The following is a 115,343-nucleotide window of genomic DNA, read 5'->3' as shown; positions in this document are numbered from 1 at the left end:
CCGGATACAGGCCGCCACGCGAGCCCAGGGTTGGCGACGGACGACCGTCGACCACACGTACCGACACCGGCTGGCCATGACCTACCGCAGCCAATGGCGCGGTGACTTTAGGTTGCGGGCTGAGTTGTTGCGGGCTGTTGGCGCAGCCAACCAGGGTCAAACTGGTCACAGTGATCAAACCGAACAACAGGCGTTGCAACATACTCATTTCTCCAGGACTAGGTGCAGACAGGTCGCCAGTATAACGGTGCACGCACGCCACTCACCAGCAATCCTGAACAGTGGCTGAAGCCACGGGCAAATTACAAATTCGCATAAATTGGTCACCGCAGTGTCATGCCACACTGGCAATCTTCAAGCATGTAACACACCAGGTACACAGCCATGCGCCTTCTCAAGACACTGTTCATGTCACACGCCCGTCACCGCCACTTCGCCCTGCTCGACGCCCAGGGCCATTGCCAGGCATTCAAGCAATGCAGCCTGCCGCCCGTTGGTGAAGGTTGGGTAGAAGTGACCGAGACTCATCTGGGCTGGATGCACCGCCCTCTGCCGGCCAGCGCCCGGGTCAAGCCGCAGGTTTTTCGCGCACAACACCGGCAAGCGTTGGCCTCCTGACCGGGACCCGAATAAAAGTCATAAAACACGCCCATTTCCCTGGCGTTCTTCGCTACAATCTCCCCCCGATTATAAGGACGTCTCCTGATCGGGCCCCGCAGCATCGTTAATGCCCAGGCATTAGCCCCAAAATCGCCCACAGAGAGCCGCCCACACAGATCAAGTGAAGCTGGCGTGCTTGCTGTTTCCTTTGCAAACCACCCCGCCTTTATCGGATCTGCCAGAGCTGCCATTGCGCTCGGCCACTTGTGTTGTTTGCCCGTTTTGCCGCATGTCGGCAGAGGTTTACGGGCCAGGTGCCAGGCTGGGGCAGCCCTTTTTTGAGGTTCACGTCTTCAAAAGAGCGTGAAAAAACGGGTTTTCACAACTTCACAAGAGTGTGGCGAGCAAATGAATAGTTTGGCGTTTGTACAAGCACCATCAGCGTCTGGGGCAGCCCAATTACACAGGATCGAGCCTTCCTCAAAAACCGGAGCTTGAGCCTGTCCGCTACGGATTGGTTGCACGAATCGCACGCTTTGACCATAAGTCGAATTGCCACAGGCGCCTATGAATGCGTTCATAGGCAGATTAGCCCGGCAGGAAGCGTGTGCTGAAGTTGCAAAGAATTGCGAAACGGACATGGCGATCCTGGCCATGGGTAACCTGGGGCAACACGTGAACCGCCCCGTCACTCCTGGCAGCCATGCCGTCAATTTGGTGCTGCAGATTTTGGAGACGCGTTAAATGGCGCATAACGAAGCAGTCGACGTAGTTCTGGTAGGGGCCGGCATCATGAGTGCCACCCTGGCCGTACTGCTCAAAGAGCTCGACCCCGGCCTCAAGCTGGAAGTCGTTGAGCTGATGGATTCGGGTGCCGCGGAGAGTTCCAACCCGTGGAACAACGCCGGTACCGGCCACGCCGGGCTGTGTGAGCTGAACTACACGCCACAGGCCGCCGATGGCTCCATCGACATCAAGAAAGCCGTGCACATCAACACCCAGTTCGAGGTGTCGAAACAGTTCTGGGCGTACCTGACCAAGAAGGGCACCTTCGGCTCGTCCAAGTCGTTCATCAGCCCGGTCCCGCACCTGAGCTTCGTGCAGGGCGACAAAGGCGTTTCCTTCCTCAAGAAGCGTTTTGAGACCCTCAGCCAGCATCACGCGTTTTCGGACATGCACTACACCGAAGACCGCAGCGAAATGGCCGAGTGGATGCCGCTGATGATGCCGGGCCGCCCGCTTGACGAAAAAATCGCCGCGACCCGCGTGATGAACGGCACCGACGTCAACTTCGGCGCCCTGACCAATCAGTTGCTCAGCCACCTGACCAGTTCGCCGGATGCCCAGGTCAAATACTGCAAGCGCGTCACCGGCCTCAAGCGTAACGGCGCCGGCTGGACCGTGAGCATCAAGGACGTCAACAGCGGCAACAGCCGCGAAGTGGACGCCAAGTTCGTGTTCCTCGGCGCCGGTGGTGCGGCCCTGCCGCTGCTGCAAGCCTCGGGCATCGAAGAAAGCAAAGGCTTCGGCGGTTTCCCGGTCAGTGGCCAGTGGCTGCGTTGCGACAACCCGGAAGTGGTCAAACAGCACCAGGCCAAGGTCTACAGCCAGGCTGCCGTGGGTTCGCCGCCCATGTCCGTGCCGCACCTGGACACCCGCGTGGTGGATGGCAAGAAGTCGCTGCTGTTCGGGCCATACGCAGGCTTTACCACCAAGTTCCTCAAGCACGGCTCGTTCCTTGACCTGCCGATGTCGATTCGCGCTGGCAATATTGGCCCGATGCTGGCCGTGGCCCGCGACAACATGGATCTGACCAAGTACCTGGTCAGCGAAGTGCGCCAATCCATGGAGCAGCGCCTGGAATCCCTGCGTCGCTTCTACCCCGAGGCAAAAGCCGAAGACTGGCGCCTGGAAGTGGCCGGCCAGCGGGTGCAGATCATCAAGAAAGACCCGAAGAAAGGCGGCGTGCTGCAATTCGGCACCGAGCTGGTGGCGGCCAAGGACGGTTCGCTCGCGGCGCTGCTGGGCGCATCTCCGGGTGCCTCGGTGACCGTATCGATCATGCTGGAGCTGATTGAACGCTGCTTCCCGCAGAAGGCTGCCGGTGAATGGGCGAGCAAGCTGCACGAGATCTTCCCGGCGCGGGAAAAGGTCCTGGAGACGGATGCCGAGCTGTATCGCAAGATCAACACGCAGAACAACATCAGCCTTGAGCTGGTGGAGCAAAGCAACGAAGCCCAAAGCTACGCTTAAGGTTTGAATGCAAAAAAAACGCCCCTCGGGGCGTTTTTTTGTGGCTCGGATAATCAGCCGCGGGCCTTGTCGATCAGCTCGATGTACTCGGCGGCGTTGCGCTGGTCCTTGATCAGATCAACGAAGGTCTGGCCATGCTCGTCCTTGCCATCCAGGTCCAGGCCTGCTTCTTGGAAAAAGCCCAGGAAACGCTCGAAGTCGTCGATACGCAGGCCGCGATAGGCCTTGATCAGTTTGTGCAGGGACGGCGAAGTCGCATCAACCGGCTCGAAGTCCAGGAACAACTTGATTTGGTCGTCACCGATCTCGTCGCCAATCACCTGTTTCTTATCTTTACGCATTACCGACTCCAGCCTGCAGACATTTACACGGGGTTTGAAGTCTACCTGCGCGACGCAGGATGTGGGAGGGGCTCAATCGAACTGGGCAAGCATCCAGCGTTGGTAGTCAGCCACACCGGCATCACCTTCTCGCGGCGCCCAATCAGCCAGCTCCCCCTCACCCACCGGTCGATAAGGCCCGGCCTTGCATTCGAACATCACAGTGTCAGGCTCCAGCACCACCAGGCCATGGAATACGCCCGGCGGCAAGTCGACACCGGCGCACTTACCACCCGCCTGCATCACGCGCTTGGCAATCACTTCACCCGTTTCGGTGAATATCAGTAGACCCAGGGCCCCCTGAAGCACCAGCAAGGTCTCCGCCTTGTCGGCACTCAGGTGACGATGGGGCGGTACATATGTGCTCGGTTGCAGGGCCACAGCCAAGCGATGGCAAGGTTCTTCCATCTGATGGAAATTATGGTGATACCGGCCACGAGGGCTGGCGGCCGCTTTCTCGGCCAATTCGGCAAACAGGGTCTGATCAAGAAAGCGGGCCATCGATTACATTCCTTTAACGGCAAAGATGCCATTGGCGTTACGCCAGTAGCCTTTGTAGTCCATGCCATACCCGAAGATATAGCGGTCGACGCAAGGCAGCCCAACAAAATCGGCTTTCAATTCAGGGCGGGCCTTGCGGTCGTGGTCTTTATCGATCAACACAGCGGTATGCACTTTGCGCGCGCCGGCATGTTTGCAGAAATCGATGATCGCGCCCAGGGTATGACCTTCATCGAGGATGTCATCAATGATCAGCACATCGCGGTCAATGAACGAAACTTCCGGCTTGGCCTTCCAGAACAGATCGCCGCCGCTGGTTTCGTTGCGATAACGGGTGGCGTGCAGGTAAGAGGCTTCCAGTGGGAATTGCAGGTGGGTGAGCAATTTACCGGCGAAGATCAGGCCACCGTTCATCACACAAAAGACCACCGGGTTGGTGTCGGCCATTTCGCGGGTGATGTGCTCGCCGACCTTGGCGATTGCTGCTTCGACCTGCGCTTCGGTGTACAGGCAGTCAGCCTCGTGCATGATTTGACGGATATGCTCGAGATCAGCAGACATGGCGCTCTCCAAGGGGGTGCTGTGGCAAGAAAAGCGGGCGAAGGTACGCTTCTCGTGCGCTCCAATCAAGCCTTTATGGACTAACGTACTTGATGTCTATAGGACAACACTCTCGGATAGATTAATCTAGGCCGGTTTTTTTGCCCGCCGCCGGAGCCTTTCCCATGCCCACTCGCGAGATCCGCCATCCGCTGATCCGACACAAACTCGGCCTTATGCGCCGTGCCGACATTAGCACGAAGAATTTCCGTGAGCTTGCTCAGGAAGTCGGAGCGCTGCTGACTTACGAAGCCACCAAGGATTTACCCCTGGAAACCTACGAGATCCCCGGTTGGGCCGGTCCCGTACAAGTGGAAAAAATCGCCGGTAAGAAAATTACCGTCGTCCCTATCCTGCGCGCCGGTATCGGCATGCTCGAAGGTGTACTCAGCCTGATCCCGGGCGCCAAGGTCAGCGCCGTGGGCGTTGCCCGCAATGAAGAAACACTGCAGGCCCACACCTACCTGGAGAAGCTCGTTCCGGAAATCAACGAGCGCCTGGCCATGATCATCGACCCGATGCTCGCCACCGGTAGCTCCATGGTCGCGACCATCGACCTGCTGAAAAAAGCCGGCTGCCGGGACATCCGTGCCATGGTGCTGGTGGCCGCGCCCGAAGGCATCGCCGCCGTCGAGAAAGCCCATCCGGATGTGCAGATCTACACCGCATCCATTGATGAGCGCCTGAATGAACACGGCTACATCATCCCAGGCCTTGGCGATGCCGGTGACAAGATCTTCGGCACCAAGCAGAAGGACGCGTGAACATGCAGGATGAATTCAACGACCCGCTTTGGCGCCAGATCCTGTCTGGCGCACAGATGCTCTTCGTAGCATTTGGCGCGCTGGTGTTGATGCCGCTGATCACAGGTCTTGATCCAAACGTCGCACTGTTCACCGCCGGCCTGGGCACATTGCTGTTCCAGGTGGTGACAGGGCGGCAGGTGCCGGTATTTTTGGCATCGAGCTTCGCGTTTATCACCCCGATCATCCTCGCCAAAGGCCAATTCGGCCTGGCGGCGACCATGGGCGGGGTGATGGCGGCCGGTTTCGTCTATACGTTCCTGGGCCTGGCCGTGAAGGTCAAGGGCACCGGCTTTATCGATCGGCTGCTGCCACCGGTGGTCATCGGCCCGGTGATCATCTCGATCGGCCTGGCCATGGCGCCGATTGCCGCCAATATGGCCATGGGCAAGTCCGGCGACGGAGCCGAGTTGATCCATTACCAGACGGCGATGCTGATCTCGATGCCCGCACTGCTGACCACCTTGATCGTGGCCGTGTTCGGCAAAGGTATTTTCCGCCTGGTGCCGATCATCTCCGGCGTGCTGGTGGGCTTTGCCATGTCGTTCTATTTTGGCGTGGTCGACACCGCAAAGATCGCGGCTGCGCCGTGGTTCGCCCTGCCCCACTTTACCGCGCCGGAGTTCAACTGGCAGGCGATCCTGTTTATCGTCCCGGTGGCCCTGGCCCCGGCGATCGAACATATCGGCGGTGTGATTGCGGTGGGCAGCGTGACCGGTCGCGACTACCTGAAAAAGCCCGGCCTGCACCGCACCTTGCTGGGTGACGGTATCGCCACTACGGCTGCCGGCATGTTTGGCGGCCCGCCGAACACCACCTACGCCGAGGTGACCGGCGCAGTGATGCTGACCAAGAACTACAACCCGAAAATCATGACCTGGGCGGCAGTGTTTGCCATCAGCCTGGCGTTTATCGGCAAGTTCGGCGCACTGCTGCAGAGCATCCCCGTGCCAGTGATGGGCGGGATTCTGTGCCTGCTGTTCGGCTCGATTGCCGCGGTGGGGATGAACACGCTGATTCGCCACAGGATCGACCTGGGTGAAGCACGCAACCTGGTGATCGTGTCGGTAACCCTGGTATTCGGGATTGGCGGTGTGCTGGTCGGCACCGGCACCGGCCCGGACGATTTCGGCCTCAAGGGCATTGCCCTGTGTGCGGTGGTGGCGATTGACTTGAACCTGCTGCTGCCGGGCAATGATGGCTGGAAGAACAAGAAGCCGGATGAGCCGCTTCTTTAACTAACGCCGCAAAATAGAATGTGGGAGGGGGCTTGCCCCCGATGACGGAGTGCCAGTCGACATCTAATCGACTGATCCACCGCTATCGGGAGCAAGCCCCCTCCCACATTTTTTTGATTTTCAGTGTGGCTTAGAGCTCGCCCAGGCCATCAACCAGCGCCTGGTTCTGCTCAGGCGTACCGATACTGATCCGCAGGAACTGGGCAATCCGCTCCTGCTTGAAGTGCCGCACGATAACCCCCTGCTCACGCAACTTGGCTGCCAATCCAGCAGCGTCATGCCGTGGGTGGCGCGCAAAGATGAAGTTCGCCGCCGAGGGCAACACTTCAAACCCTTTGCCTTCCAGTTGCGCGACCACCTTGTTGCGGCTGTCGATCACCATCTGGCAGGTCTGCTCGAAGTATTCACGGTCTTCGAACGCCGCCGCCGCGCCAACAATCGCCAATCTGTCCAGCGGGTAGGAGTTGAAGCTGTTCTTGACCCGCTCCAGCGCCTCGATCAGGTCCGGATGACCCACGGCCAGGCCCACACGCAAACCGGCCAGTGAGCGCGATTTGGACAGGGTCTGGGTCACCAGCAGGTTCGGGTAACGGTCCACCAGGCTGATGGCGGTTTCGCCACCGAAGTCGATGTAGGCTTCGTCGACCACCACCACCGAATCCGGGCTGGCCTTGAGGATCTGCTCCACCGCATCCAGCGCCAGTACGCAGCCGGTGGGTGCGTTCGGGTTGGGGAAGATGATCCCGCCGTTGGGCCTGGCATAGTCAGATGCGCGAATCTGGAACTGCTCGTCCAACGCCAGCGCGTCGTACTTGATGCCGTAGAGGCCGCAATAGACAGGGTAAAAGCTGTAGCTGATATCCGGGAACAGCAGTGGCAGATCGTGCTGGAACAGGCCATGAAAGATGTGCGCCAGGACTTCATCGGAACCGTTGCCCAGGAATACCTTCCCGGCGTCGATTCCGTAATACCTGGCCACTGCCTGTTTAAGCAGGTCGCTGTTGGGGTCCGGGTACAGGCGCAAGTTGTCGTTCAACTCGGCCTGCATCGCTGCCAATGCCTTGGGCGATGGGCCGTATGGGTTTTCGTTGGTGTTGAGCTTGACCAGCTTGGTCAGCTTCGGTTGCTCACCGGGTACGTAAGGCACAAGGTCCTTGACGAAAGGGCTCCAGAATTTGCTCATGCCTTACTCTCCCTTGACGATGCGGTATTCAGCGCTGCGTGCGTGAGCGCTGAGGGATTCACCACGGGCCAGCACCGAGGCAGTCTTGCCCAGCTCGGAAGCACCTTGTGGCGAGCAGAAGATAATCGACGAACGCTTCTGGAAGTCATACACCCCCAGCGGCGATGAAAAACGCGCAGTGCCGGAGGTCGGCAACACGTGGTTAGGCCCGGCGCAGTAGTCGCCCAGGGCTTCGCTGGTGTGACGCCCCATGAAGATCGCACCGGCGTGACGAATCGACGGCAACCAGGCCTGTGGATCCGCTACGGACAGCTCCAGGTGTTCCGGCGCGATGCGGTTGGCCACTTCGATGGCTTGCTCCATATCACGCACCAGAATCAGGGCGCCGCGGCCATTGATCGACTTCTCGATGATTTCGGCACGCTCCATGGTCGGCAGCAGCTTATTGATGCTGGCGGCGACCTTGTCGAGGAACTCGGCATCGGGGCTGACCAGGATCGCCTGGGCATCTTCGTCGTGCTCAGCCTGGGAGAACAGGTCCATGGCGATCCAGTCCGGATCGGTCTGGCCGTCACACACCACCAGAATTTCCGAAGGGCCGGCGATCATGTCGATGCCGACCTGGCCGAACACATGGCGCTTGGCGGTGGCGACGTAGATGTTGCCTGGGCCAACAACCTTGTCGACCTTCGGCACGCTTTCGGTGCCATAGGCCAAAGCCGCGACGGCCTGGGCGCCACCGATGGTGAACACTCGGTCGACACCCGCGATGCAGGCGGCAGCCAGTACCAGTTCGTTGATTTCACCACGAGGGGTCGGCACCACCATGACCACTTCAGTGACGCCCGCCACTTTGGCCGGAATCGCGTTCATTAACACGGACGACGGATAAGAGGCTTTACCGCCCGGCACGTAAAGGCCGGCACGGTCCAACGGCGTGACCTTCTGGCCTAGTACGGTGCCATCGGCTTCGGTGTAGCTCCAGGAGTCCTGCTTCTGCTTTTCGTGGTAGCTGCGTACCCGCGCCGCTGCGACTTCCAGGGCTTCGCGCTGGGGCGCGGTGATACGCGTCAGGGCCAGCTCAAGGCGCTCGCGGGGCAGGATCAGGTCCGCCATCGACTTGACGTCCAGGCCGTCGAACTGACGGGTGAAGTCCACCAGCGCCGCATCACCGCGCTCGCGCACGGCCTTGATAATGTCGAGCACCCGCTGGTTGACCGAATCGTCGGACACGCTTTCCCAGCTCAGCAGATGATCCAGATGATGGGCGAAATCCGGGTCGGCAGCGTTGAGTCGGGCAATTGCAGTGGACGTGGTCATAGCGAGGGCCTCAATAGAATTGGCAAAAACTCAGGCGCCCTAAACTAGCAGTCGTTTCCGCTTGGGCACCTGAGAATTCTGGCTATGAGGCGGATAGACGGGCGCAGCCTTTGGGCTACGCGGGTGAGTCAACCGCGGTGTCGAGACTCCACTGCCTTGCGCAGGGTGTCGATCAACGCCTGGATACGGGCGTGTTGCATCTTCATAGAAGCTTTGTTGACGATCAGGCGAGAGCTGATGTCGGCGATGAAATCCTGTGGCTCCAAACCGTTGGCGCGCAGGGTGTTGCCGGTGTCGACCACGTCGATGATTTTGTCGGCCAGGCCGATCAGCGGTGCCAGCTCCATCGAGCCGTAGAGCTTGATGATATCGACCTGGCGGCCCTGTTCGGCGTAGTAGCGCTTGGCGACGTTGACGAACTTGGTCGCCACCCGCAGGCGGCCCTTGGGCTCGACATCACCGACACGGCCAGCGGTCATCAACTTGCACAGGGCGATACGCAGGTCCAGTGGCTCATACAAGCCCTGGCCACCGTATTCCATCAGCACATCCTTACCCGCGACACCGAGGTCGGCGGCACCATGTTCAACGTAGGTCGGCACGTCGGTAGCCCGCACGATCAGCAGGCGAACGTCGTCCTGGGTCGTGGGGATGATCAGCTTGCGGCTCTTGTCCGGATTCTCGGTCGGCACGATGCCCGCTTCAGCCAGAAGCGGCAACGTGTCGTCAAGGATGCGGCCCTTGGACAGTGCGATGGTCAACATGGGAACGTCAGTCCTTCATCAGGCTATTGCTGTCCGGTCACAAACAGTGCCAGACACAGATCGAGGCCATGACAGCCTCGATTTGAAACAAACCAGTGTGTAGGAGCGAGCTTGCTCACCCCTACAGGGCAGTGGGGGTTAGCCCGGTACGCGGCGGATTTTAGCGCCGAGCATCTGCAGTTTTTCTTCGATGCACTCGTAGCCACGGTCTATGTGGTAGATGCGGTCGATCAGGGTGTCGCCTTCGGCGCACAGTGCCGAGATTACCAGGCTGGCGGAAGCACGCAGGTCGGTAGCCATTACTGGCGCGCCCTTGAGCTTGTCGATGCCGGTGACGATGGCCGTGTTGCCTTCCACCTGGATCTTGGCGCCCATGCGGTGCAGTTCGTACACGTGCATGAAGCGGTTTTCGAAGATGGTCTCGATCACGGCACCGGTGCCTTCGGCAATGGCGTTCAGGGAGATGAACTGCGCTTGCATGTCGGTCGGGAACGCCGGATACGGAGCAGTACGCACATTGACGGCTTTTGGCCGCTTGCCGTGCATGTTCAGCTCGATCCAGTCTTCGCCGGTGGTGATCTCTGCGCCGGCTTCCTTGAGTTTTTCCAGGACGGCTTCAAGGATGGTCGGATCGGTGTCCTTGACCTTCACGCGGCCACCGGTCACAGCAGCGGCAACCAGGTAGGTACCGGTCTCGATGCGGTCAGGCATGACTTTGTAGGTGGCGGTGTGCAGACGCTTTACACCATCAATAGTGATGGTGTCAGTGCCAGCACCGGAAACCTTCGCGCCCATGGCGTTCAGGAAATTGGCCAGGTCGACCACTTCCGGCTCACGCGCAGCGTTTTGCAGCACGCTGCGGCCGTTGGCCAAGGCAGCGGCCATCATGATGTTTTCGGTACCGGTCACACTGACGGTATCAAAGAAGAAGTTCGCGCCACGCAGGCCGCCTTCCGGCGCCTTGGCCTTGATGTAGCCGCCTTCGACGTCGATGACTGCGCCCATGGCCTCAAGGCCACGGATGTGCAGGTCGACCGGACGCGAACCAATGGCGCAACCGCCAGGCAAGGCCACTTCGGCTTCGCCGAAACGAGCAACCATCGGGCCCAGCACCAGGATCGACGCACGCATGGTTTTCACCAGTTCGTACGGGGCGATCAGGGTCTTGATGGTGCGCGGGTCGATTTCGACGGCCAGCTTCTCGTCGATCACCGGCTCAATGCCCATGCGGCCGAACAGCTCGATCATGGTGGTAATGTCGTGCAGGTGCGGCAGGTTGGCTACAGTCACCGGGCCATCGCACAGCAGGGTCGCTGCCAGGATCGGCAAGGCGGAGTTTTTCGCACCGGAAATGCGGATCTCGCCATCGAGGCGGGCACCGCCGGTAATAATCAATTTATCCATAAGAATCTCGACGCCTTGGGGGCTCAGGTGCGCTCGGCCCAGGCCGCGCGGCTGAAAAATTTCATAGTGACCGCATGGATGCTGCCATCGGTGATCCATGGGTTCAAATGGGCATAGATCTGCTGCTGACGCTTGACCGGGCTCAATGCCGCCAGTTCATCGCTAATCACGTTCAGCTGGAAATTGCAGCCTTCGCCTTCAACTTCAACAGTCGTTTCCGGCAGCTTTCCTTCAAGGAAGCTCTTAACTTCTAGGGCCTGCATGCTCAACCTCTATCGGCGCCCAGTGCGCACGGGTCGCACATCATACAAAAAAGCCCCGCGCCTGCGAACCCCGCATAGCAGGACTCTGACGGGGGGCTTTTCTGATAAATGTGTATTAAGGGTGTGCCAACAGCTCGGTCAGGCCGGAAACCTCGGCAATCTCGCGCATGTCCTCAGGCAAGGCACGGATACTGAGCGGCTTTTTTGCTGCTTCGGCATCGCGCATGAAGCACAGCAGCAACGATAGACCGACGCTGCTGGACTTGGTCACCGCCGAACAGTCAACCACCAGCGCAGGCGCATTGCTGGCCTTGATCAGTGCCTGGCCCTGCTTGCGCAGGTCAGGCCCGGTACGGTAATCGAGCACGCCGCTGAGCAACAGCTCGCCGGCGTCGCCGATACGAACAGCCGCCTCGGTCATTGCGCAGGCTTCCCGGCAGCTTTGTCGGTTTCTTCCTTGGCCTTGGCCACTTCACCGGCCCAACCATTGATGGTCTTGTCCAGGTTATTGCCATTGCGCTGCATCGCATCGGCGAACTGGTCACGGAACAGCTTGCCGATGTTGATGCCGTTGATGACCACGTTGCGCAGCTTCCATTCACCGTTGATTTTCGTCAGGGTGTAGGACACCGGATAGATCGCGCCATTGCTGCCCGAGACTTTCATCCCGACCTCGGCACGGTCGCCCGACTCCTCCCTGGCAGGGTCAACGACGATGCCCTGGTTGTTGTATTCCAGCAGCGCGTTGCCGTAAAACTGGAACAGACCACGCTTGAAGTTTTCCTGGAACGTCTGCATCTGCGCCGGGGTTGCCTTGCGCGAATACTTAACCGTCATGATGCTTTTGGAAATGCCTTCGGCATCGACCACCGGGCCAACAATCGTGTTGAGTGCTTCGTAGAACCTGGAAGGGTCTTGCTTGTACTGCTCTTTGTTGGCCTTCAGGTCGGCCAGCATCCTGCTGGTCGTGTCCTGCACCAAATCGTGCGCAGAACCTGCCGCATTGGCCATCAGCGGCAACGCTGCAAGCAGTACCAGCAGGCCACGTCGCAAGGTAGAGATCATGAACAGATTCCTCATTTAGCGTCTTTATTGACCGTATTGAGCAGGAATTTACCGATCAGGTCTTCAAGTACCAACGACGACTGTGTGTCGTGGATTGTAGAGCCATCCTTGAGCAAGGCTGTTTCCCCGCCCACGCTGACACCGATGTATTTCTCGCCCAGTAGCCCCGCAGTGAGGATAGATGCCGTGGAGTCGGTCGGCAGGTTATCTACCTTCTTGTCCACCTGCATGGTCACTCGCCCGGTGAAGCTGTCGCGGTCCAGATCGATTGCCGTGACCTTGCCGATGGTAACGCCGGCCATGGTCACTTTGGCTCTGACCGTCAAACCGGCGATATTGTCGAAATACGCGTAAAGTTTATAGGTATCGGCGGTGGGGCTGGCCGACAAGCCGCTGACTCGCAGGGCCAACAACAGTAAAGCCAGGATGCCAGCCAGCAAGAAAAGGCCGACACCGATTTCCACAGTGCGGTTTTGCATCAGAAATCTCCAAACATCAAGGCGGTCAAAATGAAGTCAAGGCCCAGTACCGCCAGCGAGGCGTACACAACGGTCTTGGTAGTGGCACGACTGATCCCTTCTGAGGTGGGCTCGCAGTCATAGCCTTGGAATACGGCAATCCACGTCACTACAAAGGCAAAGACAATGCTCTTTATGATGCCGTTGAGCACGTCACCGGTGAAGGTCACGCTGTTTTGCATGTTGGCCCAGTAGGAACCGTCATAGACGCCCAACCAGTCAACCGCCACCCACGAACCGCCCCAGATACCCACCACGCTGAAAATCATCGCCAGCAATGGCAGGGAAATGAAGCCGGCCCACAGGCGCGGGGCAACAATGTACTTGAGCGGGTCCACACCGATCATTTCCAGGCTGGACAGTTGCTCGGTGGACTTCATGTTGCCGATTTCGGCGGTCAGCGCCGAACCTGCACGCCCCGCGAACAGCAAGGCAGTGACCACCGGGCCGAGCTCACGAAGCAGGGTCAAGGCCACCATCTGGCCTACCGCCTGCTCCGAGCCGTAGCTGGACAGGATGTTGAAGCCCTGCAGCGCCAGCACCATGCCGATGAACACCCCGGAGACCACAATGATCACCAGGGACATCACACCCACTGCGTGCAGCTGCTTGAGCAGCAGGCCGAAGCCCCCGCCGATGCCACCGCGGCCCAGCAAGGCGTGGAACAGGAAAATGGTCGAACGCCCCAGGACTTCGATGATGTCGATGCCCGAGCGACCGAAAAGGCGAACCTTTTCGATAAGAGATGTCTTGCGCATCAGCGCTTCCCCAGAAGATCTGAGCGGTAGTCCGCTGCCGGAAAGTGAAAAGGCACCGGGCCATCGGGATCGCCGGTCATGAATTGGCGGATACGCGGGTTATCGGCGTTCATCAGCTCTTCAGGCGTACCCTGCCCCAGCACCTGGCCATCACCCACTACATACAGGTAGTCGGCGATGCTCGCGGTTTCGGCCAGATCGTGGGAGACCACAATGCTGGTGATACCCAATGCATCATTGAGCAGGCGGATCAGACGCACCAGCACACCCATGGCGATCGGGTCCTGCCCCACGAATGGCTCGTCGTACATAAGGATCTGCGGGTCGAGGGCAATGGCCCGCGCCAGGGCGACACGGCGCTTCATACCGCCGGACAATTCGTCCGGCATCAGGTCGATGGCACCGCGAAGGCCAACGGCCTGCAGCTTCAGCAACACAATGTCACGAATCATTTCATCGGACAGCTGGGTATGCACCCGCAGCGGGAACGCTACGTTTTCGAAAACATCGAGGTCGGTAAACAGCGCGCCGCTCTGGAACAGCACGCCCATATGCTTGCGCGCATCGAACAGATCGCTGCGCGACAGCGTCGGCAGGTTCTGGCCGTTGACCCACACTTCGCCGGCACTGGGGCGCAATTGCATGCCCATCAGGCGCAACAGGGTGGTCTTGCCGCAACCGGAAGGCCCCATGATGCCCGTGACCTTGCCGCGAGGAATGCGAATATCGACGTTATTGAAGATGCTGCGCGAACCGCGCTTGAAGGTAAGGCCCTTCAGCTCGACCGCGTAGGCGTTATCGGCACTCATCTAATCTCCTTGGGATGCAGCCTTTCACTCAGACACCATGTGTGCGACTTTGGTTTGCAACGGATGCGCAATAATTAGGTACATGGGTTGGGCGGACCGAACTGGCGGCGAACTATATCACCGCTGGTGCGGCGCCCCCAAGGCCGGAACAGCGCTCGTTCAGATTTAGGACAGGGAATAACCGTTACCGAAGGTGATTGGCTGGAACTTCGCGCACAAAGCCTGACGAACTTACGTGAGGGAATTGATCATTACCGCTATAATCGCCGCCTTTTCGTCAGGCTATACGATTTCAGACATGAGCCAATCCAGCGAACTTGTTCAATCCGCACAACGCACCATCCGCCTAGAGCTTGAAGCCGTAGAAGGCTTGCTGGCCCATATCAACGCGGATTTCGTGCGCGCCTGCGAGATGATCCTGGCCAGCAAGGGCCGCGTTGTCGTGGTCGGCATGGGTAAATCCGGACACATCGGCAACAAGATCGCCGCCACCCTGGCAAGCACCGGGACCACCGCTTTTTTCGTGCATCCGGCCGAAGCCAGCCACGGCGACATGGGCATGATCACCAAGGATGACGTGATTCTGGCGCTGTCCAATTCCGGCACTACCAACGAAATCGTGACCCTGTTGCCGTTGATCAAGCGCCTGGGTATCCAGATGATCAGCCTCACGGGCAACCCGGAATCGACCCTGGCCAAGGCCGCCGACGTCAACCTCAACGTGCACGTGGCCCATGAGGCCTGCCCGTTGAACCTGGCACCGACTTCCTCCACCACCGCCGCACTGGTCATGGGCGATGCCCTGGCGGTGGCGCTGCTGGAGGCCCGCGGGTTTACCGCAGAAGACTTCGCATTTTCCCATCCAGGCGGTGCCCTAGGGCGTCGCTTGCTGCTGAAAGTGGAAAATGTCATGCATTCGGGCGCCGAACTGCCAAGCGTTCCACGCGGTACCCTGCTCAGGGATGCGCTGATGGAAATGACCCGCAAGGGCCTCGGCATGACGGCAATCCTGGAGACCGACGGACGCTTGGCCGGGATATTCACCGACGGTGATCTGCGCCGCACCCTGGACCGCACCATTGATATTCACACCGCCACCATCGACGCGGTGATGACACCCCACGGCAAGACCGCCCGCGCTGAAATGCTCGCGGCTGAAGCGCTGAAAATCATGGAAGACCACCGGATCGGCGCGCTGATCGTCGTCGATAACGATGATCGACCGATCGGGGCCCTTAACCTTGGCGACTTGCTGCGCGCAGGAGTGATGTAAATGACCAGCGATCTGTTGCAACGCGGTAAAAACATCAAGCTGGCGATTTTCGACGTTGACGGCGTGCTGACCGACGGCCGCCTGTACTTTCTCGAAGACGGCAGCGAATTCAAGACATTCAATACGCTCGATGGCCAGGGCATCAAGATGCTGATGGCGGCGGGCGTACAAACGGCGATTATCAGTGGTCGAAAGACGCCGGTTGTGGAACGCCGCGCACAAAACCTCGGAATTGCTCACCTGTATCAGGGCCGCGAGGATAAACTGGTGGTGCTGGACGAGCTTCTTGGCCAACTCAACCTAAGCTATGAACAAGTCGCCTATCTGGGTGACGACCTGCCCGACCTGCCGGTGATTCGCCGGGTGGGCCTGGGCATGGCGGTCGCGAATGCCGCGGCGTTTGTGCGCGAACACGCCCATGGCATCACCACCGCCCGTGGCGGCGAAGGTGCTGCCCGCGAGTTCTGCGAGTTGATCCTGCGTGCCCAGGGCAGCCTTGAAGCGGCCCACGCCGCCTACCTATAGAGCGTTATATGCTGAGCAAAAAGATTCGCAACTTCCTGCTATTCGGGGTCATTGCCGCGCTGTTCCTGGCGGTGGGCTACTGGAATATCAGCCCGGAGCGCTTTCTCGACAAGCCTGTTGCGCAGGTTGACGAAGGTGTTATCGACTATTACGCCACCAACGCCTACAGCATTCAGTTCCTGCCAGACGGCAAGGTGCAGTATGAAATGACGTCGGACAAGGTCGAGCACTTGAAGGTAGCCGATGTCAGCCTGCTGACCAACCCGGACCTGAATCTGTATCGCGGTACCGAATTTCCCTGGCACGTGACCAGCAAGCGTGGCGAGGTGAACTCGGATGGCACCGAAGTTGAACTGATCGACTCGGTACGCGTCGCACGTACAGACGCGCAGAACCGCGACACCATCATTACCAGCAGTCGCATGACGGTATTCCCACAGAAGCAATATGCGCAGACCGAGCAAGACGTTAGAATCGACGGCGCTGGCGGTGTATCGACTGGCAAGGGAATGAAAGCGTATTTGAAAGAAAGCAGGATACACCTGCTATCGAACGTAAGAGGACAGTATGAGGCTCGTTAAAACCCTCCCTATTTTGCTCGGTCTGGGCGCAGCACTGGGAAGCGTGAGCGCCTGGGCTCTGCCGAACGATAGCCAGCAACCGATCCACATCTCGGCTGACGATGCGCAGCTCGATGACAAGCAAGGTGTTGCCACCTACACCGGCGGCGTCATCATCACCCAGGGTTCGATGAAGATCACCGGTAATACGGTGACCTTGACGCGTACCCAGGCCGGCGATATCGATGTCGTGACCTCAGTGGGCAACTTGGCTTACTTCGAACAGAAGCAAAAGGCAGAGGATCCAGGCCCGATGAAGGGCTATGGCAAGACCATTCAGTATCATGCCCAGCAGAATCGCATCGTCCTGATCGACCAGGCCAAAGTGCTTAGCGCCGACGGCAACTCGACTGAAGGCGAAAAAATCGTCTACAACACCAAGACCCAGGTCGCTCAGGCCGGTCGCGCCAATGGCAACAAGGTCACCGCACCTCGTCCACGTATCGACATGGTTATCCAGCCGAAGAAGAAGGCCGAGTAATGGCAACCCTGAAAGCCCAGCATCTGGCCAAGGCCTATAAAAGCCGCCAGGTGGTACGTGATGTCAGCCTGTCGATCGACAGCGGCCAGATCGTCGGCTTGCTCGGCCCCAACGGTGCCGGCAAGACCACCTGCTTCTATATGATCGTCGGGCTGGTCCAGGCGGATCAGGGTCGCGTATTGATCGACGACCTGGACGTCAGCCACCAGCCCATGCACGGTCGTGCACGCGCCGGTATCGGTTATCTGCCCCAGGAAGCGTCGATCTTCCGCAAACTGTCGGTAGCCGACAACATCATGGCGATCCTCGAGACCCGCAAGGAACTCGACCGCGACGGCCGCCGCAAAGAGCTGGAAAGCCTGTTGCAGGAGTTCCACATCAACCATATTCGCGACAACCTCGGCATGAGCCTGTCCGGTGGTGAGCGCCGCCGCGTGGAAATCGCCCGCGCCCTGGCCACCGCACCGAAGTTCATCCTGCTGGATGAACCGTTTGCCGGCGTTGACCCGATTTCGGTCGGCGATATCAAGCAGATCATTCACCACCTCAAGGCCAAGGGTATTGGCGTGCTGATCACCGACCACAACGTCCGTGAGACGCTGGATATCTGTGAAACCGCCTATATCGTCAACGATGGTCAGTTGATTGCTGAAGGCGACGCCGAGACCATCCTGGCCAATGAACTGGTCAAGGAAGTTTATCTGGGTCACGAGTTCCGCCTGTAGACGGAGTGGTATCGCGCCTTTCGCCGGAGCGCGCAGGAGTCAATAGAAACCTTGGTTTTTTTATTGTTACCGCGCTCTAGGCAAAGGCCCTGATATCAGGCATATAATTTGCTTATGTTGGCGCTCACGCGCCCTGTCGTGGATGGCGCATTGCGCCGGCGAATAAGGTGTTAAGCCCCTGCCATGAAACCATCGCTAGTCCTGAGAATGGGCCAGCAGCTGACGATGACACCGCAGCTGCAACAGGCCATCCGCCTGCTCCAATTGTCGACCCTGGACCTGCAGCAGGAAATCCAGGAGGCCCTGGAGTCCAATCCGATGCTCGAACGCCAGGAAGAAGGCGACGACTTCGACAATGCCGACCCACTGGCCGACAACATCGAGCAAAAACCCAATCCCGACGTGCAGGAACCCTCCTACCAGGAAACCGCCCCTACGGTGGACAACCTGGAAGAAGGGGAATGGAACGAACGCATTCCCAACGAGCTTCCCGTGGATACCGCATGGGAAGACGTTTACCAGACCAGCGCCAGCAGCCTGCCGAGCAATGATGATGACGAGTGGGACTTCACCACCCGCACCTCGGCCGGCGAGAGCCTGCAGAGCCACTTGCTGTGGCAACTCAACCTGGCGCCGATGTCGGACACTGATCGCCTGATCGCAGTTACGCTCATCGATTGCATCAATAACCAGGGTTACCTGGACGAAACCCTCGACGAGATCCTCGAAGCCTTCGACCCGGAACTGGACATCGAGCTGGACGAAATCGAAGCCGTCCTGCACCGCATCCAGCAATTCGAGCCCGCCGGCATCGGCGCCCGCACGCTCAGCGAGTGCCTGTTGCTGCAACTGCGCCAGTTGCCTGCCAAGACGCCATGGCTCGCCGAGGCCCAGCGCCTGGTCAGCGACTACATCGATCTGCTGGGTAGCCGCGACTATAGCCAGTTGATGCGCCGCATGAAGCTCAAGGAAGACGACTTGCGCCAGGTCATCGAGTTGGTGCAAAGCCTCAACCCGCGCCCCGGTTCGCAGATTGAATCCAGCGAAGCCGAATACGTGGTTCCCGACGTGATCGTGCGCAAGGACAACGAGCGCTGGCTGGTGGAGTTGAACCAGGAATCGGTGCCACGGCTGCGGGTCAACCCGCAATACGCAGGTTTTGTGCGCCGCGCCGATACCAGCGCCGACAATACCTTCATGCGCAACCAGTTGCAGGAAGCGCGATGGTTCATCAAGAGCCTGCAAAGCCGCAACGAAACCCTGATGAAAGTCGCCACCCAGATCGTCGAGCACCAGCGCGGGTTCCTGGAATACGGGGACGAAGCCATGAAGCCTCTGGTGCTGCACGATATCGCCGAAGCGGTAGGCATGCATGAATCGACAATTTCCCGGGTAACCACGCAAAAATTCATGCATACCCCGCGCGGTATTTATGAGCTGAAATACTTTTTCTCCAGCCACGTCAGCACCTCCGAAGGCGGCGAATGCTCGTCCACGGCGATCCGCGCGATCATCAAAAAACTGGTTGCCGCGGAAAATCAGAAAAAGCCGTTGAGTGACAGCAAGATCGCTGGTTTACTGGAGGCACAAGGTATTCAGGTCGCCCGTCGAACCGTCGCCAAGTACCGTGAGTCCCTTGGGATCGCGCCTTCCAGCGAGCGTAAGCGGTTGATGTGACGGGCGGGCCACAGCGTTCCAGTGGTGGGTATTCCTGCCCACCGCTTTATGCACTGGCAACGAAGGAGAAGCTGTATGCAAGTCAACATCAGTGGACACCAACTAGAAGTCACCAAGCCCCTGCGTGAATACACCGAGAGCAAGCTGAACAAGCTTGCGGGGCATTTTGACAAGATCACCAACGTGCAGGTCATCATGGAGGTCGATAAGCTCAAGCAGAAAATCGAGGCCACCCTGCACGTACCGAATGCCAAGCTCGTCGCCAATGCGGAACACGAAGACATGTACGCGGCGATTGACTCGCTCTACGACAAGCTCGACCGCCAACTCATAAAGCATAAGGAAAAGAATCTGCACCTGATGCAAGGTACAGGTCGTTAACCCTCCCCCATGATCCAACTTCAAACCATCCTGACCCCCGGCCGCTCCCTTGTGAACGTGCCGGGCGGCAGTAAAAAGCGCGCCCTGGAACAAATTGCCAACCTGATCAGCAGCCAAGTGCCTGAGCTGGAGATGCAAGATGTTTTCGAGGCTCTGATTGCCCGTGAAAAACTCGGCTCCACCGGTTTTGGCAACGGCATCGCTATTCCTCACTGCCGTCTCGAAGGCTGCCAGACCCCGGTCAGCGCCTTGCTGCACCTGGAAAAACCCATCGACTTCGACGCCATCGACGGTGCTCCGGTTGACCTGCTGTTCGTGCTGCTGGTCCCGCAAGCCGCCACCGATGCGCACCTGGAACTGCTCCGGCAGATAGCCAGTATGCTCGACCGTAAGGAAGTACGTGACAAGTTGCGCAGTGCCAGCAGCAACGAGGCGCTGTATCAGGTCGTCCTGGATGAACAAAACGGGCAGTAATCATGCGTTTGATCATCGTCAGCGGCCGCTCCGGCTCAGGTAAAAGCACCGCCCTCAATGTGCTTGAGGACAACGGCTTCTATTGCATCGACAACCTGCCGGCCGGCCTGCTGCCGGAGTTGGCGGAGCGCGCCCTTATCCACACCGAGCTGGCGCAGCCGCTGGTCGCTGTGTCGATCGACGCCCGCAACCTGCCCAGCCACCTCTCGCGGTTCCCGGAACTGCTCGAAGAAGTGCGCGCCAAGCACATTCATTGCGATGTGCTGTACCTGGATGCCGATGAAGAAACCCTGCTCAAGCGTTTCTCCGAAACCCGTCGACGCCACCCGCTCAGCAGCGCCAACCGCTCCCTGGCCGAAGCCATTGAAGACGAGACCAAACTGCTGGGGCCGATCATTGATCTGGCCGACCTGAAGATCAACACCACCAGCCTGAACCTGTACCAGTTGCGTGACGCGATCAAGTTGCGCCTGCTGAATCAGCCCGAGCCGGGCACAGCGTTCCTGGTCGAGTCGTTTGGCTTCAAGCGTGGCATGCCGGTCGATGCCGACCTGGTGTTCGATGTGCGCTGCCTGCCCAACCCTTACTGGAAGCCGGAATTGCGCGATCAGTCGGGGCTGGATCAGCCCGTCGCCGACTACCTCGCCGCGCAGCCGGATGTGGAAGAGATGTTCCAGGACATCTCCAGCTACCTGCTTAAATGGTTGCCGCGTTTTGCCGCTAGCAATCGGGCGTATGTCACCATTGCCATTGGCTGCACGGGTGGCCATCACCGCTCGGTTTACCTGACTGAGCGGCTGGGCCAGGTGCTGCAACAAACCCTCAAGAATGTCCAGGTTCGCCACCGCGACCTAAGCTGAAAGGAACACCTGCGCGATGCCCGCTCTGGAAATTGAAATCATCAACAAGCTGGGCCTGCACGCCCGGGCGTCGGCAAAGTTCGTCGGCGTGGCCGGAAAGTTTCCCTGCCAGATCCGCGCCGGGCGCACACCGGAGTCCATGGTCGATGGCAAGAGCATCATGGCGATGATGATGCTGGCAGCCGGCAAGGGCACCACGATTCATCTGCACACTGCAGGCGAGCAAGAGCAGGAAGCGATGGCGGCGTTGGTTGAGCTGATCAACAACAAATTCGATGAAGGCGAATAACCGCCGATACGAGAGCTGGCTTCAGCCCAACGCCGTATCCATCACCATCATCAGGCAAAACCCGATACACAACCCCAGGCTGGCGAGCTTTTCGTGACCGTTGCGACGCGATTCGGGGATGACTTCATGGGTCACTACCAACAACATCGCACCGGCGGCCAGCGCCAGCCCCAACGGCAGCAACACCTCAGCCAGGCTCACCAGCCAGGCGCAGAGCACCGCAAATACCGGTTCAACCAATCCTGATGCGGCGCCGATCAGGAACGCCTTGATCCGCGACATCCCCGCCCCAGCCAATACCAGCGCGATCACCAAGCCCTCGGGTACATCCTGCAAGGCAATGCCCATGGCGAGACTGTCAGCATCCGCCATCCCTCCTCCCGCGGAGACGCCCACTGCCATGCCTTCGGGAATGTTGTGCGCAATGATGGCGAATACAAACAGCCAGATGCGCGGCGGGATCACCGGCTTATCCGGCGTCCCCACCAGCATCTCCGGGCTGGCGCCGGAGACCTTGCGATCCACCAGATACAACCCGAATGCGCCCAGCATGATGCCGAAGCTGATCAGCCCACCCGCACCCCACGGCGAAAGGCCCAGGCCTTCAGCCGCGGCGATACCCGGCACGACCAGGGAAAAAGCGGTCGCTGCGAGCATCACACCTGCACCGAAGCCCAGCAAGGTGTCGCTCAACGCTACCGGCATCCGCCGTATCACCAGGACCGGCACCGCGCCCAGCGCCGTGCCGAGCGCGCAAATCGCGCCGCCCTGCAACGCGCGCAGGATACGCGGCTCAAGGTCCAACCAGGCCAGCCCATGGGCAACCAGCAATGCAGTCCCTGCCAATAACAGCAGTGAACCGAACGCATAACGGAACATTCGCACGCTACTGATCGCCAGTGTTTCAGTGCCCATAGTCGCCCTTAGATCTTGTTTTAGAGTGAATGTCAGGCCAAGGCGGCCTGGTAGCGGGCAGCAACTTCCGGCCAGTTAATTACGCTGTAGAACGCATTGATGTATTCAGGGCGACGGTTCTGGTAACGCAAATAGTAGGCATGTTCCCAGACGTCCAGACCGAGGATTGGCGTGTTGCCGCTCATCAGCGGGCTGTCCTGGTTGCCGCTGCTTTCCACGACCAGCGTGTTTTGCGGGGTGACGCTCAACCAGGCCCAGCCACTGCCGAAGCGGGTCAGCGCAGCCTTGGTGAATGCCTCCTTGAAACTGTCAAAACCGCCCAATTGCTCATCGATAGCCTTGCCCAGCGTGCCTTCAGGTTTACCGCCCCCTGTAGGTGACATGACCGCCCAGAACAACGAATGGTTTGCATGGCCGCCTCCTTGATTGACCACGGCAACGCGTAATTTCTCCGGTAATTTCTGCACGCTGGACACCAGCTTCTCCACCGGCCAACCGGCGAATTCCGTGCCCTCCACGGCAGCATTCAGATTATTGATGTAAGTCTGGTGATGCTTGGTGTAGTGAATCTCCATGGTTTGCGCGTCGATATGCGGCTCAAGGGCGTCATAGGCGTAAGGCAGGGCCGGCAGGGTGTAAGTCATATCAATGTGCTCCATAGTGAGACGAGGTCGACTGCGGCGCAGCATCGCCCAGCAACCGGTGGGTGCGGGGGTACTCGCCGTGATCGCTGATGAAATTCAACAGCTCGACGTAGGTCTTGCTGCTCTGACGCAACGCCGCCTCGCGCAACTGCGGGTTAAGGCGCGGGTCCTGCATGGTCTGCAACAATCGCTGGTGAATGGCGCAGAGGTATTCCGCGCTTTCCTCAGGTTGATTCAGGCGCAAGTGCAGGTCCGCCAGGTTGTGATGAGAAATGACGCAGGCCGCCACTGCTTCGTCGGCATCCGCCCAGCGTTCGAACAACACTTGGGCCAGGGCCAGGGCTTGCAGATAGGCCTCGCGGGCATCCACCAGCTCGCCCGCCATAAAGCAGCGATTGGCCCGTTCGATCGTACGTTTCCAGTGCTCCATGGTGCGCCTCCAAAGCAGGGTGGTTAATTACACGCCGCCAGCCGTGAGCTTTTCCGGGTCCAGCAGGACTTCCAGTTGGCTGCGCGGCAGGTCGGTGTGCTCAAGGGCGACATCGATGACCGGGCGGCCTTGCTGGTAAGCCTTCTTGGCAATTTCAGCGGCCTTTTGATAACCAATGATTGGGTTTAGGGCGGTGACCAGAATCGGGTTGCGCGACAGTGCTTCTTTGAGCTTGGCTTCGTTGACCTTGAAGCTGGCAATGGCCTTGTCCGCCAGCAAACGACTGGAGTTGGCCAGCAACCCAAGGCTGCTGAGCAGGTTTTGGGCGACGATCGGCAACATCACGTTCAGCTCGAAGTTGCCCGATTGACCCGCAACTGTGATGACGGTGTCATTGCCGATGACCTGCGCGGCGACCATCGCCGTGGCTTCCGGGATCACAGGGTTGACTTTGCCGGGCATGATCGACGAGCCCGGCTGCAAGCCCTCCAGCTCGATTTCACCGAGGCCGGCCAAGGGGCCGGAGTTCATCCAGCGCAGGTCGTTGGCAATCTTCATCAGCGATACAGCCGTGGCCTTCAACTGGCCGGAAACTGCGACGGAAGTGTCCTGGGAGCCAATCAATGCAAAAAGGTCCTTGCCGGGCGTGAACTTCACCCCGGTCAAATGGCTCAGTTGCTGACTGAAACGCCCGGCAAATTCAGGATGCGCGTTGATCCCGGTGCCCACCGCTGTGCCGCCCTGGGCCAGTGCTTGCAAGGCCGGAAGCAGGTCCTGCAAGTGCCCGATATTGGCCTTGAGCTGCTGCGCCCAGCCATGGAGCACCTGGCTCATGCGCACCGGCATGGCGTCCATCAAGTGGGTACGGCCGGTCTTGATGAACGGATGCACCTCTTCAGCCTTCTGCTCGATCACCTGCACCAGGTGCAGCAGGGCTGGCAGCGTTTGCTCATGCAGTACCAAGGCGGCGCTGACGTGAATGGTGGTGGGGATAATGTCGTTGCTGCTTTGGCCGCAGTTGACGTGATCGTTAGGGTTGACCACCTCGCCAAGCAAACGACTGGCAAGGGTCGCAATCACTTCATTGGCGTTCATGTTGGAGCTGGTGCCGGAACCGGTCTGGAAGATATCCACCGGGAAGTGCTGCATGTAGTCACCTTCGAGCAAGCCTTGGGCGGCATCGACAATGGCCTTGCCCTGCCCTTCGCTGATCTGCTTGAGGTCGACGTTGACCTTGGCCGCGGCTGTCTTGGCCAGGATCAGGGCGCGGATGAATTGCGCCGGCATACGCTGATGGCTGATCGGGAAGTTGTTCATCGCTCGCTGGGTTTGCGCGCCATACAACGCGTCTTGCGGCACATGCAGTTCGCCCATGCTGTCGCGTTCGATACGGGTATTACTCATCATTAGATCCTTGCACCAAGTCAGAAACGGAAATCGAAGGCAGTAATTCACAGGTCGCCAACTGCCAGGCAAAGGTCTGCCAGCGCTTGAGGCGGCAGGCACACTGGGAGAGTTTTTCCAGGTCGCGCAGCGGGCGCCACGCTTGGTCCAGGCACATCGAACGCCAATGCCAGGGCAGCGCGATATCGCTGGCGGTGTCGATCAGCAGGCGGAATGAAGTTTCGGCGATCGTCCACGGATGGGTCGCGGTGCAACAGGCCAGGTATCGACCTTCATTGAGGTAATGTTCGATCAGGCGAGGTTCATTGGGATCGAGGCCACAGCGAATCTGGCGGCTCATCCAGCGCCAGCTTTCCAGATACGGATCCTCATGCAGGACAGAACTCATGATCCACACTCATTCGGTAATGATATTTATTATTAAATGATATTGAGAATCAAAACAAGAGTACCCGATTAATACCTCTGTGACATGGGCAATAAAAAAGGCGCGCCATCCTTGGGATGGCGCGCCTTTCCTTGAGTACCGGAGAGGTTAGCTACCGGCGACCGTCATCCGCTCGATCAGCACAGACCCCGTGCGGATATTGCTGCGCAACTCCAGATCATTACCCACAGCGACAATTTGCTTGAACATATCGCGCATGTTGCCGGCGATCGTCACTTCCTGGACGGCGAATTGAATTTCGCCATTTTCCACCCAGAAACCTGCCGCGCCCCGGGAGTAATCACCGGTGACCATATTCAGGCCCTGGCCCATCAACTCAGTCACCAGCAAGCCACGCCCCATGCGTCGCAGCAATGCAGCCTGGTCTTCGTCACCATGGGTCACGAACAGGTTATGCACGCCACCGGAGTTGGCGGTACTCGGCAGGCCAAGCTTGCGACCGGCATAGGTACCCAACACATACGAGACCAGCTCACCATTTTCGACAAACGGCTTGGCATAGGTCGCCAGGCCATCACCGTCGAACGACGAACTGCCCATCGCACGCATCAAATGCGGGCGCTCATCGATGGTCAACCACTCAGGAAACAGCTTTTGGCCGATTGCGCCTTCAAGGAATGACGATTTTCGATAGAGGTTGCCACCGGAAATCGCCCCCAGGAAGCTACCGAACAAACCACCGGCCAGTTCCGCAGAAAACAGCACCGGCACTTCGCACGTCGGCACCGGGCGCGCGCCCAGGCGACTGGCGGCACGCTGTGCAGCCCGTTGGCCAATGCTGACGGGGTCTGCCAGCAAATCACCCTGGCGGTTCACGTCGTACCAATAGTCACACTGCATCTGGCCGTTGGCTTCGGCGATCATCACGCAACTGAGGCTGTGACGCGTGGACGCATAACCGCCGATAAAACCATGGCTGTTGCCGTACACACGGCAGCCCTGGTGAGTGCTCAGCGTGGTGCCATCAGCATTCTTGATCCGAGGGTCGGTATCGAAAGCCGCCGCTTCGCAGATCAGCGCTTGTTCAATGGCTTGCTCCGGGGTGATGTCCCAGGCGTGGAACAGGTCGAAATCCTGCACGTCCCTGGCCATCAGCGCCTTGTCGGCCAGCCCCGAGCTTTCATCCTCGGAGGTGTGCTTGGCAATCGCCAACGCAGCGGCAACGGTCTCGCGAATCGCTTCAGGGCCGCTGGCCGAGGTGCTGGCCGAGCCTTTGCGCTGGCCTGCGTACAAGGTGATGCCGAACCCCTGGTCGCGGTTGAACTCGACCGTTTCCACTTCCCGCTGGCGCACCGAAGTCCTCAGCCCCTGCTCCAGCGACACCGCCACTTCACAGGCGCTGGCCCCCTGGCGCTTGGCCTCGGCGAGGATCTGCTCGACTTGTTCCTGCAGTGCCGGTAACGCTTGCGGACCGACGCTTTGGGCTGCACTCATGGTTTTCTCCACTCAAATTCTGCTTTCGGTTAAGGCCATCGAGCGACCGGGCCGGACAAGCGGCCCCCGACTGGTTATCATGGCGGCGTTTCTTTGCGGACTGCCACCATGGTTGATTCTTACGACGACTCCCTCGATGGGGAGAAAAGCAAAACCCAGGTCAAACGCGAGCTGCATGCTCTGGTTGACCTCGGCGAGCGCCTTACAACGCTCAAAAAAGATTTGATTGCCAAACTGCCATTGACCGACGAAATGCGCCGGGCCCTGGCTGATGCGCCCAAGCACACCGCGAATATCGCGCGCAAACGGCACATCTCGTTTATCGGCAAACTGATGCGCGATCAGGACATTGACGCCATTCTGACCTTGCTTGATCAAACCGATGCCTCCACTCGCCAGTACAACGAACGCTTCCATAACCTGGAACGTTGGCGTGACCGCCTGATCGCGGGCGATGACGCCGTGCTGGAGAAATTCGTGATGGACTACCCGGATGCGGACCGCCAGCAATTGCGCTCCCTGATCCGTCAGGCCCAGCACGAGCAGGCGCACAACAAAGCGCCGGCCACCAGCCGTAAAATCTTCAAGTACATCCGTGAGCTGGACGAGACTCAACGCGGCCTGCGCTGATCCTCTTCCACGGGTGGCGATCTTCGCCACCCGAAGCTCCGTCCTTACGACCCCGTGCCACCCACGGTGATCGCATCAATTTTCAGGGTTGGCTGCCCCACGCCTACCGGCACTGACTGCCCATCCTTCCCGCATGTGCCCACGCCGCTGTCCAGCGACAGGTCGTTACCGACCATCGACACCTTGCTCATGGCCTCCGGCCCGTTACCAATCAAGGTCGCCCCTTTGACCGGCGCGGTAATCTTGCCGTCTTCGATCAGGTACGCCTCGCTGGTGGAGAACACGAACTTGCCACTGGTGATGTCGACCTGGCCACCGCCCAGATTGGCGCAATAGATGCCGCGTTTCACCGAGGCGATGATTTCCGCCGGATCGCTTTCGCCACCGAGCATGTAGGTATTGGTCATGCGTGGCATCGGCAAATGCGCGTAGGACTCACGACGGCCGTTACCGGTGCGCGCCACGCCCATCAGGCGAGCGTTGAGCTTGTCTTGCATATAGCCCTTGAGCACGCCGTTTTCGATCAGGGTGGTGCATTCGGTCGGTGTGCCTTCGTCATCGACGCTCAGCGAACCACGGCGCCCGGCCAGCGTGCCGTCGTCCACGATGGTGCAGAGCTTGGACGTAACCATCTCACCCATTCGCCCGCTGTAGGCCGAACTGCCCTTGCGGTTGAAGTCCCCTTCCAGGCCATGACCGACCGCTTCGTGCAACAGCACGCCGGACCAACCCGAGCCCAGCACCACCGGCAAGGTACCCGCCGGTGCAGGGATGGCTTCGAGGTTGACCAGCGCCTGGCGCAGCGCTTCACGGGCATAACCCATGGCACGGTCATCGGTGAGGAAATAGCGGTAGTCGGTACGCCCGCCGCCGCCATGGCCACCGCGTTCGCGGCGACCGTTCTGTTCAACGATCACACTCACATTGAAACGCACCAGCGGCCGCACATCCGCCGCCAGGCCGCCATCGGCGGACGCCACGAGGATGCGCTCCCACACACCGGCCATGCTTACGGTAACCTGCTGGATACGGGGATCCAAGGCACGAGTAGCGGCGTCGATACGTTTCAGCAGCTCGACTTTTTCCGCACGGCTGATCACTTCCAGGGGGTTATCCGGCGCATACAACTGAGCCACATCCTGGGTGCTGAACGCCTGCACCGTACCATTTTGTCCAGCGCGGGAGATCGAGCGCGCAGCACGTGCTGCCAGGCCCAGCGCCTCCAGGGTGATCGCATTGCTGTAGGCAAAACCCGTTTTTTCACCAGACTGGGCACGCACGCCCACTCCCTGGTCGAGGTTGAAACTGCCTTCCTTGACGATGCCGTCTTCCAGGGCCCAGGACTCGGAAATCTGCCCCTGGAAATACAGGTCAGCCGCGTCAATGCCTGGCCCGGCGAGATCGCCCAGCACGGTTTGCAAACTTTCGATGGTCACGCCACCGGGTGCCAGGAGGTGTTCACTGACTGAGGACAACAACTCGCTCATAGGTTTGGCCTTAAATTCATCGTTCTGAAGCAGGCCGCTGCGCGCCCTGCGAGAAAAAGCGCCGGTGGTTCGCCACCGGCATGCGCGTCCGTATCAACGCTTGTTCACCGCTATCGCGTTCGGCCAGTAGCACCGCTTCGCCTTGATCCTGTTGCGCCAGCACCCGCCCCCAAGGGTCGATGATTGCCGCGTGGCCAAAGGTTTCCCGTGGGCCTGGGTGCACACCGCCTTGAGCCGCTGCCAGCAGGTAGCACTGGGTTTCAATGGCCCGCGCCCGAATCAGCACATCCCAATGGGCGGCCCCAGTCACCGCCGTAAAGGCCGAGGGCGCGGTAATCAATTCAGCCCCCGCAGCGCGTAATTCGCTGTACAGCTCGGGAAAGCGCAAGTCATAGCACACCGTCAGCCCCACGCGGCCCACTGGCGTATCCGCCACCACTACATTGCTTCCAAAAGCATAGTCGTCGGATTCGCGATAGCGACCGCGAGCATCCGCTACGTCCACATCAAACAAGTGGAGCTTGTCATAGCGAGCGACGATTTCACCCTGATCATTGATCAGCAGCGAGCAAGCGTTGGCCTTGGCGTGGGGATGGTCCCTGGGCGGCAGCGGCAACGTGCCGGCCACTATCCATAAGGTGAGGTCGCGGGCAGCCTGTTTCAACCATGGCAGGATCGGGCCTTCACCGAATGCTTCGGCGCGGCCAATGTCGGCCACGTCACGGCGTCCCATGGCGGCGAAGTTCTCCGGCAAAACCGCGAGTTTCGCGCCGTTTGCCGCCGCCTGCTCCAGCAGGCGGCGTGCCTGGGCGAGGTTGGCCAGCACGTCGCTCTGGCTGACCATTTGGATTACTGCAAAGGACATGGGCCGACACTCCAGACAGGGCATGGGGCCATGCTACTCCACAGGCTCTCAGTTTGGCTTTTCAAATGGCTTGTCGAAGGTGATTTTCGGATCCTTCCAAGGGCCTTGCACCTTGTACTGCACACTGGCAAAGCGCGAAACCCGATCACCGATCAGCTTGTCGATCAGGAACAACGCACCACCAATGGCAGGCGCACCGACAATCAGCGCCGCGATGGGCAGGTTGTTGGTCACCGGCAACGTGACCAGCAGCTTGGCGTCGACGCGATCGGCGACCAGATCCAGGGTGCCGTTAAGCTCAAGATTGGTCGAGGGCCCGGTCATGGTGATGGGCTCACGGGTCACGAACACACCATTACTGGCAGCCAGCAAGCCCTTGACTCGGTCATAGCTCAAGCCTTTGCCAAACAGGTCGGAAAAGTCCAAACGCAAACGCCGGCCAATGGAGTTGAAGTTAAGCAGGCCAAACACCCGCAATGCCTGGGCGCCCCCTTCCACTTCAACGAACTGACCTTTACGGAATGCCGCATCCAGGCTGCCGGAAAAGCGCTTGGGCCCAACCCAGGCCGGCGAGCCCGGCCAACGGCCATCCACGTCCAGATGGAAATCCTCACTGGTCACCGTAGGCGCAAAACCCCAGCCCTTGAGCACATCGGCGATATTTCTGCCATCGAGGCGGCCCTTGTACCAACTGCTGCTGGCGCCCGGCGCGCCTTCCCAGCCACCGGCGCCCTTGAGCAGCATCCCCTTGAGGCCCAGGTCCAGGTTATTGAAGGCCAGGCCCTTGGCGGTCGGACGAATCCGCAGCGACCATGCCCCTATCAGATCGGGGCCCTGGAACAGCTGGTCAATGGCGATGTCCAGTGCCGGGATGCTTTTGGGGTCGATATCGGCCAGCGGGTCCGGTGCGTTTTCGTCGGCCTGGGCTGTCGGGTCCACTGCGGGCAATTTGACGTACTTGAGGTTGATCGCAATCGGCGCGCCCTTGGCATCGGGCAGGTTCACCGTGCCCTTGGCTTGCTGGCTGTCGAGCTGCAGGCCCCAGGCAGCCGGCTTGCGATCAAGCTGCAACTTGACCTGGTCAAACTGGGTACCAAATCCGGTCAGCTTGCCTACCCTGAAGTCGGCGCCACTGAGCAGTTGCTTGGCATTGCCACCTGGGTCGTTACCCGCGTAGCGGTCCACGAGCTTTTTCCAGGGATCGATATCCAGTTCCGACAGCACGCCACGAATGCGCAAGCCCTTGGCCCCGGGCAACAGCGCGTCACCGTCACCCAGGAACAATTCGCCACGGCCGTTATTGAAGTTGTCCGGCGGCGCCGCAAAGGTGAAATTCGCCAGCTCGCCGTAATCAAACCAGTAACGTCGCTCAGCGCGCTGCAACGTCATGCGAAAGGTGCTGTCACGTCCCTGGCTGGCCGGCATGCCGAACGGCGCCGGTAGATCCACCGCAACACCCTTGAGGTTGGAGTTGACCATCAACTGACTGTCCGCACCGTCCAGAATAACCTGCAACTGGTAAGGAATATCGCCGGATACCGGCAACGGCTGACTGACGTTCAGCCAATCCGTAAGACGTTTGACCGCCACCTGCCCCTTGGCAGTCACGCGAGTGCTGATATTGCCCGGCTTGCCCTCGGCGAAGATCTGCGCAGTGATAGGTTGCTCGAATGCCTGGGCCGAGATGTTCTGACCGCTCAGGCCCTTGGCGCTATCGAAGCGAAAATCACCCTTGAGCTGGGTGAGGTCCAAGGGCGGCTCAGCCAATTGCAGGAGTGCCTTGTCGGTCTTGAAGTCCACCACGATCTTGGGCTCGGTGCCCTTGGCCAGGGGAACGTCGAGGTCCAGGCTACCTTGCAGGTCACCCTCGCCTTTCCAGCCGGCGAACGTGGACGCGGTACCGATGGGCGCTTCCTGAAGAATTTTCAGGCCATCACCCAAGCCACCGGAAAACCCGCCGGTGAGCAGCAGATGACTGTCCTTGCCGGCCGGTGCGTGGGGAATATTGACGTACACATCCTTGACCCGGGTGTCGAGCAACTGTCCCTTGCTTGCCAGGATGCGCACGCCGCTTTCCTCGACGAACACTTCACCATTGACCTTGTTCACATGGGGCCAACCCGGCTGGAAGGCCAGTTCGGCATCATGCACCTTGAAGAACAGGCTGATATTGCGCGACGCCGGCAGGGCGTTGTGGCTCAGCGAACCCTGGTACTGGAAGAAGCCCTCATCCACTGCACCTTTGAGAATCGCGGTACGCAGCCACTCATCCAGCGCCGGGCTCAACACGGCCGGCAAGTATTTGGGGGTAAAACGGCCATCGCCATCGACCATGCCGACCCGCAGGTCCATGTAGTCTTCCTGGCTATGATCGAAATGCAGGCGAATCAGGAAGTCCGCCGCGACCTTGCCCTCTTCGCCCAGCACCTTGATATACGGGGCGATCAGAGTGAAACCCTGTTTGTCGAGCTTCCAGGTCAGGCGTGCATTGGCCTGGATGTACTGCCAGGGCTTGGCGAAGATGGGAAACAGATGCAGGGAAAAATCCTTGCTGTCCATGCGCAGTTCACCATGGCCCAGGTCGCCACTGATGCTGCCGGACACATTACGCGCGGCCGGCGCACCGAAATACGCGTCGAAACCGACACGCTCAAGGTTCGCGGCAAAGCTGACTTTCTGGTCGGTGGCGTCCTGAGGGCGGAAATCCACCAGCACATTACGCAACAGGCCAGTGGCCTTGAGATGCTCGACGGTCTTGGCGAAACCTTCGGGCAACGGCGCCAAGGCATTGAGCAGCGGCGTGATCGGCGTCAGGTCAAGACGATCGGCCTGCAACTTCCACACTTCCTGTTCTTTATCGGTCGCCAGGTTTTGCTGCAATTGAATGCGCGACTCCCAGCGGGTGTCGCCAATGTTCATTGCCAGCGAATCGAACAGCACTTCAAGGCCACTATCACTGCGTTGCAGGTAGGCCGTCAGCGCCAGATTCTCCAGATGCACGGGCTTGCGGTCGGCGTAGCTGCCCTTCACTTGCGGCGAGTTGAGGCGAACAGCAGCGCTTTGCACGGTGCCTTTGGCCCAACTGAGCCAAAACTCACCGCCGGCTTTGAACCGCGTGAGTTTCCATTGCTGGGTTAGCCGGGCGGGAATCCATTTGGCCCAGTCGCTTTGCGGCAGGCTCAGGTAGGCGTCGATCTCTGCGTCCTTCCACTGGCTGGCGCGAATACGGCTACGCAGGCTGACAGCAAGCGGCTGGCCATCAGGCAAGGTCAGCCGTGCATCCAGACGCTGATGGCTCATGCCGGTATGCAGGCTCAGGCCTACATAGGTCACGGTCACCGGCGCCTGATCGAAGGGCTGCAAGGTAACCTGACTGTCCAGCACCGACACGCGCTTGACCATTTGCATGCGCGTCAGCAACTGTTGCGGGTCCAGCCGCTGGTCGTCCTGAACCGGCAAGCCTTGCAGCGTCCAGCGGCCGTCCTTGTCTTCCTTGACGCTCAATTGCAGGCCGCTGACTTGAAGGTGGGCGATGCGCACTTCACGGGCCAACAGGCTGGCCCACATATCCGGTACCACTTCCACCTGGTCCAGGCGCAAGGCACTGCTGCCCTCGCCGACCATCACATCGTGAGCCAGCAATACCGGAGCAAACCCGCTCCAGCGGCCTTCAAGGCTGCCGATATGCAGCGGTGTATCCACTGCAGCCTGGGCCTTGGCTTCGATTTCGGCGCGATATTCGGCGACCAATGGGGTCAATTCACGCCCCAGGCTTACGTACACCGCCGCCAATACCAGCAGCAACGCACACAGGCCCAAGCCCCAGCGGGTCAAAGCGGCAAAAAAGCGTATCAGACGCTCCATGTCAGGCGACCCTCAAAAAACAGTTGGCGGACGGCAGATCAAGGTCCGCCGGTCTCGAATAAGGCAAGCAATTGGGGATCAGAGCAGCACCACGTCGTATTGTTCCTGGGAATACATGGTTTCGACCTGGAAGCGAATCGTGCGACCGATAAAGCTCTCCAGCTCCGCGACGTTCCCCGACTCTTCGTCCAGCAGGCGATCGACCACTTTCTGGTTGGCAAGCACTCTATAACCCTCGGCCTGATAGGCACGTGCCTCACGCAGGATTTCGCGGAAAATTTCGTAGCAAACGGTTTCCGGGGTTTTCAATTTACCCCGCCCCTGGCAACTGCTGCACGGCTCGCACAGCACCTGCTCCAGGCTTTCGCGGGTGCGCTTGCGAGTCATCTGCACCAGGCCCAGCTCGGTGATGCCGATGATGTTGGTCTTGGCGTGATCGCGCTCCAGCTGCTTTTCGAGGGTGCGCAATACCTGGCGCTGGTGCTCCTCATCTTCCATGTCGATGAAGTCGATGATGATGATGCCACCGAGGTTGCGCAGGCGCAGTTGGCGAGCGATCGCCGTGGCGGCTTCCAGGTTGGTCTTGAAAATGGTCTCTTCGAGGTTGCGATGGCCCACAAATGCGCCAGTGTTGACGTCAATGGTGGTCATGGCTTCGGCCGGGTCCACCACCAGGTAGCCGCCGGACTTGAGCGGCACCTTGCGCTCCAGGGCTTTCTGGATTTCGTCTTCAACGCCATACAGGTCGAAGATCGGCCGCTCGCCGGGGTAGTGCTCCAGGCGGTCGGCAATTTCCGGCATGAGCTCGGCAACAAATTGCGTGGTGCGCTGGAAGGTTTCCCGCGAGTCGATACGGATTTTCTCAATTTTCGGGCTGACCAGGTCACGCAGTGTACGCAGCGCCAGGCCCAGGTCTTCATAGATGACGCTGGGCGCGCCAATGGTCTTGATCTGTGCGTCGATCTGGTCCCACAGGCGCCGCAGGTAGCGGATATCCATAAGGATCTCATCGGCGCCTGCGCCTTCGGCGGCGGTACGCAGGATAAACCCGCCCGCTTCCTTGATGCCCTCGGCAGCCACGCAGTCGCTGACCACCTTTTTCAGGCGGTCACGCTCGGCTTCGTCTTCGATCTTCAGGGAAATGCCGACATGGGCAGTGCGCGGCATGTACACCAGGTAGCGCGAGGGAATCGACAACTGGGTGGTCAAGCGTGCGCCCTTGGAGCCGATAGGGTCCTTGGTGACTTGCACCACCAGACTCTGCCCTTCGTGCACCAGGGCGCTGATGCTTTCCACCGCAGGGCCTTCGCGCAGGGAAATTTCCGAAGCGTGGATAAACGCAGCACGGTCCAGGCCGATATCGACAAATGCTGCCTGCATACCTGGCAGCACGCGCACCACCTTGCCTTTGTAGATATTGCCGACGATCCCACGCTTCTGGGTGCGCTCGACATGCACTTCTTGCAGAACACCGTTCTCTACCACCGCCACGCGCGATTCCATCGGCGTGATATTGATCAGAATCTCTTCACTCATGGCTGGGTCTCGTTCAGGCGTTTTCACAATAGTGACCGATCGCTCAAGGCTTGGCGCTGGAATACGGCGTTCAGCGCACGGTAATGTTTTGCCAACAGGGTATGCCGAATTGGACGAGCAGTTGCGCGGTTTCGCACACGGGCAGGCCAACCACCGCAGAATAACTGCCATTGAGGCCGGCAACGAACACCGAACCCAGGCCTTGGATAGCATAGCCGCCGGCCTTGTCCTGGGGTTCGCCACTGTGCCAGTAGGTTGTAGCCTCTTCGACAGAAAGCTGGCGAAAACGTACAAGACTGCTTACATATCGAGTTTCGCAGCGCTGGCCGTCGGTGAGGGCAATCGCGGTGAGAACTTCATGCTCGCGGCCCGAAAGGGCCATCAGCATTGCCAGCGCGTCGGCCTGGTCCACGGGTTTGCCCAGGATCTGGCCATCAATAATCACCGCCGTATCGGCGCCCAATACGCAGGCGCCCGAGGTTTGGCCAAGCGCAACAAAACCCGCCGTTGCCTTGCCGCGTGCAAGACGCTCGACATAGGCAACGGCAGGTTCGTGGGTAAGCGGTGTTTCATCAATCGCGGCGCTGACTACGGTGAAAGGCACACCGATCTGGGTCAGCAGCTCACGTCGCCGCGGGGAGCCCGAGGCCAGATAAAGCGAAATCATTGCAGCCTCTCCCTGTTGGGTTCGATAACCAGGCAGAGCCTCGCAACCATTCAATTGATTTTATAGCGGCGACGCAGCCCACGCAGGCCAAAACTGATCCAGGGCCACAGCAGTGCACTGACCAGGGCCGGCAAGACCAGCGCCAGGGTGGGCTGACGGTTGCCGGTCAATGCGCTCAGCCACAATTGCACCAACTGCGCCAAACCGAAAATCACCAGGATCACCAGGCACTGCTGCCACATAGGGAACATGCGCAGGCGCTGTTGCAACGACAGCACCAGGAAAGTGATCAGGGTCAGGATCAACGCATTCTGGCCCAGCAAGGTGCCATAGAGCACATCCTCCGCCAAGCCCAGGCACATCGCAGTGACCATGCCCACCTTGTGCGGCAGGTTCAAAGACCAGAACGCCAGCAGCAAGGCCAGCCAGAGCGGGCGCAGGATTTCCATGAATTGCGGCAGCGGCGAAACGCTGAGCAGCAAGCCAATAGCGAAAGTCAGCCAGACGATCCAGCCATTGCGCGAATGAGTACCGGCCATTATTCCTCCCTCTGCCGTGTGGTGGCCGGAGCGATTGTCGCAGGCCTCGCAGGCGCGGTGGTCGCCGCCGGTTTAGCCGGGCGAGCACTCTGTGCAGCAGGCTTGGCTGGTGTGGCGACAGGCGCTGCGGTTGCCGGAACGGCCGGCGCAGCCGCAGGCGCTGGTGGCCCGACGAAGGCCGGTTTGGGCACAATGGCGGGGACGACCGGCGCGGTGCCGTTCTGCTTGTCTTCCGCTTCCTGGGCCTGGGCGGCGTCGTTGGCGCGCTCCTCCGGGGTGCGGTTATCGCTGAACACCAGCAGCAGGTAACGGCTACGGTTAAGGGCAGCCGTCGGCACGGCCCGAACGATCGCGAATGGTTGGCCAGAATCGTGGATCACTTCCTTGACCGTCGCCACCGGGTAGCCGGCCGGGAAGCGCTGGCCCAGGCCGGAGCTGACCAGCAGGTCGCCTTCCTTGATATCCGCAGTGTCGGCAACATGGCGCAGTTCGAGGCGTTCGGGGTTGCCAGTACCGCTGGCAATCGCGCGCAAGCCGTTGCGGTTGACCTGAACCGGAATGCTGTGGGTCGTGTCCGTCAGCAGCAGGACGCGCGAGGTGTAGGGCATCAACTCCACCACCTGGCCCATCAGGCCACGGGCATCGAGCACCGGCTGGCCGAGGACCACACCGTCGCGCTCACCCTTATTGATGATGATGCGATGAGTGAACGGGTTCGGATCCATGCCGATCAGCTCGGCGACTTCAACCTTTTCATTGACCAACGCGGAAGAATTGAGCAACTCGCGCAGACGAACGTTCTGCTCGGTGAGGGCCGCCAGCTTTTGCATGCGCCCCTGCAACAGCAGGTTTTCAGTCTTGAGTTTTTCGTTCTCGGCGATCAGCTCGGTGCGGCTGCCAAATTGGCTGGCCACGCCCTGGTAGAGACGTTGTGGCAGGTCGGTGATCCAGTAGGTCTGCATCAACACCAGCGACATCTGGCTACGCACGGGCTTGAGCAGTGCAAAGCGGGCATCGACCACCATCAGCGCGACCGAAAGCACGGTCAGCACCAATAAGCGCACGCCCAATGAGGGGCCTTTGGCGAAAAGCGGTTTAATAAGCCGCTCCTCCCAGGCAAATGTTCTCTTTATTCATACGGCATCAAACCGGCCTGGATGCAGATTGAAGAAGATAAACGCCAACAGGCAGCACTGCAAAGTGCTGCCTGCCGACCAAGCATGAACCATCCAGGCAATCTTATTCGCTGGAGAGCAGGTCCATGGTGTGTTTATCCATCATTTCCAGCGCACGACCACCACCACGAGCAACGCAGGTCAGCGGGTCTTCGGCAACGATCACCGGCAGACCGGTTTCCTGTGCCAGCAGCTTGTCGAGGTCGCGCAGCAAGGCGCCACCACCGGTCAGCACCAGGCCACGCTCGGCGATATCGGAAGCCAGCTCCGGCGGCGACTGCTCCAGGGCACTCTTCACGGCCTGAACGATGGTGGCCAGGGACTCTTGCAGAGCTTCCAGCACTTCATTGGAGTTCAGGGTGAAGGCACGTGGAACGCCTTCGGCCAGGTTGCGACCGCGAACATCGACTTCGCGAACTTCGCCGCCCGGGTATGCGGTGCCGATTTCCTGCTTGATGCGCTCGGCGGTGGATTCGCCGATCAGGCTGCCGTAGTTGCGACGCACATACGTGATGATCGCTTCGTCGAAACGGTCGCCACCCACGCGCACGGATTCGGCATACACCACACCGTTCAGGGAAATCAGGGCGATTTCGGTCGTACCACCACCGATATCCACCACCATCGAGCCGCGGGCTTCTTCAACCGGCAGGCCGGCACCGATCGCAGCCGCCATCGGCTCTTCGATCAGGAACACTTCGCGGGCACCGGCGCCAAGGGCCGATTCACGGATGGCACGACGCTCAACCTGGGTGGACTTGCACGGAACGCAGATCAGCACACGAGGGCTGGGCTGCAGAAAACTGTTTTCGTGAACCTTGTTGATGAAGTACTGCAGCATCTTCTCGCAGACGCTGAAATCGGCGATCACGCCATCCTTCATCGGACGAATGGCAGCAATGTTGCCTGGTGTACGGCCGAGCATACGCTTGGCCTCGGTGCCAACGGCAACGACACTTTTCTGATTACCATGGGTCCGAATGGCCACAACCGATGGCTCATTCAGAACGATACCGCGCTCGCGCACGTAAATAAGGGTGTTGGCAGTGCCCAGGTCAATGGAAAGATCGCTGGAAAACATGCCACGCAGTTTCTTGAACATGGGAAAGGGACCCTAGGCAACGCGTGGGTAAAAAAGTGCGGCAAACTCTAACAACGACAGGGATTTTGGGCAAGGCGCCAATGTGCTAAATTGGCCGACTTTCTGTGCACCAACCCCCACAATCGCGGCCATATGACCGTAGAAATGCGGTAGTGTTCCGACAATCTAACACACGGACGCCTTCCGTTCTGTTTTCCACTGGAGAATCCCATGGCGCTTGAACGCTCCGACGTGGAAAAAATCGCGCATCTGGCCTCGCTTGGCCTCAATGACGCCGATCTTCCACAGACCACCGCAGCCCTGAACAGCATTCTCGGGCTGGTTGACCAAATGCAGGCCGTCGATACCGACGGCATCGAGCCCCTGGCTCACCCGCTGGAAGCCAGTCAGCGCCTGCGCGCAGACGTCGTGACCGAGCGCAATAACCGCGAGGCCTACCAGTCCATCGCGCCAGCGGTCGAAAACGGCCTGTACCTGGTTCCGAAAGTCATCGACTAAAGGGAAAGAGCCTTTCATGCATCACATGACTCTGGCCGAGATCGCCCGCGGTCTCGCCGACAAAACGTTTTCCAGCGAAGAGCTGACCCGGACCCTGCTTGCGCGTATCGCCGAGCACGATCCCAAGGTCAACAGCTTCATCAGCCTCACCCAAGAGCTGGCCCTGAGCCAGGCCAAGGCCGCCGACGCACGTCGCGCCAACGGTGAAAACAACCCTCTGCTGGGCGCCCCCATCGCCCACAAGGACCTGTTCTGCACCCAGGGCATTCGCACCAGCTGCGGCTCGAAGATGCTCGACAACTTCAAGGCGCCCTACGACGCCACCGTGGTCTCCAAGCTGGCCGCCGCCGGCGCTGTGACCCTGGGCAAGACCAACATGGACGAATTCGCCATGGGTTCGGCCAACGAGTCGAGCTACTACGGCGCGGTGAAAAACCCGTGGAACCTTGAGCACGTGCCCGGCGGTTCGTCGGGTGGCTCGGCTGCGGCCGTGGCCGCACGCTTCCTGCCCGCCGCTACGGCGACCGACACCGGTGGTTCGATCCGCCAGCCCGCCGCGTTCACCAACCTCACCGGCCTGAAGCCGACCTACGGTCGCGTTTCCCGCTGGGGCATGATCGCCTACGCCTCAAGTCTCGATCAGGGCGGCCCTCTGGCACGCACCGCTGAAGACTGTGCAATATTGTTACAAGGCATGGCAGGCTTCGATAAACAGGACTCCACCAGCATCGATGAGCCCGTGCCGGACTACAGCGCCAGCCTGAATACCTCGCTCAAGGGCCTGCGCATCGGCGTGCCGAAAGAGTACTTCAGCGCCGGCCTCGACCCGCGTATCGCCGATCTGGTGCAAAACAGCATCAAAGAGCTGGAAAAGCTCGGCGCGGTGATCAAGGAAATCAGCCTGCCGAACAACCAGCACGCGATTCCCGCCTACTACGTGATCGCGCCGGCAGAGGCGTCTTCCAACCTGTCGCGCTTCGATGGCGTGCGCTTCGGCTATCGCTGCGAAAACCCGAAAGACCTCACCGACCTGTACAAACGCTCCCGTGGCGAAGGCTTCGGCAGTGAAGTCCAGCGCCGGATCATGGTCGGTGCCTATGCCCTGTCCGCCGGCTACTACGACGCGTACTACCTCAAGGCGCAGAAAATCCGTCGCCTGATCAAGAACGACTTCATGGCCGCCTTCGAAGAAGTCGACGTGATCCTCGGCCCAACCACGCCGAACCCGGCCTGGAAGATCGGCGCCAAGACCGGCGACCCGATCGCCGAGTACCTGGAAGACCTCTACACCATTACCGCCAACCTCGCGGGCCTGCCGGGCTTGTCCATGCCTGCCGGTTTCGTCGACGGCTTGCCGGTTGGCGTGCAATTGCTCGCCCCGTATTTCCAGGAAGGCCGCCTGCTCAATGTGGCGCACCAGTACCAGTTGCACACCGACTGGCACACCCGCACCCCTACCGGCTTCTGAGGAGAACACTATGCAATGGGAAGTTGTGATCGGGCTGGAGATTCATACCCAGCTCGCCACCCAATCGAAGATTTTCTCCGGTAGCGCCACCACGTTCGGCTCTGAGCCCAACACCCAGGCCAGCCTGGTCGACCTGGGCATGCCCGGCGTGCTGCCGGTGCTGAACCAGGAAGCGGTGCGCATGGCGGTGATGTTCGGCCTGGCGATTGACGCCGAGATCGGCCAGCACAACGTGTTTGCACGCAAGAACTACTTCTATCCGGACCTGCCCAAGGGCTACCAGATCAGCCAGATGGAACTGCCGATCGTCGGCAAGGGCCACCTGGACATCCCGCTGGAAGACGGCACCATCAAGCGTGTCGGCGTAACCCGTGCGCACCTGGAAGAAGACGCCGGCAAGAGCCTGCACGAAGAATTCCCCGGCGCCACCGGTATCGACCTGAACCGTGCCGGCACGCCGCTGCTGGAAATCGTCTCCGAACCGGACATGCGCAGCGCCAAGGAAGCCGTGGCCTACGTCAAGACCATCCACGCGCTGGTGCGCTACCTGGGCATCTGCGACGGCAACATGGCCGAAGGCTCGCTGCGTTGCGACTGCAACGTGTCGATCCGGCCAAAGGGCCAGGTTGAGTTCGGCACCCGCTGCGAGATCAAGAACGTCAACTCGTTCCGCTTCATCGAGAAGGCGATCAACAGCGAAGTGCGTCGCCAGATCGAATTGATCGAGGACGGCGGCAAGGTGATCCAGCAAACGCGCCTGTACGACCCGAACAAAGACGAAACCCGCGCCATGCGCAGCAAGGAGGAAGCCAACGACTACCGTTACTTCCCCGACCCGGACCTGTTGCCGGTGGTGCTGGAAGATTCGTTCCTCAACGACATCCGCGCCACCCTGCCGGAACTGCCGCAGCAAAAACGCGAGCGCTTCCAGGAGCAGTTCGGCCTGTCGGTCTACGATGCCAGCGTGCTGGCCTCCAGCCGTGAACAAGCCAACTACTTCGAAAAAGTCGTGAGCATTGCCGGCGACGCCAAGCTGGCGGCCAACTGGGTGATGGTCGAACTGGGCAGCCTGCTGAACAAACAGGGCCTGGAAATCGACGAAGCGCCCGTCACTGCCGAACAATTGGGCGGGATGCTGCTGCGCATCAAGGACAACACCATCTCCGGCAAAATCGCCAAGACGGTGTTCGAAGCGATGGCCGCGGGTGAAGGCAACGCCGACGAGATCATCGAGAAGCGTGGCCTCAAGCAAGTCACCGACAGCGGCGCGATTTCGGCCGTACTCGATGAAATGCTCGCGGCGAATGCCGAACAGGTCGAGCAATACCGCGCCGCAGACGAAGCCAAGCGCGGCAAGATGTTCGGCTTCTTTGTCGGCCAGGCCATGAAAGCTTCCAAGGGCAAAGCCAACCCGCAACAGGTGAACGAGCTGCTTAAAAGCAAGCTCGAAGGCTGATTGCGGTGAATGGTTGGAGCAGACCACAAGGTCTGGCTCCAACCTGTGTGGGAGGGGGCTTGCTCCCTCTCCACATTTTTTATTGGGGATGTTCTGACAATGAAGCGTCTACTCGGCCTCCTGGCCTTGTCCTCCCTGCTGGCCGGTTGCGCCAGCGGTCTCATCGACCCCAACGGTTACGACGAAACCGGCACCGCCTCCTATTACGGCGCCAAACACCATGGCAAAAGAACCGCCAGTGGTGAACCCTTCAACCAGAACGCCTTGACCGCTGCGCATCGGCGCCTGCCCTTCGGTACGCGGGTCAAAGTGACCAACCTGAACAACGACCGATCGGTCGTGGTGCGCATCAATGACCGCGGCCCGCACACCCGTGGGCGCCTGATCGACGTTTCCCGCAAGGCTGCCGAGCAACTGCGTATGCTGGGCAGCGGCACCGCACGGGTTCGCGTGCAAGCCCTGAACAACTGATTGAGGCCGCCTTGAGTATTTTCGGATTGAACGCCCTTTCGCCCTGGAGCCTGCTCGAACTGGTCGGCGGCTTGCTGCTGTTGATCGTCGGCGCCGAGATCCTGGTACGCGCCGCCGTGCGCCTGGCGGCCAGCCTCAAAGTGCGACCGCTGATCATCGGCTTGAGCGTTGTCGCCTTCGGCAGCAGCGCGCCGCAGATGGCCGTCAGCCTCCAGGCCACGCTGGCCGGCAATACCGATATCGCCGTGGGTAGCGTCATCGGCAGCAGCATTTTCAATATCCTCGTCACCCTGGGCCTGTCGGCGCTGATCATTCCACTGCGGGTCTCGCGGCAACTGGTGCGTGTGGATATCCCGGTGATGATCTTCGCCGGTCTGCTGGTGTTTATCCTGGCCGCCAATGAAGTGCTGACACCGCTCGATGGCGTTTTGCTGCTGGTGGCGCTGGTAGCTTACCTTGGCGTGCTGCACCACCAGACGCGTCATTCACGCCGCCCGCGCACCCTGGACACCGTGGCCAAGGCACCCTGGTTGAGCAGCGCGTTGCTGATGTTCGCCGGGCTATTGGTGCTGGTACTGGCCGGGCATTTGTTGCTGGGCGCCGCGGTGGAAGTGGCGGGCGACCTGGGCTTGTCGGAGCGTGTCATCGGCCTGACGCTCATCGGCGTGGGCACCTCGCTGCCCTGCCTTGCCACATCGCTGATCGCCGCCTTGCGGGGCGAGCGGGAAATTGCGGTGGGCAACGTGATCGGCAGCAACCTGTTCAACCTGCTGGGCGTGCTGGGCTTTACCGCGCTGGTGGCGCCGTCGCCGCTGTCGGTATCACCCAATGCTCTGGACTTTGATTTGCCGGTGATGCTCGGTGCCATCGTCCTGTGCCTGCCGGTGTTTTATACCGGCTACCGCGTGACGCGTATCGAAGGGCTGGTGCTGCTGGGGTTGTACCTGGCGTACGGGCTGCACGTAATGGCCTTCACCACCGGTATGCCCCTGGCCAACAAGCTTGAACAATTGATGCTGTATTACGTCCTGCCGGCGTTGGTGGCTTTGCTGTTGTTCACCTCTGTGCGCGCCTGGCACCGCCAACACAAGAGGGAATCGAAATGACCGATCAGAAAAAACCCGGAGTTGAGGTACGACGCCAAGTCATGGGCGATGCATTCGTCGACCGCGCCCTGGGTAATGCCACGGCGTTCACCCAGCCGCTGCAGGACTTCGTCAATGAACATGCGTGGGGCGCTGTCTGGAACCGCGAAGGCTTGCCGCTCAAGACCCGCAGCCTGATCACCCTCGCCGCCCTGACAGCCCTCAAATGCCCGCAGGAACTCAAGGGCCACGTGCGCGGTGCACTTAATAATGGCTGCACGGTAGACGAGATTCGCGAAGCGCTGCTGCATTGCGCGGTGTATGCCGGTGTGCCGGCGGCGATTGATGCCTTTCGGGCGGCGCAGGAAGTGATCGAAAGCTACCAGAAAGACGCCTAGATCCAGCCACCCGCCTGCAATACGAAAATCCCGATATTGGTGGTCACCGCCGCCATCAGCGTAGTGATCACGATAATCGCCGCCGCCAGCTCATGATTGCCTTGCGCCGCCCTGGCCATCACGAAGCTGGCCGCGGCTGTCGGCGCGCCGAAGTACAGGAACAGAATCCCCAGCTCCGGCCCGCGAAAGCCCAGCAACCAAGCGCCCAAGGTTGCGATCACCGGCAACCAGATCATCTTCATCAGGCTCGCACTCAACGCCATGTTGCCGCTCTTGCGCAGCGCGGCCATGGACAAGGTGCCGCCGATGCAAATCAACGCCAACGGCAGCGTGGTATCCGACAGGTACTGCAAGGACTTTTCGAACCAGCCGGGCAAGCTGATCTGAAAGTACGCGAACGGCGCAGCAACGATCACGCTGATGATCAGTGGGTTAGCCACCACACTCTTGAAAATGCTCCACGGGTCGGACTTGATCACCGGGCTGTACACCGCCAGCACAATGGTCGACAGCGTGTTGTAAAACAGGATCACCAGCGCCGCGAGGATTGCGCCCAGGGAGATCCCGTAGTCACCGTACATACTGGCGGCGAGCGCCAGGCCGATCACCCCGTTATTGCCGCGAAACGCACCCTGGGTGTAAATGCCCCGGTCTTCACGCTTGCAGCGAAAAATCGCCCAGCCCCAGGCCAAAGCAAAGCTCGCCAGGGTGGCGACGGCAAAATAGATCAGCAAACCCGGCTTGAGTGCCGCGTGCAGGTCGGCATGCAGGATGCCCAGGAACAGTAGCGCCGGCATGGTGACGTTGAACACCAGGGACGACGCGGTGTGGATAAAGTTGTCGTTGATCCAGTTGATGCGCTTGAGCAGCACCCCCAGAAACAGCATGGCAAACACCGGCGCGGTGATGGTGAGGGTGGTAAGGAAGATTGCCAGCATGCCGGGGAGAACCTTGGTGGGCGTCGTTAGTTGGCTAATGATAAGCCATGCAGCCCGTGTCGTCTGGTCTACCGCTATCGGGAGCAAGCCCCCTCCCACATTTGAACGCATTCATTCTGTTGAAATGCGGACCAATGTGGGAGGGGGCTTGCTCCCGATGCAGGCGACTCGGTCTCAGGTAATCGGCGCCGGGTTGAACAGCGTGATGTCGTTATGCAACTTGTGATGCTCCGCCCACGTCTGCTTCCTGCCACTGGCCACGTCCAGGTAGAAGTGAAACAACTCCCAGCCCAGCTCCTCGATGCTCGCGCGCCCGGTGGCAATGCGCCCGGCGTCGATATCGATCAGGTCCGGCCAACGCTGGGCCAGCTCGGTGCGGGTCGACACCTTGACCACCGGCGCCATCGCCAGCCCGTACGGCGTGCCGCGCCCGGTGGTGAATACATGCAGATTCATCCCTGCCGCCAGTTGCAAGGTGCCACACACAAAATCACTGGCCGGGGTGGCGCAAAAAATCAGGCCCTTGCCCTTCAAGCGCTCGCCGGGGCCGAGCACGCCGTTGATCGCGCTGCTGCCGGACTTGACGATGGAGCCCAAGGACTTCTCGACAATATTCGACAGCCCGCCCTTCTTGTTGCCCGGCGTGGTATTGGCGCTGCGGTCTGCTTCACCCTTGGCCAGGTAACGGTCATACCAGTCCATTTCCCTGACCAGTTCCCGGGCAACCTCCTGGTTCTGTGCGCGGGAAGTCAGCAGGTAAATGGCATCGCGCACTTCAGTCACTTCGGAAAACATCACCGTCGCGCCGGCCCGCAGTAACAAGTCCGAGGCATACCCCAGCGCCGGGTTGGCGGTGATACCGGAAAACGCATCACTGCCACCGCATTGCATGCCCAGGATCAGTTCGGAAGCTGGCACCGTTTCCCGACGTCGCTGGTCGAGTTTTTTCAAGCGCACTTCGGCCAGCGCCATGATCTGCTCGATCATCTCAGTGAAGCCGTGACTGGAGTCCTGCAGGCGGTAAAGCCACGGCTCGCTCAGGTCCACGGAGCTGTCGTTGTCGTGCATCACCTGGCCGGCCTGCAATTTCTCGCAGCCCAGGCTGATCACCAGGGCTTCACCGCCCAGGTTCGGGTTGCGCGCCAGATTGCGCACGGTGCGGATCGGGATATAGGCATCCGTCGCCGTAATCGCCACGCCGCAGCCGTAGCTGTGAGTCAGCGCCACCACATCATCGACGTGGGGATACTTGGGCAGCAACTCATCCTTGATGCGCTTGACTGCGTGGTCCAGCACGCCGGTGACGCACTGCACGGTGGTGGTGATACCGAGGATATTGCGCGTGCCCACGGTACCGTCGGCATTGCGATAGCCCTCGAAGGTGAACCCCTCCAGCGGTGCCTGGGTTTCAGGCACCTCGGTGGACAGCGGCAAGCTGTCCAGCGGTGGCGCGGTGGGCATGCGCAGTTGATCTTCCTGCACCCAACAGCCACGCGGAATCGGAGCCAGGGCGTAACCGATGGTCTGACCGTAGCGGATAATCCGGCCGCCCTCGGGGATATCTTCCAGTGTGACCTTGTGGCTCTGGGGTATGAACTCCACGGTGACCAGGCCGTCGGGGAATTCGGTCCCCGCCGGTACACCCTGGTCGTTTACCACGATCACCACATTGTCGCGCTCGTGCAAACGGATCGAGCGCGGCGAGTCGGCATGTTCAATCAACTGCATCACACGAACCTCAGGAATGCGCTTGGGAAAGGTTGGTCAACTCAGGGCCTTTGGCGGGCGGCTCTTTGAGCACCACGCGCTTGATCGGGCCGACAATCACCAGGTAGCTGAACACTGCGACCAGCGCGTTGGCGCCGACGAACACCAGGGCCCATTTGAACGAGCCGGTAGTGCTGATGATGTAGCCAATGACAATCGGCGTGGTGATCGACGCCAGGTTACCGAAGGTGTTGAACAGGCCGCCACTGAGGCCGGCGATCTGCTTCGGCGAGGTGTCGGACACTACCGCCCAACCCAGTGCGCCAACGCCTTTGCCGAAGAACGCCAGGGCCATGAAGCCCACCACCATCCATTCGATGTCCACGTAATTGCAGGCCACGATACTGCTGGAGATCAGCAGGCCGCCAATGATCGGCGCCTTGCGTGCAAAGGTCAGCGAGTGGCCTTTACGCAGCAGGTAGTCAGAGATCACCCCGCCGAGCACACCGCCGATAAAGCCGCAGATCGCCGGCAACGAGGCGATAAAACCAGCCTTGAGGATGGTCATGCCGCGATCCTGCACCAGATACACCGGGAACCAGGTCAGAAAGAAGTAGGTGATGCCGTTGATGCAGTACTGGCCCAGGTACACGCCGAGCATCATGCGGTTGGTCAATAACTGGCGAATGTAATCCCACTTCGGCCCATCAGTTTTCTTACCCTTGCCCTTGTCCTGATCCATGTCGACCATCGCGCCGTTGGCAGCGATGTGGTTGAACTCGGCCTCGTTGATCATCGGATGCTGGCGCGGGCTGTGGATAACTTTCAGCCAGATCAGCGAGAACACGATGCCGATCACGCCCATCACGATAAACACATGCTGCCAGCCGAAGCGGTAGACGATCCAGCCCATCAATGGCGCAAACAACACCGTGGCGAAGTACTGCGCCGAATTGAAGATTGCCGATGCGGTGCCGCGCTCAGCCGTAGGAAACCACGCCGCAACAATACGGGCATTGCCCGGAAACGACGGCGCCTCGGCCAGGCCCACCATAAAGCGCAACATGAACAGCGCCACTACGGCGGTGGAGACGCCGAACTCACCGACATAGCCTTGCAGCACGGTGAATAGCGACCAGGTGAAGATGCTCAAGGCGTATATTTTTTTCGAGCCGAAGCGGTCGAGCAGCCAGCCGCCAGGAATTTGCCCGGCCACGTAAGCCCAACCGAATGCGGAGAAGATGTAACCGAGGGTGACCGCGTCGATGCCGAGGTCTTTTTGCAGGCTGGAGCCGGCGATGGCGATAGTTGCGCGGTCGGCATAGTTGATCGTGGTCACCAGAAACAGCATGAGCAGGATCAAATAGCGGACATGGGTCGGCTTGGTCGCTTGCATGAAGAGGTACTCCCACTAATTATTTTTTTTGCGGGTAATGATTTTTTGTTTTTCCTGTGGGAGCCGGGCTTGCCCGCAATGCAGACACCTCGGTGTGTCAGCAAGACCGAGGTGATGCTATCGCAGGCAAGCCAGCTCCCACATAAAGCCAGTGCCACAGGATGCTGCGTATTACGAGCCGATATAGCTGGTCTTCACCACGGTGTAGAACTCTTGCGCATAGCGACCTTGCTCACGCGAACCGTAGGATGAGCCCTTACGGCCACCGAATGGAACGTGGTAGTCCACACCCGCCGTCGGCAGGTTGACCATCACCATCCCGGCCTGGGAGTGGCGTTTGAAGTGGTTGGCGTACTTCAGCGACGTAGTGGCGATACCCGCCGACAGGCCAAATTCGGTGTCGTTGGCCATGGCCAGCGCCGCCTCGTAGTCAGCCACACGCACCACGTTGGCCACCGGGCCGAAAATTTCTTCACGGCTGATGCGCATCGCCGCTTCGCTGTCGGCAAACAAGGTCGGCGCCAGGTAATAGCCTTCGGTGTCGCAGGTCACCAGGCCGCCACCGCTCACCAGCCGCGCACCTTCGCTCTGGCCGATGTCGATGTATTTCATGTCCTGGTCCAACTGGGTCTGGGACACCACCGGGCCAATGTCGGTGCCGCTATTCAAAGCGTGGCCGACCCTGATCGACTTCATGCGCTCGGCCATGGCGGCGACAAACTGGTCGTGGATCCCCGCCGTGACAATCAAGCGGCTCGACGCAGTGCAACGCTGGCCGGTGGAATAGAACGCGCTCTGCACCGACAACTCCACCGCCTGCTTGAGGTCGGCGTCATCGAGGATGATCTGCGGGTTCTTGCCGCCCATTTCCAACTGCACTTTGGCCTGGCGCGACACACAATTGACGGCGATCTGACGACCCACGCCAACGGAGCCGGTGAAGCTGATGCCATCGACTTTCGGGCTGTTAACCAACACGTCACCGACGACACGACCGCTGCCCATCACCAGGTTGAACACACCAGCAGGGAAACCAGCGCGAGAAATGATCTCCGTCAGGGCCCAGGCGCAACCCGGCACCAGCTCCGCAGGTTTGATCACCACGCAGTTGCCGTAGGCCAGGGCCGGGGCGATTTTCCACGCGGGAATGGCAATCGGGAAATTCCATGGAGTAATCAGCCCCACCACGCCAAGGGCTTCGCGAGTCACTTCAACGCTGACGCCCGGACGCACCGAGGGCACGTAATCACCTGAAAGGCGCAGGCATTCACCGGCGAAGAACTTGAAAATATTACCGGCGCGGGTCACTTCGCCGATGGCTTCGGGCAGGGTCTTGCCCTCTTCCCGGGCCAACAAGGTGCCGAGCTCTTCGCGACGGGCAAGGATTTCACTGCCGACTTTATCCAGCGCGTCGTGGCGCGCCTGGATACCGGACGTGGACCAGGCCGGGAAAGCGGCGCGGGCCGCGTCAATGGCCGCGTTGACTTGGGCCACGTCCGCTTTGGCGTATTCGCCGATGACATCGGACAAATCAGACGGGTTGATATTGGTGCAATAGTCGGCGCCGGTTACCCATTCACCGTTGATGTAGTTTTCGAAACGCTTTGCTTGGGACACAAATCTTCTCCTGATGCAAAAGGCCGCTGATTGCTCAGCGGCCTTGTGGATAATTTATTGCGCGCCTTGCTTGTCGATCAGCGCGGCCAGGGCTTCGTATTCTTCCGGCAACAGATCGGTCAGCGGCGTACGCACCGGGCCGGCGTCATACCCGACAATTTTCGCGCCGGCCTTGACGATGCTCACTGCGTACCCGGCTTTGCGATTACGGATGTCCAGGTAAGGCAGGAAGAAGTCATCGATGATCTTGTCGACGGTGACGTGATCTTCGCGGGCAATGGCGTGGTAGAAATCCATGGCGGTTTTCGGGATGAAGTTGAACACCGCCGAGGAGTACACCGGCACTCCAAGGGCTTTGTAGGCCGCGGCGTAAACCTCTGCAGTCGGCAGGCCGCCGAGGTAGCTGAATCGGTCACCCAGGCGGCGACGGATCGACACCATCAGCTCGATATCACCCAGGCCATCCTTGTAGCCGATCAGGTTCGGGCAACGTTCGGCCAGACGCTCCAACAGCGGCGCGGTCAGGCGGCAGACATTGCGGTTGTAAACCACCACGCCGATCTTGACCGACTTGCACACCGCTTCAACGTGGGCAGCAACCCCGTCCTGGCTGGCTTCGGTGAGGTAGTGCGGCAGCAGCAGCAAGCCTTTGGCACCGAGGCGTTCCGCCTCCTGGGCGTACTCGATGGCCTGGCGGGTCGAACCGCCCACACCGGCAAGAATCGGCACGCTGGACGCGCAAGTGTCCACGGCGGTTTTTACCACTTGGGAATATTCGCTGGCAGCGAGGGAAAAAAACTCACCCGTCCCACCGGCTGCGAACAACGCGGTGGCGCCGTAAGGGGCTAGCCATTCGAGGCGCTTGATGTAGCCCGCCTGGTGGAAGTCACCCTGGGCGTTGAAATCGGTCACCGGGAAAGACAGCAGACCGTGGGAGAGGATGGACTTCAGTTCTTGTGGATTCATTATTCGAACACCCTGGACGAAGACTTTCTGAGGAAAGCGTTGTTGTTGGTTTTGATGATGTCGTACGTCATCGTACAACTATAAAAAGTTTCGTCAACTGCAATTCGTTGAGCCTCCGCTCACACCTGACGTGTGGATTGCAATTCTTGACGTAGGAAATTTCTCACCTATAGTGACTTCAGCTGTATATACATACAGTTAAAAAGGAATATTTCCACGACATAGCAAGGAGCTAACATGTCAGGTCTTGAACTCGCAGTACCCGAGAAACTCCCGCCAACCCTGCGTTTTGAAGGGGGTGAACACACCGCCATCGGCGATGAAACCCTGCTGCGCTTCGCCAAGGACGCTGCGGCGATTCCTGCACACCAGGTGCAATTGCATCTGCCCAACGGGCTCGCGCTGACCTACGGCCAAGTGATCGCTTTGGGTGGCGATTTCTATGGCATCCCCGGCCAAGCCATCAGCGATGGCGCCTCTGCGGCCGAGCGCGTGCAACGTTTCACTGCAGCCTTCAACTCTCTCGCCGTATTACCCGCCTCACGGGAAGAGGCGCAGAAGATCCTGGCGGTGATGCAAAAGGAAATCAACGCCGTCAAGCAGGCGATCAAGGATGGCAAACAACCCCATGAAGCCTACGACGCACTGGGTGATACGTTGTCGGAGGAGTGGAACCGCATCACGGGTGGCGGCAGCGCTGTTTCGGCCCTGATTCCCTTGGGACGCTACCTCAAGCTGGCAGCGGACAATGCCGATCACTTCGGTGAGTGGGCCTTGTCCGCGTACCTGGCCGGTCACACGGCGGCGCTGCAACAAGCCGTTGTGGCCCACCAGACGGGTACCGACCAGGCCCTGGAACTGGCCTATGCGATGAACAGCTTCGCTGATCACTTCTTGACCGACCTGTTTTCTGCCGGGCACCTGCGAGTGCCGCGCAAACAGTTGGCAGCCGTTGTGACGCCAGGTGAACTGGGCTCGCTGATCAGCCGCTTCATGCACGACGAAGACAGCAAGTTCGGGCTCAAGGTGCGTAATGCCATGGGTGATCAGTGGCATGCCTACGGCGACAAGCGCTACTTCGACAGCATCGACGCCGATAATCGCGTGCAGGTAAAACGTGCGGTGCAGGCTTCGGCAGACGAAATCTTCGAAACCTTCATCAGCGGCGTCACGCCCTCCCCGGCCAGCTTCAAGGCACCGCTGTATGTGCCCGACCTGAACGCCGCGCAAAACCCGGCGAATAACTTCTCGCCGTTGTTCAAGATGGAGGGGGACAAGGTGCTGCGGCGCAAGGACGTCAATGACCTGAACGACAAACACTGGACCAATGATTGGTGGGGGTGGAGTACGTATCTGTTGCTCAAAGACTACAAGCCCAATCAACCCGCCAGCTAAACAGGCCCGGTACTCCAGATAATGGAGATCAAATGTGGGAGATGGCTTGCCTGCGAATGCACTGGTTCAGTAACAAACTCAATGACTGACACACCGCTATCGCAGGCAAGCCAGCTCCCACACGGGATATGGCAAACCTCAGCCGCGCTGCGCTTCTGCCTCTTCATGGGCATGGCGCAGCCGCTCACGGCTGTTGGTCAAATGCAGACGCATGGCCGCCCGCGCCGCATCCGAATCCTGACGGGCAATTGCCTCATAGATTTCTTCGTGTTCGCGACTCAGGCGGCTCATGTAATGCTGTTGGTCATCATGGGCCAGGCGCGCCGAATTCAAGCGGGTACGCGGAATGATGCTGGTACCCAGGTGGGTCATGATGTCGGTGAAGTAGCGGTTGCCGGTAGACAGTGCAATTTCCAGGTGGAAGGCAAAGTCTGACGCCACCGCATCACCAGCGTGGGCCGCACTTTCATTCAGCGCATCAAGGGCCGCACGCATGGCGGCCAGTTGTGCATCACTGCGACGCAAGGCGGCAAGGCCCGCCGACTCTACTTCCAGGCTGATACGCAGCTCCAGAATCGCCAGCACATCACGCAAGGTCACCACGGTGGCCGGGTCAATGCGGAAACCGCTAGGGCTGGGCGTGTCCAACACAAAGGTGCCGATACCATGGCGGGTCTCGACCTGCCCCGCCGCCTGCAAGCGCGAGATGGCCTCGCGCACCACGGTGCGGCTGACGCCGTGGGCGTCCATGATCGCCGACTCGGTAGGCAGTTTATCGCCGCGTTTGAGCTGGCCATCGCGGATCTGCTCGGACAACACCGTGACCAATTCCTGGGCAAGGCTGCGGCGCTTGCGGGGCAGACGTGGAGCGGCGCTGGCGTTTTCCATGATGAACCATCTTTCTCGGCGAACTGAAGACCGCATCATAGCCCATGGTGGTTGTACGATCACCGTTGTGGCGCGACTTTCATCCATATCCTTCGCGCAAAAAAATGCCCCGACAAACGTCGAGGCATTTTTCAGAGGGGTCTGAAGGCAAAATCCGCCTACTTCACCACTTTCAAGCTCGGCCGACCGCTAGGACGCGGCGGCTCGCTGTCCGGTGGCGGTAGATCATCACCGCCTTCACCGTCGATCGTTTCGTCGTCCTCGAAAGGCGACTCCAGATCGAACACCATGCCTTGGCCATTCTCCCGGGCGTAGATCCCGAGGATGGCACCAATCGGCACGAACAGCGTATGTGGTACGCCACCGAAACGCCCTTCAAAGCTCACCGCTTCGTTGTCCATGTGCAGATGGCGCACGGCACTGGGCGATACGTTCAGCACGATTTGTCCGTCGCTGGCGAAACCCTGTGGCACATCCACCTTGGGAAACTCGGAATTGACCAGCATGTGCGGTGTGCAATCGTTGTCCACAATCCACTCATAGAGCGCGCGGACCAAATAAGGTCGACTGGAGTTCATCAACGGCTCCTTAAGCCTTAGCGCATATCGCGTTCGACACCAGACAGACTCGCCTGGAAAGCCTCACGCGCAAATTGGCGCTCCATGTAATCAAGCAGCGGCTTGGCCGGCCGTGGCAGTTCAATGCCCAGGATCGGCAAGCGCCAGAGTATGGGTAATAGGCAGCAATCCACCAGGCTTTGTTCCTCACTGAGGAAAAAAGGTTTATCAGCGAACAGCGGCGAAACACCGGTCAGGCTTTCGCGCAATTCCTTGCGCGCCTGCACCCGAGCGGCTTCCTTAGAACGCGAATCCAAAATGACATCCACCAGCCCGCACCAGTCACGCTGGATCCGATGGATCAGCAGGCGGCTGTTGGCACGCGCTACCGGGTACACCGGCAGCAAAGGCGGATGCGGGTAACGCTCATCCAAGTATTCCATCACCACGGTTGACTCCCACAACGCCAGGTCACGATCGACCAGGGTGGGCAAGCTGCCGTAAGGGTTCACTTCGATCAGTTTCGGCGGATGACGGCCCGCCTCCACACTGATGATCTCGGCGCTGACACCCTTCTCTGCGAGCACAATGCGTACTCGGTGGGAATAGTGGTCGGCGGGGTCGGAGTAACAGGCCAACCGATTGGTCACGCCCATGGCGGTCCTCCTCGCTTGTTGAAATTATCGAAAGCTCAAAAACGAGCGCGCCCAGAGAGCATCTCTGTAACGTCCGGTCAAACCAGGCGTTACGTGTTCAGAGATGCCGCTGGGCGCGCAAGATTAACAGCAATTGCTTACGGTTGGATCAATGCACATCCTTCCAGTATTCGCGCTTGAGCAGATAAGCGAATACGAAGAAGAAAGCCAGGTACAGCAAGACGTACGTACCGATGCGCTGGTGCTGCAGTTTGACCGGGTTGGCCGAGTAGGCCAGGAAGGTCACCAGGTTCTTGACCTTCTCGTCGAACTGCTCTTCGTTCAGCGTACCGGTCTTGGGCACGATGGTCAGTTGATCGCATGCTTCATGGGTCAGAGGCGTACCGGTCAACGGATCATATTGCTTCTTGCCGTCTTCAACGACCTGAACCTGCTTGCATCCTACCACTTGACGACCCTGCAGGCCGACCAGAACGTTCGGCATGCCGACGTTCGGGAAGACTTTGTTGTTCACGCCATACGGGCGCGCAGGGTCTTCGTAGAAGGATTTCAGGTAGCCGTAGAGCCAGTCGGTGCCGCGCACGCGGGCCACCAGGGTCAGGTCGGGCGGTGCGGCGCCGAACCAGGCCTTGGCATCGGCCGGTTGCATGCCGGTGTTCATGTGGTCGCCGATCTTCGCGCCAGTGAACACCGCGTGGCTGAGCATCACTTCATGGGGGATGCCCAAGTCATCGGCGACACGCTCGTAACGTTGGAACTTGGCGCTGTGGCAACCCATGCAGTAGTTGGTGAATGTACGCAGCCCATCCTGCATGGCGGCCTTGTCAGACACATCGATATCGACTTTTTCCAGCTGCGCGCCATGCTCGGCGGCGAAGGACAGTAGCGGCAGGGCCGCAAGCACGAATGCAACGAATAATTTTTTCATCAGCCAGTCACCCTTTCCGGAACCGGTTTGGTCTTCTCGAGCCGGGTATAGAACGGCATCAGAATGAAGTAGGCGAAGTACAGGAAGGTGCAGACCTGCGACAGCAACGTACGCTCGGGGGTCGGCGCCAGCACGCCTAGCACGCCCAGGATCACGAACGAAATGCAGAACACCCACAGCCAGATCTTGCTCAGCCAGCCTTTGTAGCGCATCGACTTGACCGGGCTCCGATCGAGCCACGGCAGCACGAACAGCACCGCGATGGCTGCGCCCATGGCGATCACGCCCATGAGTTTGTCGGGGATCGCACGCAAGATCGCGTAGAACGGCGTGAAGTACCAGACCGGGGCAATATGCTCGGGCGTCTTGAAGGCGTTGGCCTGTTCGAAGTTAGGTTTCTCCAGGAAATAACCACCCATCTCCGGGAAAAAGAACACGATCGAGCAGAACACAAACAGGAACACCACTACGCCGACAATGTCTTTCACGGTGTAGTAAGGGTGGAATGGAATGCCGTCGAGCGGGATGCCGTTCTCGTCCTTGTGCTTCTTGATGTCCACACCATCAGGGTTGTTGGAACCCACTTCGTGCAGTGCCAGGATGTGCAGTACCACAAGGCCCAGGATCACGATCGGCAGGGCCACCACGTGCAAGGCGAAGAAGCGGTTCAGGGTGATGCCGGAGATCAGGTAGTCGCCACGAATCCACTGGGTCAGGTCGTTGCCGATCACCGGGATTGCACCGAACAGCGAGATGATCACCTGGGCGCCCCAGTACGACATCTGGCCCCATGGCAGCAGGTAGCCCATGAAGGCTTCGGCCATCAGCGCCAGGTAGATCAACATGCCAAACACCCACACCAGCTCACGCGGCTTCTGGTACGAACCGTAGAGCAGGCCACGGAACATGTGCATGTAGACGACGATGAAGAACGCTGACGCGCCTGTGGAGTGCAGCAGGCGCAGGATCGAGCCGTACTCGACGTCGCGCATGATGTATTCGACGGAAGCAAAGGCCTCTTCCGCCGACGGGGTGTAGCTCATCGTCAACCACACGCCGGTGACGATCTGGTTGACCAGCACCAACAAGGCCAGGGAGCCAAAGAAGTAGAAGAAGTTGAAGTTTTTTGGCGCGTAATATTTGCTGAGATGGTCTTCCCACATTTTGGTGGCGGGGAAGCGCGCATCCACCCAATCCATGAACTTGCTCATCACGCGTTCTCCTTGTCGAGGCCAATGACTATGAGGTCGTCAGTTTCGTAGGTATGCGGAGGCACGGGCAGGTTCAATGGAGCAGGCTGGGATTTGTAGACACGGCCAGCGAGGTCGTAGTGCGAGCCGTGGCAGGGGCAGAAATAACCACCGACCCAATCCTTGCCCAGATCGACAGGGGCCACTTCCGGGCGGAAGGTAGGCGAGCAACCCAAGTGGGTACACAGACCAACCAGCAACAGGATCTCTGGCTTGATCGAACGCATTTCGTTCTTGGCGTAGGCGGGCTGATCGGAATTTTCGGATTTCGGGTCAGACAACTGGCCTTCGATCTTTTTCAGATTCCCCAGGATTTCCTCGGTACGGCGAACAATGAAAACCGGCTGGCCGCGCCATTCAGCAATCATCTGCTGACCTGGCTCGATCTTGCTGACATTCACCTTCACCGGTGCACCTGCGGCTTTCGCCTTGGCACTGGGAAACCATGACCCCACGAACGGGACCGCAGCCCCCACCGCTCCTGCAGCACCCACCACGGATGTGGCTGCTACCAAGAAGCGACGCCGGCCTGCATTCACGCCGTCATTGCTCATTCAGTCCTCTCCCATCAGCTTTTTGGCCTGTTAAATCAGGCGTCTACTAAGTGTTGAATCTTTACTTATAAAAATTTTGACGGATGGTAATGAAAAGCCCCACGTATGACAAGGGAATTGCCCGGGCCTCCGCCCTCAGGCCTTGTAGTATAGGGGGTCTACGGATGTGGCAAGTTGTCACGGCGAAAAATGTGCATAAATCGCAGGCAATAAAAAACGCCCAGCTCCGTGAGGAGGCTGGGCGTTTTCTGGAACGTAAAGCGAATTAACGCTTCGAGTACTGCGGACGCTTACGCGCTTTACGCAGACCGACTTTCTTACGTTCAACTTCACGAGCATCGCGAGTAACGAAGCCAGCTTTGCGCAGAGCGCCACGCAGGGTTTCGTCGTACTGCATCAGAGCGCGAGTGATACCGTGGCGGATTGCGCCAGCTTGACCACTTACACCGCCACCGATAACGGTGACGTAGATGTCGAACTTTTCAACGGTCTCGGTCAATTCCAGCGGCTGACGAACTACCATGCGGGCAGTTTCGCGACCGAAGAAGTTGTCCAGGGAGCGGTTGTTGATCGAGATGTTACCAGTGCCCGGACGCAGGAAAACGCGTGCGGTTGCGGTTTTGCGACGGCCAGTGCCGTAATTTTGAGTCGCCGACATAATGAACTATTCCGTTAAAACTTCAGTTCTTGGGGCTGCTGAGCAGCATGAGGGTGTACAGCGCCCGCATAGACTTTCAGCTTGCGAAACATATCGCGACCCAGTGGGCCCTTCGGCAGCATGCCTTTGACCGCGATTTCGATCGGGGCTTCAGGCTTCTTGGAGATCAGGCCTTCAAAGTTGGAAGACTTGATACCGCCTGGGAAACCGGAGTGACGGTAGTACATTTTGTCTTGCGCTTTGTTGCCGGTAACACGTACCTGCTCAGCGTTGATGATCACGATGTAGTCACCGGTATCAACGTGCGGGGTGTATTCAGGCTTGTGCTTGCCACGCAGACGGCTGGCGACTTCAGTGGCCAGACGACCCAGGGTCTGACCAGCGGCGTCGACGACAAACCAGTCGCGCTGAACTGTTTCCGGTTTTGCAGTAAAAGTTGTCATTCTTTAATAGCCTCAGGGGCCGCCCTGTAAATTAGACGGCGGATCTTACTGAATAGTGCGTACTTTGACAAGTCAAAGGCAGCCGGATACAGACGCTATCGGGGGCTCGGGTCGGCGCGTCCGTTCAACGGCAAGATTCTTCGGCAGGCGGCGCATCACTTCCACTGCAGAAAGAGGTGGGCAATTATGCAGATTGCGAAAAAAAATTCAACCTGCTTTTATGATTGTTTTCCCCTGAAGGAGTACCCGATGGATTACCGACAGCTGGGCCGCACCGATCTGAACGTCAGCGCCATCGCGTTGGGCACCATGACCTGGGGCGAGCAGAACAGCGAGGCAGAGGCTTTCGCGCAGATCGAACGGGCAAAGGGCGCGGGGATCAACTTCCTCGATACCGCAGAAATGTACCCGGTACCGCCCAAGGCCGACACCTATGCCACCACCGAACGCTACATCGGCAACTATTTCAAAAGCCGTGGCGACCGCGCCGACTGGATCCTCGCCAGCAAGATCGCCGGCCCCGGCAACACGATTGACTACATCCGCGATGGCTACCTGCGTCACAACCGCAAGCACATCACCCAGGCGCTCGACGCCAGCCTCAAGCGCCTGCAGACCGACTGGATCGACCTCTACCAACTGCACTGGCCGGAACGCAGCACCAATTTCTTCGGCCAACTGAGCTACAAGCACAAGGACGAAGACGACCTCACCCCCCTGGAAGAAACCCTCGAAGCCCTGGATGAACAGGTCAAGGCCGGCAAGATCCGCCACATCGGCCTGTCCAACGAAACCCCATGGGGCACCATGAAGTTCCTCGCCCTGGCCGAAGCCCGTGGCTGGCCGCGCGCGGTGTCGATCCAGAACCCGTACAACCTGCTCAACCGCAGCTTTGAAGTGGGCCTGGCGGAAATCGCCATCCGTGAGCAGTGCGGCTTGCTGGCCTACTCACCGCTGGCGTTCGGCATGCTCAGCGGCAAGTACGAAGGCGGCGCACGGCCGGCCAAGGCACGCCTGACCGAGTACAGCCGCTTCAGCCGCTACTTCAACCCGCAGTCGGAGGCGGCGTGCAGCCGCTATGTGGCATTGGCGCGGGAACATGGCCTGGACCCGGCGCAGATGGCCCTGGCGTTTGTGACGCAGCAGCCGTTTGTGACCAGCAATATCATTGGGGCTACGTCGCTGGAACAGTTGGATAGCAACATTGCCAGTGCCGAGTTGAAACTGTCGAAAGAGGTGTTGGAAGGGATTGAGGCGATTCAAAAGGATCATCCAAACCCCGCGCCTTGATTGACCTTCAGACCGCCATCGCAGGCAAGCCAGCTCCCACATGTTGATCTGTGAATACCGTCAAATGTGGGAGCTGGCTTGCCTGCGATGAGGCCATCAAGAGCACCAGACAATCAAAGTGCCCGCGCAATAATCTCCTTCATGATCTCATTGGTTCCCGCATAAATGCGCTGCACCCGCGCATCCGCCCAGGCCCGGGCAATCGGGTATTCCCACATGAAGCCGTAGCCGCCGTGCAACTGCACGCACTCATCGAGCACCTTGCATTGCAGGTCCGTGGCCCAGTACTTGGCCATCGCCGCTGTCGGCACGTCCAGCTTGCCTTCCAGGTGCAACGCCATGCATTTGTCGACAAACACACGACCGATCTGAATCTCGGTGGCCATCTCGGCCAGCTTGAATCGGGTGTTCTGGAAGTCGGCAATCGCCTTGCCGAACGCCTTGCGCTCGCGGGTGTAGTCCAGGGTCCATTGCAATGCCGCTTCGGCTGAAGACAGCGCGCCTATCGCCACGGTCAAACGCTCTTGAGGCAGCTCCTGCATCAGATATGCGAAGCCCATACCGGCCTGGCCCAGCAAGTTTTCCTTGGGCACCCGCACGTCCTGGAAAAACAACTCCGAGGTGTCCTGGGCCTTCATGCCGACTTTCTCCAGGCGCTTGCCCTTGTCGAAACCGGGCGTGCCAGCCTCCACCAGAAACAGGCTGGTGCCCTTGGCGCCGGCCTTGGGATCGGTCTTGGCGACTACGATCACCAGATCGGCCAAGTAACCGTTGGTGATAAAGGTCTTGGAGCCGTTGATGACGTACTCATCGCCGTCCAGCACTGCCGTGGTCTTGACCCCTTGCAGGTCGGAACCGGCGCCCGGCTCGGTCATGGCAATTGCCGTGACCATCTCCCCGCAGATCAACTTGGGCAGGTATTTGTGCTTAAGCGCTTCACTGCCGTAATGCAGGATGTAGGGCGCGACGATATCCGAGTGCAGAGAAAAGCCGATGCCGGTCAACCCCAGGCGGCTGACTTCTTCGATCACCACCGCGCTGTAGAGGAAATCTGCGCCCAGGCCGCCATATTCCTCCGGCAGGTGGGAACACAACATGCCCGCCTCCCCCGCCTGGTTCCACAGGCTACGGTCGATATAGCCCTGCTTTTCCCATTGCCCATGAAAGGGCGCGGCGTGTTTTTCGAGGAAGGTGCGCACGCTCTCGCGGAAGAGTTCGTGCTCCGAGCTGAACAAGGTTCTGGGGATCATGGGTCACCTGCGTGGATTGTCGGACAAGGACGAGCCCACAGAGCCTATGCCCCGATGGCGTCACGGGACACTGGACACATGCGACAAAAAATAAGACGATCCAGCCGTCTGGTGACCACTTTCCCCTATAAGAATAAATGAAATTATGTCTAACCAAATCTCCACGCCCCTGCGGCGCGTCAGCATTTTGGCCATTGATCGGGTATTCGCTTCCACCCTCATGCAAGCCAAGGATTTCTTCCATCTGGCCAGCCTGCGTTACGGTAAACAGCAGGGCCTGGGCTTGACCCCAGGGTTCGATACGCGCCTGGTCAGCCCCGACGGGCAGTCGGTGCGCAGCTTCAGCGATGTGATCATGCCGGTGGACGGCGGCCTGGAGGATGCCGATATCATCGTGCTGCCGGCCTTCTGGGACGACTTCGACGCCCTGTGCACCCGCTACCCGCAAGTGTTGCCGTGGCTACGCGAACAACATGCCCGCGGCGCCGTGCTGTGCGGTGAAGCCACCGGGGTGTTCTGGCTGGCCGAAGCCGGGCTGCTCGATGGCAAGGAGGCGACCACCTACTGGCGGTTCTTCAATGCTTTCAGCGAGCGCTTCCCCAAGGTGCAGCTCAACCAGGACAAGCACCTGACCGATGCCGATAACCTGTATTGCGCCGGCGGCACCACCTCGGCCTGTGACCTCTACATCTACCTGATCGAACGCTTCTGCGGCGCCAACATCGCCCAGGCCGTGGCCCGCGACATCCTCTATGAGGTGCAGCGCAGCTATTCGCCGGGGCGTATCGGTTTTGGCGGCCAGAAGCTGCACCAGGACGTGATCATCCTGCAGATCCAGCACTGGCTCGAAGAACACTTCGCCGACAAGTTCCGCTTCGAAGACGTCGCCCGGGAACACGGCATGAGCATCCGCAACTTCATGCGGCGCTTCCAGACCGCCACCGGTGACAAGCCGCTGCATTACCTGCAACGGTTGCGCATCGAGACGGCAAAGGGCCTGCTCTCAGGCAGCCGCAAGAGCATCAAGACCATCAGTTATGAGGTGGGTTACGACGATGCGAGTTTCTTTGCGCGGTTGTTCAGGCAGCACACGGAGTTGTCGCCGAACCAGTATCGCCAGCAATTTCAGCAAGCCGCCTAACTGAAGGAACACAGAAAACAAAGTGGGAGGGGCGGTGCGACGATTCGACTTGCTCCCGATTGCGCTGGGTCAGTCACATCTACAGTGACTGACACTCCGAAATCGGGAGCAAGCCCCCTCCCACATTGGATCTCCATTGAGCTGGAGATTGATTAAGGCTTGTGTCCGCGCGACAGGAACTCGTGGGACTGCATTTCAAGCAGGCGACTCAAGGTGCGCTGGAATTCGAAGTTCAAGCGGCCGCCGGTGTACAGGTCCTTGAGCTCGACTTCCGCCGAGATGATCAACTTGACGTTACGGTCGTAGAATTCGTCGACCATGTTGATAAACCGCCGCGCAATATCGTCGGTGGTCACGCCCATCTGCTCGACGCCGCTCAAGATCACCGCGTGGAAGATCTTGCCCAGCTCAATGTAGTCGTTCTGGCTGCGCGGGCCGTCGCACAGCTGGCGGAACTCGAACCAGGCCACGTCATCGCAGGTGCGCAAGGCGATGATTTCGCGGTTCTCGATCATCAGCTTGTCGTTTTCCACCGCCTGGGTGCATTCCGGCGTCAGGGCGCGGAAGCTTTTTTTCAGGCTGTCGTGCGCCGCTTGGTTCAGCGGGAAGTGGAACAGCTCGGCTTGCTCCAGGTGGCGCAGGCGGTAATCGACGCCGCTGTCGACGTTGACGATATCGGTGTTCTGCTTGATCAGCGCAATGGCCGGCAGGAAGCGCGCACGCTGCAGGCCGTCCTTGTACAAACCGTCGGGCACGATGTTCGACGTGGCCACCAGGGTCACACCGTTCTTGAACAGCTCTTCCATCAGCGTGCCAAGGATCATGGCGTCGGTGATGTCGGAGACGAAGAACTCATCGAAGCAGATCACCCGCGCTTCTTGGGAGAAGCGCTTGGCGATGATGGTCAGCGGGTTTTTCTCGCCCGGCAGGGTTTTCATCTCTTCGTGCACGCGCTTCATGAAGCGGTGGAAGTGAGTACGGACCTTTTCCTTGAATGGCAGCGCTTCAAAGAAGGTGTCTACCAGATAAGTCTTGCCCCGGCCGACGCCACCCCAGAAGTACAGGCCCTTGACCGGCGTGTGATCTTTCTTGCCAAACAGCTTGCTGAACATCCCTGGTTTGCTTTGCGAGGCCGCGACCAGATCGTCGTACAGGCGCTGCAAATGACGCACAGCATTTTCCTGGGCTGCGTCATGGAAGAATTCAGGGCGTTTCAGATCAGCTTGATATCGTTCTAGGGGCGTCATAATTTCGTTAGCAAGGCAACAAAAACGGGCCGACACTGTAACGACGGCCCTGGAGAATGGCAATCAACCCTTGGTCGGGTTAATCCTCGATTGGGGCCAACGCAGCGCGCAAGGCTTCGATGGCCGCGTCACGCGATGCTTGATCGGCGTACTCGGCACTGTCAGCCACGGCGGCGCCGTCCAGCCATACGCTGAAGCTCAGAGCCTGCGCACGCACGTCCAGCGCATCACCACTTTGCAAGTGTTTGGTCACAGCGCCAGCTGCTTTGCCATCGGCAAAGTTGCGCGACAGCAACAGTTGCTCACCATCAGCGGCCAGCAGGCGGAAGCGGAAGCTGCCATCGTCTTCACGAAAACTCACAAAACGCGCAGCCTTCGCCGCTTTTTTCTTGGTGGCAGCCGGCGCCGCAGCCTGGTTGACGAACGAACGCAGGCCCACCGCCTCACGCAACTCGGCGAGGAATGGCGCGGCCACGGCACGGGCTTTCTTGGCGCCGACCAGCAGCAGGTCTTCCATATCGGAGGGGCGCGACATCAGTTGGTGGTAACGCTCGCGCGCTTCACCGAGTTGGCCATCGAGCAGTTGGAACAGACGATTCTTCGCCTCGCCCCAGCCCAGGCCTTGCAGCAGCTCGCCACGGAATTCTTCTTCCTGCGCCTTGGTCGCGAACGCCTGGTACAGGGTGAACAGGTGCGAATTGTCCGGGTCCTTGGCTTCGCCCGGCGCACGCGAGTCGGTCACGATCCGCGAGATCGCGTCTTTCATGTCCTTGGCGCTGGTGAACAACGGGATGGTGTTGTCGTAGCTCTTGGACATCTTGCGGCCATCCAGGCCCGGCAAGGTGGCGACGCTTTCTTCGATCAGCGCCTCGGGCATGGTGAAGAATTCTTTACCGTTGCCGAACAAGTGGTTGAAACGCTGGCCGATGTCGCGGGCCATTTCCACGTGCTGGATCTGGTCGCGACCGACTGGCACCTTGTGCGCGTTGAACATCAGGATGTCAGCGGCCATCAGCACCGGGTAGCTGTACAGGCCCATGCTGATGCCCGCATCCGGGTCTTCGCCGTTTTCCACGTTCTTGTCCACCGACGCCTTGTACGCATGGGCGCGGTTGAGCAGGCCCTTGGCGGCAACGCAGGTCAGCAGCCAGGTCAGCTCGGGAATCTCCGGGATGTCCGACTGGCGATAGAAGGTCACACGGTTCACATCCAGGCCACCGGCCAGCCAGGTCGCGGCGATTTCCATGCGCGAGCGCTGGATGCGCTGCGGGTCGTCGCACTTGATCAGCGCGTGGTAGTCGGCCAGGAAGTAGAAGGAGTCGGCATTCGCGTCTTCGCTGGCGAGGATCGCGGGGCGAATCGCACCGGCGTAGTTGCCCAGGTGCGGCGTGCCGGTGGTGGTAATGCCGGTGAGGATTCGGGTACGGGTCGTCATGGGTGATCGCTTGTCATCAATTCGAAAGGCGTGGCAGCACCAGATCCTTGAGATCGGTCAGCTTGCCATGAAAAAAGTGTCCGCATTCTGCCACTTTCAGCAACTCATGGGGGCGTTTCAGGGCGGCGGACCAGTCGTAGACCAATTGCGGGTCGACCACTTCATCGCTTTCCGGTTGGATCAGGGTCAACGGGCAGCCTTGGGGCAACACATCTGCATCGCCAAGGCGCATCACGGCGGCAGCCACCATAAACAGGTGCGCAAGCTTTTCACCCTTGGCTTCCAGACGGCCGCCGAGACTGGCCGCGACATAGCCACCGAAGGAAAAACCCAACAAGGTGATCGGCAGTTCGGGATGTTTTGCCCGCAGCCAGGTGACGGCCGCTTCGGCATCGTCGACCTCACCACTGGCCATATCGTGTGAACCGGCGCTGGCACCGACGCCACGATAATTGAAACGCAAAGAAATCAAACCGGCATCGCGGGCAGTGCGTTGCAGGGTCGACACCACTTTATTGAGCATGGTCCCACCCTGCACCGGGTTAGGGTGGCAGATCAGCGCCAGGCCACGTGGTTCGGGGTGATCCAGGTACAAGGCTTCCAATTGGCCCACCGGGCCATCGATCAAAACGGGGGTTTCACGCATGAGCAAGGATGAACTCCGTGACCTCTCAAGGGGTCGACTCGTCTAGCTAAAAGTCTGTGCATGGCATCATTGCGAGCTTAATCGCGGTATACAGCGCAGGTTTGAGCCGTTAACGTAAAGCAAAGCCGTTTATAGAGGAAGGACTCGTGGAACACTCGCTCTTAGTTTGGTTGTTGCCGACTCTTGCCCTGGTTGCCGGTGTCGCCATTGGATTCCTGGTTGCCCGCCTGCTGCCGAATGCCGCGCCTAACCGCACGCAGCGTCAGCTGGATGACATTCAGGAACGTTTTGACAGTTATCAGAACGAGGTTGTTACCCACTTCAACAGCACCGCGACCCTGGTCAAGAAGCTCACCCAGAGCTACCAGGAAGTACAGGATCACCTCGCCGAAGGCGCTAATCGCCTGGCCCTCGACGACATCACCCGCCAGCGCCTGCTGGCTGCGCTGCATTCCGATGCACCGCAAACCCCACGGGAACGCCTGACCCCGCCTCGGGAAAACCAGGAGCCACCACGGGACTACGCGCCAAAGACGCCGAACGCCCCAGGAATGCTGGATGAGCATTACGGCTTGAAGAAGTAAGTCATCTTCGAGCATTAAAAAAGCCCGGCTGATCAATGATCAGCCGGGCTTTTTTTGGGCGCCACTTCAAGAACAATGCAGATCAATGTGGGAGGGGGCTTGCTCCCGATAGCGGTGGATCAGCCAATGCATCTGTTACTGACAGGCCGCCATCGGGAGCAAGCCCCCTCCCACACTTACCGAGCATGAGCTCAAGTGAGTTGTTGCTCCTGCAACCGCCCACCCTCGATGCGCACATGCCGCCCATGGAAACGCTTGAGGCTGCTGCGGTGGCCGACGCTGACGATGCTCAATCCCGGCAATTCATCGATCAACGCCTGGTACAACGTTGCCTCATCCTCTTCATCCATCGCCGAAGTGGCTTCATCCATATACAGCCACTGCGGTGCGAACAACAACGCACGGGCAAAGGCCAGGCGCTGTTGCTCACCCGGCGAAAGCATGCGTTGCCAGTGGTTGGCTTCATCCAGACGATTGAGCAGGTGCGGCAGGCGGCAGGTTTGCAGGACCTGTGCATAACGTTCTGCCGGATAGACGCTGTCGTCTTGTGGATAACTCAGCACCGCCTTGAGCGTACCAATCGGCAGGTAAGGCTTCTGCGGCAGGAACAGGTAGCGCGTCGCCGGCAACCGAATGCTGCCATGACCTGCGGGCCAAAGATGGCCCATCGCCCGCAACAAGGTGCTCTTGCCGCTACCGGAACGCCCGCTGAGCATCACGCGCTGGCCAGGCTCCACGGTCATGTCGGCGTCGGTGAGCAGGTGACGGCCGTCGGCCAGGTCCATGCCCAGATCCGTGATCACCAGGCGCTCGCCGTCAGGGCGCACATCGATGGCCGGGGCTCGCTGCTCGTTGTCGCTCATGGCTTGCTGGAAACTCAGCAGGCGATCACTGGTGGCGCGCCATGTCGCCAGTTCCGAGTAGGCGTTGATAAACCAGCTGAAGTTTTCCTGCACGTTGCCAAACGCCGAGTTGATTTGCATCAGCTCGCCCAGCTCGATTTTGCCGGTGAAGTAGCGCGGCGCGGCCACGATAAACGGGAAGATGATCGCAATCTGGCTGTAGCCGGCGGTGAAAAAGGTCAGGCGCTTGGACACTTTCATGATGTCCCAGAAGTTGTGCCAGACCTTGCCGAAGCGCGTACTCAGGCGTTGTCTTTCATTGGGCTCGCCGTTGTACAGGGCAATGCTCTCGGCATTCTCACGCACCCGCACCATGGAAAAACGCAGGTCTGCCTCGAAGCGTTGCTGTTGGTTGCTCAGGCCGATCAAGCGTCGGCCGATCAGGTGCGTCAGCCAACTGCCCACGGTGGCGTACAGCAGCGCGCACCAGAACATATAGCCGGGGATGGTGATGCCAAACACTTCGATGCTGCCCGATACGCCCCACAGGATGATCGAGAACGACACCAGGCTGACCACATTACGCAGCAACCCAAGGCCGAGGCTCAAGGTGCCGGAGGTGAAGTTGTTGAGGTCTTCGGAAATCCGCTGGTCTGGGTTGTCGGTATAACCACCCTGTTCCAGCTGGTAGTAATTCTTGTGGGCCAGCCACCGGGTGAAGTGTTTTTCGGTGAGCCAGGCGCGCCAGCGGATCGTCAGCATCTGGGTCAGATAGAGACGGTAGACCGCGCCGAGAATCGCCACCGCCGCAATGCCGCCGAAATAACCTATCAGTTGCCAGAAGGCGGCGGTGTCCTTCTTCTCCAGGGCGTTGTAGAAATCCTTGTACCAGTGATTGATCCACACGGAAATCGCCACGCTGAACAGCGACAGGCCAATCACTGCAGCCAGCAACAGCCAGGCCCTGCCCTTCTCTTCGCTACGCCAATACGGTGTGATCATGGCCCAGGTTCGGCGGAAGAATTGCCCCCGCACCGCGTCGTTGATCGCGGAGTACTCAGCGTTCTGGTTCATTGTTCAGGCTCGGCAGGAAAAACATCACAGGCGTTTGAACCGATCATAGGTGATCGGTTCGCGCATCCGTGCAGCCTGAAGCAGGTTGTTCAGTGTTCGTTCAGCGTCGTACCGGGCGCTTCTGCAACTTGCGCTGCAAGGTACGGCGGTGCATGCCTAAAGCACGGGCAGTGGCGGAGATATTGCCTTCGTGCTCGGTCAGCACGCGCTGGATATGCTCCCATTGCAGGCGGTCCACCGACATCGGGTTTTCCGGTACCAGGGTGTCGAGGTCGGCGTGCTCGGAAAGCAGAGCGGCCAGCACGTCGTCGGCGTCCGCCGGCTTGCACAGGTAGTTGCAGGCGCCGCGCTTGATCGCCTCGACAGCGGTGGCGATGCTGGAGTAACCGGTGAGGATCACCACGCGCATTTCGGGGTCGAGCTCCAGCAGCTTGGGCAGCAGCACCAGGCCGGAGTCGCCGTCCATTTTCAGGTCGAGGGCGGCGTAGTCGGGCAGGTCGGCCTGGGCGATGGTCAGGCCTTCTTCGGCAGACCCTGCGGTGCTGACGCGAAAACCGCGACGGCTCATGGCGCGCGCCATCACGCGGGTAAAGGTGGCATCGTCATCTACCAGCAACAGGTGCGGCAGTTCTTCGCCTTCGACTTGGATCTCGTCACTCATCGATATCTCCTCGTGCGACACGGGGCAGGCGCAGCTCGGTGAGCGTGCCACCTTCCTCATGACTATAGAGCTTCACTGAGCCGCCCGCGCGGGTCACGCTGGCCTTGCTCAAAAACAGGCCCAGGCCGAAGCCTTTGCCCTTGGTGGTAAAGAAGGGTTTGCCGATCTGCTCGGCAATGGCCAGCGGCACGCCCGCGCCGTGGTCACGAATGCTGATGGTGATGTTTTCGGCGTCCCAGTCCAACTGTACACCGAGCCCTTCAGGGCAGGCGTCAGCGGCGTTGTTCAGCAAGTTGAGCAGCGCCTGGGTCAGGTCTGGCGGTGGCGCCAGGCGCGGCACGCTGCCTTGGCCCAACAGGTTGAAGCGGTAACTGGCCTCGGGGCGCATCAGGTGCCAACGGTTCAGGGCTTCATCGAGCCATTGGGTCACATCCTGCATTTCAACCGCGAGGCGGCGATTGGCTTCGGCGGCACGCACCAGTTGCTGCAGCGTCAGCTTGCATTGCTTGACCTGTTCCTGCAGCACGCTCAAGTCGTCTTGCAGCGCGGGGTCGTGATGGTCCTGGGTCATTTCCTTGAGCAGCACGCTCATGGTCGCCAACGGCGTGCCCAATTCATGGGCGGCACCGGCAGCCTGGGTGGCAACGGCCAGCAATTGCTGGTCGCGCAGCCCTTCTTCGCGGCGAATGGCGCGCAGCTCTTCCTGGCGACGCAGCTCTTCGGCCATACGTGCGGCGAAAAAGGTAATGACGGCGGCAGACAGGGCAAAACTCAACCACATCCCGTAGATTTGCAGGTTTTCCCGGGCGATAGGGAAGGTCTGCAACGGGTAGAACTGAGCCAGCAACAGGGTGTACAGCGTCAGCGCGATCCCCGAAAGCACCACCGAGTAGCGCCATGGCAACGTCACCGCAGCGATGGTCAGTGGCACCAGGTAATACGAAACGAACGGGTTGGTGGACCCACCGGAGAAGTACAGCAACACGCTGTGGATAAACAGGTCGCAAGCCAGTTGCAGGGCATATTCCAACTCGGTCACCGGCCAGGTGGTGCGCAGCCGTATGGCGGTAAATGCACACAACACGGTGGAAAAACCCAGGGTCACAGCCAGTTGCAGCCAGGGCAGCGGCAGCAGGTCGAACCAATAGGCAAGCCCGACGGAACCGGCCTGTGCGGCCAATACCAGGGTGCGAATGAACGTCAGGCGCCAGAGGTTCTGGCGAGTGGCGGAAGTCAGTTTTACGGCGGCGAGCATGAGCTCTCCCGATGAGCGCTGCAGGCGGATCGGCACGAGTATAAACGAAGCGGACCTGCTGGCACGGCGCGTGTGGCTCTTTGACGCAGGCCGGCTAAATGACCGTTCGTCGGCACCCGCATAACTTGTTGGTAATGTGTAAACCCGAAGAACCCTATGCCAGCGTCTACAGTCATACCGAGCACGACTACCTCAAGGAGCTTCCATGTCTCGTTTCATTCGCAGTGCAGCCATCATCACTCTCAGCGCCAGCGCCATTGCCAGCCTGCCGGCCATGGCCGCCGATGCACTGAACTACAACCAGATCTCCCTGCGCGCCGAAGTCAGCCAAGAAGTAGCCCGCGACAAGATGATCGTCACCCTCTATACCGAGTCGCAAAACGCCGACCCGGCCAAGCTTGCCGCTGAAATCACCACCACCATGAACACAGCCTTAGGCCAGGCCCGCGAAGTCAAAGGCGTGACCCTGCGCCAGGGCAGCCGTAACAGCTACCCGATCTACGACAACAAGAACCAGAAGATCACTGGCTGGCGTGAGCGCGCCGAACTGCGCCTGGAAAGCGCGGACTTCCCGGCGCTGTCCAAGCTCACCGGCGAGCTGTTGAACACGCTGAAAATGGAAAACATGGACTTCGCCATCGCCGATGCCACGCGCAAGGCCAGCGAAGATGCGTTGCTCAAGGACGCGGTTACTGCGTTCAAGGCCCGTGCGCAACTGGCTACCGATGCACTGGGCGGCAAGGGTTACAAGATCGTCAATCTGAACTTCAACACCAATGGTTACCCGATGCCTTATGCCCGTGGCGGCATGATGATGAAGGCGGCCATGGCAGACTCTGCACCGACGCCTGACGTTGAAGCGGGCACCAGCCAAGTGAGCATGAGCGCCGATGGAGTGATCGAAGTTTTACAGTAAGTTTTTGCGAGATCAGCACGGCGTAACCTTCACCGGTTACGCTGTGGTGTTGCCGCCCACGGAACACTCAGACCGCTACCACACACCAAGTAACTTGATACTACAGCCTTACTCTAATCTATCTAAACCTCGCCCTCACGACACCGCTCGTCAAACATTACGAATGCAGGCCTGGAACTTACGACACTCAACTTCCCACCCAGGGTTGCCATGCACATCATCTTGAATCAGAACATCGAACAGGTTATTTGCCACACACGGACGTACTGACAACAGAACATCACACATATCGATTTCTTTGTTTCTCGATGAACGGCAGTTATTTATCCAATAATTAATGTGAGTCGATAATGAATATAACACCGTCTCTCGCTCCCGCACTCGTCGTTCCCTCTTTCCCTCCCACACACTATCGCCAGCGTCGAGCGCTTGATGATTTGCCCGCAACGCAAACCCGGCAGCAGGCAGAAGAAACCTCTTCAAAACATCCAAAAAAATTGCTCGACCAACCCCCGTTCCCCTTGCCTACACCCGCCCATGAGCTCGATGCTTCCAAAAGCATCATCTATGGGTCAGTCAACGTTATTCCGCCAAACGCGGGTTATACACAGCAAGAGCGAATGCATCGTATCGATGCCTATGCCGGTCGAGTCGTCGCGCACATTCAACACATCGAAAATGGCAGCGACGCAGAACGCAATATCAAGTTCCAGCAAACTCGCCTGTTTCTTGAACCCGCAGGTTACTTCAGCGGCGGGTTGCTAGCAGCCGGCTACGATCCCCATGAAAAAATCTCGGTGACCTTCCACTCCTATGTAGGAATGGGCAAGCCCCAGGAGGAAACCAACAAGGAGGTACGCACCTATTTTGCATGGGAGATTGCAGCCGGCGCTCTTGCGCACGACAAGGTGTCAAGGGGCGGTCCGTTGAACTTCCAGGGCATGCACATCAACCCGCAAGATAAAAACAAGCTCCACGAACTGGAATCCTTGGGCAGCCAACTCCAAGGCCATTGGGAAAATGAAATAGCGGCGCCCATGCGCGACGCCTCGGGGCAACTGGCGAAGCGATCGGGCAAAGCGGATGCCTATGTGTTGCGAGGAATATTACAAAGTCTGCATGACGACAATTCCAGTAACAAACACCTAACCCCCGCTGCGCGGGCCGCCATTGTCCGCACACTTGAAGAAGACGGAAACGCGGTAATCCCCAACATATATGGCTATCCCTTAGAGGGTTATGCATTTATTCCTTATATCAATTATCACGGTGATTATGACCACCGCCCGAATAAGGGACTGATGATTGACTTAAAGAATGGCTCCGCCCGTGAAATACACGGTGATGACGACTTTGCCAGTTGGGCTAAAAACAATCAGGCTCAATTGGTTAGCCGCTTCAACGCTCGTGACAGGCAAGGCGGTCATGATGCTCACTGGGTAGGGGCCGGGTATGTACTCAATGCATTGATTCAGGATAACCGTTCTACGTTTCCAGGAAGAAAAGGCCCGTTCACAGATCAGGCCGTACCGGTCCGGGAGACATTCAATTACACACAATCGCGAGACAGCGATTACTACTTGAAATTTGGCGACCTTAAAAACGGTATTGCCCCCCACTACCAGGCGATAAATGCCAAGAATGCACGCTGGACCGATCAAACCGAGGTCTTTGGCGCCTCCCAACAAAGTTGGAAAGCAGCCAAAGAGTTTTGGGGTAACATGTTTGGTTACTTACCGATCGTAGGCAATGTGGGCAACATTGTCTTCGGCGTACACGATGGCCTCTACGGCAAGACGGCCGATGATCGTGTCGCAGGTAACGCCGCGGCGGTAATTTCCAGCCTGCAACTGGCGCACGAGATTGCCCCCATTGGAGTGGAAGCCGGACTTGGGGAGGCGGTTTTGACACCTGGCGCTCCCAGCGCAAAACCCTACAGCTGGCGATTCAGTCAGGACACTAGCGATCTTGAACTCGTGCGCACGCCAAACGCGTTGAGCGAGAGTGATATCAACCCGGTTGCAAATCACTCGACGCCCCAAGTGAACCCGTTGCGGCCCAGTCACGCGGGGATGATCAGCGAACATGCCATCCCTGACGGCGAGCAGTTGATTGAAAAGGCCACGCACAACCAGAAGGGTATCTATCAGCTCAAGAACACCGCCACCGGCGAAGATCACTGGTTTATCCGCTACACCGATGGGACAGGCGTCCCTGGCGTATATGAAATAAAAAGCAACTTCAAACCTAGCAATGACTACGTGCAGATTATTGATCGCTCCGGAAAGATTGTATTGACCGTGCATTCAGCCGGTGACGGAAACTGGGTTCGCAATGCAGCCAATGGGGGGGTGAGGTGGCCGTGGCAGCGCTCACCATCGCCAACACCTAGTGAAAATCTGACCCCCCATTTTTCGGACCTGTTCGCCGATGTCGATCAACAGGCCGTGGCACGAGCCGACAGATTCGACCAATTCATGAAAGTGGATGAGACCAGACCTTACGCCGTATCGACCCGCGGCTATGAAGAAAACGGCGTTGTTAAAAGAAAGCTGAATATTGGCTGGGAGGCCCCCAAGGAGAAGTTCGAAGTATTGCCCTCGGAGCGAGCGGCTCCTACGCCTCTGAGCGAGACCAATTATTCAGAGAACTTTCTTCCCGACCTGAATCGTAACAACTACACGGTCATCAAAAGCTCAAAAGGCGGCGATATCGAGGTGCCGTTGGACGCCCGTGCAGACACACCCGAAGCGACAAGACTGAGCCGTCTAAAGCAATTCGAGAAAGAGATTCCCGATGCACAACTGCGATCCCGTATCTCCGAGGTTGCCCATCAAGGATCAGTATTTCCCGCCAATTGGGAGTTGCTCCAAAGCTTGAAAGAAGGCTACGGCGTCACAGCAAGCAATACTTCTTACTTTATTGATTACGACCCGATAAACAGTGAAGCCCGAGTCAAAGTCGTCACCACGTGGTTTGTAAGCGATGTCAGCGATCACGTTCCAAAAGTGATTCCGGATTTAGAAGCAACCACCGTCAGAACCTTCACCATTCGCGAGAACAATGATGTGTCCGGCGACCTTTACACGATTGACGATTACGCTCCAACTCAACTGGAAGTCTCGATCCCCGATGATCTCCCTCAGTAATCAAGGCCCCCTTTGATGCAGATGTCCCTACCTGAGTAACCAGAACGGCGGTAACCTCGGTGACCGCCGTTTTCGTTTAGGCAGCTTTGGTCTGCCTGCCATTTCAGGGGTCTCCATGGAAAGAATCGCCGTCAAGCCACTGCTCCTCGCCGCAAGCCTACTGGCTTTTATGCCGATGGCTCAGGCCGCAACCACCCTGGTCTACTGCTCCGAAGCCAGCCCCGCCGGGTTCGATCCCAGCCAGTACACCAGCGGCACCGATTTTGACGCGTCCGCCGAAACCGTGTTCAACCGTCTGACTCAGTTCAAGCGCGGTGGCACCGAGGTAGAACCGGGTCTGGCCACGAACTGGGATGTATCCAAGGACGGCCTGACGTATACCTTCCACCTGCGCGATGGCGTCAAGTTCCACACCACCGACTTCTTCACCCCGACCCGTGATTTCAACGCCGATGATGTGTTGTTCACCTTCAATCGCTTGCTCGATGCCGACAGCCCGTTTCGCAAGGCCTACCCCTCCGAATCGCCCTACTTCACTGACATGGGCTTGAACGCCACGATCAAGAGCGTCGACAAACTCGACGAACACACCGTGCGTTTCAACCTGAACAATGTCGATGCTTCATTCGTACAGAACCTGGCGATGAGTTTCGCCTCGGTGCAATCGGCCGAATACGCCGCCCAGCTGTTGAAAGAGGGCAAGGCCGAGCAGATCAATCAAAAGCCCATCGGCACCGGGCCGTTTGTGTTCAAGCGTTACCAGAAAGATGCGCAGATCCGGTATGTGGCCAACACACAATACTGGAAGCCCGAGGACGTAAAGCTCGATAACCTGGTATTTGCGATCACCCCGGACGCCGCTGCGCGCCTGCAAAAACTAAAGGCCGGTGAATGCCAGGTCAGCGGTTACCCACGTCCTGCCGACATCGACGTGATGAAGCAAGATCCCAATCTGCGCGTGCTGCAACAAGCGGGTTTCAATCTGGGCTTCCTGGCCTACAACGTAACGCACCCGCCGCTGGACCAACTCAAGGTGCGCCAGGCGCTGGACATGGCGATCGACAAACCAGCAATCATCAAGGCCGTTTACCAGAGCGCCGGACAATTGGCGCAGAACGCATTGCCGCCGGCGCAGTGGTCTTATGACCCAGGCATCAAGGATGCCCCCTACGATCCGACCAAAGCCCGGTTGCTACTAAAAGAAGCAGGGGTTGCACCAGGTACCACCATCAATCTGTGGGCGATGACCGTGCAACGCGCCTCCAACCCCAATGCGCGGATGTCCGCACAAATGATCCAACAGGATTGGGCCAAGGTCGGCATCAAAGCCAACATCGTCAGCTATGAGTGGGGCGAGTACATCAAACGCGCTAAAAATGGCGAACACGACGCAATGATTTACGGCTGGACCGGCGATAACGGCGACCCGGATAACTGGCTCGGCGTGCTCTACAGTTGTGCCGCGGTCAAGGGCAGCAACTATGCCAAATGGTGTAACCCGGCCTACGACAAACTGGTGCAGCAAGCCAAGGTCAGCAATGATCGCGAGCAGCGTATCAAGTGGTATCAACAGGCGCAGAAAATCCTTAAGGAACAGGTACCTATAACGCCTATTGCGAACTCGACGGTTTTCCAGCCCCTGCGCAAGGAAGTGCGCGACTTCAAGATCAGCCCGTTTGGACTGACGCCCTTCTACGGCGTGAGTCTAGATAAGTAACATCGACGCCCCAACCGAGTGCGCTAGACGCCTCGGCTGGGCTTTTTTGGTGCGCACATTGCACCGAAAAAAACCATCAAATCGACGCATTTATGGCAAAACTTTCATAATTGCGACATTCCTGTACGTTCGTACCACTGTTTACCGCTCGTAACCGTTCAGCATCTTGCATTGGGTATGGCGCCTGCATAAGTATCCGCAGGCCGACTCACGAGGTCGCCCTCACCACCAAAAATGACAACAAATCATGAGGCCAACATGCTTAAACACGCAGTCCTTCCGTTATTAGTGAGCGCTGGCCTTATGGCCGCAGCCCCCGTAGCCCTGGCGGCAACTAACCTGGTGTTCTGCTCCGAAGGGAGCCCGGCCGGTTTCGACCCAGGCCAGTACACCACCGGAACAGACTTCGATGCCTCGGCCGAAACCATGTTCAACCGTCTGAGCCAGTTCGAGCGTGGCGGCACCGCCGTCGTTCCTGGCCTGGCCACCAGCTGGGATGTGTCGCCGGACGGCCTGACGTATACCTTCCACCTGCGCGAAGGCGTCAAGTTCCACACCACCCCGTACTTCAAGCCTACTCGTGAATTCTCGGCTGACGACGTACTGTTCACCTTCAACCGGATGATCAACAAAGACGATCCGTTCCGTAAGGCCTACCCCACCGAGTTCCCGTACTTCACGGACATGGGGATGGACACCAACATCAAGAACATCGAGAAAGTCGATGATCACACCGTCAAGTTCACCCTTGGCACCGTGGACGCGGCTTTCATCCAGAACCTGGCCATGAGCTTTGCTTCGATCCAGTCCGCTGAATATGCCGCGCAATTGTTGAAGGAAGGCAAACCCGCCGACATCAACCAGAAGCCGGTCGGCACTGGCCCGTTCGTGTTCAAGAGCTACCAGAAAGATTCGAACATTCGTTACACCGGCAACAAGGACTACTGGAAACCTGAAGACGTGAAGATCGACAACCTGATCTTCGCCATCACCACTGACCCGTCGGTGCGTATCCAGAAGCTCAAGAAAAACGAATGCCAGATCACTCTGTTCCCACGTCCGGCCGACCTAAAGGCGCTGGGCGAAGACAAAGACCTGAAGCTGCCGCACCAGGCCGGTTTCAACCTGGGCTATGTGGCCTACAACGTGATGGACAAGGTCAAGGGCAGCGACCAGCCTAACCCGCTGGCTGACCTGCGCGTACGCCAGGCGCTGGACATGGCGGTGAACAAGCAGCAGATCATTGACTCCGTGTACCAGGGCGCCGGCCAACTGGCCGTCAACGCCATGCCGCCGACCCAATGGTCCTACGACACCAGCATCAAGGACGCTAAGTACGACCCAGAGAAAGCCAAGGCGCTGCTCAAGGAAGCCGGCGTCAAGGAAGGGACCGAAATCGTCCTGTGGGCCATGCCGGTTCAGCGTCCGTACAACCCGAACGCCAAGCTGATGGCTGAGATGCTGCAAAACGACTGGTCCAAGATCGGCCTGAAGGTCAAGATCACCAGCTACGAATGGGGCGAGTACATCAAGCGTTCCAAAGGCGGCGAGAACCAGGCCATGATCATTGGCTGGAGCGGCGACAATGGTGACCCGGACAACTGGCTGAACGTGCTGTTCGGCTGCGACTCGCTGTCGGGCAACAACTTCTCCAAGTGGTGCGACAAGAAATTCGACGGCATCGTGAAAGAAGCCAAGGCCACATCGGATGTCGCCAAACGCACCGAGCTGTACAAGCAGGCGCAACATATCCTCAAAGATGCAGTCCCGATGACACCTATCGCGCACTCGACGGTGTATCAACCCATGCGTAATACCGTACAGGACTTCAAGATCAGCCCATTTGGCTTGAACTCCTTCTACGGCGTTAGCGTAAGCGGCAAGTAAGGATCAATAACGGCGACGTTTCACAACGTCGCCGTTATTCCATCCGCCAGGGCCATAGGAAACAGACCACATTTGTAAGCGTTGCCGTCCTACAGCAACGAACTGCGCCTTGTGTCTCCGTTACCTACAAGTCCAGTCAGAATTGGCGCATTTACTGCAAGGTCCGCGTCCCATAACGTCGTAGGACAGCAGAGGCATCACTCTGGGAAATGGCACTTGCTGTGCGTGGGATCAGTGATGTCTTCCTGGCCATGGCCAGCGGGAGGGTTGCTGTTGATAACTACAAACAAGGATCGGGATCGTCATGCGCCATACCACTGTTCTATCCGCGATGTTTGCCACCAGCCTGCTGGCCGTGGCCACGATGGGCCAGGCCGCCGAAAAGAAGAGCCTGGTGTTCTGCTCCGAAGGCAGCCCGGCAGGGTTTGACACTGCGCAATACACCACGGCCACCGACAACGATGCGGCAGAGCCTTTGTACAATCGCCTGGTTGAATTCGAAAAAGGCGCGACCGACGTAGTACCTGGGTTGGCGACCAAATGGGATATTTCGCCAGATGGCCTGACCTACACCTTCCACCTGCGTGAGGGGGTGAAGTTCCACAGCAACAAGGAATTCAAGCCGACGCGCGACTTCAACGCCGACGACGTGCTGTTCACCTTCAACCGCATGCTTGACCCCGAGCATCCATTCCGCAAGGCCTACCCTACCGAGTTTCCGTACTTCAACGGGATGAGCCTGAACAAGAATATCGCCAAGGTCGAAAAAACCGACCCGCACACGGTGGTGATGACCTTGAACACGGTCGATGCCGCGTTCGTACAGAACATCGCCATGAGTTTCGCTGCAATCCTGTCCGCCGAATACGCCGAGCAGTTGCTCAAGCAAGGCAAGCCCAGCGACATCAACCAGAAGCCGATCGGCACTGGCCCATTTGTGTTCCAGCGTTACCAGAAAGACTCGCAGATACGTTACGTGGGCAACAAACAGTACTGGGACCCGAGCCGCGTCAAGCTGGACCAACTGATCTTCGCCATCAACACCGACGCCTCGGTACGGGTGCAGAAGCTCAAGGCCGGCGAATGCCAGGTCACCCTGCATCCGCGCCCCGCCGATGTAGACGCGCTGAAGGCCGACCCGAACCTGCAACTGCTGACCAAGCCTGGCTTCAACCTCGGCTACATCGCCTACAACGTGCGCCACAAGCCGTTCGACCAGCTTGAAGTGCGCCAGGCGCTGGACATGGCGGTGAACAAGCAGAGCATCCTCAACGCTGTGTACCAGGGCGCAGGGCAACTGGCGGTCAACGCCATGCCGCCGACACAGTGGTCCTACGACGACAGCATCAAGGACGCCGCCTACAACCCGGAAAAAGCCAAGGAGCTGCTCAAGGCCGCCGGCGTCAAGGAAGGCACCGAGATCACCCTGTGGGCGATGCCGGTACAACGTCCGTACAACCCCAACGCCAAGCTGATGGCCGAGATGCTGCAGAACGATTGGGCCAAGATCGGCCTGAAAGTCAAAATCGTCAGCTACGAATGGGGCGAGTACATCAAGCGCACCAAGAACGGTGAGCATGATGTCAGCCTGATTGGCTGGACCGGCGACAACGGTGATCCGGACAACTGGTTGGGCACCCTCTACAGCTGCGACGCCATCGGCGGGAACAACTACTCCATGTGGTGTGACCCGGCGTACGACAAGCTGATCAAGCAAGCCAAGGTCGTGACCGACCGCGAACAAAGGACTGTTCTATACAAACAGGCGCAGCAACTGCTCAAGCAGCAGGTGCCGATCACGCCAGTCGCCCACTCGACGGTCAACCAGCCGTTAAGCGCCAAAGTCGAAGGTTTCAAGGTGAGCCCCTTCGGCCGCAACGTGTTCTCGGGCGTCAGCATTACCCCATAAGAAAATAACCGGATTGCGGGGAGCGAAGTTCGCTTCCCGGCAAACGCGCAGGCTTTTGTTGGGAAAATTCCTACGCCAAACGTTTGCACAGGCTTGAACGAGTTCCACACCCAATAGCCGGTTCACCTAAAAAGACCGGCATTAAAAAAGAGAACCAAAGGAGCTTCACCCATGAAACTGAGCAGCAAAGCGCTTCTGGCCCTGGCCATCAGCAGCATCACGGCAACCGCCTACGCTGAAACGCAAAGCCAGGACTTCGTTCCTACCACGTTGGCCGGCACCAGCGCCCAAAGCGAGGCTAAAGGCTTCGTTGAAGACTTCAGCCTTGGCGGCACCACACGTAACTGGTACTCCCATGAAAGCAAATACCGTGGGGGCACCTTCGCGTACCAGAAGCATGGCCAGACCCTGACCGACCGTAACCGTACCAACTGGGTACAGGGCACCATCCTCAAAGCCAGCTCGGGTTTCACCCAGGGCACCGTCGGCGTCAAGACCGAAGTAGCGGTTTACAACGCTCTGGTACTGGACCGCAGCAAGCGTGATATCAAGGGCGGCTCCAACCGTACCCTGGCGGACTCCAACGGTGACGCCGTAGACCAGTGGAGCAAACTGGGCCTGGCCAACGTGCAGTTCCGCGTGTCCAACACCACCTTGACCGCCGGTCGCCAGAACTTCAGCAGCGGCATCGTCGACACCATCGGCAACCGTGCCCTGCCTTCAAGCTTCCAGGGTGTGAGCTTCAACAGCGAAGAGTTCAGCAACCTGTCGTTCCAGGGCGGCGTGTTTGACCGCGTTTCGCCACGTAGCGAACAGAGCCTGTCGAAATTCCGTACCGAATACGGCAATGGCGCGGAAACCGATAAAGTCTATACCCTGGGCGCGAACTACCAGCCGCTCAAAAGCCTGAAAACCAGCTTCTTCGCCGCCAACGTGAAAGACTTCTGGAACCAGTACTACTTCGGCGCCACCCACGAGCTGGGCGACGCGCAGCAGTTGGGCCTGACCACCGGCTTCAACTACTACAAGACTGTCGATGAAGGCAAAAAAGAGATGGGGGAAATCGATAACGATACCTTCTCCCTCTCCCTGGGCCTGACTCACCAGGCACACAGCCTGACCTTCGGCTACCAGCAAGTGAACGGTAACGAGTACTTCGACTACCTGCACGAAACCAACGGCATCTACCTGGCCAACTCCCTGACGTCGGACTTCAACGGCCCGAACGAGAAATCCTTCCAGATCGCCTATGCCATCAACATGGCTGAATACGGCGTACCCGGCCTGAAGTTCAACGCCTACTCGGCACGCGGCTGGGGCATCGACGGTACCCACTACACCGGCAACAATGGCCGGGCCAAGTTTGCCTATGACGGCATCCAGTCCCAGGACGGCGAGAAGCACCAGGAATACGGTGTAGGCGCCTCTTACGCGCTGCAGAGCGGCCCACTCAAAGCCACCACTGTGCGCGCAACCTATGTTGAGCACCGCGGCAGCGAGTTCCAGTCCGACGGCAGCATCAAAGAGTTCCGTCTGGTCACCACCATCCCGTTCAACATCCTTTAATTAGCGCCAGGCAGGCGGCGAGCTCAGGACGAGCCCGCCGTCTACGCTTTTCTGGTTCCATCGATTGCAGAGGGCTCTGAATGAAAATGCTCCCGCTACAAGCCGCCATGGCTGCCGCGCTGTTGAGCGTGGCGATCGGCGTTTCGGCCAAACCGTTGGTGGTCTGCACCGAAGCCAGCCCGGAAGGTTTCGACCCGGTCCTGTACACCACCGCCGTGACCGCTGACGCCGCCGCTGAAACCATGTTCAACCGCCTGGTGGACTTCAAGCCCGGCACCACCGAAGTGGTTCCCGCCCTGGCTAAAGACCTGCCGGAAATCAGCGCCGATGGCCTGACCTACACCTTCCACCTGCGTGACGATATCAAGTTCCACACCACCGACTATTTCAAACCCACGCGCAACCTGAACGCCGACGATGTGCTTTGGAGCTTCCAGCGCCAGCTGGACCCGAATCATCCGTGGCATAAAAAGTCTCTCGTGGGTTACCCGTACTTCGAAAGCATGGGGTTCAAGGAACTGCTCAAGAGCGTAGAGAAGATCGACGATCATACTGTCGTCTTTACCCTGACCCGTCCTGAAGCTCCGTTCCTGGCTGACCTGGGCATGGCGTTCTCTTCAATCCATTCGAAGGAATACGCCGACCAGTTGCTCAAATCCGGCAAGACCGAAGACCTCAATGCCAAGCCCATCGGCACTGGTCCGTTCATCTTCACCCGTTATCAGAAAGACGCCCAGGCACGCTTCAAGGCCAACCCCGACTACTTCCGCGGCAAACCGGCGGTCGATCCGCTGATTCTGGCTATTACCGTCGATAACAACGTGCGCCTGCAGAAGCTCAAGGCCAACGAATGTCAGATCGCGTTGTTCCCCAAGCCGGATGACATCCCAAGCATCAGGAAAGACCCGAACCTGAAAGTCGATGAACTGGCGGCGATGACCACCAGCTACACCGCATTGAACACCACCCGCAAATACATGAGCGATGCGCGGGTACGCCACGCTATCAACATCGCGTTCGACAAGGCCGGCTATACCGAAGCGCTGTTCGGAAAAGGCAATGCAGTCGTGGGCACCGGCCCTTATCCACCGACATTGCTGGGTTTCAGTGAAAAGCTGAAAAACCCAGCACGCGACCTGGACAAGGCCCGTGCTCTGCTCAAGGAAGCCGGCGTGCCGGAAGGCACCGAATTCACCCTGTTCACCCGTAACGGCGGCGGCCCGACCAACCCCAACCCGATGCTTGGCGCCCAGCGTATGCAAGCAGACCTGGCCCAGATTGGCTTGAAGATCAATATCAAGGTCATGGAATGGGGCGAGATGCTCAAGCGTGCCAAAAACGGCGAGCACGACATGGTTTCGGCGGGCTGGGTAGGTGATAACGGCGACCCGGATAACTTCCTGACGCCAAACCTGAGTTGCGATGCAGCCAAAAACGGCGAAAACTACGCCCGCTGGTGTAACAAAGAGTTTCAGGACTTGATCGACAAAGCCCGTGCAGTCGCGGAACCGGCCGAACGGGCCGCGCTCTATGAACAAGCACAGGATGTGTTCGAGAAAGACCAACCCTGGCTTCCCATGGCTTACCCGAAACTGTTCACCGCCCTGCGCAAGAACGTAGAAGGCTTCACCCAAAGCCCTCTGGGTACAAATAACTTCGCCACCACCCAGGTGAAGTAAATAAGAAAAACGCTCGGCACCGTCGACATTGACGGTGCCGAACCTGCCTAACCGGCTGATTGAGGTACACACCAAGATGTTTAGTTTTATTGCCCGCCGATTGGGGTTATTGATCCCCACGTTCTTCGGCATCACGTTGCTGACCTTTGCGTTGATTCGCATGATTCCAGGCGACCCCGTAGAAGTCATGATGGGCGAGCGGCGGGTTGACCCCGAAATGCACGCCCAGGCAATGGAGCGCCTTGGCCTTAACAAGCCGCTGTATGCGCAATACCTGGATTACGTCGGCAAGCTCGCCCAGGGCGACCTTGGCGAATCGCTGCGCACCCGCACCAGCGTGTGGACCGAGTTCACCGCCCTTTTCCCTGCGACCCTGGAACTGTCCATGGCCGCCCTGTTGTTCGCCGGTATCCTGGGCCTGTTGGCCGGGGTGATCGCGGCACTCAAACGAGGATCCCTGTTCGACCATGGGGTGATGGGCATCTCCCTGGCGGGCTATTCGATGCCGATCTTCTGGTGGGGCCTGATCCTGATCATGTTCTTCTCGGTAAGCCTGGGCTGGACCCCGGTATCCGGGCGTATCGACCTGCTCTACGACATCGAGCCGCGCACCGGTTTCATGCTCATCGACACCCTGCTGGCCGACGAGCCGGACGCGTTCTGGGATGCATTGCACCACCTGATCCTGCCAGCCATCGTGCTCGGCACCATCCCGCTGGCGGTGATCGCGCGCATGACCCGTTCGTCGATGCTCGAAGTGCTGCGTGAGGACTACATCCGTACTGCCAAGGCCAAGGGCCTGTCGCCCGCGCGCGTGGTATTCGTGCACGGCTTGCGCAATGCGCTGATCCCGGTATTGACGGTGGTTGGCCTGCAAGTCGGCACCCTGCTGGCCGGCGCCGTGCTGACCGAAACCATCTTCTCGTGGCCCGGCATCGGCAAATGGCTGATCGAAGCCATTGGCGCGCGGGACTACCCGGTGGTGCAAAACGGCATTCTGCTGATCGCCTGCCTGGTGATCCTGGTGAACTTCGTGGTGGATATCCTCTACGGCTTCGCCAACCCACGCATCCGTCACCAGCGCTGAGATCATGACCATGACCACACCTACTCAAGTGTCAGCAGTCGATCAGAGCCTGCTGTACCCGTCCCCGTACAAAGAATTCTGGCAAGCCTTCTCCAAGAACAAGGGCGCGGTTGCCGGCCTGCTGTTCATGTTGCTGATCGTGTTCTGCGCGATCTTCGCCCCCTGGGTTGCGCCGCATAACCCCAGCGAGCAATACCGCGACTTCCTGCTGACCCCACCGGCGTGGCTGGAGGGCGGGCAGATGCAGTTCCTGCTCGGCACCGACGAACTGGGGCGTGACTTGCTCTCGCGCCTGATCCAGGGTTCGCGCCTGTCGTTGCTGATCGGCTTGTCGTCGGTGGTGATGTCGCTGATCCCGGGCATCCTGCTGGGCCTGTTCGCCGGTTTTTTCCCGCGTTTGCTCGGCCCGACCATCATGCGTCTGATGGACATCATGCTGGCCCTGCCGTCGCTGCTGCTGGCCGTGGCGATTGTCGCCATCCTCGGCCCTGGCCTGATCAACACCGTGATCGCCATCGCTATCGTGTCGCTGCCGTCCTACGTGCGCCTGACCCGCGCCGCGGTGATGGGCGAACTGAACCGCGACTACGTGACCGCCGCCCGCCTTGCCGGCGCCGGCCTGCCACGCCTGATGTTCATCACCGTGCTGCCTAACTGCATGGCGCCGCTGATCGTACAAGCGACCTTGAGCTTTTCCTCGGCGATTCTCGATGCCGCGGCCCTGGGCTTCCTCGGCCTTGGCGTACAACCGCCAACCCCCGAGTGGGGCACCATGCTGGCTTCGGCCCGTGACTACATCGAACGCGCCTGGTGGGTCGTGAGCCTGCCTGGCTTGACCATTTTGCTCAGCGTGCTGGCAATCAACTTGATGGGTGACGGCCTGCGCGATGCGCTGGACCCGAAACTCAAGAACGCCGCCTGAGGAGATTCCCATGTCACTGTTAGAAATCAAGAATCTCAACGTCCGCTTCGGCGACAAGACCGCCGTACCGGTGGTCGACGGCCTCGACCTGTCGGTCGACAAAGGCGAAGTACTGGCGATCGTTGGCGAGTCGGGCTCGGGTAAATCCGTGACCATGATGGCGCTGATGGGCCTGATCGAGCACCCCGGCATCGTCACCGCCGACGCCCTGAACTTCGACGGCAAGGACATGCTCAAGCTGAGCAACCGCCAGCGCCGCCAGATCGTCGGCAAAGACCTGGCGATGGTGTTCCAGGACCCGATGACCGCGCTGAACCCCAGCTACACCGTGGGTTTCCAGATTGAAGAAGTGCTGCGCTTGCATTTGAAAATGTCCGGCAAACAAGCGCGCAAGCGGGCTATCGAACTGCTGGAAAAAGTCGAGATCCCAGGCGCCGCCAGCCGTATGGATGCCTACCCGCACCAATTGTCCGGCGGTATGAGCCAACGCGTGGCAATCGCCATGGCGATTGCCGGCGAGCCCAAGTTGCTGATCGCCGATGAACCGACCACTGCGTTGGACGTGACCATCCAGGCGCAGATCATGGAACTGCTGCTGGCCCTGCAAAAAGAGCAGAACATGGGCCTGGTGCTGATCACTCACGACCTCGCGGTAGTGGCTGAAACCGCCCAGCGCGTATGCGTGATGTACGCAGGCCAAGCGGTGGAAGTCGGCCAGGTGCCGCAACTGTTCGACATTCCGGCGCACCCGTACAGCGAAGCGCTGCTCAAGGCGATCCCGGAGCACAGCCTCGGCGCCACGCGCCTGGCCACGCTGCCGGGCATCGTTCCCGGCCGCTATGACCGTCCGCAGGGCTGCTTGCTGTCACCGCGCTGCCCGTATGTCCAGGACTCCTGCCGCGCCCAGCGTCCAAGCCTTGATCCGAAAAGCAACAGCCTCGCCCGCTGCTTCTACCCGCTGAACCAGGAGGTGGCGTAATGGCCGTCGTACTTACCGCCCGCGACCTCACCCGTCACTATGAAGTGTCCCGTGGCCTGTTCAAGGGCCACGCCACCGTGCGTGCTCTCAATGGCGTGTCCTTTGAGCTGGAAGCCGGCAAGACCCTCGCGGTTGTGGGCGAGTCGGGTTGCGGCAAATCCACCCTGGCCCGTGCCCTCACGCTGATTGAAGAGCCGTCTTCGGGCTCCTTGAAAATTGCCGGCCAGGAAGTGGCCGGTGCCGACAAGGCCCAGCGCAAGCAATTGCGTAAAGACGTGCAGATGGTTTTCCAAAGCCCGTATGCGTCGTTGAACCCACGCCAGAAAGTCGGTGATCAACTGGCGGAGCCGTTGCTGATCAACACCAACCTGTCCGCCGCCGAGCGCCGCGAAAAAGTCCAGGCGATGATGAAGCAAGTGGGCCTGCGCCCTGAGCATTATCAGCGCTACCCGCACATGTTCTCCGGTGGTCAGCGCCAACGTATCGCACTGGCCAGGGCGATGATGCTGCAACCCAAAGTGTTGGTGGCGGACGAACCGACCTCGGCGCTGGACGTGTCGATCCAGGCCCAGGTGCTCAACCTGTTCATGGATTTGCAGCAGGAATTCAACACCGCCTACGTGTTCATCTCCCACAACCTGGCAGTGGTGCAACACGTCGCCGACGACGTGATGGTGATGTACCTCGGCCGCCCGGTGGAAGTAGGCCCCAAGGAAGACATCTACGCCCGCCCGCTGCACCCCTACACGCAGGCGCTGCTGTCGGCCACACCGACCATTCACCCGGACCCGAACAAGCCGAAGATCAAAATCGTCGGCGAACTGCCCAACCCGCTGAACCCGCCACCTGGCTGCGCGTTCCACAAGCGCTGCCCGTATGCGACCGAGCGCTGCAGCAGCGAGGAGCCGCTGTTGCGACCATTGGATAACCGGCAGGTGGCTTGCCACTACGCGGAGCAATTCGTGGCCTGACGCCTCCCTTGTAGGAACTGCAGCTTCAATGAGTTCCATCGCCCTTCCCGCCAGATTGCGCATCAGTCTGGCCGGAGGGGCTTTTTTTCGCGCGTTTGTAGCAAAGAAAATACAGATGGCCCTGCGCCTTTCAATGCCTCCGGCCTTGAAACATTGCGTCAGAGCCCTCTGGAAAGTGTATAGATTGTAAATGCAATTTACTTTTATTTGAGAATCAATACCATCACGACACAAAGAGGGCGCTGGATACTGGCTGTCAAGCCACGGTTGGCTACGCGAAAAATTCAGACGCCTCTCGTTCAATCGCCCCTCGTAAAGGACTTTGTGGACATGTCGTCTCAATTCAGGCTCAGCCATCTATCGCTGGCGTTTATCGCTACCCTCTCGTCTCCCGCGCTGCTGGCGGAGAGTGTGGAAAAAGAGCGCGATAAAGTGCCGATCCAGGCAACGGACCTGCCTGTAGATGGCACCTCCCAAGCCTTGGTGTTGGGCGAGACGCGCGTGCTGGGCACCGCTGCCGAAGAACTCAAGCAAGCGCCCGGCGTGTCGATCATCACCGCCGAAGACATCAAGAAACGCCCACCCAGCAACGACCTGTCGGAGATCATCCGCCGCGAGCCAGGCGTCAACCTGACCGGCAACAGTTCCAGCGGCAGCCGTGGCAATAACCGTCAGATCGACCTACGCGGAATGGGCCCGGAAAACACCCTGATCCTGATCGATGGCAAACCCTCCACCTCACGCAACGCCGTGCGTTATGGCTGGAGCGGTGACCGTGATACCCGTGGCGAAACCAACTGGGTGCCGGCCGAAGAAGTCGAGCGCATCGAAATCCTGCGCGGCCCGGCCGCCGCTCGTTATGGCTCCGGGGCCATGGGCGGGGTGATCAACATCATCACCAAACGCCCGACCGATCAATTGCACGGTTCGCTGACCGCCTACACCGCCTTCCCCGAAAACGATGCCGAAGGCGCGAGCAAGCGCACCAACTTCAACCTCAGCGGCCCGCTGACCGACAGTCTCGCATTCCGTGTCTATGGCGGACTGAACAAGACCGACGCGGATGACGCCGACATCAACCGCGCAGCCCAAGCCACTCCAGATTCGCTGGTGGCCGGACGCGAAGGCGTGCGCAATAAAGACGTCAACGGCTTGCTGAGCTGGCAATTCAGCCCAGAGCAAACCCTGGACCTGGAAGCCAGCTACAGCCGCCAGGGTAATATTTTTGCCGGCGATACCATGCTCAACGGCGGTGGCGCATTCGTTGAAAGCCTGGTGGGCAAGGAAACCAGTGTGATTCAACGCAGCAGCTTCTCTGCAACCCACCGTGGTGAATTTGACTGGGGCTCGACCCTGGCCTCGCTGACCCACGACCTGACCCGCAATGAGCGTCTCAACGAAGGCCTGGCCGGATCCGGCGAGGGCGCGCCTTCGGCCAGCGCCGGGCGTTTCGAATCACGCCTGCGTAACACCCGGGCCACCGCCGAGGTCAACCTGCCCCTGAGCTTCGGTGCCGAACAGGTCCTGACCCTGGGCAGCGAATACCTCTACGAGTCGATGAACGATCCAGGCTCGTTGCGCCCGCAAACTTATGACCCGGGCACCGGCGGCGTCCCCGCCATCCCCGGCGTCAGCCGCAACAGCACCAAGACCACCGCATCGAGCTATGCCTTGTTTGCCGAGGACAACATCGAACTGGGCAGCAAGACCATCATCACCCCTGGCCTGCGCTACGACGACCATGAAGAATTCGGCGGCAACTGGAGCCCCAGCTTCAACGCCTCGCACCAGTTGACCGATGAACTGAGCCTCAAGGGCGGTATCGCCCGTGCCTACAAGACTCCCAACCTGTACCAGTCCAACCCGAACTACTTGCTGTACAGCCGTGGCAATGGCTGCAACGCCAGCGAAGCCAATATGGGCGGTTGTTACCTGGTGGGTAATCGCGACCTGAAGCCGGAAATCAGCGTCAACAAGGAAATCGGCCTTGCCTTCGACAAGGGCACCTGGCGCTCCAGCGCGACGTACTTCCGTAATGACTACAAGAACAAGATCAATGCCAGTAACGAGGCGGCTTTCCGCCTGGGCAATGGTCGCCGCGTACTGGAGTGGGAAAACAGCGGGCCCGCGCTGGTCCAGGGGGTTGAAGGCAACCTGTTCGTAAGCCTGCGCAGCGATCTGGACTGGAACACCAACCTGACCTACATGATCGACTCCAAGGACAAAGACACCGGCGAGCCGTTGAGCATCATCCCCAAGTACACCGTCAACACCACGCTGGACTGGCAAGCCACCGACAAGCTGTCCTTCCAGGTCAGCGGCACCTACTACGGCAAGCAGGAAGCACCGACACTCAACTCACGCAGCGCCAACAGCTATGACCGCAGCGCCCAGCAGGATGTCGACCCGTATGGGCTGATGGGACTGAGCAGTGGTTATGAGTTCAGCAAAAACTTGAGCGTGCGTGTCGGTATCAACAACCTGCTGGACAAGCGCCTGTCACGCAAAGGCAATGCCGAGGATGCCGGTGCCCAGACCTATAACGAGCCGGGCCGGGCTTATTTCGCGTCGGTGACCACCTCGTTCTAAGTCACCGCCGGAGGTCTGAAAAGCGCCTTCCGCCAGCTATAGCCTGACGGGAGGCGCGTTCTTTTCAGCAAGCCTACGTCTGGCTGTCGCCTTCATCTGCGTCGTCGCTGTCAGGCTCGTCGGTAGTCGAGTCATCATCACCCTCGCTGCCGCCCTGGCCTTGATCGCCTGGTTCGGCTTCGGACTTGGCCAACTGCAAGTCCGATGCCTGGCCACTCGTCACCACCCCTACGCTCTGCACCGGGTTATGCGCCCAGGCCGTCGACATCCCCAACGACAACAGCACCAGCACCTTCATCAACAGCACTACGCGTTGAAAAATACTCATGGTTGATTCCGTCCAGTCAGTAAATAAGACCCGCACGGCAGTCATTAACTGCCACCAGCGTTTACGCTAGTCGCGATGCCGGATTACCGCCAATCTCCAGCCTTTTGGAGATCAAAATGTGGGAGGGGCTTGCTCCCGATTGCGGAGTGTCAGAGCCCAATACACTGGCTGACACACCGCTATCGGGGGCAAGCCCCCTCCCACATTCTCTGAAACGCTCAGACCTTAGTGGTGTTCGCGGGTCGCGCGGAATTTCACATCCGGCCAGCGCTCTTCCATCAACGCCAGGTTGACCCGGGTCGGCGCCAGGTAGGTCAGGTGACCACCGCCGTCGACCGCGAGGTTTTCCACCGCCTTGTTGGAGAACTCTTCCAGCTTCTTCTTATCGCTGCACTCGATCCAGCGCGCCGAATACACGGTGATCGGCTCGTAGGAGCACTCCACTTTGTATTCCTCTTTCAAGCGACTGGCGACCACGTCGAACTGCAGCACACCCACGGCGCCGAGGATGATGTCGTTGCTGCGCTCGGGGAAGAACACTTGGGTGGCACCTTCTTCGGCCAATTGCTGCAAGCCTTGGCGCAGTTGCTTGGACTTGAGCGGGTCGCGCAGGCGCACGCGGCGGAACAGTTCCGGGGCGAAGTGCGGGATACCGGTAAAGCCCAGCGCTTCGCCTTCGGTGAAGGTGTCACCGATCTGGATGGTGCCGTGGTTGTGCAGGCCGATGATGTCGCCGGCGTAGGCTTCTTCGAGCTGTTCACGCTCGGAGGAGAAGAACGTCAGGGCGTCGCCGATGCGCACGTCCTTGCCGGTACGCACGTGGCGCATCTTCATGCCTTTTTCATATTTGCCGGAGCAGATACGCATGAAGGCGATACGGTCGCGGTGCTTGGGGTCCATGTTCGCCTGGATCTTGAACACGAAGCCGGTGAATTTCTCTTCCACCGGTTCCACGGTACGCTCGTTGGCGACACGCGCCAGCGGGCGCGGTGCCCAGTCCACTACCGCGTCGAGCACGTGGTCGACGCCGAAGTTGCCCAAGGCGGTACCGAAGAACACCGGGGTCAACTGGCCGTCGAGGAATTCCTGCTGGTTGAATTCGTGGCAGGCGCCCTGCACCAGTTCCAGTTGGTCGACAAAACGGTCGTACTCGTCACCCAGATGGGCGCGGGCTTCGTCCGAGTCGAGCTTTTCAATGATCTTGGTTTCGGTACGTTCGTGACCATGGCCGGCGGTGTAGACAATGATGTAGTCGTCGGCCAGGTGGTACACGCCCTTGAAGTCGCGGTAGCAACCAATCGGCCAGGTGATCGGCGCGGCCTTGATCTTCAGGACGGCTTCGATTTCATCCAGCAACTCGATCGGGTCGCGGATATCACGGTCGAGTTTGTTGATGAAGCTGACGATCGGCGTGTCACGCAGGCGGCAAACGTCCATCAGCGCAATGGTACGTGGCTCAACGCCCTTACCGCCGTCGAGGACCATCAATGCCGAGTCCACCGCCGTCAGGGTGCGGTAGGTATCTTCGGAGAAGTCTTCGTGGCCCGGGGTGTCGAGCAGGTTGACCATGTGGTCGCGATACGGGAATTGCATGACCGACGTGGTAATGGAAATACCCCGTTGTTTTTCCATCTCCATCCAGTCGGATGTGGCATGGCGGTCGGATTTGCGCGATTTCACCGTGCCGGCTACCGCGATCGCCTTGCCCATCAGCAACAGCTTTTCGGTGATGGTGGTTTTACCGGCATCGGGGTGGGAAATAATGGCGAAAGTGCGGCGTTTCGCGACTTCGGCGGCCTGGTGGGTCATGGGAAATCGCCTGGCAGGTGAGTCAAAAAAGGGCGGCGAGTATAGCGCAAACGAGGGGGTACGGACCACCGTTGAGCCCATTGGGGGTGGCTAAATGCGCCCAAGTGTGGAACCTTTTAAAAGGTCGAGACGTCCACTCCCCTGCTACCGCACTCGGAACAGGGGCTGAAATATCAGCAAGTTAGCCTGACGAGGCTGCGCTCATGGCTTGATCGCATACTGCATTGCCAGTATCGGCGAGCTGCTTTTCGCGAACCTATTCGCCGACAGCCAGGAATGGCATTGCCGCCGGAGAATGTGTTCGCCGACAAAAGAAAAAAAGGAGTCCGCCTGTGGCTATTCGCTATGGCAAAGGGCTGATAGGAGGCGCGGTTGTCGTCGCGCTCCTGGCCCTGCTGGTCCACTGGATCGGCATCAACACGATCGAACTGTACCGCGACGATTTGTTGTTTTACCTGCAAGCTCACCTGATTCTTGTCCTAGTCTCCATGCTGGCAGCCCTGATTGTGGGCATCCCCGCTGGTATCCTGCTCAGCCGACCCAACATGGTCGGGCGTGCAGAACGTTTCATGCAGATCTTCAACATCGGCAACACCGTCCCTCCCCTGGCTGTACTGGCCATCGCCCTCGGCGTCCTCGGCATCGGCAGCGGCCCGGCCATCTTCGCGCTGTTTCTCGCTTCCCTCCTGCCCATCGTGCGTAACACCTACGAAGGCTTGAAAAACGTCCAGGGTTCCCTCAAGGAAGCCGCCACCGGCATCGGCATGACGCCGCGCCAGGTGCTGTTTCGCGTGGAACTGCCCAACGCCGTGCCGATCATCATCGGCGGTGTACGTGTGGCCCTGGCGATCAACGTCGGTACCGCGCCACTGGCGTTCCTGATTGGCGCCAACAGCCTGGGCAGCCTGATCTTCCCCGGCATTGCCCTGAACAACCAGCCGCAACTGCTGCTCGGCGCTGCATGCACCGCGCTGCTGGCATTGCTGCTTGACGGCCTGGTGACCATGGCCAGCCGCCTCTGGCTGGAACGCGGGTTGCGCCCGTCTTAACGCCAGGAAAGGAATCGACATGAAAAAACTAAGCTTGATATTAGGCTGCGTCCTGCTGTTTGCAGGTATTGCGCAAGCCGCTGAAAAACCGGTGATTCGCATTGGCGCCCGGGTGTTCACCGAGCAGACCCTGCTCGCCGAAATCACCTCCCAGTACCTGCGCACCAAGGGTTACGACGCCCGTGTGACGGGTGGCCTGGGCAGCAACCTGGCACGCAGTGCCCAGGAAAGCGGGCAACTGGATCTGATCTGGGAATACACCGGCGTATCGCTGGTGGCCTATAACCACATCGACGAGAAGCTCGACAGCGAACAGTCCTACGCCCGGGTGAAAGAACTCGACGCGAAAAAAGGCTTGGTCTGGCTCTCGCCGTCGAAATTCAGCAACACCTACGCGCTGGCACTGCCGGAAAACGTGGCCAAGGAATTTCCGCAGATCAACAGCATCAGCGACCTGACCAAAGCCCTGGCCGAGGACACCAAGGAAAACCGCCTGGTGGCCCTCGACACCGAGTTCGCCAACCGTTCCGACGGCATGGGCGGCATGGTCAAGTTGTATGACATGAACCTCACGCGCAAAAACACCCGGCAGATGGACGCTGGCCTGGTCTACACCGCCCTGCGTAATGGCCAGGTGTTTGCCGGTCTGGTCTACACCACCGATGGCCGCCTGAACGCGTTCAAATTGAAGCTGCTGGCCGACGACAAGCATTACTTCCCGGACTACACCGCAGCTCCGGTGATCCGTCAGGAATATCTCGACCAGCATCCTCAATTGGCCGCAGAGCTCAAGCCCTTGGCCGAGCTGTTCGACGACGCAACCATGCGCGAGCTGAATGCGCGGGTCGACGTCGACCACGAAAGCCCGTCCGCTGTCGCCGCCGATTTCCTGCGCCAACATCCGATCAACTAAGAAGGAGAAGACATGGAATTTTTGAACGCCTTTTCCCATCTTGATTGGGCCCAAGTCCTGCACCTGACCTGGCAGCACATCACCCTGGTCGGCATCGCCGTGATCCTCGCGATCTTTATCGGCGTGCCCCTGGGTATTCTGATGACGCGCTTCCCAACCCTCGCAGGTCCCTTGCAAGCCAGCGCCACGGTGTTGCTGACCGTGCCATCCATTGCGCTGTTCGGGCTGCTGTTGCCGTTCTACTCCAAGTTCGGCCAGGGCCTGGGGCCGATGCCGGCGATCACCGCCGTGTTCCTGTACTCCCTGCTGCCAATCATGCGTAACACCTACCTGGCCCTCACCGGCGTTGAGCCAGGCATTCGCGAGGCCGCCAAAGGCATCGGCATGACCTTCGGCCAGCGCCTGCGCATGGTCGAACTGCCGATTGCCGTGCCGGTGATCCTCGCTGGCGTGCGCACCGCCGTCGTGATGAATATCGGTGTGATGACCATCGCCGCCACCATCGGTGCCGGTGGCCTGGGTGTACTTATTCTGGCTTCCATCAGCCGCAGCGATATGTCGATGCTGATTGTCGGCGCCGTGCTGGTCAGTCTCCTGGCCATCTTCGCCGACCTGCTTCTGCAATGGCTGCAACGCTCGCTGACTCCAAAAGGATTGCTCAAATGATCGAACTTCAAAACCTGTCCAAGACTTTTCAAAGCAACGGCAAGACTGTCACCGCCGTCAACGATGTAAGCCTGACCGTCAACGAAGGCGAAATTTGCGTATTCCTGGGGCCCTCGGGCTGCGGCAAGAGCACCACGCTGAAGATGATCAACCGCCTGATCAAGCCCTCCTCGGGCAAGATCCTGATCAACGGTGAAGACACCACTGACCTGGACGAAGTGACCCTGCGTCGCAACATCGGCTATGTAATCCAGCAGATCGGCCTGTTTCCCAACATGACCATCGAGGAAAACATCGTGGTCGTGCCCAAGCTGCTCGGTTGGGACAAGCAAAAATGCCACGACCGCGCCCGCGAACTGATGAGCATGATCAAGCTGGAACCCAAGCAGTACCTGCATCGCTACCCACGTGAGCTGTCCGGTGGCCAGCAACAGCGTATCGGCGTGATCCGTGCGCTGGCGGCTGATGCGCCGCTGTTGCTGATGGATGAGCCGTTCGGCGCGGTCGACCCGATCAACCGCGAGATGATCCAGAACGAGTTCTTCGAGATGCAGCGCGCGCTGAACAAGACCGTGATCATGGTCAGCCACGACATCGACGAAGCCATCAAGCTGGGTGACAAGATCGCCATCTTCCGTGCCGGCAAGCTGCTGCAGATCGACCACCCGGACACGCTGCTGGCGCACCCGGCCGATGAGTTCGTGAGCAACTTCGTGGGTCAGGACAGCACGCTCAAGCGCCTGCTGCTGGTAAAAGCCGAAGACGCAGCGGACAACGCTCCGTCGGTGAGCCCGGAAACGCCGGTGGCCGATGCCCTGGAGCTGATGGACGAGCACGACCGCCGCTATGTGGTGGTCACCTGTTCCGAGAACAAGGCACTAGGGTATGTGCGCCGTCGCGATTTGCACCGTCAGACCGGTACCTGCGGCCAGTACCTGCGCGAGTTCAACGCCACGGCTGCCTACGACGAGCATTTGCGCATCCTGCTGTCGCGCATGTACGAGTTCAACCGCTCGTGGTTGCCGGTGATGGATGCCGAGCGGGTGTTCCTGGGTGAAGTGACTCAGGAGTCGATTGCCGAGTACCTGAGCTCTGGCAAGTCCCGTGGGGGCAAGACCAGTATTGTCTCGCCGGCCGAGACCGCCCTGGCCTGACCTGATACAACAGGGATAAAAATGTGGGAGGGGGCTTGCTCCCGATAGCGGTGAATCAGTGACTGAGAAGTGACTGACACACCGCTATCGGGAGCAAGCCCCCTCCCACATTTGCCCCTCGGTGAGTCAGGGAAATGTCCTCAATTCCCACTCAGCGGGGAACATCAATCCGTCACACCGGTCGGTTACATAAGTAGCTGGACTGGGTCCCGCGACGAACGCGTGCAAAAACGCGACATTTTTAGTTGATCCCACGCCCATCAAGCCCTAAAGTTCGCGCCGAACGTCCATGCTGGAAACGATCCATCCGGCTCAAGTACTGACGACGAGACAGCAAGGCCAAGGGAAGCTTATCCCGTGGCCTTTTTGCTTTCGGCGACATGCCTTGGGAAGTAGGCGAACCAAAGTGGGGATACGGAGGACGTTCATTTGCACCCATTGCTAATTTCAGTTTGCCCCTAGGAGTCCCCAGCATGTCGATCAACGTCGAAGATTATTTCGCGCGCGCCACCTTTGACAAAATGAAGGCGTTCGCCGACAAGCAAGAAACCCCATTCGTGGTGATCGACACCGCGATGATCAGCCAGGCCTACGATGACCTGCGCGCCGGTTTCGAATTCGCCAAAGTGTATTACGCCGTCAAGGCCAACCCGGCCGTGGAGATCATCGACCTGTTGAAAGACAAGGGTTCGAGCTTCGACATCGCCTCGATCTACGAGCTGGACAAGGTCATGGACCGCGGCGTCAGCGCCGACCGTATCAGCTACGGCAACACCATCAAGAAATCCAAGGACATCCGCTACTTCTACGAGAAGGGCGTGCGCCTGTTCTCCACCGACTCCGAAGCCGACCTGCGCAACATCGCCAAGGCCGCGCCGGGCTCGAAAGTGTATGTGCGCATCCTCACCGAAGGCTCGACCACGGCCGACTGGCCTTTGTCGCGCAAATTCGGCTGCCAGACCGACATGGCCATGGACCTGCTGATCCTCGCCCGCGACCTGGGCCTGGTGCCTTACGGCATCTCGTTCCACGTTGGCTCGCAACAGCGCGACATCAGCGTGTGGGACGCGGCCATCGCCAAGGTCAAGGTGATCTTCGAGCGCCTGAAGGAAGAAGACGGCATCGAACTGAAGCTGATCAACATGGGCGGCGGCTTCCCGGCCAACTACATCACCCGCACCAACAGCCTGGAAACCTACGCCGAAGAAATCATCCGCTTCCTCAAGGAAGACTTCGGCGACGACCTGCCGGAAATCATCCTGGAGCCAGGCCGTTCGCTGATCGCCAACGCCGGTATCCTGGTGAGCGAAGTGGTGCTGGTGGCCCGTAAGTCGCGTACCGCCGTCGAGCGTTGGGTGTACACGGATGTGGGCAAGTTCTCCGGCCTGATCGAAACCATGGACGAAGCCATCAAGTTTCCGATCTGGACCGAGAAGAAGGGCGAGATGGAAGAAGTGGTCATTGCCGGCCCAACCTGCGACAGCGCCGACATCATGTACGAGAACTACAAGTACGGCCTACCGCTGAACCTGGCGATTGGTGATCGTTTGTACTGGCTGTCGACCGGTGCGTACACCACCAGCTACAGCGCGATTGAGTTCAATGGGTTCCCACCGTTGAAATCGTTCTACGTGTAAGAACGCCGCATATAAAAAACCCATGACAAGTCATGGGTTTTTTTTGGCTTCAGGAAAAGGTCGCGGCACGCTGTTGATAGGCATTGGCCATGGCGCGAATCTGCGGCTCATTGGCCAGCGCCAGCGCCTTGTGCGCCGTTCGCAGGAATTTGAGATTCCCATGCGCCAACGCCTTGCGCAGCCACTCCAGCGCAGCGTCGATTTGGCCTCTGTGCGCCAGCACCGCCGCATAACTGAACTGCCCCCGAAAATCCCCGGCTTCGGCGGAGCGCCGGTACCATTCAACGGCTGCCTCAAGATCCTTGGGGCAATACTGCCCATCTTCCAGATAACGCCCCAACAGATTCATCGACTTGGCGTGGCCCTGCTCTGCCGCCTGGCGATAAAGCGTCAGCGCCTGGGCCTGGTCTTGCACAACGCCACGGCCGGTCGCCAGCAGGTTGGCGTAGTTGTACTGGCCCCAATCCAGGCCGGTCTCTGCTGCCAGCCGGTATTGCCGCGCAGCTGCCGCTTCATCGACGGCGCAACCCCAACCATGCTCCAGGCAACGCCCGGCCATATTGCGCGCCATCACGTGCCCGCCCTGCGCCGCAATCTGGAACCAGCGCAGCGCCAGCGCTTCATCGCGTGCAATACCGCGCCCTTCCAGCAGGATCTGCCCGAGCAACGCCTGGGCATCGACCACGCCTTCCTTGGCTGCGATCAGAATCGCCTGGGCGGCGCGCACCGGGGAATCATCAAGCATGGACTGCAATTGCTCGACGTTGAGCACTTCCTGGCGACGCAATAAAAAGCCCATCTCAGACCTCGACCCAGCGGCGCAGGAGGTTGTGATAGGTGCCGGTGAGCTGGATCAGCGCCGGGTGCTCGGGCACGTCGCGGCTCAGTTGCTGGATGGCGCCGTCCATTTCGAACAGCAAGGTGCGCTGGCTGTCTTCGCGCACCAGGCTTTGGGTCCAGAAGAACGAGGCATAGCGAGCACCACGGGTCACGGCGTTGACTTTATGCAGGCTGGAGCCGGGGTACAGCACCAGATCGCCGGCGGGGAGCTTGACCCGTTGCAGGCCGAAGGTGTCCTGGATCTCCAGTTCGCCGCCGTCGTACTCGTCGGGATCGCTGAAGAACAGCGTGGACGACAGGTCGGTGCGCACGCGCTCGTGGCTGCCTTTGGGCTGGCGCACCGCATTGTCGATATGGAAGTCAAAACTGCCACCTGCGGTATAGCAGTTGATCAGCGGCGGGAAGACCTTGTGCGGCAGCGCCGCCGACATGAACAGCGGGTTGCTCCACAACCGCTCCAGCATGGCTGCGCCGATTTCCTTGGCCAATGGGTGGCCTTCGGGCAATTGCAGGTTGTGCTTGGCTTTGGCGGACTGATGTCCGGCAGTGATTTTGCCATCGGCCCATTCAGCCTCTTCCAGGGCTTGGCGAATGCGCAGCACCTCCTCGCGAGAGAACAGGCCGGGAATGTGCAGCAACATGAGGCAATACCTGCGATCAGAGAGGCGCCAATGGTATTGATTCTTATCCGCCCTGTAAAACCCGGGGACGAACGAGAACGCAAAATCCGTAACGAAAAAGTGTAAAGAATGTAAATTCGATGCGAATAGCAATATCTCTCAATTGATACAAAGTCTTGTTGGCCCTATATTCCGCGGCCTCACATCCTTGGGGAAGGGACACGTCATGTCGCGCACTACGCTAATAACAACCGCCAGTTCACCACGTATGCTGGCCTCGGCCATCGGCGTTGCCCTCAGCGCCAGCTCTGCCGCCCACCTGGCGCAGGCAGCAGAAAACACCGAGCAAAAAGGCGAGCGCAACCCTATCTCCCTCGGCGCCACCAACATTACCGGCCAGGACCAGGACAACACCTCCTATCAGGTGGAAAAAGCCTCGTCGCAGAAATACACCGCGCCGCTGGTGGACACACCGCGTTCGGTCACCGTGGTGCCGCAACAAGTACTCAAGGACACTGCCGCCACGTCGTTGCAGGACGCCTTGCGCACCGTACCGGGCATTACCTTCGGCGCCGGTGAGGGCGGCAACCCCCAAGGCGATCGCCCGTTCATTCGTGGTTTTGATGCCCAAGGCGACACTTACCTGGACGGCGTGCGCGACACCGGCGGCCAGAGCCGCGAGATCTTCGATATCGAGTCCATCGAAGTCAGCAAGGGCCCGAACTCCTCGTTCGGCGGCCGTGGGTCGGCCGGTGGTAGCCTCAACCTGGTGAGCAAAACCCCACAAGCACGGGACTTCACCAACGGCGGCTTTACCTACGGCTCCGACCAGACCCGCCGCTACGTGCTCGACGTGAACCGCCAGTTCCTCGACGACAGCGCCGCCTTCCGCCTGAACCTGATGAGCCACGAACAAAACGTGGCAGGCCGCGATGCGGTGAACTACGACCGCTGGGGTGTAGCCCCGTCGCTGACGTTTGGCCTGGGCACGCCGACCCGCGTCAACCTCAGCTATTACCATATGGAAAGCGATGACCTGCCGGATTCGGGGATTCCGTATGGCTATGGTTCCTCGACCGCCACCGCCCACGCGCACGACAAACCCAACGACGGCGGCGACAGCAACAATTTCTACGGTTTGAAAAGCCGCGACTTCCGCAAGACCCGCGCCGACATCAGCACGTTCTCCATCGAGCACGACCTGAACGACAACATGACGCTGAAAAATACCCTGCGCCATGGCAGCACCGGCCAGGACTATGTGCTGACACAACCGGACGACAGCAAACTCAACGTCAACAAGTTCGGCACCGTATGGCGTCGTGCCAATAGCCGTGTTTCCACGACCACCACAACCACCAACCAGACCGACCTGTTTGGCAGCTTCCAGGCGCTGGGCTTCAAGCACAGCTACTCCACCGGCCTGGAGTTCACCGGGGAAGAGACCCGTGTCAGCGGCTATACCGTCAGCCCCAACGCCAACCCGGTGTGCAACCCGGCCAAGGGCAGCCTGGGCGGCCAGTGCACCTCACTGAGCAACCCGAACCCGGACGACGCCTGGAACGGCAGCGTTGCGCGCAACTACATGGGCACCAACACCAAGGCCACCAGCCGCGCCGCCTATGTGTTCGACACCATCGAGCTGGATCCGAAATGGCTGCTGAACGTGGGCCTGCGTTACGACACCTTCGATACCGAGGCCAACAGCAACGCCGTGGCCGGACGCTCCAAGATCAAGGACGACAGCCAGTTCTTCAACTGGCAGGCCGGCCTGGTGTGGAAGCCGCTGGAGAACGGCAGCATCTACGCTTCCTACGCGACCTCGGCCACGCCTGCCGGTGGCCTGATCGGCGAAGGCTCCGACGGCAACCCACTGTCAGCCGGTGCCGCCACCAGCGACTTGCAGCCCGAAGAAACCGTCAACTATGAACTGGGCACCAAGTGGGACCTGTTCCACGATCGCCTGTCTCTGACCGCAGCTATCTTCCGCACCGAGAAGAAAAACACCCGCATCCTGGTGGACGCTCTCACCTACCAGAACGCCGGTGAATCTCAGGTCGACGGCATCGAGTTGTCCGCCAGCGGCAAGATCACAGATAAATGGCAGTTGTTTGCGGGCTACAGCTACCTGGACAGCGAGCTGGTCAAATCCGGCCTGAACGGGCGTAACGGTGTAGTGAGTGCCGGCTCCAACAAAGGCAACCAGATGCCCAACACGCCGAAGAACTCCTTCAGCCTGTGGACCACCTACGACATCACGCCCAAGCTGACCATCGGCGGCGGTGCCTTCTATGTCGATCAGGTTTACGGCGATGTCGGCAACACCGTGTACGTACCCTCCTACACTCGCTACGACGCCATGGCCAGCTACAAGCTGACCAAGAACGTCGACCTGCAATTGAACGTGCAGAACCTGACCGACAAGACCTACTACGACAAGGCCTTCTCCACTCACTTCGCCAACCAGGCGGCCGGTCGTACCGCCCTGTTGACCACCAGCTTCCACTTCTAAACGCAGTCAATGCTCGACCCAAGGCCCCACGCATCGGATGCGTGGGGCTTTTGTGTGTAAAACAGAATTTTTCTCGATAACCCACGGCATAATGCGCGCCGTGACATCGATATCCAGATCAGCGAGGCGCTCCGACGTGTTGAAGAAAACCCTGTTTCAGTTGCACTGGTTCTTCGGCATCACTGCCGGGCTGGTGCTGGCCTTGATGGGGATTACCGGGGCTGCGTACTCGTTCCAGGATGAAATCCTGCGGGCCCTCAACCCCACGGTATTGAACGTACAGAAACGCGAAGCCGGCGTACTGCCGCCTGCCGAGCTGGTGCGCAAGCTGGAGGCCACCGAAGGCAAGAGCGTCGCGATGCTGTGGGTGGAAAGCGACAGCGGCAATGCCGGCCGGGTGTCCTTCACCCCGCCACCGGGGGAGCGTCGTGGCCAGATGCGCTACTTCGACCCGTACACCGGCGACTACCTGGGCGACGCCGTCGGCCAGGATGTATTCGGCTTTATCCTGCAACTGCACCGCTTCCTCGCCATCGGCGACACTGGGCGCAATATCACGGGCGCCTGCACCCTGATCCTGGTGTTTTTCTGCCTCTCTGGTTTGTACCTGCGCTGGCCGCGCCAGGTAAAAAGCTGGCGCGTGTGGCTGACCCTGGACTGGCGCAAAAAGGGCCGCAGCTTCAACTGGGACCTGCACTCGGTGTTCGGCACCTGGTGCCTGCTGTTCTATCTGCTGGCGGCACTGACCGGGCTGTATTGGTCCTACGACTGGTACAACCAGGGCGTGACCAAACTGCTCTCCGATGCGCCGCAGAACGAGCGGATGCGTAAACGCGGCCAGCCGCCCCCGGGCCCTGCCCCGGTGGCCAACTACGAGGCGATCTGGAGTAGCATCTACAGCAACGCCGGCCCCGACCTGAGTGCCTACAATATCCGTATGCCGGCCGTCGCCGGGCAACCGGCAACCGTGTACTACCTGCTCAAGGATTCACCCCATGACCGTGCGCTGAACCAGATCAACCTGGACCCGGCCACCGGTGAGGTCAAATCCCATGATCGCTATGCCAGCAAGAGCCTCAAGGCTCAACTGCTGACCAGCGTCTATGCGTTGCACACCGGCAGTTATTTCGGCCTGATCGGGCGCATCGTGCTCACCGTCAGCTCGCTGCTCATGCCCCTGTTTTTCATCACTGGCTGGCTGTTGTACCTCGACCGTCGTCGCAAGAAACGCCAGGTACGCGAAGCCCGCCAAGGTTTGAGTGCCCCTCACAGCGATGCGCCGGCCTGGCTGATCGGGTTTGCCAGCCAAAGCGGCTTTGCCGAACAGTTGGCCTGGCAGACTGCCGGGCAATTGCAGGCCGCCGGCGTTGCGGTCAAGGTGCAGCCCCTGGGCAGCGTCAGCCGCGACGACCTCAGCCAATCGCAACATGCGCTGTTTGTGGTCAGCACCTTCGGCGACGGCGAAGCCCCCGACAGCGCCCGTGGTTTCGAGCGCAGCGTGCTCGGCCAGGACCTGCCCCTCAAAGGCTTGAACTACTCGGTACTGGCCCTGGGTGATCGGCAGTATGAACACTTCTGTGGCTTCGCCCGGCGCCTGCATTTCTGGCTGACCAACCAGGGTGGCAACCCGCTGTTTGCCCCGGTGGAAGTCGACAGCGGCGACGCAGTGGCCTTGCACACCTGGCAACAGCAACTGGGCCAGCTCACCGGTCACGCATCCGCGGCAGCCTGGCAGGCAGACCCGTACGAAAACTGGACGTTGAGCCAACGCCGCCTGCTCAACCCCGGCAGCGTGGGGGCCGATGTCTACCTGCTAGGTCTCACTCCACCTTCGCCTCAGAGCTGGCTCGCCGGTGACTTGGTGGAGGTCTTGCCGCGCAATTGTCCGTGGGCCGTGGAGCATTTCCTCGACGGCCTCGGCCTGGCCGGCAGTGACGGCGTGTTGATCGACGGCTTGGCACAAACGCTCGATCAAGCCCTGGCCAACCGTCAACTGCCGGACAACCGTGCACACCTGGTCGGCTTGCATGCCCAAGCCCTGGTGGACGCACTGGTGCCCCTGGGTATGCGCGAATATTCCATCGCCTCGATTGCCAGCGACGGCGTGCTGGAACTGATCGTGCGCCAGGAACGCCACCCCGACGGCAGCCTGGGCCTGGGCTCCGGCTGGCTGACCGAACACGCCGCCATCGGTTCGGGTATCAGCCTGCGCCTGCGCCGCAACAGTGCCTTCCACCTGCCGGACGCTCCCGTGCCGTTGATCCTGCTGGGCAACGGCACCGGCCTTGCGGGCCTGCGCAGCCTGCTCAAGGCGCGTATTGCCGATGGCCAGCAGCGTAACTGGTTGCTGTTTGGCGAGCGCCATATCGCCCACGATTATCTGTGCCAGGACGAACTGCAAGGCTGGCTGGCCAGTGGCGACCTGGCGCTGCTGGACCTGGCGTTTTCGCGGGACCAGGAAGAGAAGATCTACGTACAGGATCGCCTGCGCGAATCGGCAGATGTGTTGCGCAAATGGCTGGCGGACGGCGCGGCGATTTATGTGTGCGGCAGTTTGCAAGGGATGGCGACGGGGGTGGATCAGGCGTTGGTGGATATCCTGGGCAGTGAGGCGGTGGAGCGCTTGATTGAACAGGGCCGCTATCGCCGGGATGTCTACTGACCCGTCAGGCAATGAAGATCAATTGTGGGAGGGGGCTTCCTCCCTCCCACAGTTTTAACTGCATTCCAATCAGGCAGGTTGCAGTTTTTGCTCAAACACCGAAACGCCATCGAGATCGCGCAAAATGACGGTCAACTCCCCCGTCTGCCCATCAATCTGCACTTCACCAAAAAACTGAAAGCCAGCAAACGGCGAGGTGTTTTGCGCAGGCGGCGCTTTCTCGAACACCACTTGCGGGCCAAAGGTTTTATCCAACGGATTCGGCCCGAAGCTGCCGGCATTCAGCGGCCCTGCCACAAACTCCCAAAACGGCTCGAAATCCTGGAACGCTGCCCGGTCCGGGTGGTAGTGGTGCGCCGCGCAGTAGTGCACATCGGCCGTCAACCACACATGGTTGCGCACCTTCTGCGCACGCAGAAAGCCAAGCAGTTCGGCAATCTCCAGCTCACGCCCTTGCGCCGGGCCGGGGTCGCCATTGGCGATGGCTTCCCAACGCGCCACGCCGGGGCTGACCTCACCGTCGGGCACGCCCAGGCCGATCGGCATGTCGGCGGCGATCACCTTCCACTGCGCCTGCGACGCCTTGAGTTCGCGCTTGAGCCAGTCCAGTTGCTGGCGGCCGAGGAAGGGTTTTTCGCCGCCCAGGTTGTCATCATTCGGCCCACGATAGCTGCGCATATCCAGCACAAACACGTCCAGCAGCGGCCCGTAACTGAGCTTGCGATAAATACGCCCGCCGCCGTCGGCACTCTGGCGGCGCATCGGTGAATATTCCAGCCAGGCCTGCCGCGCACGGCCGACCAGGGTATTGATGTCGCGGGTCTGGTAACGCTCATCCAGTTGCTTGCTGGAGGACCAGTTATTGATCACCTCATGATCGTCCCACTGCCAGATCTGCGGCACTTGGGCATTGAAGCGGCGCACGTTTTCATCCAGCAGGTTGTAGCGGTAATTGCCGCGATACTCATCGAGGGTTTCCGCCACTTTGCTCTTGGCCTCGGTGGTGATGTTGCGCCAGATACGTCCGCCTTCGGTGGTCAACTGCGCGGGCACCGGGCCGTCGGCGTAGATGGTGTCGCCGCTGTGGATAAAAAAGTCTGGCAGGCGCAGGCGCATGGCTTCGTAGATACGCATACCGCCAATCTCCGGGTTGATGCCGAAGCCTTGGCCAACGGTGTCGCCGCTCCACACAAAGCGGATGTCGCGACGCTGTTGCGGCTCGCTGCGCAAGTGACCGAACCAGGGTTCACTGGCGACGCCGGTCTGGGCGTCTTCGAAGTGAACACGGTAGAAGATCGACTGATCGACCGGCAAACCGGTGAGCTCGACACGGGCAGTAAAGTCGCTGCGGCTGTCGGCCAGCGGGGAAACCAATCGGCGGGGGTTGCTGAACACACTGCGCGTATCCCACTCCACCACCATCTTCGCGGGGCGGTCGCTGCGGCTCCAGATCATCGCACGGTCGCCGAGCAGGTCGCCCGATTGCACGCCATCCGTGAGTTGCGGCCGGTCCTTCACCGAAGCGATCACTGCCGGGGCCAGGCCCGGCAACAACAGGCCGGCGCCCACGGCTTGCATAACGCGGCGGCGGCCGAGATCGAAGTGGCTCATGCAGGTGCCCTCTTGAGTATCAAAAGGGCCACTTAAGCATGATGGGATGAAGCGAAGATGACACCGGCCTTACAAACAATGGAGATCCAAATATGGGAGGGGGCTTGCTCCCTCCCACATTCTGAATCCCATCAGCCCCTGGCAGCAGTGACCGTCAGCTCCACGGCTTCCGGTCGCTTGAGCAGCGCATACACCAACCCCGTCAACACACTGCCCGCCACAATCGCCAGCAAGTACAACAAAGCGTGGTTCATCGCATTCGGAATCACCAGCACAAACAACCCGCCATGGGGCGCGGCCAACTTGCAGCCGAAGTACATCGACAGCGCACCGGTCAGCGCGCCACCGGCGATGCTGGCCGGGATCACGCGCAGCGGGTCTTTGGCCGCGAACGGGATCGCGCCTTCGGAGATAAAGCACAGGCCCAGGATCATCGCGGCCTTGCCGGCTTCGCGTTCAGTCTGGGCGAACTTGCGCCGAGCCAATAACGTAGCGATGCCCATGCCAATCGGCGGCACCATGCCGGCAGCCATGGTCGCGGCCATCGGTGCGCCGCTCGACGCCGCCAGCAGGCCGACGGAAAACGCATACGCCGCCTTGTTGATCGGCCCGCCCAAATCCACGCACATCATGCCGCCGAGCAAAATGCCCAGCAGCACTGCGTTGGTAGTGCCCATGGTGCTGAGAAAATCGGTGAGACCCGTCAGCAAACGTGCGACCGGCGGGCCCACCAGGTAGATCATCACCAGGCCGGTGAACAGGCTGGCCAGCAACGGGATGATCAGGATCGGCTTGAGCGCCTCCAGGCTCTGGGGCAATTGCACCGCACGGCTGATCAGCTTGACGCAGTAACCCGCGACGAAACCGGCCAGGATGCCGCCGATAAACCCAGCCCCCAGCGTCCCCGCCAGCAAGCCGCCGATCATGCCCGGCGCCAGGCCAGGACGGTCGGCGATCGAGTAGGCGATGTAGCCCGCCAGCAGCGGTACCATCAGCAGGAATGCCTGGTCACCGACGCTTTTCAGCGCCGCTGCCAAGGTGCCTGGCTGTTCGAAAGCATGGATGCCGAACACAAATGACAAGGCGATCAATAAGCCCCCCGCCACCACCATCGGCAACATGTACGACACGCCAGTGAGCAGGTGCTTGTAGACCCCGGTTTTCTCCGACTTGGCCTGCGCGCCACTGCCGGCGTTTTCCACCGCGCCTTCAGCCAGGGCTTTGTTAAGGATGGCTTCGGATTGCTTGAGAGCGATACCGGTGCCACAGCGGTAAATTTTCTTGCCGGCAAAACGCTCGGTGGCGACTTCAATATCCGCCGCCAGTAACACCACGTCGGCCTCGGCGATGGCTTGCGGGCTCAGCGGTGTGCGGGCGCCGACCGAGCCTTGGGTCTCGACCTGCAAGTCGTAGCCCAAGCGCTTGGCGGTCTGCTGCAAGGCTTCGGCGGCCATGAAGGTGTGGGCCACCCCGGTCGGGCACGCAGTAATCGCGACGATACGCGGCGCATTCTTCGCCGATACCGGGGCGTCACTGGCGACATACACCTGGGCCTCTTCAGCGCCCCGGCGCAATACGCCTTCGACATCTGCCAGCGCCTGGGCCGGTGTGGTTTGAAACACGCGTTTGCCGACAAAACGCTGCATATCCACCGGCGTGCTGCTGACCAGCAGTACCCACTCGGCATCATCGATCGTGGCTTGGGACAACTGACGTTCCGGGCGCTGCACATCAACGACCTCGACACTGGTGTGCAAGCCCATGCGCTGGGCGGCGGCGTCCAACAAGCGGGCGCACAGCACACTGGTGACCATGCCGTTGGGGCAGGCGGTAACAATGGCTAACTTCATCACAAACCCTCTTATTGTTCTGTCAGCGCGCGTACATCGACGCCGCTTTCCAGGCGCGCCAACTGCGCGTCATCGCTGATGCCAAAACCGATCTGAGTGACGGCCATCGCGGCAATCGCCGTGGCGCGGCGCAAGGTGCGCTCAGGCGTATCGCCGCTGAGCAAACCGTGAAGCATCCCGGCCAGCAGCGAGTCGCCAGCGCCCACGGTACTGGCCACCGTCACCTTGGGCGGCGTGGCGTGTAGCGCTGCGCCTGGGCAATACCAGGTCACACCCGCGGCACCGTCGGAGACCACCACATGCTCGACGCCTTGCTGATGCAGTCGGCTGATCGCATCGGTGGCATTATCCAGGGCCTCTGCCAGCTCTTCGGTATTGGGTTTGACCAGCCACGGGCCAGCCTGCAAACCAGCGCGCAACGCTTCACCACTGGTGTCCAGGGCGACTTTCAAACCGAGGTCTTTCAACTGACCCAACAGTGCTTGAAACCACTGCGGGCTGACGCCGCGCGGCAAGCTACCGGCCACCACCACCGCATCGAATTGCGCACCCTTCTTCGCGATCATCTCAAGCAGCGCTGTTTGCGCCGCTTCACTCACCAGCGGCCCCGGCGCATTGATATCGGTGACACGTCCGTCCTGTTCGGCAATCTTGATATTGCTGCGGGTTTCGCCCGGCACGCGGACGAACGCATCGCCAAACCCGCGGCTGGCGATCAGCGCGTCGAAAGCCTGAGGGTTCGCGTCACCGAGAAACCCGCCAACGCTGACGTGGTGGCCCAGGTCGGCCAGCACCTGCGCCACATTCACGCCCTTGCCGGCCGCGTGGGTCAACATCGCCTCACTGCGATTGACTGCACCGGGCTCCAGGCGCGCCAGGCGCACCGTCAGGTCCAACGCCGGGTTCAGCGTCAGGGTCAGAATCTTCGCCATCTACACGGCCTCCACTAGGGCACGCACTTGCGCGGGCGAACCCACCGCCAGTGCTTGTTGCGCCAGGCCCTGGGCCTCGCTCAGACTGAATTCGCGCACCCGCGCCTTCACTTCAGGAATGCTGCGGGCCGACACGCTCAACTCATCCACCCCCAGGCCGACCAGCACCGGCACCGCCAGCGGGTCTGCCGCCAACTCACCGCACACGCCGACCCATTTGCCATGGGCATGGGCGGCGCGCACGGTGATGTCGATCAGTTGCAAGACCGCTGGGTGCAAGCCATCGGCCTGGGCCGACAGGGTCGGGTGGCCGCGGTCGATGGCCAGGGTGTACTGGGTCAGGTCGTTGGTGCCGACGCTGAAGAAGTCGACTTCCTTGGCCAGTACCGGCGCCAGCAAGGCGGCTGACGGCACTTCGATCATGATGCCCAGTTGCAAATCAGCGACCGGGATTTCCAGGCGCAGGCGCTCGGTCATGTCGCGGGCGGCGCGCCATTCATCCACGCTGCCGACCATGGGGAACATGATGCGCAGCGGCCGGTTATCCGCCGAACGCAGCAGTGCCCGCAATTGCGCTTCCATGATCTGCGGGCGTTGCAAGGTCAGGCGAATGCCGCGCACGCCAAGAAAGGGGTTTTCTTCCTGGGCGATGGGCCAATAGGGCAAGGGCTTGTCGCCGCCTACATCGAGGGTGCGCACCACCAGCGGGCGACCGCCGAGCCCATCAAAAACGCGGCGGTACTCGGCTTCCTGGGTAGCCTCGTCCGGCGCCTGAGGGTGGGCCATGAAAATCAGTTCGGTGCGCAGCAGGCCAATGCCTTCGGCGCCCTGCTCCACCGCACTCGCCACACCGGCGCTTTCACCGATATTGGCGAACACTTCCACGGCGTGACCGTCACGGGTCAGCGCCGGCTCGTGGCGTTGAGCCGAGGCAGCTTGCAAGCGTTGTTCGCGGGTGTCGCGCTCCACGGTGGCGCGTTGCAGGGTAGCGGCGTCCGGGTCGACATGCAGGCGACCGCGCTGGCCGTCGAGCAGCAGTGGCGTACCGCCGCTCAGCAGCAGCACCGCAGCACCAGCACCGACCAAGGCGGGAATCCCCAGGGCGCGCGCGACGATGGCGCTGTGAGCGGTGGCACCACCGCGGGCAGTCAGAATGCCGGCTACGCGGGCCGGGTCCAGGCGCGCAACGTCCGAGGGGCCGACTTCATCCATCACCAGAATGTAGGGCTCGCTGGGTTCCTGGACGGTTTCGACGCCGCACAACTGCGCCAGCACGCGACGGCCGATGTCACGCAGGTCAGCGGCGCGCTCGGCCAGCAAGGCGTCCTGCAAGGCTTCCTGCTGCTTGGCGGCGGCTTCGATCACGCTCATCCACGCAGCTTCCGCGCTTTCGCCCTGCTTGAGGCGGGTATCGACTTCGTCGGTCAGTTCCGGGTCGTCGAGCATCTCCTGATGGGTAATGAAAATCTCGCGGATGGCCTTGGCCTGGCTACGCTCGATCAGGCCCTGGATATCCTTACGCACATCGCCCAGGGCGGTGTGCAGGCGCTGGCGTTCGATGGCGGCAGACTCACCGCGCAGGGGGTAATCGAACAGCTGTGGAATCTGGATATGCGCCGGACCGATGGCGATGCCCGGCGCGGCGGCGATGGCCTGGATCTGGCTGCCGCTCGATGGCGCGCTGAGCACCGGCTCGATATCCACAGGAGCAGGCTGGGCGCTCAGGGTCGGCAATGGTTCGACCTCCTCGCCAAGGCCCTCTTCGACCGCGGCCAACAGTGCAGGCAGTGCATCGCCGGCAATCGTCGGCTCGGCGACAAACTCCAGCACCTGGCCACGACGCGCACCGAGGCTGAGCAACTTGCTCAAACTTTTGACCGATACCGCGCCCACCGGTCCATCAACGATGCGCACGCGGATATCGCCGTCAAAACTTTTCGCCAGTTGCGCAAGGATCTTGGCCGGACGGGCGTGCAGGCCGTGGGCGTTGGCCAGGCTGATGCGGGCGCTGGGCCAGTCTGGTGGCAATTCGCCGCCCAGCACTTCAAGCACCGCACGGCTGCTGGTGGCACGCCCCAATTCCTGGCCGCGCCCTTCAATCAACAGGGCACACAAGCGTTCAAGCAATGTTTGGTGGGCTTCGCCCAGGCTCGCCAGGCAGAACAGGCCGTGCAGCGGCTGGCCGAGGTAGCGCATGGGTTTGTCCGGCGTGACAAACGCCAGGCCCGGACGCTTGACTGTCTGTTCACTGTGCAACCACCACAGGCCATCGCCCAGGGGCAACGCGTCGACCTGTTGCAACACCGCAGCAAAACCATTGCTCACGCAGTCGGCCTGGCGCAGCAGGCGCGCGCCCCTCCATACCAACTCTTCAAAATCATCGGCAGACACGCCCAGGCTGATCATCTGCGCATCCAGCGCCAGTTCCTGGGGCGCACCTTGCAACAGCTTCAACAACGCTTCGGCGCTGCCGGCACGGCGCAACGCCTGGCCGAGGTCGGTTTCACCGAGGGCACGGGTCAGCAGTTGCAACAAGCGCAAGTGTTCGTCGGATTTGGCGGCGATGCCAATCGCCAGGTAGACGATCTGGCCATCGCCCCAGTCCACCCCTTCGGGGAACTGCAGCAGGCGCACACCCGTGGTGAACACCTGGTCGCGGGTCTCTGGCATACCGTGGGGAATGGCGATGCCCTGGCCGAGAAAGGTCGAACCCTGGGCTTCACGGGCTTGCAGGCCGCTCAGATACCCCTCGGCAACCAGGCCATCGGCCACCAGTTTGTCAGCGAGCAGGTGCAAGGCAGCAGATTTATCCACAGCCACCTGGCCCATGGATATCTGCTCTACAGTGAGCTCAAGCATGCCGTTCTCCTAGTTAGTGCGATGTGCGCACTAGGTATTGTTTTGAATAAATCAGCGCGAGACGTTCAAAAATAACTGACTGAGTGGTCAATTGGCAGTAGCCACTCAGCGGCGAACATCGTAAAAATACGCTTGCTGAAACGTTTAATCTAGAATTTATGGCAGATTACGCGTTAATTGCGCAAGCTTGAAGCACCACTCGGCACCTGTCGTGGGACATTGGTCGTGGGCTGGAATCGGTTACGATTGGACAAAATGTCGGGGCACGCTCTAAAAAACAAGGAAATCCCGGTTTGAAACTCAGTGATATTGCACGTCTGGCCGGTGTGTCCGTGACCACCGCCAGCTATGTCATCAATGGCAAGGCCGAACAGCAGCGCATCAGCAACGCAACCGTTGAGCGTGTGCGTGCCGTGGTCCAGGCCCATGGTTTTACCCCCAACCCTCAAGCCGCCGGGCTGCGCAGCCGGCATACGCGCACCCTGGGGTTCATCCTGCCAGACCTGGAAAACCCCAGCTACGCACGCATTGCCAAGCTGTTGGAGCAAGGCGCCCGGGCACGGGGCTATCAGTTGCTGATTGCCAGCTCCGATGACGAAGCCGACAGCGAACGCCAACTGCTGCAACTGTTCCGTGCGCGGCGTTGCGATGCGTTGTTCGTCGCCAGTTGCCTGCCGGCCAGCGATGACAGCTATCGAGACTTGCAAGCCAAGGGGTTGCCGGTGATTGCCATCGACCGGGTGATGGAGCCTGACCAGTTCTGCTCAGTGGTCAGCGATGATCACCAGGCCTGTCAGCAACTCACCAGCAGCCTGCTACAACCGCTGCCCAAGCAAATCGCGCTGATCGGCGCACGTCCCGAGCTGAGCATCAGCCAGGAACGTACTGCGGGTTTTCGTGAAGCGCTGCAAGACTTCACCGGCGAAGTGATCATCGAACAGGGCGAAGCCTTCAGCCGTGACTGTGGCCGACAGCTGATGGAGCAACTGCTGCAGCGCCTGGGGCATTTGCCTGACGCGCTGGTGACTACCTCCTACGTGCTGCTGCAAGGCGTGTTCGATGCGCTGCATGACTTCCCGCTCCGGTCGCGGCCGCTACGCCTGGGCACCTTTGGCGACACCCAACTGTTGGACTTCCTGCCGCTGCCAGTCAACGCCATGGCCCAGCAACATCAACTGATCGCCGAGACAGCTCTGCGCCTGGCCCTGGCGGCCATCGAAGAAGAACAGTACCAACCGGGTGTGCATGCGATTGGCCGCACGTTCAAGCAGCGCATTCACGAGGTCTGAACGTGGAGCTGATCGACACCCACACCCACCTGGACTTTGCGGACTTCGATCACGACCGCCCGCAAGTCCTCGCCCATAGCCGTGAACTCGGGGTGCGGCGTCTGGTGGTACTGGGGGTGTATCAGAAAAACTGGCAGCAGCTGTGGGATCTGGTGCAGCATGACTACGGTTTGTTCGCGGCCTTTGGTTTGCACCCGGTGTATCTCGATGAGCATCGCCCTGCCGACCTGCTGGAGCTGGGTGACTGGTTGACGCGCTTGCACGGCCACCGGCAACTCTGCGCCGTGGGCGAAATCGGTCTGGATTACTTCCTTGAGCACCTGGATCGCGAGCGCCAGCAAAGCCTGTTCGAAGCCCAGCTGAAACTCGCGGCGGATTTCCAACTCCCCGCCTTGCTGCATGTACGCCGCAGCCACGCCGTCGTGATTGCCACGCTCAAGCGCATCCGTCTACCGAGGGGCGGGATCATTCATGCGTTCGCCGGCAGCATTGAAGAGGCCCGCGAGTACATCAAACTGGGTTTCAAACTCGGTCTGGGCGGCGCCGCCACTTGGCCCCAGGCCCTGCGCATGCACAAGGTACTGGCACAATTGCCCCTTGAAGCCGTGGTACTGGAAACCGATTCGCCGGACATGGCCCCGGCCATGTATCCCAACCAGCGCAATTGCCCGCAACACCTGCCGGATATCTGCACCGCCCTGGCTGAGCGTATGGGCATCAGCCCTTTATTGCTGGGTGAGACGAGCACACGCAATGCGTGCGAGCTGTTCAACTGGTAGCGGGCTGATGACCTGCAAGTTCAAGGTCATCCTTTGCCGATAACGGGCGTAGCGCACGGCCAGCAGATAAATCAACACCGCGACCAGCGAAATGTTCAGCTGCCCGATCACGCTGAGCAGCCCCAACCACTCTGCGAACAACGCCATCAGCAAGGTCGCGCACGTCAGCATGATCATGCCGGGCCGCACCAGCGCCCACTGGTCCAGGGCGCGAAACTGACGCAACTGCTTGTGGCAGCACAACTGCAGGCCCGAGTGGCAGTACGCACAGTCAAACGGTACTTCCATGGCGATGGCGTTCAGTTGCCAAGGCTTGAGTTCAAACGTCATGTTGCACTGGGCACAATGCCCTTTGATGCCGATTGCAGCGGCCATCGTCGTATCCCCTCGTGACCGTGACTGATGAAACAAATTCTCACCCATTCACGTCGCGATAAAACACAGCCCGGCAAATCAGGACAAATGCCACGTGATTCATGGCCCAGTCCCACAGAAAGTTCTTACACCCGAAACGCACCAATCAATTGCTTCAGCTCAATGACCTGCGCCGACAACTGCCGGCTGGCCGCTTCGGTCTGTTGGGCGCCTTGTGCTGCATGTTCACCGGCGCGGTTGATTTGGACAATATTCTGGTCGATGTCGTGAGCGACCGCCGTTTGCTGCTCCACGGCAGCGGCGATCTGCTGGTTCTGGTCAACAATCATGCCTACGGCACCGAGGATATTTTCCAGGGCGTGCTGGACCTTTTCCGACTGCCCTACCGTGCCACTCGCCATTTCATGGCTACTGCCCATCGCCTTTACCGCTGCGCCGACGCCGCTGTGCAAGCGGCTGATCATTTGTTCAATTTCTCCGGTGGAATGCTGGGTACGCCGGGCCAGGGTGCGCACCTCATCGGCCACTACGGCAAAACCGCGTCCTTGCTCACCGGCACGCGCAGCTTCGATGGCCGCGTTGAGCGCCAGCAAATTGGTTTGCTCGGCGATGCTCTTGATCACCTCCAATACGCTGCTGATGGACTGGCTATCGGCCGCCAACTGATTGATCACCCGCACCGACTCATCGATCTCCAAAGCCAGGCGTGCGATGCCGCTTTGTTGAGATTGCACCAGCGCCCGTCCGCTGACGGTTTCATCATTGACACTCTGTGCACTGTTGACCGCCGCCGCCGCGCTGCGCGCCACCTCCTGTGCGGTGGCAGACATCTGGTTCATCGCCGTTGCCACTTGTTCGATCTGGCTGCGCTGGCCGGATACCGCCTGGTTACTCTGTGCCGAAATCGTCTGCACCTGGCTGGCCTGCAACTCGACCTGGCTGACCGTATGCCCGACGCGCTCAATCAGGTCGTGGATCTTGGCCACGGTGCCATTGAATACTTGGCCCAGGTCTCCCAGCTCGTCGCGGCTGTGGGCGACGAAAGTGACCGTCATGTCACCGGCCGCGACTTTGTCCATCATCGCCCCCAGGCTGCGCAAGGTAGTGCGAGTGGAGACAAAGAAACCTGCATACAAGTAGAAGATCAGCGCAAATACCGCCACCAGGGCCGCGACCAGCAACACCATGTGCAGGCGGTTTTGCGTCAGACGCTGCTCCAGTTGCTGGCCGATGAACGCTAAGGTGGCGTCATCGAGTTGATAGGTCTTGGCCATCAGTTGACTGACGCCGTCGTAAAAACCTTGCCAAGGTGTATCCAGGGTCTCGGCCATCACTACCTGTTCTTCGAACAACTCACTGCCTTGCTTGAGGCTGGCCTGGCTGGCTTGCGCCAAGCTATCGAGTGCTGCATGCGCGGCGTTGCTGGCGCCCAGCGCGTCCTGCAGCTTCAAGCCGTATTCGCCCTGGAGCTTTTCCACCTGCTGCAGTAACTCGTCAAAGCGCGTACTGGAGGAGGAATTGATAAAGCCCTGGCCCAGGGAATACGCGCCCATCGCGCGGCCCTCACCGAGTAGTTGGGTGACCTGTGGGGTGACCGCAGTGACCAGGTCGCTGAGTTGGCGCAGGTCACTCTGCGCATCACGGCTCAAGCCGGCTTGGCTGGCGATGATTTGGCTGAGCATCTGGGCCTGGTTGAGTAACTTGCCGATCAACGCCGCTTTGTTGAGCAACGAGGTTTCCTGTTGCTGCGCCTTGAACGCGGCGATCAGCTCGTCGCGCTTGTTTTCAAAAACCTCGACTTGCTCGGGCTGCGTCGCCATGGCGTGCAACCCCTGCAACCGCTCCAGCACACCTTGCTCCAGGGCAGTGATCTGCGCTTCAAGATCAGCCGCCTTGCCGGACTGCCCGAGAATGACGTTGATCTGCACCTGGTTGTTGAGCGTTTCCAACTCACGGCGCAATGCCAGGCTGCTGCCAAGCAGGTCGAGACTTTGCAGTTCGATACGGGTGCCCTGAAATTCGCGCCACGAGTCACGCACCAGGTAATAGTTGGTCGCCAGCATCGGCAGCAGGAACAGCACGCTGATCAGGCTGAACTTCATGCCGAAGCTCAGGCGGTTCATCAGCGCGACGGCAGGATAGAGCAAGCTCATCACAGGTGATCTCCCCTTCTTTTATTGTTATTGAGGCGCAGGGCGGCGGCAGATAGCCACTATTTGGCGCTCTGTCTGTATAGCTCAATTCGAAGGGAAGTTTTGTAACGTAAGGTTAACGGCAGATCCGGAGAGCACATGTAGGAGGGCTTGCCCCCGTAACCACGATGCGAAGCGAGCCGCTCTTGATCTTGATCTGCTTTTGATCTTGATTGTACGGACCGGACACATGGTTGACGGGTGTGCGGGGACATGGTGGACACTTTTCGGCGAGCC

General features: G+C 59.7%; 104 protein-coding genes (1 of these 104 running past the window's edge). 46 read left to right on the top strand and 58 right to left on the bottom strand.

Translation table 11 applies throughout. The annotated features are described in order from the left end of the window. Nucleotides 1-202, bottom strand: partial view of a YajG family lipoprotein gene (locus E3O56_RS07480; RefSeq protein ID WP_032877759.1) — the beginning only. The gene continues 383 nt to the left of window position 1, outside the view; 202 of the gene's 585 nt are visible here — the first part of the coding sequence; its start codon is at nucleotides 200-202; the stop codon falls past the left edge of the window. Between the two features lie 182 nt (nucleotides 203-384). Here E3O56_RS07480 and E3O56_RS07475 point away from each other — a divergent pair, with 182 nt between their 5' ends. Then, nucleotides 385-618 carry a hypothetical protein gene (locus E3O56_RS07475; RefSeq protein ID WP_032877761.1) on the top strand — a complete coding sequence of 78 codons (234 nt, stop codon included), beginning with the start codon at nucleotides 385-387 and terminating at the stop codon, nucleotides 616-618. Nucleotides 619-1,344: 726 nt separating this feature from the next. Continuing rightward, nucleotides 1,345-2,853 (top strand): malate dehydrogenase (quinone), encoded by a 1,509-nt coding sequence (mqo, locus tag E3O56_RS07470; RefSeq protein ID WP_005784875.1) that lies wholly within the window; start codon nucleotides 1,345-1,347, stop codon nucleotides 2,851-2,853. A gap of 53 nt (nucleotides 2,854-2,906) precedes the next feature. Here mqo and E3O56_RS07465 read toward each other — a convergent pair whose 3' ends face one another. The 3 genes from E3O56_RS07465 to E3O56_RS07455 all read right to left on the bottom strand — a co-directional run bounded on the left by E3O56_RS07465 (nucleotide 2,907) and on the right by E3O56_RS07455 (nucleotide 4,295). Then, on the bottom strand, nucleotides 2,907-3,194 hold the full coding sequence (locus tag E3O56_RS07465; RefSeq protein WP_032877763.1) for a PA4642 family protein: 288 nt from the start codon (nucleotides 3,192-3,194) through the stop codon (nucleotides 2,907-2,909). A 72-nt stretch (nucleotides 3,195-3,266) separates the two neighbouring features. Further along, complete coding sequence (locus E3O56_RS07460; RefSeq protein ID WP_032877765.1) at nucleotides 3,267-3,734, bottom strand: WbuC family cupin fold metalloprotein; 468 nt, start codon at nucleotides 3,732-3,734, stop codon at nucleotides 3,267-3,269. 3 nt (nucleotides 3,735-3,737) lie between these two features. Continuing rightward, entirely contained in the window at nucleotides 3,738-4,295 is a 558-nt protein-coding gene (locus E3O56_RS07455) for a hypoxanthine-guanine phosphoribosyltransferase (RefSeq protein ID WP_005784869.1), read from the bottom strand. Nucleotides 4,296-4,459: 164 nt separating this feature from the next. On the opposite strand from E3O56_RS07455, the gene upp reads away from it, so the two are divergent. Together upp and E3O56_RS07445 are read left to right on the top strand one after the other, a co-directional pair. Further along, nucleotides 4,460-5,098, top strand: coding sequence for a uracil phosphoribosyltransferase (gene upp, locus E3O56_RS07450; protein ID WP_003188608.1), 639 nt, complete (start codon nucleotides 4,460-4,462; stop codon nucleotides 5,096-5,098). 2 nt (nucleotides 5,099-5,100) lie between these two features. Then, nucleotides 5,101-6,375, top strand: coding sequence for a uracil-xanthine permease family protein (locus E3O56_RS07445; RefSeq protein WP_248128055.1), 1,275 nt, complete (start codon nucleotides 5,101-5,103; stop codon nucleotides 6,373-6,375). Nucleotides 6,376-6,505: 130 nt separating this feature from the next. Here the strand turns inward: E3O56_RS07445 and hisC are convergent, their stop codons facing one another. From hisC to E3O56_RS07395, 10 genes are all read right to left on the bottom strand, one after another. Beyond that, entirely contained in the window at nucleotides 6,506-7,558 is a 1,053-nt protein-coding gene (gene hisC / locus E3O56_RS07440) for a histidinol-phosphate transaminase (protein ID WP_032877769.1), read from the bottom strand. A gap of 3 nt (nucleotides 7,559-7,561) precedes the next feature. Next, nucleotides 7,562-8,878, bottom strand: coding sequence for a histidinol dehydrogenase (hisD, locus tag E3O56_RS07435; RefSeq protein ID WP_003188601.1), 1,317 nt, complete (start codon nucleotides 8,876-8,878; stop codon nucleotides 7,562-7,564). A gap of 128 nt (nucleotides 8,879-9,006) precedes the next feature. Further along, nucleotides 9,007-9,642 (bottom strand): ATP phosphoribosyltransferase, encoded by a 636-nt coding sequence (gene hisG, locus E3O56_RS07430; protein WP_003188599.1) that lies wholly within the window; start codon nucleotides 9,640-9,642, stop codon nucleotides 9,007-9,009. Nucleotides 9,643-9,780: 138 nt separating this feature from the next. Then, nucleotides 9,781-11,046: a UDP-N-acetylglucosamine 1-carboxyvinyltransferase gene (murA, locus tag E3O56_RS07425; protein WP_032877771.1), complete on the bottom strand. Its 1,266-nt coding sequence runs from the start codon at nucleotides 11,044-11,046 to the stop codon at nucleotides 9,781-9,783. A 23-nt stretch (nucleotides 11,047-11,069) separates the two neighbouring features. Beyond that, nucleotides 11,070-11,309, bottom strand: coding sequence for a BolA family protein (locus E3O56_RS07420; protein WP_003188597.1), 240 nt, complete (start codon nucleotides 11,307-11,309; stop codon nucleotides 11,070-11,072). A gap of 115 nt (nucleotides 11,310-11,424) precedes the next feature. Next, the gene (locus E3O56_RS07415; RefSeq protein WP_005784859.1) at nucleotides 11,425-11,730 is read right to left on the bottom strand and encodes an STAS domain-containing protein; all 306 of its coding nucleotides are present in this window, start codon (nucleotides 11,728-11,730) and stop codon (nucleotides 11,425-11,427) included. Continuing rightward, complete coding sequence (locus E3O56_RS07410) at nucleotides 11,727-12,374, bottom strand: ABC transporter substrate-binding protein (protein WP_032877773.1); 648 nt, start codon at nucleotides 12,372-12,374, stop codon at nucleotides 11,727-11,729. The genes E3O56_RS07415 and E3O56_RS07410 overlap by 4 nt, the downstream gene beginning before the upstream one ends. An 11-nt stretch (nucleotides 12,375-12,385) precedes the next feature. Next, nucleotides 12,386-12,853 carry an outer membrane lipid asymmetry maintenance protein MlaD gene (gene mlaD / locus E3O56_RS07405; protein ID WP_005784855.1) on the bottom strand — a complete coding sequence of 156 codons (468 nt, stop codon included), beginning with the start codon at nucleotides 12,851-12,853 and terminating at the stop codon, nucleotides 12,386-12,388. Continuing rightward, nucleotides 12,853-13,650 carry a lipid asymmetry maintenance ABC transporter permease subunit MlaE gene (gene mlaE / locus E3O56_RS07400; protein ID WP_005784853.1) on the bottom strand — a complete coding sequence of 266 codons (798 nt, stop codon included), beginning with the start codon at nucleotides 13,648-13,650 and terminating at the stop codon, nucleotides 12,853-12,855. The genes mlaD and mlaE overlap by 1 nt, the downstream gene beginning before the upstream one ends. After that, nucleotides 13,650-14,459 (bottom strand): ATP-binding cassette domain-containing protein, encoded by an 810-nt coding sequence (locus E3O56_RS07395; protein ID WP_005784851.1) that lies wholly within the window; start codon nucleotides 14,457-14,459, stop codon nucleotides 13,650-13,652. Before E3O56_RS07395 ends, mlaE begins: the two co-directional genes overlap by 1 nt. 298 nt (nucleotides 14,460-14,757) lie before the next feature. Here E3O56_RS07395 and E3O56_RS07390 point away from each other — a divergent pair, with 298 nt between their 5' ends. The 10 genes from E3O56_RS07390 (at nucleotide 14,758) to E3O56_RS07345 (ending at nucleotide 21,764) form a co-directional block, all read left to right on the top strand. Beyond that, a complete protein-coding gene (locus E3O56_RS07390) occupies nucleotides 14,758-15,732 on the top strand; it encodes a KpsF/GutQ family sugar-phosphate isomerase (protein ID WP_032877777.1) in 975 nt (324 codons plus the stop codon). Further along, a complete protein-coding gene (locus E3O56_RS07385) occupies nucleotides 15,733-16,257 on the top strand; it encodes an HAD family hydrolase (protein WP_005784847.1) in 525 nt (174 codons plus the stop codon). An 8-nt stretch (nucleotides 16,258-16,265) separates the two neighbouring features. Then, nucleotides 16,266-16,838, top strand: coding sequence for an LPS export ABC transporter periplasmic protein LptC (lptC, locus tag E3O56_RS07380; protein ID WP_032877780.1), 573 nt, complete (start codon nucleotides 16,266-16,268; stop codon nucleotides 16,836-16,838). Further along, nucleotides 16,825-17,358 (top strand): lipopolysaccharide transport periplasmic protein LptA, encoded by a 534-nt coding sequence (lptA, locus tag E3O56_RS07375; protein WP_057701587.1) that lies wholly within the window; start codon nucleotides 16,825-16,827, stop codon nucleotides 17,356-17,358. Before lptC ends, lptA begins: the two co-directional genes overlap by 14 nt. Continuing rightward, the gene (lptB, locus tag E3O56_RS07370) at nucleotides 17,358-18,083 is read left to right on the top strand and encodes an LPS export ABC transporter ATP-binding protein (protein WP_005784841.1); all 726 of its coding nucleotides are present in this window, start codon (nucleotides 17,358-17,360) and stop codon (nucleotides 18,081-18,083) included. The genes lptA and lptB overlap by 1 nt, the downstream gene beginning before the upstream one ends. A 183-nt stretch (nucleotides 18,084-18,266) precedes the next feature. Further along, nucleotides 18,267-19,760: an RNA polymerase factor sigma-54 gene (locus E3O56_RS07365; protein WP_005784839.1), complete on the top strand. Its 1,494-nt coding sequence runs from the start codon at nucleotides 18,267-18,269 to the stop codon at nucleotides 19,758-19,760. Between the two features lie 75 nt (nucleotides 19,761-19,835). Further along, nucleotides 19,836-20,141, top strand: coding sequence for a ribosome-associated translation inhibitor RaiA (gene raiA, locus E3O56_RS07360; RefSeq protein ID WP_003171804.1), 306 nt, complete (start codon nucleotides 19,836-19,838; stop codon nucleotides 20,139-20,141). A gap of 9 nt (nucleotides 20,142-20,150) precedes the next feature. Next, a complete protein-coding gene (gene ptsN / locus E3O56_RS07355) occupies nucleotides 20,151-20,615 on the top strand; it encodes a PTS IIA-like nitrogen regulatory protein PtsN (RefSeq protein WP_032877784.1) in 465 nt (154 codons plus the stop codon). Nucleotides 20,616-20,617: 2 nt separating this feature from the next. After that, nucleotides 20,618-21,475, top strand: a complete 858-nt coding sequence (gene rapZ / locus E3O56_RS07350; protein WP_005784834.1) for an RNase adapter RapZ — start codon at nucleotides 20,618-20,620, stop codon at nucleotides 21,473-21,475. A 16-nt stretch (nucleotides 21,476-21,491) separates the two neighbouring features. Then, nucleotides 21,492-21,764, top strand: a complete 273-nt coding sequence (locus tag E3O56_RS07345; protein WP_032877786.1) for an HPr family phosphocarrier protein — start codon at nucleotides 21,492-21,494, stop codon at nucleotides 21,762-21,764. A 21-nt stretch (nucleotides 21,765-21,785) separates the two neighbouring features. On the opposite strand, the gene E3O56_RS07340 is transcribed toward E3O56_RS07345, so the two are convergent. The 6 genes from E3O56_RS07340 to pmbA all read right to left on the bottom strand — a co-directional run bounded on the left by E3O56_RS07340 (nucleotide 21,786) and on the right by pmbA (nucleotide 27,039). Next, entirely contained in the window at nucleotides 21,786-22,679 is an 894-nt protein-coding gene (locus tag E3O56_RS07340) for a ZIP family metal transporter (RefSeq protein WP_005784830.1), read from the bottom strand. Nucleotides 22,680-22,711: 32 nt separating this feature from the next. Further along, a complete protein-coding gene (locus tag E3O56_RS07335; RefSeq protein ID WP_032877788.1) occupies nucleotides 22,712-23,323 on the bottom strand; it encodes a superoxide dismutase in 612 nt (203 codons plus the stop codon). A 1-nt stretch (nucleotide 23,324) separates the two neighbouring features. Next, nucleotides 23,325-23,753, bottom strand: a complete 429-nt coding sequence (locus tag E3O56_RS07330; protein ID WP_005784824.1) for a hypothetical protein — start codon at nucleotides 23,751-23,753, stop codon at nucleotides 23,325-23,327. Nucleotides 23,754-23,780: 27 nt separating this feature from the next. Then, entirely contained in the window at nucleotides 23,781-25,157 is a 1,377-nt protein-coding gene (locus E3O56_RS07325) for a class II fumarate hydratase (RefSeq protein WP_248128054.1), read from the bottom strand. Then, complete coding sequence (locus E3O56_RS07320) at nucleotides 25,150-25,545, bottom strand: hypothetical protein (RefSeq protein ID WP_032877790.1); 396 nt, start codon at nucleotides 25,543-25,545, stop codon at nucleotides 25,150-25,152. The genes E3O56_RS07325 and E3O56_RS07320 overlap by 8 nt, the downstream gene beginning before the upstream one ends. A 147-nt stretch (nucleotides 25,546-25,692) precedes the next feature. Further along, on the bottom strand, nucleotides 25,693-27,039 hold the full coding sequence (pmbA, locus tag E3O56_RS07315) for a metalloprotease PmbA (RefSeq protein WP_248128053.1): 1,347 nt from the start codon (nucleotides 27,037-27,039) through the stop codon (nucleotides 25,693-25,695). Nucleotides 27,040-27,147: 108 nt separating this feature from the next. On the opposite strand from pmbA, the gene yjgA reads away from it, so the two are divergent. Then, the gene (gene yjgA, locus E3O56_RS07310) at nucleotides 27,148-27,669 is read left to right on the top strand and encodes a ribosome biogenesis factor YjgA (protein ID WP_005784816.1); all 522 of its coding nucleotides are present in this window, start codon (nucleotides 27,148-27,150) and stop codon (nucleotides 27,667-27,669) included. Between the two features lie 44 nt (nucleotides 27,670-27,713). Here the strand turns inward: yjgA and tldD are convergent, their stop codons facing one another. From tldD to mreB, 8 genes are all read right to left on the bottom strand, one after another. Next, on the bottom strand, nucleotides 27,714-29,156 hold the full coding sequence (gene tldD, locus E3O56_RS07305; RefSeq protein WP_248128052.1) for a metalloprotease TldD: 1,443 nt from the start codon (nucleotides 29,154-29,156) through the stop codon (nucleotides 27,714-27,716). Between the two features lie 16 nt (nucleotides 29,157-29,172). Further along, nucleotides 29,173-30,021, bottom strand: coding sequence for a carbon-nitrogen hydrolase family protein (locus E3O56_RS07300; RefSeq protein ID WP_248128051.1), 849 nt, complete (start codon nucleotides 30,019-30,021; stop codon nucleotides 29,173-29,175). A 48-nt stretch (nucleotides 30,022-30,069) separates the two neighbouring features. Beyond that, nucleotides 30,070-33,885: a YhdP family protein gene (locus tag E3O56_RS07295; RefSeq protein ID WP_248128050.1), complete on the bottom strand. Its 3,816-nt coding sequence runs from the start codon at nucleotides 33,883-33,885 to the stop codon at nucleotides 30,070-30,072. 78 nt (nucleotides 33,886-33,963) lie between these two features. Next, the gene (gene rng, locus E3O56_RS07290) at nucleotides 33,964-35,421 is read right to left on the bottom strand and encodes a ribonuclease G (protein WP_046070915.1); all 1,458 of its coding nucleotides are present in this window, start codon (nucleotides 35,419-35,421) and stop codon (nucleotides 33,964-33,966) included. A gap of 70 nt (nucleotides 35,422-35,491) precedes the next feature. Continuing rightward, nucleotides 35,492-36,088, bottom strand: a complete 597-nt coding sequence (locus tag E3O56_RS07285) for a Maf family protein (RefSeq protein ID WP_103734629.1) — start codon at nucleotides 36,086-36,088, stop codon at nucleotides 35,492-35,494. Nucleotides 36,089-36,138: 50 nt separating this feature from the next. After that, nucleotides 36,139-36,627 carry a rod shape-determining protein MreD gene (gene mreD / locus E3O56_RS07280; protein WP_003188558.1) on the bottom strand — a complete coding sequence of 163 codons (489 nt, stop codon included), beginning with the start codon at nucleotides 36,625-36,627 and terminating at the stop codon, nucleotides 36,139-36,141. Then, a complete protein-coding gene (gene mreC / locus E3O56_RS07275; protein WP_103734630.1) occupies nucleotides 36,627-37,727 on the bottom strand; it encodes a rod shape-determining protein MreC in 1,101 nt (366 codons plus the stop codon). The genes mreD and mreC overlap by 1 nt, the downstream gene beginning before the upstream one ends. A 139-nt stretch (nucleotides 37,728-37,866) precedes the next feature. Beyond that, nucleotides 37,867-38,904, bottom strand: a complete 1,038-nt coding sequence (gene mreB / locus E3O56_RS07270; RefSeq protein ID WP_002555108.1) for a rod shape-determining protein MreB — start codon at nucleotides 38,902-38,904, stop codon at nucleotides 37,867-37,869. Nucleotides 38,905-39,114: 210 nt separating this feature from the next. Here mreB and gatC point away from each other — a divergent pair, with 210 nt between their 5' ends. The 6 genes from gatC to E3O56_RS07240 all read left to right on the top strand — a co-directional run bounded on the left by gatC (nucleotide 39,115) and on the right by E3O56_RS07240 (nucleotide 44,280). Further along, on the top strand, nucleotides 39,115-39,402 hold the full coding sequence (gatC, locus tag E3O56_RS07265; protein WP_005784804.1) for an Asp-tRNA(Asn)/Glu-tRNA(Gln) amidotransferase subunit GatC: 288 nt from the start codon (nucleotides 39,115-39,117) through the stop codon (nucleotides 39,400-39,402). Between the two features lie 16 nt (nucleotides 39,403-39,418). Beyond that, on the top strand, nucleotides 39,419-40,870 hold the full coding sequence (gatA, locus tag E3O56_RS07260) for an Asp-tRNA(Asn)/Glu-tRNA(Gln) amidotransferase subunit GatA (RefSeq protein ID WP_148853462.1): 1,452 nt from the start codon (nucleotides 39,419-39,421) through the stop codon (nucleotides 40,868-40,870). 10 nt (nucleotides 40,871-40,880) lie between these two features. Beyond that, nucleotides 40,881-42,326: an Asp-tRNA(Asn)/Glu-tRNA(Gln) amidotransferase subunit GatB gene (gatB, locus tag E3O56_RS07255; protein WP_005784800.1), complete on the top strand. Its 1,446-nt coding sequence runs from the start codon at nucleotides 40,881-40,883 to the stop codon at nucleotides 42,324-42,326. A 99-nt stretch (nucleotides 42,327-42,425) separates the two neighbouring features. Next, the gene (locus tag E3O56_RS07250) at nucleotides 42,426-42,797 is read left to right on the top strand and encodes a septal ring lytic transglycosylase RlpA family protein (protein ID WP_005784798.1); all 372 of its coding nucleotides are present in this window, start codon (nucleotides 42,426-42,428) and stop codon (nucleotides 42,795-42,797) included. Nucleotides 42,798-42,856: 59 nt separating this feature from the next. Then, nucleotides 42,857-43,903 (top strand): calcium/sodium antiporter, encoded by a 1,047-nt coding sequence (locus tag E3O56_RS07245; protein ID WP_177327422.1) that lies wholly within the window; start codon nucleotides 42,857-42,859, stop codon nucleotides 43,901-43,903. After that, nucleotides 43,900-44,280 (top strand): carboxymuconolactone decarboxylase family protein, encoded by a 381-nt coding sequence (locus E3O56_RS07240; RefSeq protein ID WP_032877796.1) that lies wholly within the window; start codon nucleotides 43,900-43,902, stop codon nucleotides 44,278-44,280. The genes E3O56_RS07245 and E3O56_RS07240 overlap by 4 nt, the downstream gene beginning before the upstream one ends. Here the strand turns inward: E3O56_RS07240 and E3O56_RS07235 are convergent. The 5 genes from E3O56_RS07235 to kdgD form a co-directional block, all read right to left on the bottom strand. After that, on the bottom strand, nucleotides 44,277-45,218 hold the full coding sequence (locus E3O56_RS07235) for an AEC family transporter (protein ID WP_005784792.1): 942 nt from the start codon (nucleotides 45,216-45,218) through the stop codon (nucleotides 44,277-44,279). The genes E3O56_RS07240 and E3O56_RS07235 overlap by 4 nt on opposite strands. 174 nt (nucleotides 45,219-45,392) lie before the next feature. Then, the gene (gene garD, locus E3O56_RS07230) at nucleotides 45,393-46,946 is read right to left on the bottom strand and encodes a galactarate dehydratase (protein WP_103734632.1); all 1,554 of its coding nucleotides are present in this window, start codon (nucleotides 46,944-46,946) and stop codon (nucleotides 45,393-45,395) included. A 10-nt stretch (nucleotides 46,947-46,956) separates the two neighbouring features. Then, nucleotides 46,957-48,321 carry an MFS transporter gene (locus tag E3O56_RS07225; protein WP_005784790.1) on the bottom strand — a complete coding sequence of 455 codons (1,365 nt, stop codon included), beginning with the start codon at nucleotides 48,319-48,321 and terminating at the stop codon, nucleotides 46,957-46,959. Nucleotides 48,322-48,492: 171 nt separating this feature from the next. Continuing rightward, entirely contained in the window at nucleotides 48,493-49,938 is a 1,446-nt protein-coding gene (locus tag E3O56_RS07220; RefSeq protein ID WP_032877799.1) for an aldehyde dehydrogenase family protein, read from the bottom strand. A gap of 54 nt (nucleotides 49,939-49,992) precedes the next feature. Next, on the bottom strand, nucleotides 49,993-50,904 hold the full coding sequence (gene kdgD / locus E3O56_RS07215) for a 5-dehydro-4-deoxyglucarate dehydratase (RefSeq protein ID WP_005784786.1): 912 nt from the start codon (nucleotides 50,902-50,904) through the stop codon (nucleotides 49,993-49,995). 237 nt (nucleotides 50,905-51,141) lie between these two features. Between kdgD and E3O56_RS07210 the strand changes: the two genes are divergently transcribed. Further along, nucleotides 51,142-52,299 (top strand): phospholipase, encoded by a 1,158-nt coding sequence (locus E3O56_RS07210; RefSeq protein ID WP_103734634.1) that lies wholly within the window; start codon nucleotides 51,142-51,144, stop codon nucleotides 52,297-52,299. 138 nt (nucleotides 52,300-52,437) lie between these two features. Here E3O56_RS07210 and E3O56_RS07205 read toward each other — a convergent pair whose 3' ends face one another. The 8 genes from E3O56_RS07205 to rplM all read right to left on the bottom strand — a co-directional run bounded on the left by E3O56_RS07205 (nucleotide 52,438) and on the right by rplM (nucleotide 58,233). After that, on the bottom strand, nucleotides 52,438-53,187 hold the full coding sequence (locus tag E3O56_RS07205) for a FadR/GntR family transcriptional regulator (protein ID WP_032877801.1): 750 nt from the start codon (nucleotides 53,185-53,187) through the stop codon (nucleotides 52,438-52,440). A 158-nt stretch (nucleotides 53,188-53,345) separates the two neighbouring features. Next, entirely contained in the window at nucleotides 53,346-53,765 is a 420-nt protein-coding gene (locus tag E3O56_RS07200) for a ClpXP protease specificity-enhancing factor (protein ID WP_005784780.1), read from the bottom strand. 17 nt (nucleotides 53,766-53,782) lie between these two features. Further along, on the bottom strand, nucleotides 53,783-54,400 hold the full coding sequence (locus E3O56_RS07195; RefSeq protein ID WP_005784778.1) for a glutathione S-transferase N-terminal domain-containing protein: 618 nt from the start codon (nucleotides 54,398-54,400) through the stop codon (nucleotides 53,783-53,785). 148 nt (nucleotides 54,401-54,548) lie between these two features. Then, nucleotides 54,549-55,328, bottom strand: a complete 780-nt coding sequence (locus tag E3O56_RS07190; protein WP_032877802.1) for a cytochrome c1 — start codon at nucleotides 55,326-55,328, stop codon at nucleotides 54,549-54,551. After that, complete coding sequence (locus tag E3O56_RS07185; protein WP_032877803.1) at nucleotides 55,328-56,539, bottom strand: cytochrome bc complex cytochrome b subunit; 1,212 nt, start codon at nucleotides 56,537-56,539, stop codon at nucleotides 55,328-55,330. Before E3O56_RS07185 ends, E3O56_RS07190 begins: the two co-directional genes overlap by 1 nt. After that, nucleotides 56,539-57,132 (bottom strand): ubiquinol-cytochrome c reductase iron-sulfur subunit, encoded by a 594-nt coding sequence (gene petA / locus E3O56_RS07180; RefSeq protein ID WP_032877804.1) that lies wholly within the window; start codon nucleotides 57,130-57,132, stop codon nucleotides 56,539-56,541. Before petA ends, E3O56_RS07185 begins: the two co-directional genes overlap by 1 nt. A 265-nt stretch (nucleotides 57,133-57,397) precedes the next feature. Further along, a complete protein-coding gene (gene rpsI, locus E3O56_RS07175) occupies nucleotides 57,398-57,790 on the bottom strand; it encodes a 30S ribosomal protein S9 (protein WP_002555064.1) in 393 nt (130 codons plus the stop codon). Nucleotides 57,791-57,804: 14 nt separating this feature from the next. Then, entirely contained in the window at nucleotides 57,805-58,233 is a 429-nt protein-coding gene (gene rplM, locus E3O56_RS07170; protein ID WP_003171742.1) for a 50S ribosomal protein L13, read from the bottom strand. A 249-nt stretch (nucleotides 58,234-58,482) separates the two neighbouring features. On the opposite strand from rplM, the gene E3O56_RS07165 reads away from it, so the two are divergent. Then, nucleotides 58,483-59,523 carry an NADP(H)-dependent aldo-keto reductase gene (locus tag E3O56_RS07165; protein ID WP_032877805.1) on the top strand — a complete coding sequence of 347 codons (1,041 nt, stop codon included), beginning with the start codon at nucleotides 58,483-58,485 and terminating at the stop codon, nucleotides 59,521-59,523. 113 nt (nucleotides 59,524-59,636) lie between these two features. Here E3O56_RS07165 and E3O56_RS07160 read toward each other — a convergent pair whose 3' ends face one another. After that, a complete protein-coding gene (locus tag E3O56_RS07160; RefSeq protein WP_032877806.1) occupies nucleotides 59,637-60,773 on the bottom strand; it encodes an acyl-CoA dehydrogenase family protein in 1,137 nt (378 codons plus the stop codon). A 244-nt stretch (nucleotides 60,774-61,017) separates the two neighbouring features. Here E3O56_RS07160 and E3O56_RS07155 point away from each other — a divergent pair, with 244 nt between their 5' ends. Beyond that, nucleotides 61,018-61,914, top strand: coding sequence for a GlxA family transcriptional regulator (locus tag E3O56_RS07155; RefSeq protein ID WP_177327423.1), 897 nt, complete (start codon nucleotides 61,018-61,020; stop codon nucleotides 61,912-61,914). A gap of 152 nt (nucleotides 61,915-62,066) precedes the next feature. Here E3O56_RS07155 and zapE read toward each other — a convergent pair whose 3' ends face one another. The 3 genes from zapE to E3O56_RS07140 all read right to left on the bottom strand — a co-directional run bounded on the left by zapE (nucleotide 62,067) and on the right by E3O56_RS07140 (nucleotide 65,242). After that, nucleotides 62,067-63,161, bottom strand: a complete 1,095-nt coding sequence (zapE, locus tag E3O56_RS07150) for a cell division protein ZapE (RefSeq protein ID WP_005784768.1) — start codon at nucleotides 63,159-63,161, stop codon at nucleotides 62,067-62,069. A 79-nt stretch (nucleotides 63,162-63,240) separates the two neighbouring features. Further along, a complete protein-coding gene (locus E3O56_RS07145; protein WP_248128048.1) occupies nucleotides 63,241-64,596 on the bottom strand; it encodes a tryptophan--tRNA ligase in 1,356 nt (451 codons plus the stop codon). 16 nt (nucleotides 64,597-64,612) lie between these two features. After that, a complete protein-coding gene (locus E3O56_RS07140) occupies nucleotides 64,613-65,242 on the bottom strand; it encodes an alpha/beta fold hydrolase (RefSeq protein ID WP_248128047.1) in 630 nt (209 codons plus the stop codon). Between the two features lie 146 nt (nucleotides 65,243-65,388). Between E3O56_RS07140 and E3O56_RS07135 the strand changes: the two genes are divergently transcribed. Next, the gene (locus tag E3O56_RS07135) at nucleotides 65,389-65,826 is read left to right on the top strand and encodes a DUF1043 family protein (RefSeq protein ID WP_005784763.1); all 438 of its coding nucleotides are present in this window, start codon (nucleotides 65,389-65,391) and stop codon (nucleotides 65,824-65,826) included. Nucleotides 65,827-66,017: 191 nt separating this feature from the next. On the opposite strand, the gene E3O56_RS07130 is transcribed toward E3O56_RS07135, so the two are convergent. The 3 genes from E3O56_RS07130 to E3O56_RS07120 all read right to left on the bottom strand — a co-directional run bounded on the left by E3O56_RS07130 (nucleotide 66,018) and on the right by E3O56_RS07120 (nucleotide 69,658). Further along, entirely contained in the window at nucleotides 66,018-67,742 is a 1,725-nt protein-coding gene (locus tag E3O56_RS07130; RefSeq protein WP_032877808.1) for an ABC transporter ATP-binding protein/permease, read from the bottom strand. Nucleotides 67,743-67,842: 100 nt separating this feature from the next. Then, a complete protein-coding gene (locus E3O56_RS07125) occupies nucleotides 67,843-68,403 on the bottom strand; it encodes a response regulator transcription factor (protein WP_003171731.1) in 561 nt (186 codons plus the stop codon). Continuing rightward, a complete protein-coding gene (locus E3O56_RS07120) occupies nucleotides 68,396-69,658 on the bottom strand; it encodes an ATP-binding protein (RefSeq protein WP_032877809.1) in 1,263 nt (420 codons plus the stop codon). The genes E3O56_RS07125 and E3O56_RS07120 overlap by 8 nt, the downstream gene beginning before the upstream one ends. A 205-nt stretch (nucleotides 69,659-69,863) precedes the next feature. Here E3O56_RS07120 and E3O56_RS07115 point away from each other — a divergent pair, with 205 nt between their 5' ends. The 12 genes from E3O56_RS07115 to E3O56_RS07060 all read left to right on the top strand — a co-directional run bounded on the left by E3O56_RS07115 (nucleotide 69,864) and on the right by E3O56_RS07060 (nucleotide 89,029). Next, nucleotides 69,864-70,574: an SIMPL domain-containing protein gene (locus tag E3O56_RS07115; protein WP_148853457.1), complete on the top strand. Its 711-nt coding sequence runs from the start codon at nucleotides 69,864-69,866 to the stop codon at nucleotides 70,572-70,574. A gap of 350 nt (nucleotides 70,575-70,924) precedes the next feature. Then, entirely contained in the window at nucleotides 70,925-73,723 is a 2,799-nt protein-coding gene (locus E3O56_RS07110; protein ID WP_248128046.1) for a hypothetical protein, read from the top strand. A gap of 115 nt (nucleotides 73,724-73,838) precedes the next feature. Then, on the top strand, nucleotides 73,839-75,440 hold the full coding sequence (locus E3O56_RS07105) for an ABC transporter substrate-binding protein (protein ID WP_032877812.1): 1,602 nt from the start codon (nucleotides 73,839-73,841) through the stop codon (nucleotides 75,438-75,440). A gap of 258 nt (nucleotides 75,441-75,698) precedes the next feature. After that, complete coding sequence (locus tag E3O56_RS07100) at nucleotides 75,699-77,327, top strand: ABC transporter substrate-binding protein (protein ID WP_005784750.1); 1,629 nt, start codon at nucleotides 75,699-75,701, stop codon at nucleotides 77,325-77,327. 304 nt (nucleotides 77,328-77,631) lie between these two features. Continuing rightward, the gene (locus E3O56_RS07095; protein WP_032877813.1) at nucleotides 77,632-79,236 is read left to right on the top strand and encodes an ABC transporter substrate-binding protein; all 1,605 of its coding nucleotides are present in this window, start codon (nucleotides 77,632-77,634) and stop codon (nucleotides 79,234-79,236) included. Between the two features lie 171 nt (nucleotides 79,237-79,407). Further along, on the top strand, nucleotides 79,408-80,802 hold the full coding sequence (locus tag E3O56_RS07090) for an OprD family outer membrane porin (RefSeq protein ID WP_103734638.1): 1,395 nt from the start codon (nucleotides 79,408-79,410) through the stop codon (nucleotides 80,800-80,802). Between the two features lie 80 nt (nucleotides 80,803-80,882). Then, the gene (locus E3O56_RS07085; RefSeq protein WP_248128045.1) at nucleotides 80,883-82,481 is read left to right on the top strand and encodes an ABC transporter substrate-binding protein; all 1,599 of its coding nucleotides are present in this window, start codon (nucleotides 80,883-80,885) and stop codon (nucleotides 82,479-82,481) included. A 76-nt stretch (nucleotides 82,482-82,557) separates the two neighbouring features. Beyond that, nucleotides 82,558-83,568 (top strand): ABC transporter permease subunit, encoded by a 1,011-nt coding sequence (locus E3O56_RS07080; protein WP_003171721.1) that lies wholly within the window; start codon nucleotides 82,558-82,560, stop codon nucleotides 83,566-83,568. A gap of 10 nt (nucleotides 83,569-83,578) precedes the next feature. Continuing rightward, on the top strand, nucleotides 83,579-84,490 hold the full coding sequence (locus E3O56_RS07075; RefSeq protein WP_003188486.1) for an ABC transporter permease subunit: 912 nt from the start codon (nucleotides 83,579-83,581) through the stop codon (nucleotides 84,488-84,490). Nucleotides 84,491-84,500: 10 nt separating this feature from the next. Continuing rightward, complete coding sequence (locus E3O56_RS07070) at nucleotides 84,501-85,469, top strand: ABC transporter ATP-binding protein (protein ID WP_032877816.1); 969 nt, start codon at nucleotides 84,501-84,503, stop codon at nucleotides 85,467-85,469. Next, nucleotides 85,469-86,440, top strand: coding sequence for a peptide ABC transporter ATP-binding protein (locus E3O56_RS07065; RefSeq protein ID WP_005784734.1), 972 nt, complete (start codon nucleotides 85,469-85,471; stop codon nucleotides 86,438-86,440). Before E3O56_RS07070 ends, E3O56_RS07065 begins: the two co-directional genes overlap by 1 nt. Before the next feature lie 330 nt (nucleotides 86,441-86,770). Further along, the gene (locus E3O56_RS07060; RefSeq protein ID WP_248128044.1) at nucleotides 86,771-89,029 is read left to right on the top strand and encodes a TonB-dependent siderophore receptor; all 2,259 of its coding nucleotides are present in this window, start codon (nucleotides 86,771-86,773) and stop codon (nucleotides 89,027-89,029) included. Between the two features lie 73 nt (nucleotides 89,030-89,102). Here the strand turns inward: E3O56_RS07060 and E3O56_RS07055 are convergent, their stop codons facing one another. Then, nucleotides 89,103-89,357: a hypothetical protein gene (locus E3O56_RS07055; RefSeq protein ID WP_032877817.1), complete on the bottom strand. Its 255-nt coding sequence runs from the start codon at nucleotides 89,355-89,357 to the stop codon at nucleotides 89,103-89,105. Between the two features lie 225 nt (nucleotides 89,358-89,582). Next, nucleotides 89,583-91,166: a peptide chain release factor 3 gene (locus E3O56_RS07050; RefSeq protein ID WP_005784726.1), complete on the bottom strand. Its 1,584-nt coding sequence runs from the start codon at nucleotides 91,164-91,166 to the stop codon at nucleotides 89,583-89,585. Between the two features lie 332 nt (nucleotides 91,167-91,498). On the opposite strand from E3O56_RS07050, the gene E3O56_RS07045 reads away from it, so the two are divergent. The 5 genes from E3O56_RS07045 (at nucleotide 91,499) to E3O56_RS07025 (ending at nucleotide 96,585) form a co-directional block, all read left to right on the top strand. Continuing rightward, complete coding sequence (locus E3O56_RS07045; protein ID WP_004372306.1) at nucleotides 91,499-92,215, top strand: ABC transporter permease; 717 nt, start codon at nucleotides 91,499-91,501, stop codon at nucleotides 92,213-92,215. Nucleotides 92,216-92,234: 19 nt separating this feature from the next. Further along, the gene (locus tag E3O56_RS07040) at nucleotides 92,235-93,128 is read left to right on the top strand and encodes a glycine betaine ABC transporter substrate-binding protein (RefSeq protein WP_032877818.1); all 894 of its coding nucleotides are present in this window, start codon (nucleotides 92,235-92,237) and stop codon (nucleotides 93,126-93,128) included. 12 nt (nucleotides 93,129-93,140) lie between these two features. Further along, complete coding sequence (locus E3O56_RS07035) at nucleotides 93,141-93,794, top strand: ABC transporter permease (protein ID WP_005784720.1); 654 nt, start codon at nucleotides 93,141-93,143, stop codon at nucleotides 93,792-93,794. Beyond that, on the top strand, nucleotides 93,791-94,948 hold the full coding sequence (locus tag E3O56_RS07030; RefSeq protein WP_057701635.1) for an ABC transporter ATP-binding protein: 1,158 nt from the start codon (nucleotides 93,791-93,793) through the stop codon (nucleotides 94,946-94,948). Before E3O56_RS07035 ends, E3O56_RS07030 begins: the two co-directional genes overlap by 4 nt. Before the next feature lie 473 nt (nucleotides 94,949-95,421). After that, nucleotides 95,422-96,585, top strand: coding sequence for a type III PLP-dependent enzyme (locus tag E3O56_RS07025; protein ID WP_005784717.1), 1,164 nt, complete (start codon nucleotides 95,422-95,424; stop codon nucleotides 96,583-96,585). Between the two features lie 49 nt (nucleotides 96,586-96,634). Here the strand turns inward: E3O56_RS07025 and E3O56_RS07020 are convergent, their stop codons facing one another. Beyond that, nucleotides 96,635-97,384 carry a tetratricopeptide repeat protein gene (locus tag E3O56_RS07020; RefSeq protein ID WP_032877819.1) on the bottom strand — a complete coding sequence of 250 codons (750 nt, stop codon included), beginning with the start codon at nucleotides 97,382-97,384 and terminating at the stop codon, nucleotides 96,635-96,637. Between the two features lies 1 nt (nucleotide 97,385). Continuing rightward, on the bottom strand, nucleotides 97,386-98,066 hold the full coding sequence (locus tag E3O56_RS07015; RefSeq protein ID WP_148853455.1) for a Fe2+-dependent dioxygenase: 681 nt from the start codon (nucleotides 98,064-98,066) through the stop codon (nucleotides 97,386-97,388). A 205-nt stretch (nucleotides 98,067-98,271) separates the two neighbouring features. On the opposite strand from E3O56_RS07015, the gene E3O56_RS07010 reads away from it, so the two are divergent. Then, the gene (locus tag E3O56_RS07010) at nucleotides 98,272-100,557 is read left to right on the top strand and encodes a TonB-dependent siderophore receptor (protein ID WP_148853454.1); all 2,286 of its coding nucleotides are present in this window, start codon (nucleotides 98,272-98,274) and stop codon (nucleotides 100,555-100,557) included. Between the two features lie 136 nt (nucleotides 100,558-100,693). Further along, nucleotides 100,694-103,219 carry a sulfite reductase flavoprotein subunit alpha gene (locus E3O56_RS07005; RefSeq protein ID WP_248128043.1) on the top strand — a complete coding sequence of 842 codons (2,526 nt, stop codon included), beginning with the start codon at nucleotides 100,694-100,696 and terminating at the stop codon, nucleotides 103,217-103,219. A 69-nt stretch (nucleotides 103,220-103,288) separates the two neighbouring features. Here E3O56_RS07005 and E3O56_RS07000 read toward each other — a convergent pair whose 3' ends face one another. From E3O56_RS07000 to ptsP, 4 genes are all read right to left on the bottom strand, one after another. After that, entirely contained in the window at nucleotides 103,289-104,830 is a 1,542-nt protein-coding gene (locus E3O56_RS07000) for an alkaline phosphatase D family protein (protein WP_032877824.1), read from the bottom strand. Nucleotides 104,831-104,961: 131 nt separating this feature from the next. Further along, the gene (locus E3O56_RS06995; protein ID WP_248128042.1) at nucleotides 104,962-106,680 is read right to left on the bottom strand and encodes a PTS fructose-like transporter subunit IIB; all 1,719 of its coding nucleotides are present in this window, start codon (nucleotides 106,678-106,680) and stop codon (nucleotides 104,962-104,964) included. Between the two features lie 11 nt (nucleotides 106,681-106,691). After that, entirely contained in the window at nucleotides 106,692-107,612 is a 921-nt protein-coding gene (pfkB, locus tag E3O56_RS06990; protein ID WP_248128041.1) for a 1-phosphofructokinase, read from the bottom strand. Next, nucleotides 107,613-110,471 (bottom strand): phosphoenolpyruvate--protein phosphotransferase, encoded by a 2,859-nt coding sequence (gene ptsP, locus E3O56_RS06985; RefSeq protein WP_248128040.1) that lies wholly within the window; start codon nucleotides 110,469-110,471, stop codon nucleotides 107,613-107,615. Nucleotides 110,472-110,764: 293 nt separating this feature from the next. Between ptsP and cra the strand changes: the two genes are divergently transcribed. Together cra and E3O56_RS06975 are read left to right on the top strand one after the other, a co-directional pair. After that, nucleotides 110,765-111,760, top strand: a complete 996-nt coding sequence (gene cra, locus E3O56_RS06980) for a catabolite repressor/activator (protein ID WP_032877829.1) — start codon at nucleotides 110,765-110,767, stop codon at nucleotides 111,758-111,760. 2 nt (nucleotides 111,761-111,762) lie between these two features. Beyond that, a complete protein-coding gene (locus E3O56_RS06975; protein ID WP_248128039.1) occupies nucleotides 111,763-112,539 on the top strand; it encodes a TatD family hydrolase in 777 nt (258 codons plus the stop codon). Here E3O56_RS06975 and E3O56_RS06970 read toward each other — a convergent pair. Both E3O56_RS06970 and E3O56_RS06965 read right to left on the bottom strand, forming a co-directional pair. Further along, a complete protein-coding gene (locus tag E3O56_RS06970) occupies nucleotides 112,486-112,914 on the bottom strand; it encodes a hypothetical protein (RefSeq protein WP_248128038.1) in 429 nt (142 codons plus the stop codon). The two genes, E3O56_RS06975 and E3O56_RS06970, sit on opposite strands and share 54 nt — an antisense overlap. A 125-nt stretch (nucleotides 112,915-113,039) precedes the next feature. Next, a complete protein-coding gene (locus tag E3O56_RS06965) occupies nucleotides 113,040-115,070 on the bottom strand; it encodes a HAMP domain-containing methyl-accepting chemotaxis protein (protein ID WP_032877834.1) in 2,031 nt (676 codons plus the stop codon). Nucleotides 115,071-115,343: the final 273 nt, after the last annotated feature.

The organism is Pseudomonas sp. W2Aug9 (assembly GCF_023127755.1).
Taxonomy (GTDB): domain Bacteria; phylum Pseudomonadota; class Gammaproteobacteria; order Pseudomonadales; family Pseudomonadaceae; genus Aquipseudomonas; species Aquipseudomonas synxantha_A.
This window is presented reverse-complemented; position numbering and strand designations above follow the sequence as displayed.

Coding starts and splice junctions, on each gene's coding strand:
- E3O56_RS07395 (WP_005784851.1), bottom strand. CDS start 14,459: ATGAGTGCCGATAACGCCTACGCGGTCGAGCTGAAGGGCCTTACCTTC.
- E3O56_RS07075 (WP_003188486.1), top strand. CDS start 83,579: ATGACCACACCTACTCAAGTGTCAGCAGTCGATCAGAGCCTGCTGTAC.
- E3O56_RS07195 (WP_005784778.1), bottom strand. CDS start 54,400: ATGGGCGTGACCAATCGGTTGGCCTGTTACTCCGACCCCGCCGACCAC.
- lptB (WP_005784841.1), top strand. CDS start 17,358: ATGGCAACCCTGAAAGCCCAGCATCTGGCCAAGGCCTATAAAAGCCGC.
- ptsN (WP_032877784.1), top strand. CDS start 20,151: ATGATCCAACTTCAAACCATCCTGACCCCCGGCCGCTCCCTTGTGAAC.
- E3O56_RS07030 (WP_057701635.1), top strand. CDS start 93,791: ATGATCGAACTTCAAAACCTGTCCAAGACTTTTCAAAGCAACGGCAAG.
- E3O56_RS07065 (WP_005784734.1), top strand. CDS start 85,469: ATGGCCGTCGTACTTACCGCCCGCGACCTCACCCGTCACTATGAAGTG.
- E3O56_RS07035 (WP_005784720.1), top strand. CDS start 93,141: ATGGAATTTTTGAACGCCTTTTCCCATCTTGATTGGGCCCAAGTCCTG.
- E3O56_RS07235 (WP_005784792.1), bottom strand. CDS start 45,218: ATGCTGGCAATCTTCCTTACCACCCTCACCATCACCGCGCCGGTGTTT.
- E3O56_RS07080 (WP_003171721.1), top strand. CDS start 82,558: ATGTTTAGTTTTATTGCCCGCCGATTGGGGTTATTGATCCCCACGTTC.
- E3O56_RS07050 (WP_005784726.1), bottom strand. CDS start 91,166: ATGACCCACCAGGCCGCCGAAGTCGCGAAACGCCGCACTTTCGCCATT.
- ptsP (WP_248128040.1), bottom strand. CDS start 110,471: ATGCTTGAGCTCACTGTAGAGCAGATATCCATGGGCCAGGTGGCTGTG.
- rng (WP_046070915.1), bottom strand. CDS start 35,421: ATGAGTGAAGAGATTCTGATCAATATCACGCCGATGGAATCGCGCGTG.
- E3O56_RS07365 (WP_005784839.1), top strand. CDS start 18,267: ATGAAACCATCGCTAGTCCTGAGAATGGGCCAGCAGCTGACGATGACA.
- E3O56_RS07250 (WP_005784798.1), top strand. CDS start 42,426: ATGAAGCGTCTACTCGGCCTCCTGGCCTTGTCCTCCCTGCTGGCCGGT.
- E3O56_RS07160 (WP_032877806.1), bottom strand. CDS start 60,773: ATGATCCCCAGAACCTTGTTCAGCTCGGAGCACGAACTCTTCCGCGAG.
- tldD (WP_248128052.1), bottom strand. CDS start 29,156: ATGAGCGAGTTGTTGTCCTCAGTCAGTGAACACCTCCTGGCACCCGGT.
- rapZ (WP_005784834.1), top strand. CDS start 20,618: ATGCGTTTGATCATCGTCAGCGGCCGCTCCGGCTCAGGTAAAAGCACC.
- E3O56_RS07140 (WP_248128047.1), bottom strand. CDS start 65,242: ATGCGTGAAACCCCCGTTTTGATCGATGGCCCGGTGGGCCAATTGGAA.
- E3O56_RS07330 (WP_005784824.1), bottom strand. CDS start 23,753: ATGGAGCACTGGAAACGTACGATCGAACGGGCCAATCGCTGCTTTATG.
- mreD (WP_003188558.1), bottom strand. CDS start 36,627: ATGGCCGGTACTCATTCGCGCAATGGCTGGATCGTCTGGCTGACTTTC.
- E3O56_RS07110 (WP_248128046.1), top strand. CDS start 70,925: ATGAATATAACACCGTCTCTCGCTCCCGCACTCGTCGTTCCCTCTTTC.
- E3O56_RS07460 (WP_032877765.1), bottom strand. CDS start 3,734: ATGGCCCGCTTTCTTGATCAGACCCTGTTTGCCGAATTGGCCGAGAAA.
- E3O56_RS07055 (WP_032877817.1), bottom strand. CDS start 89,357: ATGAGTATTTTTCAACGCGTAGTGCTGTTGATGAAGGTGCTGGTGCTG.
- E3O56_RS07115 (WP_148853457.1), top strand. CDS start 69,864: ATGTCTCGTTTCATTCGCAGTGCAGCCATCATCACTCTCAGCGCCAGC.
- mlaE (WP_005784853.1), bottom strand. CDS start 13,650: ATGCGCAAGACATCTCTTATCGAAAAGGTTCGCCTTTTCGGTCGCTCG.
- E3O56_RS07465 (WP_032877763.1), bottom strand. CDS start 3,194: ATGCGTAAAGATAAGAAACAGGTGATTGGCGACGAGATCGGTGACGAC.
- E3O56_RS07335 (WP_032877788.1), bottom strand. CDS start 23,323: ATGACTTACACCCTGCCGGCCCTGCCTTACGCCTATGACGCCCTTGAG.
- zapE (WP_005784768.1), bottom strand. CDS start 63,161: ATGACGCCCCTAGAACGATATCAAGCTGATCTGAAACGCCCTGAATTC.
- E3O56_RS07125 (WP_003171731.1), bottom strand. CDS start 68,403: ATGAGTGACGAGATCCAAGTCGAAGGCGAAGAACTGCCGCACCTGTTG.
- mlaD (WP_005784855.1), bottom strand. CDS start 12,853: ATGCAAAACCGCACTGTGGAAATCGGTGTCGGCCTTTTCTTGCTGGCT.
- E3O56_RS07200 (WP_005784780.1), bottom strand. CDS start 53,765: ATGAACTCCAGTCGACCTTATTTGGTCCGCGCGCTCTATGAGTGGATT.
- raiA (WP_003171804.1), top strand. CDS start 19,836: ATGCAAGTCAACATCAGTGGACACCAACTAGAAGTCACCAAGCCCCTG.
- mreB (WP_002555108.1), bottom strand. CDS start 38,904: ATGTTCAAGAAACTGCGTGGCATGTTTTCCAGCGATCTTTCCATTGAC.
- E3O56_RS07325 (WP_248128054.1), bottom strand. CDS start 25,157: ATGAGTAATACCCGTATCGAACGCGACAGCATGGGCGAACTGCATGTG.
- E3O56_RS07010 (WP_148853454.1), top strand. CDS start 98,272: ATGTCGCGCACTACGCTAATAACAACCGCCAGTTCACCACGTATGCTG.
- E3O56_RS07000 (WP_032877824.1), bottom strand. CDS start 104,830: ATGAGCCACTTCGATCTCGGCCGCCGCCGCGTTATGCAAGCCGTGGGC.
- E3O56_RS07060 (WP_248128044.1), top strand. CDS start 86,771: ATGTCGTCTCAATTCAGGCTCAGCCATCTATCGCTGGCGTTTATCGCT.
- E3O56_RS07390 (WP_032877777.1), top strand. CDS start 14,758: ATGAGCCAATCCAGCGAACTTGTTCAATCCGCACAACGCACCATCCGC.
- E3O56_RS06995 (WP_248128042.1), bottom strand. CDS start 106,680: ATGAAGTTAGCCATTGTTACCGCCTGCCCCAACGGCATGGTCACCAGT.
- E3O56_RS07100 (WP_005784750.1), top strand. CDS start 75,699: ATGCTTAAACACGCAGTCCTTCCGTTATTAGTGAGCGCTGGCCTTATG.
- E3O56_RS07345 (WP_032877786.1), top strand. CDS start 21,492: ATGCCCGCTCTGGAAATTGAAATCATCAACAAGCTGGGCCTGCACGCC.
- E3O56_RS07320 (WP_032877790.1), bottom strand. CDS start 25,545: ATGAGTTCTGTCCTGCATGAGGATCCGTATCTGGAAAGCTGGCGCTGG.
- garD (WP_103734632.1), bottom strand. CDS start 46,946: ATGCAGTTGATTGAACATGCCGACTCGCCGCGCTCGATCCGTTTGCAC.
- rpsI (WP_002555064.1), bottom strand. CDS start 57,790: ATGTCGGCGACTCAAAATTACGGCACTGGCCGTCGCAAAACCGCAACC.
- E3O56_RS07025 (WP_005784717.1), top strand. CDS start 95,422: ATGTCGATCAACGTCGAAGATTATTTCGCGCGCGCCACCTTTGACAAA.
- kdgD (WP_005784786.1), bottom strand. CDS start 50,904: ATGAATCCACAAGAACTGAAGTCCATCCTCTCCCACGGTCTGCTGTCT.
- E3O56_RS07095 (WP_032877813.1), top strand. CDS start 77,632: ATGCGCCATACCACTGTTCTATCCGCGATGTTTGCCACCAGCCTGCTG.
- E3O56_RS06970 (WP_248128038.1), bottom strand. CDS start 112,914: ATGGCCGCTGCAATCGGCATCAAAGGGCATTGTGCCCAGTGCAACATG.
- gatB (WP_005784800.1), top strand. CDS start 40,881: ATGCAATGGGAAGTTGTGATCGGGCTGGAGATTCATACCCAGCTCGCC.
- E3O56_RS07225 (WP_005784790.1), bottom strand. CDS start 48,321: ATGCAAGCGACCAAGCCGACCCATGTCCGCTATTTGATCCTGCTCATG.
- E3O56_RS07445 (WP_248128055.1), top strand. CDS start 5,101: ATGCAGGATGAATTCAACGACCCGCTTTGGCGCCAGATCCTGTCTGGC.
- E3O56_RS07085 (WP_248128045.1), top strand. CDS start 80,883: ATGAAAATGCTCCCGCTACAAGCCGCCATGGCTGCCGCGCTGTTGAGC.
- E3O56_RS07295 (WP_248128050.1), bottom strand. CDS start 33,885: ATGGAGCGTCTGATACGCTTTTTTGCCGCTTTGACCCGCTGGGGCTTG.
- gatC (WP_005784804.1), top strand. CDS start 39,115: ATGGCGCTTGAACGCTCCGACGTGGAAAAAATCGCGCATCTGGCCTCG.
- pfkB (WP_248128041.1), bottom strand. CDS start 107,612: ATGGCGAAGATTCTGACCCTGACGCTGAACCCGGCGTTGGACCTGACG.
- E3O56_RS07105 (WP_032877812.1), top strand. CDS start 73,839: ATGGAAAGAATCGCCGTCAAGCCACTGCTCCTCGCCGCAAGCCTACTG.
- hisG (WP_003188599.1), bottom strand. CDS start 9,642: ATGTTGACCATCGCACTGTCCAAGGGCCGCATCCTTGACGACACGTTG.
- E3O56_RS07475 (WP_032877761.1), top strand. CDS start 385: ATGCGCCTTCTCAAGACACTGTTCATGTCACACGCCCGTCACCGCCAC.
- E3O56_RS07410 (WP_032877773.1), bottom strand. CDS start 12,374: ATGATCTCTACCTTGCGACGTGGCCTGCTGGTACTGCTTGCAGCGTTG.
- murA (WP_032877771.1), bottom strand. CDS start 11,046: ATGGATAAATTGATTATTACCGGCGGTGCCCGCCTCGATGGCGAGATC.
- E3O56_RS07455 (WP_005784869.1), bottom strand. CDS start 4,295: ATGTCTGCTGATCTCGAGCATATCCGTCAAATCATGCACGAGGCTGAC.
- petA (WP_032877804.1), bottom strand. CDS start 57,132: ATGAGCAATGACGGCGTGAATGCAGGCCGGCGTCGCTTCTTGGTAGCA.
- pmbA (WP_248128053.1), bottom strand. CDS start 27,039: ATGAGTGCAGCCCAAAGCGTCGGTCCGCAAGCGTTACCGGCACTGCAG.
- E3O56_RS07040 (WP_032877818.1), top strand. CDS start 92,235: ATGAAAAAACTAAGCTTGATATTAGGCTGCGTCCTGCTGTTTGCAGGT.
- E3O56_RS07145 (WP_248128048.1), bottom strand. CDS start 64,596: ATGACGACCCGTACCCGAATCCTCACCGGCATTACCACCACCGGCACG.
- lptA (WP_057701587.1), top strand. CDS start 16,825: ATGAGGCTCGTTAAAACCCTCCCTATTTTGCTCGGTCTGGGCGCAGCA.
- E3O56_RS07090 (WP_103734638.1), top strand. CDS start 79,408: ATGAAACTGAGCAGCAAAGCGCTTCTGGCCCTGGCCATCAGCAGCATC.
- E3O56_RS07190 (WP_032877802.1), bottom strand. CDS start 55,328: ATGAAAAAATTATTCGTTGCATTCGTGCTTGCGGCCCTGCCGCTACTG.
- upp (WP_003188608.1), top strand. CDS start 4,460: ATGCCCACTCGCGAGATCCGCCATCCGCTGATCCGACACAAACTCGGC.
- E3O56_RS07385 (WP_005784847.1), top strand. CDS start 15,733: ATGACCAGCGATCTGTTGCAACGCGGTAAAAACATCAAGCTGGCGATT.
- E3O56_RS07420 (WP_003188597.1), bottom strand. CDS start 11,309: ATGCAGGCCCTAGAAGTTAAGAGCTTCCTTGAAGGAAAGCTGCCGGAA.
- E3O56_RS07300 (WP_248128051.1), bottom strand. CDS start 30,021: ATGTCCTTTGCAGTAATCCAAATGGTCAGCCAGAGCGACGTGCTGGCC.
- E3O56_RS07340 (WP_005784830.1), bottom strand. CDS start 22,679: ATGGGCACTGAAACACTGGCGATCAGTAGCGTGCGAATGTTCCGTTAT.
- E3O56_RS07285 (WP_103734629.1), bottom strand. CDS start 36,088: ATGATTTCGCTTTATCTGGCCTCGGGCTCCCCGCGGCGACGTGAGCTG.
- E3O56_RS07165 (WP_032877805.1), top strand. CDS start 58,483: ATGGATTACCGACAGCTGGGCCGCACCGATCTGAACGTCAGCGCCATC.
- E3O56_RS07070 (WP_032877816.1), top strand. CDS start 84,501: ATGTCACTGTTAGAAATCAAGAATCTCAACGTCCGCTTCGGCGACAAG.
- E3O56_RS07240 (WP_032877796.1), top strand. CDS start 43,900: ATGACCGATCAGAAAAAACCCGGAGTTGAGGTACGACGCCAAGTCATG.
- yjgA (WP_005784816.1), top strand. CDS start 27,148: ATGGTTGATTCTTACGACGACTCCCTCGATGGGGAGAAAAGCAAAACC.
- E3O56_RS07415 (WP_005784859.1), bottom strand. CDS start 11,730: ATGACCGAGGCGGCTGTTCGTATCGGCGACGCCGGCGAGCTGTTGCTC.
- lptC (WP_032877780.1), top strand. CDS start 16,266: ATGCTGAGCAAAAAGATTCGCAACTTCCTGCTATTCGGGGTCATTGCC.
- mqo (WP_005784875.1), top strand. CDS start 1,345: ATGGCGCATAACGAAGCAGTCGACGTAGTTCTGGTAGGGGCCGGCATC.
- hisC (WP_032877769.1), bottom strand. CDS start 7,558: ATGAGCAAATTCTGGAGCCCTTTCGTCAAGGACCTTGTGCCTTACGTA.
- hisD (WP_003188601.1), bottom strand. CDS start 8,878: ATGACCACGTCCACTGCAATTGCCCGACTCAACGCTGCCGACCCGGAT.
- gatA (WP_148853462.1), top strand. CDS start 39,419: ATGCATCACATGACTCTGGCCGAGATCGCCCGCGGTCTCGCCGACAAA.
- rplM (WP_003171742.1), bottom strand. CDS start 58,233: ATGACAACTTTTACTGCAAAACCGGAAACAGTTCAGCGCGACTGGTTT.
- E3O56_RS07205 (WP_032877801.1), bottom strand. CDS start 53,187: ATGGAAAACGCCAGCGCCGCTCCACGTCTGCCCCGCAAGCGCCGCAGC.
- E3O56_RS07210 (WP_103734634.1), top strand. CDS start 51,142: ATGTCAGGTCTTGAACTCGCAGTACCCGAGAAACTCCCGCCAACCCTG.
- E3O56_RS07185 (WP_032877803.1), bottom strand. CDS start 56,539: ATGAGCAAGTTCATGGATTGGGTGGATGCGCGCTTCCCCGCCACCAAA.
- E3O56_RS07020 (WP_032877819.1), bottom strand. CDS start 97,384: ATGGGCTTTTTATTGCGTCGCCAGGAAGTGCTCAACGTCGAGCAATTG.
- E3O56_RS07130 (WP_032877808.1), bottom strand. CDS start 67,742: ATGAACCAGAACGCTGAGTACTCCGCGATCAACGACGCGGTGCGGGGG.
- E3O56_RS07120 (WP_032877809.1), bottom strand. CDS start 69,658: ATGCTCGCCGCCGTAAAACTGACTTCCGCCACTCGCCAGAACCTCTGG.
- E3O56_RS07015 (WP_148853455.1), bottom strand. CDS start 98,066: ATGTTGCTGCACATTCCCGGCCTGTTCTCTCGCGAGGAGGTGCTGCGC.